The 89,193-nt window shown below is 55.2% G+C and carries 91 protein-coding genes, 3 tRNA genes, 1 pseudogene and 2 riboswitches; of the genes and pseudogenes, 64 read left to right on the forward strand and 31 right to left on the reverse strand.

What is annotated here, in order from left to right:
- The first annotated feature begins 89 nt into the window (after nt 1–89).
- Complete coding sequence (locus D7024_RS04005; RefSeq protein ID WP_243113688.1) at nt 90–329, forward strand: FAD-dependent oxidoreductase; 240 nt, start codon at nt 90–92, stop codon at nt 327–329.
- A gap of 32 nt (nt 330–361) precedes the next feature.
- Here D7024_RS04005 and D7024_RS04010 read toward each other — a convergent pair whose 3' ends face one another.
- Both D7024_RS04010 and D7024_RS04015 read right to left on the reverse strand, forming a co-directional pair.
- Entirely contained in the window at nt 362–1,720 is a 1,359-nt protein-coding gene (locus tag D7024_RS04010) for a PFL family protein (protein ID WP_121450632.1), read from the reverse strand.
- Between the two features lie 315 nt (nt 1,721–2,035).
- On the reverse strand, nt 2,036–2,329 hold the full coding sequence (locus tag D7024_RS04015) for an ACT domain-containing protein (protein WP_121452452.1): 294 nt from the start codon (nt 2,327–2,329) through the stop codon (nt 2,036–2,038).
- Between the two features lie 707 nt (nt 2,330–3,036).
- Between D7024_RS04015 and D7024_RS04020 the strand changes: the two genes are divergently transcribed.
- The 6 genes from D7024_RS04020 to D7024_RS04045 all read left to right on the forward strand — a co-directional run bounded on the left by D7024_RS04020 (nt 3,037) and on the right by D7024_RS04045 (nt 9,220).
- Nucleotides 3,037–4,239: an ABC transporter substrate-binding protein gene (locus D7024_RS04020; protein ID WP_121450633.1), complete on the forward strand. Its 1,203-nt coding sequence runs from the start codon at nt 3,037–3,039 to the stop codon at nt 4,237–4,239.
- Between the two features lie 75 nt (nt 4,240–4,314).
- On the forward strand, nt 4,315–5,187 hold the full coding sequence (locus tag D7024_RS04025; RefSeq protein WP_121450634.1) for a branched-chain amino acid ABC transporter permease: 873 nt from the start codon (nt 4,315–4,317) through the stop codon (nt 5,185–5,187).
- Nucleotides 5,188–5,192: 5 nt separating this feature from the next.
- On the forward strand, nt 5,193–6,077 hold the full coding sequence (locus D7024_RS04030) for a branched-chain amino acid ABC transporter permease (RefSeq protein WP_121450635.1): 885 nt from the start codon (nt 5,193–5,195) through the stop codon (nt 6,075–6,077).
- A gap of 42 nt (nt 6,078–6,119) precedes the next feature.
- Entirely contained in the window at nt 6,120–6,884 is a 765-nt protein-coding gene (locus D7024_RS04035) for an ABC transporter ATP-binding protein (protein ID WP_121450636.1), read from the forward strand.
- Nucleotides 6,881–7,591, forward strand: a complete 711-nt coding sequence (locus tag D7024_RS04040; protein WP_121450637.1) for an ABC transporter ATP-binding protein — start codon at nt 6,881–6,883, stop codon at nt 7,589–7,591. Before D7024_RS04035 ends, D7024_RS04040 begins: the two co-directional genes overlap by 4 nt.
- A 15-nt stretch (nt 7,592–7,606) precedes the next feature.
- The gene (locus tag D7024_RS04045) at nt 7,607–9,220 is read left to right on the forward strand and encodes a sigma-54 interaction domain-containing protein (protein ID WP_121450638.1); all 1,614 of its coding nucleotides are present in this window, start codon (nt 7,607–7,609) and stop codon (nt 9,218–9,220) included.
- Here the strand turns inward: D7024_RS04045 and D7024_RS15550 are convergent.
- From D7024_RS15550 to D7024_RS04085, 8 genes and pseudogenes are all read right to left on the reverse strand, one after another.
- Complete coding sequence (locus D7024_RS15550) at nt 9,217–9,390, reverse strand: helix-turn-helix domain-containing protein (protein ID WP_121450639.1); 174 nt, start codon at nt 9,388–9,390, stop codon at nt 9,217–9,219. The two genes, D7024_RS04045 and D7024_RS15550, sit on opposite strands and share 4 nt — an antisense overlap.
- Before the next feature lie 5 nt (nt 9,391–9,395).
- A pseudogene (locus tag D7024_RS15335) lies at nt 9,396–10,415 on the reverse strand (sigma 54-interacting transcriptional regulator); the annotation flags it as partial.
- Between the two features lie 16 nt (nt 10,416–10,431).
- Complete coding sequence (gene pruA / locus D7024_RS04060; protein ID WP_121450641.1) at nt 10,432–11,979, reverse strand: L-glutamate gamma-semialdehyde dehydrogenase; 1,548 nt, start codon at nt 11,977–11,979, stop codon at nt 10,432–10,434.
- An 87-nt stretch (nt 11,980–12,066) separates the two neighbouring features.
- Nucleotides 12,067–13,209 carry an NAD(P)/FAD-dependent oxidoreductase gene (locus tag D7024_RS04065; RefSeq protein ID WP_121450642.1) on the reverse strand — a complete coding sequence of 381 codons (1,143 nt, stop codon included), beginning with the start codon at nt 13,207–13,209 and terminating at the stop codon, nt 12,067–12,069.
- A complete protein-coding gene (locus D7024_RS04070) occupies nt 13,196–13,480 on the reverse strand; it encodes a (2Fe-2S)-binding protein (RefSeq protein ID WP_121450643.1) in 285 nt (94 codons plus the stop codon). Before D7024_RS04070 ends, D7024_RS04065 begins: the two co-directional genes overlap by 14 nt.
- Before the next feature lie 35 nt (nt 13,481–13,515).
- Nucleotides 13,516–14,007, reverse strand: coding sequence for a 4Fe-4S dicluster domain-containing protein (locus tag D7024_RS04075; protein ID WP_121450644.1), 492 nt, complete (start codon nt 14,005–14,007; stop codon nt 13,516–13,518).
- Nucleotides 14,008–14,026: 19 nt separating this feature from the next.
- On the reverse strand, nt 14,027–15,118 hold the full coding sequence (locus D7024_RS04080; RefSeq protein WP_435374054.1) for an NAD(P)/FAD-dependent oxidoreductase: 1,092 nt from the start codon (nt 15,116–15,118) through the stop codon (nt 14,027–14,029).
- Nucleotides 15,102–15,419: a (2Fe-2S)-binding protein gene (locus tag D7024_RS04085; protein WP_121450645.1), complete on the reverse strand. Its 318-nt coding sequence runs from the start codon at nt 15,417–15,419 to the stop codon at nt 15,102–15,104. The genes D7024_RS04080 and D7024_RS04085 overlap by 17 nt, the downstream gene beginning before the upstream one ends.
- Nucleotides 15,420–15,706: 287 nt before the next feature.
- Here D7024_RS04085 and moaA point away from each other — a divergent pair, with 287 nt between their 5' ends.
- The 6 genes from moaA (at nt 15,707) to holA (ending at nt 19,705) form a co-directional block, all read left to right on the forward strand.
- Nucleotides 15,707–16,687, forward strand: a complete 981-nt coding sequence (gene moaA / locus D7024_RS04090) for a GTP 3',8-cyclase MoaA (protein ID WP_121450646.1) — start codon at nt 15,707–15,709, stop codon at nt 16,685–16,687.
- Nucleotides 16,688–16,704: 17 nt separating this feature from the next.
- Entirely contained in the window at nt 16,705–17,202 is a 498-nt protein-coding gene (gene moaC, locus D7024_RS04095; RefSeq protein WP_121450647.1) for a cyclic pyranopterin monophosphate synthase MoaC, read from the forward strand.
- The gene (locus D7024_RS04100; RefSeq protein WP_121450648.1) at nt 17,193–17,648 is read left to right on the forward strand and encodes an MOSC domain-containing protein; all 456 of its coding nucleotides are present in this window, start codon (nt 17,193–17,195) and stop codon (nt 17,646–17,648) included. Before moaC ends, D7024_RS04100 begins: the two co-directional genes overlap by 10 nt.
- 5 nt (nt 17,649–17,653) lie before the next feature.
- Entirely contained in the window at nt 17,654–18,148 is a 495-nt protein-coding gene (gene mobB, locus D7024_RS04105; RefSeq protein ID WP_121452454.1) for a molybdopterin-guanine dinucleotide biosynthesis protein B, read from the forward strand.
- A 26-nt stretch (nt 18,149–18,174) separates the two neighbouring features.
- Complete coding sequence (locus tag D7024_RS04110; protein ID WP_121450649.1) at nt 18,175–18,477, forward strand: MTH1187 family thiamine-binding protein; 303 nt, start codon at nt 18,175–18,177, stop codon at nt 18,475–18,477.
- Between the two features lie 175 nt (nt 18,478–18,652).
- On the forward strand, nt 18,653–19,705 hold the full coding sequence (holA, locus tag D7024_RS04115; protein WP_165859260.1) for a DNA polymerase III subunit delta: 1,053 nt from the start codon (nt 18,653–18,655) through the stop codon (nt 19,703–19,705).
- Nucleotides 19,706–19,791: 86 nt separating this feature from the next.
- On the opposite strand, the gene rpsT is transcribed toward holA, so the two are convergent.
- The gene (rpsT, locus tag D7024_RS04120; protein ID WP_121450651.1) at nt 19,792–20,061 is read right to left on the reverse strand and encodes a 30S ribosomal protein S20; all 270 of its coding nucleotides are present in this window, start codon (nt 20,059–20,061) and stop codon (nt 19,792–19,794) included.
- A 127-nt stretch (nt 20,062–20,188) separates the two neighbouring features.
- Here rpsT and D7024_RS04125 point away from each other — a divergent pair, with 127 nt between their 5' ends.
- Together D7024_RS04125 and spoIIP are read left to right on the forward strand one after the other, a co-directional pair.
- Nucleotides 20,189–20,527: a phage holin family protein gene (locus D7024_RS04125; protein ID WP_435374071.1), complete on the forward strand. Its 339-nt coding sequence runs from the start codon at nt 20,189–20,191 to the stop codon at nt 20,525–20,527.
- 93 nt (nt 20,528–20,620) lie between these two features.
- On the forward strand, nt 20,621–21,658 hold the full coding sequence (gene spoIIP, locus D7024_RS04130) for a stage II sporulation protein P (protein WP_121450653.1): 1,038 nt from the start codon (nt 20,621–20,623) through the stop codon (nt 21,656–21,658).
- 30 nt (nt 21,659–21,688) lie between these two features.
- Here spoIIP and D7024_RS04135 read toward each other — a convergent pair whose 3' ends face one another.
- A complete protein-coding gene (locus D7024_RS04135) occupies nt 21,689–22,468 on the reverse strand; it encodes a tRNA (adenine-N1)-methyltransferase (protein ID WP_121450654.1) in 780 nt (259 codons plus the stop codon).
- A gap of 250 nt (nt 22,469–22,718) precedes the next feature.
- Between D7024_RS04135 and D7024_RS04140 the strand changes: the two genes are divergently transcribed.
- From D7024_RS04140 to D7024_RS04225, 18 genes are all read left to right on the forward strand, one after another.
- Nucleotides 22,719–23,291: an HPP family protein gene (locus D7024_RS04140; protein ID WP_121450655.1), complete on the forward strand. Its 573-nt coding sequence runs from the start codon at nt 22,719–22,721 to the stop codon at nt 23,289–23,291.
- A gap of 62 nt (nt 23,292–23,353) precedes the next feature.
- Nucleotides 23,354–23,647 (forward strand): hypothetical protein, encoded by a 294-nt coding sequence (locus D7024_RS04145; RefSeq protein ID WP_121450656.1) that lies wholly within the window; start codon nt 23,354–23,356, stop codon nt 23,645–23,647.
- An 87-nt stretch (nt 23,648–23,734) separates the two neighbouring features.
- Nucleotides 23,735–25,537, forward strand: a complete 1,803-nt coding sequence (gene lepA / locus D7024_RS04150) for a translation elongation factor 4 (RefSeq protein WP_121450657.1) — start codon at nt 23,735–23,737, stop codon at nt 25,535–25,537.
- 15 nt (nt 25,538–25,552) lie between these two features.
- Entirely contained in the window at nt 25,553–26,695 is a 1,143-nt protein-coding gene (gene hemW / locus D7024_RS04155) for a radical SAM family heme chaperone HemW (protein ID WP_121452455.1), read from the forward strand.
- 83 nt (nt 26,696–26,778) lie between these two features.
- Nucleotides 26,779–27,825, forward strand: a complete 1,047-nt coding sequence (gene hrcA, locus D7024_RS04160) for a heat-inducible transcriptional repressor HrcA (protein ID WP_121450658.1) — start codon at nt 26,779–26,781, stop codon at nt 27,823–27,825.
- Nucleotides 27,826–27,838: 13 nt separating this feature from the next.
- Entirely contained in the window at nt 27,839–29,407 is a 1,569-nt protein-coding gene (locus D7024_RS04165) for a TCP-1/cpn60 chaperonin family protein (protein WP_121450659.1), read from the forward strand.
- Nucleotides 29,408–29,424: 17 nt separating this feature from the next.
- A complete protein-coding gene (gene grpE, locus D7024_RS04170) occupies nt 29,425–30,138 on the forward strand; it encodes a nucleotide exchange factor GrpE (RefSeq protein ID WP_121450660.1) in 714 nt (237 codons plus the stop codon).
- Nucleotides 30,139–30,154: 16 nt separating this feature from the next.
- Nucleotides 30,155–31,981 (forward strand): molecular chaperone DnaK, encoded by a 1,827-nt coding sequence (dnaK, locus tag D7024_RS04175; protein ID WP_121450661.1) that lies wholly within the window; start codon nt 30,155–30,157, stop codon nt 31,979–31,981.
- Between the two features lie 174 nt (nt 31,982–32,155).
- Nucleotides 32,156–33,292: a molecular chaperone DnaJ gene (gene dnaJ, locus D7024_RS04180; protein ID WP_121450662.1), complete on the forward strand. Its 1,137-nt coding sequence runs from the start codon at nt 32,156–32,158 to the stop codon at nt 33,290–33,292.
- A 16-nt stretch (nt 33,293–33,308) separates the two neighbouring features.
- A complete protein-coding gene (gene prmA, locus D7024_RS04185) occupies nt 33,309–34,235 on the forward strand; it encodes a 50S ribosomal protein L11 methyltransferase (RefSeq protein ID WP_121450663.1) in 927 nt (308 codons plus the stop codon).
- Nucleotides 34,232–34,993: a 16S rRNA (uracil(1498)-N(3))-methyltransferase gene (locus tag D7024_RS04190; protein ID WP_121452456.1), complete on the forward strand. Its 762-nt coding sequence runs from the start codon at nt 34,232–34,234 to the stop codon at nt 34,991–34,993. Before prmA ends, D7024_RS04190 begins: the two co-directional genes overlap by 4 nt.
- A gap of 19 nt (nt 34,994–35,012) precedes the next feature.
- A complete protein-coding gene (mtaB, locus tag D7024_RS04195; RefSeq protein ID WP_121450664.1) occupies nt 35,013–36,329 on the forward strand; it encodes a tRNA (N(6)-L-threonylcarbamoyladenosine(37)-C(2))-methylthiotransferase MtaB in 1,317 nt (438 codons plus the stop codon).
- A gap of 78 nt (nt 36,330–36,407) precedes the next feature.
- On the forward strand, nt 36,408–36,752 hold the full coding sequence (locus D7024_RS04200) for a histidine triad nucleotide-binding protein (RefSeq protein ID WP_121452457.1): 345 nt from the start codon (nt 36,408–36,410) through the stop codon (nt 36,750–36,752).
- Nucleotides 36,753–36,866: 114 nt separating this feature from the next.
- Nucleotides 36,867–37,043, forward strand: coding sequence for a 30S ribosomal protein S21 (gene rpsU / locus D7024_RS04205; protein WP_013823688.1), 177 nt, complete (start codon nt 36,867–36,869; stop codon nt 37,041–37,043).
- A 149-nt stretch (nt 37,044–37,192) separates the two neighbouring features.
- Nucleotides 37,193–37,693 (forward strand): NfeD family protein, encoded by a 501-nt coding sequence (locus D7024_RS04210; protein ID WP_121450665.1) that lies wholly within the window; start codon nt 37,193–37,195, stop codon nt 37,691–37,693.
- 120 nt (nt 37,694–37,813) lie between these two features.
- Nucleotides 37,814–38,830, forward strand: coding sequence for a flotillin-like protein FloA (floA, locus tag D7024_RS04215; RefSeq protein ID WP_121450666.1), 1,017 nt, complete (start codon nt 37,814–37,816; stop codon nt 38,828–38,830).
- Between the two features lie 3 nt (nt 38,831–38,833).
- The gene (locus D7024_RS04220) at nt 38,834–39,574 is read left to right on the forward strand and encodes a hypothetical protein (RefSeq protein ID WP_121450667.1); all 741 of its coding nucleotides are present in this window, start codon (nt 38,834–38,836) and stop codon (nt 39,572–39,574) included.
- Nucleotides 39,575–39,619: 45 nt separating this feature from the next.
- Nucleotides 39,620–40,174 carry a Chromate resistance protein ChrB gene (locus D7024_RS04225; RefSeq protein ID WP_207666888.1) on the forward strand — a complete coding sequence of 185 codons (555 nt, stop codon included), beginning with the start codon at nt 39,620–39,622 and terminating at the stop codon, nt 40,172–40,174.
- 38 nt (nt 40,175–40,212) lie between these two features.
- Here the strand turns inward: D7024_RS04225 and D7024_RS04230 are convergent, their stop codons facing one another.
- The 12 genes from D7024_RS04230 to selD all read right to left on the reverse strand — a co-directional run bounded on the left by D7024_RS04230 (nt 40,213) and on the right by selD (nt 52,535).
- Nucleotides 40,213–41,412 carry an MFS transporter gene (locus tag D7024_RS04230; protein ID WP_243113689.1) on the reverse strand — a complete coding sequence of 400 codons (1,200 nt, stop codon included), beginning with the start codon at nt 41,410–41,412 and terminating at the stop codon, nt 40,213–40,215.
- Nucleotides 41,413–41,813: 401 nt separating this feature from the next.
- Nucleotides 41,814–42,062, reverse strand: coding sequence for a hypothetical protein (locus tag D7024_RS14720; protein ID WP_165859203.1), 249 nt, complete (start codon nt 42,060–42,062; stop codon nt 41,814–41,816).
- Nucleotides 42,063–42,122: 60 nt separating this feature from the next.
- Nucleotides 42,123–42,548 carry a HEAT repeat domain-containing protein gene (locus D7024_RS04240; protein ID WP_121450669.1) on the reverse strand — a complete coding sequence of 142 codons (426 nt, stop codon included), beginning with the start codon at nt 42,546–42,548 and terminating at the stop codon, nt 42,123–42,125.
- Between the two features lie 136 nt (nt 42,549–42,684).
- The gene (locus D7024_RS04245) at nt 42,685–44,457 is read right to left on the reverse strand and encodes a dynamin family protein (RefSeq protein WP_121450670.1); all 1,773 of its coding nucleotides are present in this window, start codon (nt 44,455–44,457) and stop codon (nt 42,685–42,687) included.
- A 79-nt stretch (nt 44,458–44,536) separates the two neighbouring features.
- Nucleotides 44,537–44,598, reverse strand: a riboswitch (Fluoride riboswitch).
- 9 nt (nt 44,599–44,607) lie between these two features.
- Complete coding sequence (locus D7024_RS04250) at nt 44,608–45,039, reverse strand: universal stress protein (RefSeq protein ID WP_121450671.1); 432 nt, start codon at nt 45,037–45,039, stop codon at nt 44,608–44,610.
- A gap of 130 nt (nt 45,040–45,169) precedes the next feature.
- Complete coding sequence (locus D7024_RS04255) at nt 45,170–46,342, reverse strand: cation:proton antiporter (protein WP_121450672.1); 1,173 nt, start codon at nt 46,340–46,342, stop codon at nt 45,170–45,172.
- Nucleotides 46,343–46,404: 62 nt separating this feature from the next.
- Nucleotides 46,405–46,468, reverse strand: a riboswitch (Fluoride riboswitch).
- 81 nt (nt 46,469–46,549) lie between these two features.
- Nucleotides 46,550–47,299, reverse strand: coding sequence for a heparan-alpha-glucosaminide N-acetyltransferase (locus D7024_RS04260; protein ID WP_121450673.1), 750 nt, complete (start codon nt 47,297–47,299; stop codon nt 46,550–46,552).
- Between the two features lie 16 nt (nt 47,300–47,315).
- Nucleotides 47,316–47,519: a hypothetical protein gene (locus tag D7024_RS04265; RefSeq protein ID WP_121450674.1), complete on the reverse strand. Its 204-nt coding sequence runs from the start codon at nt 47,517–47,519 to the stop codon at nt 47,316–47,318.
- Between the two features lie 152 nt (nt 47,520–47,671).
- On the reverse strand, nt 47,672–50,176 hold the full coding sequence (locus D7024_RS04270) for a heavy metal translocating P-type ATPase (RefSeq protein WP_121450675.1): 2,505 nt from the start codon (nt 50,174–50,176) through the stop codon (nt 47,672–47,674).
- Nucleotides 50,177–50,496: 320 nt separating this feature from the next.
- Nucleotides 50,497–50,793 (reverse strand): metal-sensitive transcriptional regulator, encoded by a 297-nt coding sequence (locus D7024_RS04275; RefSeq protein ID WP_121450676.1) that lies wholly within the window; start codon nt 50,791–50,793, stop codon nt 50,497–50,499.
- Nucleotides 50,794–50,858: 65 nt separating this feature from the next.
- Nucleotides 50,859–51,476: a sulfurtransferase-like selenium metabolism protein YedF gene (yedF, locus tag D7024_RS04280; RefSeq protein WP_207666889.1), complete on the reverse strand. Its 618-nt coding sequence runs from the start codon at nt 51,474–51,476 to the stop codon at nt 50,859–50,861.
- 18 nt (nt 51,477–51,494) lie between these two features.
- On the reverse strand, nt 51,495–52,535 hold the full coding sequence (gene selD / locus D7024_RS04285) for a selenide, water dikinase SelD (protein ID WP_121450677.1): 1,041 nt from the start codon (nt 52,533–52,535) through the stop codon (nt 51,495–51,497).
- Between the two features lie 239 nt (nt 52,536–52,774).
- Here selD and yqfC point away from each other — a divergent pair, with 239 nt between their 5' ends.
- The 9 genes from yqfC (at nt 52,775) to mgtE (ending at nt 61,511) form a co-directional block, all read left to right on the forward strand.
- A complete protein-coding gene (gene yqfC, locus D7024_RS04290; protein WP_207666890.1) occupies nt 52,775–53,044 on the forward strand; it encodes a sporulation protein YqfC in 270 nt (89 codons plus the stop codon).
- 56 nt (nt 53,045–53,100) lie between these two features.
- On the forward strand, nt 53,101–54,393 hold the full coding sequence (yqfD, locus tag D7024_RS04295) for a sporulation protein YqfD (RefSeq protein WP_121450679.1): 1,293 nt from the start codon (nt 53,101–53,103) through the stop codon (nt 54,391–54,393).
- 46 nt (nt 54,394–54,439) lie between these two features.
- Nucleotides 54,440–55,396 (forward strand): PhoH family protein, encoded by a 957-nt coding sequence (locus D7024_RS04300; protein ID WP_121450680.1) that lies wholly within the window; start codon nt 54,440–54,442, stop codon nt 55,394–55,396.
- 27 nt (nt 55,397–55,423) lie between these two features.
- The gene (locus D7024_RS04305; RefSeq protein ID WP_121450681.1) at nt 55,424–57,610 is read left to right on the forward strand and encodes an HD family phosphohydrolase; all 2,187 of its coding nucleotides are present in this window, start codon (nt 55,424–55,426) and stop codon (nt 57,608–57,610) included.
- Nucleotides 57,564–58,022, forward strand: a complete 459-nt coding sequence (gene ybeY, locus D7024_RS04310; protein ID WP_121450682.1) for an rRNA maturation RNase YbeY — start codon at nt 57,564–57,566, stop codon at nt 58,020–58,022. The genes D7024_RS04305 and ybeY overlap by 47 nt, the downstream gene beginning before the upstream one ends.
- 59 nt (nt 58,023–58,081) lie before the next feature.
- Nucleotides 58,082–58,477: a diacylglycerol kinase family protein gene (locus D7024_RS04315; protein ID WP_121450683.1), complete on the forward strand. Its 396-nt coding sequence runs from the start codon at nt 58,082–58,084 to the stop codon at nt 58,475–58,477.
- 1 nt (nt 58,478) lies between these two features.
- Complete coding sequence (cdd, locus tag D7024_RS04320; RefSeq protein ID WP_341466945.1) at nt 58,479–58,958, forward strand: cytidine deaminase; 480 nt, start codon at nt 58,479–58,481, stop codon at nt 58,956–58,958.
- A 54-nt stretch (nt 58,959–59,012) separates the two neighbouring features.
- Entirely contained in the window at nt 59,013–59,918 is a 906-nt protein-coding gene (gene era / locus D7024_RS04325) for a GTPase Era (protein WP_121450684.1), read from the forward strand.
- Nucleotides 59,919–60,158: 240 nt separating this feature from the next.
- The gene (gene mgtE / locus D7024_RS04330) at nt 60,159–61,511 is read left to right on the forward strand and encodes a magnesium transporter (protein ID WP_121450685.1); all 1,353 of its coding nucleotides are present in this window, start codon (nt 60,159–60,161) and stop codon (nt 61,509–61,511) included.
- Here mgtE and D7024_RS04335 read toward each other — a convergent pair.
- Nucleotides 61,485–62,084, reverse strand: coding sequence for a UbiX family flavin prenyltransferase (locus tag D7024_RS04335; protein ID WP_121450686.1), 600 nt, complete (start codon nt 62,082–62,084; stop codon nt 61,485–61,487). The genes mgtE and D7024_RS04335 overlap by 27 nt on opposite strands.
- 209 nt (nt 62,085–62,293) lie before the next feature.
- Between D7024_RS04335 and D7024_RS04340 the strand changes: the two genes are divergently transcribed.
- The gene (locus D7024_RS04340; protein WP_121450687.1) at nt 62,294–62,800 is read left to right on the forward strand and encodes a YhcN/YlaJ family sporulation lipoprotein; all 507 of its coding nucleotides are present in this window, start codon (nt 62,294–62,296) and stop codon (nt 62,798–62,800) included.
- 83 nt (nt 62,801–62,883) lie between these two features.
- Here the strand turns inward: D7024_RS04340 and D7024_RS04345 are convergent, their stop codons facing one another.
- The 6 genes from D7024_RS04345 to D7024_RS04370 all read right to left on the reverse strand — a co-directional run bounded on the left by D7024_RS04345 (nt 62,884) and on the right by D7024_RS04370 (nt 67,718).
- Nucleotides 62,884–63,342 carry a pyruvoyl-dependent arginine decarboxylase gene (locus tag D7024_RS04345; protein WP_121450688.1) on the reverse strand — a complete coding sequence of 153 codons (459 nt, stop codon included), beginning with the start codon at nt 63,340–63,342 and terminating at the stop codon, nt 62,884–62,886.
- Nucleotides 63,343–63,363: 21 nt separating this feature from the next.
- Nucleotides 63,364–64,017, reverse strand: coding sequence for a coenzyme F420-0:L-glutamate ligase (locus D7024_RS04350; protein WP_165859262.1), 654 nt, complete (start codon nt 64,015–64,017; stop codon nt 63,364–63,366).
- A gap of 112 nt (nt 64,018–64,129) precedes the next feature.
- Entirely contained in the window at nt 64,130–64,996 is an 867-nt protein-coding gene (locus tag D7024_RS04355) for a lipid II flippase Amj family protein (RefSeq protein WP_121450690.1), read from the reverse strand.
- Between the two features lie 19 nt (nt 64,997–65,015).
- Nucleotides 65,016–65,927 carry a peptidoglycan-binding protein gene (locus D7024_RS04360; protein WP_125185617.1) on the reverse strand — a complete coding sequence of 304 codons (912 nt, stop codon included), beginning with the start codon at nt 65,925–65,927 and terminating at the stop codon, nt 65,016–65,018.
- Nucleotides 65,928–65,959: 32 nt separating this feature from the next.
- Nucleotides 65,960–66,856: an N-acetylmuramoyl-L-alanine amidase family protein gene (locus tag D7024_RS04365; protein ID WP_165859263.1), complete on the reverse strand. Its 897-nt coding sequence runs from the start codon at nt 66,854–66,856 to the stop codon at nt 65,960–65,962.
- A 34-nt stretch (nt 66,857–66,890) separates the two neighbouring features.
- Nucleotides 66,891–67,718, reverse strand: coding sequence for an N-acetylmuramoyl-L-alanine amidase (locus D7024_RS04370; protein ID WP_243113691.1), 828 nt, complete (start codon nt 67,716–67,718; stop codon nt 66,891–66,893).
- 76 nt (nt 67,719–67,794) lie between these two features.
- Between D7024_RS04370 and recO the strand changes: the two genes are divergently transcribed.
- The 21 genes from recO to D7024_RS04475 all read left to right on the forward strand — a co-directional run bounded on the left by recO (nt 67,795) and on the right by D7024_RS04475 (nt 88,978).
- On the forward strand, nt 67,795–68,541 hold the full coding sequence (gene recO, locus D7024_RS04375; RefSeq protein WP_121450693.1) for a DNA repair protein RecO: 747 nt from the start codon (nt 67,795–67,797) through the stop codon (nt 68,539–68,541).
- A 60-nt stretch (nt 68,542–68,601) separates the two neighbouring features.
- Nucleotides 68,602–69,048 carry a DUF4342 domain-containing protein gene (locus tag D7024_RS04380; RefSeq protein WP_121450694.1) on the forward strand — a complete coding sequence of 149 codons (447 nt, stop codon included), beginning with the start codon at nt 68,602–68,604 and terminating at the stop codon, nt 69,046–69,048.
- Nucleotides 69,049–69,486: 438 nt separating this feature from the next.
- Nucleotides 69,487–70,356 carry a glycine--tRNA ligase subunit alpha gene (gene glyQ / locus D7024_RS04385; protein ID WP_121450695.1) on the forward strand — a complete coding sequence of 290 codons (870 nt, stop codon included), beginning with the start codon at nt 69,487–69,489 and terminating at the stop codon, nt 70,354–70,356.
- A gap of 39 nt (nt 70,357–70,395) precedes the next feature.
- Nucleotides 70,396–72,501, forward strand: a complete 2,106-nt coding sequence (glyS, locus tag D7024_RS04390) for a glycine--tRNA ligase subunit beta (protein WP_121450696.1) — start codon at nt 70,396–70,398, stop codon at nt 72,499–72,501.
- A gap of 110 nt (nt 72,502–72,611) precedes the next feature.
- Complete coding sequence (gene ccpN, locus D7024_RS04395; RefSeq protein ID WP_013823652.1) at nt 72,612–73,250, forward strand: transcriptional regulator CcpN; 639 nt, start codon at nt 72,612–72,614, stop codon at nt 73,248–73,250.
- A gap of 40 nt (nt 73,251–73,290) precedes the next feature.
- Nucleotides 73,291–74,097, forward strand: coding sequence for a pyruvate, water dikinase regulatory protein (locus D7024_RS04400; RefSeq protein WP_243113692.1), 807 nt, complete (start codon nt 73,291–73,293; stop codon nt 74,095–74,097).
- Nucleotides 74,087–76,729, forward strand: a complete 2,643-nt coding sequence (ppdK, locus tag D7024_RS04405) for a pyruvate, phosphate dikinase (protein ID WP_121450697.1) — start codon at nt 74,087–74,089, stop codon at nt 76,727–76,729. The genes D7024_RS04400 and ppdK overlap by 11 nt, the downstream gene beginning before the upstream one ends.
- 212 nt (nt 76,730–76,941) lie before the next feature.
- The gene (locus D7024_RS04410) at nt 76,942–77,595 is read left to right on the forward strand and encodes a PAS domain-containing protein (protein ID WP_121450698.1); all 654 of its coding nucleotides are present in this window, start codon (nt 76,942–76,944) and stop codon (nt 77,593–77,595) included.
- Complete coding sequence (locus D7024_RS15340) at nt 77,534–77,938, forward strand: HD-GYP domain-containing protein (protein WP_121450699.1); 405 nt, start codon at nt 77,534–77,536, stop codon at nt 77,936–77,938. Before D7024_RS04410 ends, D7024_RS15340 begins: the two co-directional genes overlap by 62 nt.
- A 4-nt stretch (nt 77,939–77,942) precedes the next feature.
- On the forward strand, nt 77,943–78,533 hold the full coding sequence (gene thpR, locus D7024_RS04420; RefSeq protein WP_121450700.1) for an RNA 2',3'-cyclic phosphodiesterase: 591 nt from the start codon (nt 77,943–77,945) through the stop codon (nt 78,531–78,533).
- A 102-nt stretch (nt 78,534–78,635) separates the two neighbouring features.
- Complete coding sequence (locus tag D7024_RS04425) at nt 78,636–79,253, forward strand: flavodoxin family protein (protein WP_121450701.1); 618 nt, start codon at nt 78,636–78,638, stop codon at nt 79,251–79,253.
- 61 nt (nt 79,254–79,314) lie between these two features.
- Nucleotides 79,315–80,319: a deoxyguanosinetriphosphate triphosphohydrolase gene (locus tag D7024_RS04430; RefSeq protein ID WP_121452463.1), complete on the forward strand. Its 1,005-nt coding sequence runs from the start codon at nt 79,315–79,317 to the stop codon at nt 80,317–80,319.
- 122 nt (nt 80,320–80,441) lie between these two features.
- On the forward strand, nt 80,442–82,199 hold the full coding sequence (dnaG, locus tag D7024_RS04435; RefSeq protein ID WP_121450702.1) for a DNA primase: 1,758 nt from the start codon (nt 80,442–80,444) through the stop codon (nt 82,197–82,199).
- A 20-nt stretch (nt 82,200–82,219) separates the two neighbouring features.
- Nucleotides 82,220–83,320 carry an RNA polymerase sigma factor RpoD gene (rpoD, locus tag D7024_RS04440; RefSeq protein WP_207666891.1) on the forward strand — a complete coding sequence of 367 codons (1,101 nt, stop codon included), beginning with the start codon at nt 82,220–82,222 and terminating at the stop codon, nt 83,318–83,320.
- A 112-nt stretch (nt 83,321–83,432) separates the two neighbouring features.
- Nucleotides 83,433–83,508, forward strand: a tRNA-Ile gene (locus tag D7024_RS04445).
- A 135-nt stretch (nt 83,509–83,643) separates the two neighbouring features.
- Nucleotides 83,644–83,719 (forward strand) — tRNA-Glu (locus D7024_RS04450).
- Between the two features lie 3 nt (nt 83,720–83,722).
- Nucleotides 83,723–83,798, forward strand: a tRNA-Val gene (locus tag D7024_RS04455).
- 275 nt (nt 83,799–84,073) lie between these two features.
- On the forward strand, nt 84,074–85,276 hold the full coding sequence (locus D7024_RS04460; RefSeq protein WP_121450704.1) for a CaiB/BaiF CoA transferase family protein: 1,203 nt from the start codon (nt 84,074–84,076) through the stop codon (nt 85,274–85,276).
- A gap of 159 nt (nt 85,277–85,435) precedes the next feature.
- Nucleotides 85,436–86,212: an IclR family transcriptional regulator gene (locus D7024_RS04465; protein ID WP_165859265.1), complete on the forward strand. Its 777-nt coding sequence runs from the start codon at nt 85,436–85,438 to the stop codon at nt 86,210–86,212.
- Between the two features lie 36 nt (nt 86,213–86,248).
- A complete protein-coding gene (acd, locus tag D7024_RS04470; RefSeq protein ID WP_121450706.1) occupies nt 86,249–87,412 on the forward strand; it encodes a glutaryl-CoA dehydrogenase Acd in 1,164 nt (387 codons plus the stop codon).
- Nucleotides 87,413–87,436: 24 nt separating this feature from the next.
- Nucleotides 87,437–88,978, forward strand: coding sequence for an acyl-CoA carboxylase subunit beta (locus D7024_RS04475; protein WP_121450707.1), 1,542 nt, complete (start codon nt 87,437–87,439; stop codon nt 88,976–88,978).
- The last annotated feature ends 215 nt before the right edge of the window (nt 88,979–89,193 follow it).

Here is an 89,193-nt window from a genome sequence, read left to right on the forward strand (position 1 = left end):
CCCTGTGTGCAGGGTTAATAAATAAGCCAGATTATGTCCCCACCTGATTGCAAGGTGGGGTTTATTTTACGCTTACGAAAAAAATACCCGTGCAGGGGGTATTTATCGAAACTGGCACCGTACCCAGCACGGACTTTGTGGAAGGTTTGCTGGAGCTGAACGAGAAAGGGGAAATCGAAGTCGACTGCAGCTGCGGCACCTCTGTACCCGGTGCCTTTGCAGCCGGGGATGTAAGCAACATTCCGGAAAAACAGATTATCGTTGCCGCCGGGGAAGGGGCCAAAGCTGCCCTGGGGGCTTACCGTTATCTGCTCAAACAAAAGTCGTGAACTTCTTCCGGGACAAGCCCGGAGGCCCCGGTTTAATTGGTCAGGCTCTGGATGGGGGCTGGGATGCGGCCTCCCCGGCGCACAAAGTTGTTCGCGGAAAAGGGATGCACCGCCATTACGGGCGCTTCTCCCAAAAGCCCGCCAAAGGTGACTTTATCCCCCACCTTTTTGCCCGGGGCGGGAATGATTCTGACGGCGGTAGTTTTATTGTTGATCACACCAATGGCCACCTCGTCGGCAATAATGGCGGCGATGGTTTCCGCACTGGTATCCCCGGGGACGGCAATCATGTCCAGGCCCACCGAACAGACGCAGGTCATGGCCTCCAGCTTGTCCAGGGAAAGGGCTCCTTCCTCCACAGCCCGGATCATCCCCGCGTCTTCGCTAACCGGGATAAAGGCTCCCGATAACCCGCCTACGTAGGAAGAGGCCATGGCCCCTCCTTTTTTAACCGCATCGTTTAACAGGGCCAGGGCGGCGGTGGTGCCGTGGGTGCCGCAACGTTCCAGGCCCATGGCTTCCAGGATCTCCGCTACGCTGTCTCCCACTGCCGGGGTGGGGGCCAGGGACAGGTCCACGATGCCAAAAGGCACGCCCAGCCGTTCTGCCGCCAGCCGGCCAACCAGCTCCCCCATCCGGGTAATTTTAAATGCCGTCTTTTTCACCGTTTCTGCCAATGTGCCGAAATCTGCATTGCCCACCCGGGCGACGGCGTTTTTGACCACTCCCGGTCCGGATACTCCTACATTGATGGTACATTCGGGTTCCCCGATTCCATGAAAGGCGCCGGCCATAAAGGGGTTGTCCTCGGGGACATTGCTGAAAACCACCAGTTTGGCGCAGCCCAAACCGTCCTGTTCCGCCGTACGCGCGGCGGTTTCTTTAATCACCCGGCCCATCAGGTAAACGGCGTCCATATTAATGCCCGCCCTGGTGGTGGCCACGTTTACCGAGGCGCAGACCCTTTCGGTCCCGGCCAGGGCGGCGGGGATGGAAGTGATCAATGCCCGGTCCCCGCCGGTAAAGCCTTTGTGTACCAGGGCGGAAAAGCCGCCGATAAAGTTTACCCCCACGGCGGCCGCGGCGGCATCCAGGGTAAGGGCGTATTCCACATAATCTTCCTGACGGCTGCATTCGGCAATCAGGGAAATGGGGGTAACGGAGATCCGTTTGTGTACGATGGGAATGCCGTATTCCCGGCTGATTTCTTCTCCGACCGCAACCAGCCTGCTGGCCAGGCGGGTGATTTTATCGTAAATTTTCCGGCATGCCGTCTTAGGATCCGGGTCCGCGCAGTCCCGCAGGCTGATACCCATGGTAATGGTGCGAATGTCCAGGTTCTCCTCCTGGACCATCTTGATGGTTTCCATGATTTCTGCCAGGGTAAGCATGGTATTTGTTTCTCCTTCGTTTTTTACTTATTCAATTATCAAAAGCATTTGCGCAGGGACGGTGCGCTGATTCTGAGCAAACAACTTGCGCAGCGCCGGTAACAGCACCAGGCAACCCAGCACTCACCGGCAAAAATGCTCATTCCAAGGCTAATACACGGGCAATAGAAGATTTGGTCTTCGCAGTATAACTTATTTAGTGAGTGCTGGGCGGCCCGCAGCAAGCCGTGGTGCTGTCGGCGCGGAGCACTGGAGTGCGCGAAGAACAGCGCACCGTCATTTTTCAGTGTTATGCGTTAAAAAAGCCCTTTCAGGCTAAATCCTGTGCATAAAGCGGAAGGCGTCCTCGTGCTGGGCGTCGATGCGCACCCCCAGTTCGGACCCTTTTGCCGCCAGGCGTTCTTTTAAAGTGCTCAGGTTGATGCGGCTTTTTTCCATGTCGGCAATCATGATCATGGCCAGGAATTCCTGCAATATGGTCTGGCTGATGTCCAGGATATTGATGTTGTTTTCGGCCAGCACCTGGGCCACCCCGGCGATAATGCCCACCCGGTCAGGTCCCAGGACGGTGACGATGATACGGTTTTTCTTTGGTTCCTGTGCAGACATATGGACTTCTTCCTTTCTGTAGGCTCGGTAAATAACTATTCGTTTTAAAAAGGTGGAATTCCTGCCGGTTACGTAGCCTTTAAACATGCCGCCGGCCTGCGGGCCAGTTAAACAACTCCCCGCGCGAGGTGTTGATGTTTGTATAGTTTTTTAAACAGGTGACGAAATCGTTGATTGGTGAGAGCCAATTGCGATGTTCGGAAGTAGAGATGAATAGGCCGTTTTAGGGCAGTGGCAAAAATATTTTACCCCGGCACGATGCCTTGGAAAACGTCCATGTCTGGTATGGGCGTTAGCCTCCCAGAGGGCAAAAATGTTTACAACGCAAATAGCTCGGTGAATAAAAAGATTGACACCTGGCTTTTGGCAACTGTAAAATGGGGAAAACAAGGAAAAATTGTTTTCTGAGGGTCGGGCAACGACGCCCGGTCGGGTGGATCGGGGAAAGATCCGAAAAGCCTTCTAACTAAAGGGGGGTTGCTGGATCTTTTTTGTTTTTGACAAGGGCCAATGTGTCTAAAAATGCGGACAAAAAAATTTTTCTTCTTTGTCGATTTTTTGAAAAGGATTTGCCCCCTTGAAGTCGAAATGCTTTTATACAAGGAATTTTCAGAAAATGGGGGTGAAAGTGCTACAGGGGGTACATGGCGAGTTAATGGGGGCAGGCGGAAGGGTTTTGGAGAGTAAATGAAAAAGGAGGAGGACAGTTGAAAAAGTATAAAGTAGCCCTGGTATTATTAAGTATGTTGCTCGTGATCGCCCTGGTGGCCGGGTGTGGTGGTAAAACGGGCACCTCGGGCGACGAAAATAAAGGCGGGGCGTCGGGTGATACCATTAAGATTGGTTTCATGGGCGCTTTGACCGGAAACGAAGCCAGTTACGGCATAGAAACCTTAAAAGGCATGAAAATGGCCGCCGAGGACTTAAATAAAGAAGGCGGCGTGCTGGGCAAAAAGATTGAAATCGTGGAGTCGGACCACGGCAGCAAGCAAACTGAGGCTGCCGCCGTGGTGCAGAAGATGATCAGCAAGGACCGGGTGGTGGCCATTGTAGGTGACCCCACTACCGGCAAGACCAAGCTGGCGGCACCCATCTGCCAGCAAAATAAAGTAGTTCTCCTTTCTGCCGGCGCAGTGGGTCCAGGCGTGGTGGAGTTGGGCGATTATATTTTCCGGGATACCCTTTTGGATGCCGTGGCTGCTCCGGCGGTAACCGATTATCTGGTCAACAAGCTGGGGTGGAAGAAAGTGGCCATCGTTACTTCCACCAACAACGACTACAGCGTGGGCCTGACCAAAATCTTTGAAGAGGCGCTGGCCAAGCATAACGCCCAAATAGTCGATAGAGAGAGCATCCAGGACGGGGACCAGGATTTCAGCGCCCAGGTGACCCGGATCAAGCAGGCCAGGCCCGACGGGATTATCTTTACCGGCTATTACACCGAGGGCGGCCTGTTTATGAAAGAAGTGCGCAAGCAGGGCCTGGACCTGAAGATGGCCGGTGGCGACGGTCTGCTTTCCCCGGTGCTCTGGAAGTTGGGCGGCGATGCGGTTGAGGGCAGCATGGTGTACACCGGTTTTGCCGCCGACCCTGCCAATGCCGCTCCCCAGACCAGGGAGTTCATCAAGAAATACCAGGCGGCCAATGACAACAAGCTGCCCGATATGTTCTCCGCCCAGGGTTACGATGCAGTGATGTTGCTGGCCAGGGCCATGAAGGAAGCCAACAGTACCGATCCTTCTAAATTTAAAGATGCTTTAGCAAAGACCAGGGATTATCCGGGTGTTTCCGGTACGTTGACCTTCCTGCCCAACCGGGAGCCCGTCAAGAGCCCGGTGTACTTGCTGGAAGTGAAGAACCAGCAGTTCAGCATCAAGGAAGCTCTGCCCACCGAGGTACCCAAAGCATGATCCTTTTTCCAGTTTACGGTGGAACCGGGTCGAACTTGCCCGGTTCCACCAGAAATTTATTTTGTGGAGGGAGCCATGTTACTGCAACAAATTATTAACGGCCTCACCCTGGGGGCCACCTACGCCTTAATTGCCCTGGGTTATACCATGGTTTACGGCATCATCCAGTTGATTAACTTTGCCCACGGCGACATCTACATGATCGGCGCCTTTATTGGGGTGGCGGCGGTAGCCCTCTTTCACCAGAATTTTTTCCTCACCCTGGCCACCGCCATGCTCGCCTGTGTGGTCCTGGGGATGACCATCGAGCGGGTAGCCTATCGTCCTTTGCGCCGTGCTCCCCGTTTGAATCTCCTCATTACCACCATTGGAGTATCCATCTTTCTGGAAACCTTTATGACCGTCCTCAAAGGACCGCAGCCCACCGGGTTCCCTCCCGTATTGAAAAATGTGACCCTGCGGGTGGGCACCCTGGAGTTTTCCAGCATCCAGCTGGTTATTTTACTGGTTTCTGTAGCCCTGATGGTGGGATTGCAGTTTATCGTCAAGTACACTAAAATCGGCAAGGCCATGCGGGCGGCCTCCGAGGATTACGATACGGCCAGCCTGATGGGCATCAACATCAACCGGGTGATTTCCTTCACCTTTGCCATCGGGTCTGCCCTGGCCGCGGCGGGTGGAGTGCTGGTAGGGATTTATTTTAACTCCGTATCTCCCTATATGGGTGTAACTGCCGGTCTAAAAGCCTTTGTGGCGGCGGTGCTGGGTGGTATCGGCAATATTCCCGGCGCCATGCTGGGCGGCCTGCTCCTGGGTCTGGCCGAGGTTTTTGGCGTGGCCGCAGGCTTTTCAACCTATAAAGATGCCATCGCCTTTACCCTGCTGATCATCATTTTGCTGGTCAGGCCCACCGGTCTTTTGGGGCGACCCATCCAGAGGAAGGTGTAGAAATTATGTCACAGTGGCTAGCCAGTGTAATTGACCCCTATTACCAGCAGGTGCTCATGCTGGTGGGCATTTATATCATTGCGGCTTTAGGTCTGAACCTGATTACCGGTTTGTGCGGTCAGCTTACCTTTGGACATGCTGCTTTCTTAAGCATTGGGGCCTATACGGCGGCAATTTTAACCAGAGATTTTCATGTCCCTTTTCTAGCAAGTCTTATCCTGGGCGGATTGATGGCGGCTTTATTTGGTGTATTGCTGGGTATTCCCGTACTCAAACTCACCGGTGACTACCTGGGTATTGCCACCCTGGGCTTCGGGGAGATTGTGCGGGTGGCCTTTACAAATATGAAAATAACCGGGGGAGCCATTGGGCTGGCGGCCATTCCCCGAGCATCCAACTTGATAAATGTAACCATTTTTGTCATCCTGGCCGTGGCGGCCGTGGTTTTGCTGGAGAATTCCCGCTTTGGCCGCGCTTTGAAGGCCATACGGGAGGATGAGATTGCCGCCGAGGCCATGGGCATTAACGCCATGAGGTACAAGATACAGGCTTTCGGCATCGGTTGTTTCCTGGCCGGGATCAGCGGGGGCTTTTATGCCCACATGCTGCAATACTTGAATCCCAACGACTTTGGTTTTTTGAAATCCTTTGAAATTTTGAACTTCGTGGTGCTGGGCGGTCTGGGAAGCATCCCGGGGACCATTGTTGGCACGACTGTGCTCACCCTGGCTCCCGAGTTCTTGCGCTTCGTCCAGGAGTACCGCATGATGATTTACGGTTTGCTTCTGGTATTAATGATGATCTTCCGGCCCAACGGCTTGCTGGGTGGCGTTAACTTCCGCCGCCTGTTGCGGCGCAGAAAACAAAAGGCGGCGGCCCTGAGCAGTTAAAAAAACGTCGGACTCTTGTTCGACCTGATGGCGGGAGGATGTATGGCAGCAATCCTGGAGTTAAGAAATTTAAGCATCCAGTTCGGCGGCCTTTGTGCCGTGGATGATGTGGACATGTCCATAGAGGAAGGGGAAATTCGGGCCCTGATTGGCCCCAACGGGGCGGGAAAAAGTACCATCTTCAACCTGGTCACCGGCATCTATCGCCCCACGGGGGGTGAAATCGTTTTTTGCGGGGAAAAAATAAACGGCCTGCCCCCCCACGAGATAACCGCCCGGGGCATCGCCCGCACCTTTCAAAACATCCGTCTTTTTGGTAATCTGACGGTGCTGGAAAATGTGCAGATCGGCCGGCATTGCCGGGGCAGGGCGGGCGTATGGGGAGCCCTCTTACCCTTTGGCCGCGTGCGGGCGGAAGAATCAAGTATCACCGCGCGGGCACGGGAGTTGCTGGTATTCATGGGTCTGGATGCCAAGGAGGAGGAGCTGGCCAGGAATCTTTCCTACGGTGAGCAAAGGCGGCTGGAAATAGCCCGGGCCCTGGCCACCGATCCCAAAATAATTTTGCTGGATGAGCCGGCAGCCGGGATGAACCCGCAGGAAAAACAGGACCTTTCCGGGATGGTCCGCCGCATCCGGGACATGGGCATCACCATTTTCCTGGTGGAACACGATATGAAGTTTGTCATGAGCCTGGCCGACCGGGTGGCGGTACTGGATTACGGCAGAAAGATAGCCGATGGGACTCCCGCCGAAGTACAGCAGGATCCGGCGGTAATTGAGGCCTACCTGGGGAAGGATGTGTGAAGGTGCTGGAGGTTAAAGAGGTCAGCGTTGCCTACGGGGTAATTGAAGCCTTGAAGGGCATATCTTTTTCGGTAGAGGAAGGGGAGATTGTAGCCCTGATAGGTGCCAACGGGGCGGGTAAGACTACCACCCTGCGCACCATTTCCGGACTTTTGCGGGCCCAAAAAGGTCAGATCTTTTATAAAGGCCGGGAAATCACCAAATTGCCTCCTTACAAAATTGTGGAGCTGGGTTTGACCCAGGTGCCCGAGGGCAGGCGGGTATTCAGCCGCATGACGGTGCTGGAAAACCTGGAGATGGGGGCGTATGTGGTACGCAGCCGCTCCGAGTTGAAGGCGGGGCTGGAGCGGGTATTCGAGCGTTTTCCCCGCCTGGCCGAGCGCAAAAATCAGCTGGCCGGTACTTTAAGCGGCGGAGAACAGCAGATGCTGGCCATGGGCCGCGCCCTGATGTCCCGGCCGGAGCTTTTACTGTTAGATGAGCCTTCCATGGGCCTGGCACCGCTTTTGGTGCGGGAAGTGTTTTCCATTATTCAAGAGATTAACAATGCGGGTACGACCATTCTTTTGGTGGAACAAAATGCCCACATGGCCCTCTCCATTGCCCACAGGGCCTATGTGCTGCAAACGGGGGAAATAACCCTGGAAGGTCCGGCGGCGGAGCTGATGCAGAAACCGGAGGTCAAGAGGGCCTATCTGGGTGAATGATGGGGAGAATGACCTATGTACCTGGAAAAAAGGCTTTTGGTGCGGGATTTTTTAAGCGAGCCGGTTCCGGAAAATGACCTGACCGAATTTGCCTTCCACGGGGAGGAAATCCTGGACCAGCACATTTTAAGTGTGATCCCGGCTTTACGGGAGAAAAATATTGCCGTTGTGGATGCCAGCGGGACGGTAACGGGCTTGCTGATTTTAGAGCGGGTGGCCGAGCGCCTGGTAGATTTTATCCGGGAAACGGAGGCGGCCCTCACTGCCGTTCTGGGGGTCACCGATGACGTTATCTGCATGATTGACAGCCAGGAGAACGTTACCGGCTGGAACCGCAAGGCTGAATTGCTCTACGGCATCAAATGCCAGGACATTCTGGGGCGTTCCATCCACGAGTTTTTTACCAACCTGGTGGTTACCCGGGTATGCCGGGAAGACCATGAGGTATACGCGGAATACCACCAGCCCTGCCAGGATACCCATGTTTTAATTAATTCCGTGCCCATCAGGCGGGACGGGCGGGTTATAGGCGGCGTTTCGGCCGAGAAGGATGTCACAGAAATAATCCAGCTTAACCGGGCCCTGTCCCGGGCGAGTTACCAGGTCAAATGCCTGAAAGAAGCCATCCAGAAAAACGAGATCAAGCGGGTGGACCCCTTTGCCAAGCTCTACGGCCACCACCCCCGCCTGAAGGCTATAGTGGATGTGGCCCGGCGGGCCGCCCCCACCGATGCCACCGTGCTAATCCGGGGGGAGAGCGGTACGGGGAAGGAGGTTCTGGCCCGGGCCATCCACGAGGCCAGCGACCGGGCGGGCAAGCCCTTCGTGGTGGTCAATTGCGGCGCCATTCCGGCGGAGCTCTTTGAAAGTGAACTTTTCGGCTATGAGCAGGGCGCCTTTACCGGGGCCGGACCCCGCGGCAAGCCGGGTCTGTTGGAAATGGCCAATGAGGGAACGGTTTTCCTGGATGAAATCGGGGAACTGCCCCCCAACCTGCAGGTTAAGCTTTTGCGCGTGTTGCAGGAAAGGGTGTTTTACCGGGTGGGCGGGTCCAGACCCGTGAGCGTGAATATCCGCATTATTGCCGCCACCAACCGCCAGCTGGAGGAAATGGTTTCCGGCGGCGAATTCAGGGAAGATCTGTATTACCGTTTAAATGTAATCAGCGTCGAGATGCCTCCCTTGAGGGAGAGGCGTTCCGATATTCCCGAATTGCTCTACCGCTTTTTGCAGGAATACTGCCAGCTTTACGGCAAGGAAATCAGCAAGGTGGAGCCGGGAGTGGTGGCGGCACTGCTCTCCTATTCCTGGCCCGGCAATGTCCGGGAATTAAAGAATACTGTGGAGCGAATGGTAGTATTGGCCGAAAACGAGGTGATCACGGAAAGGGATCTCCCCAAGTACCTGCAGGAGCATGCCCTGGGTTTTGCCGCTGCCCGGGAATTTCCACCCGATTTAACCGTGGCCGCAAAAGAAACCGAGAAGGAAATCATTCTCAAGGCACTAAAAGAGGCGGGAGGCAACCGCACCGTTACCGCCCGCCTGCTGGGTGTACCCCGGAGTACTCTATATTACAAAATGAATCGCCTGGGTATCTTGAACACGAAAAAACCTTTACGCAAGAATTAACGTTTCCTGGTGAGAGTTTCTTCCCGGGCCGTGGGGGGAAGAAGGTTATATTTGGCAATTTTGCGGTAGATGGTCGCCCGGCTTATGCCCAGCGCCTGGGCGGCTTTTGTTTTGCCCTGTTCGTTCCAGCCGAAATGTTCCAGGGCGCTGATGATGGCCTCCTTTTCCATCTGCTGGCCCCGCAGTTTATGGCCACAAAGGGCTTGTTTTTCCGCGGGCTGGCGGCGTGGATGGCCCGGGCAAAAATTTCCTTGCCCGTACCGCTTTCCCCGGTGATCAGGACGGTAGAATGGCTACCGGCAATTTTCGCCGCCCTCGCTTTTAGCTCCTTTATGGCCCGGCTTTCCCCGATGATGTCGTCAAAGGTGAAGACCTTCTGGGCGCTCATAATTTCATAGGCCAGCTTCTGGGTTTCCTTGAAGTCCCGGGCCGAGGCCACCACTCCTACGGGCCGGCCGTCGCTGCCCATTATGGGGCGGGCCGTAACCAGAAGATGCAGCCGCCGCCCCCTGGCCTGGACAAAGCACTCCCGGGAAGTAAAGCCTCCGGGTTCGCGCAGGGCCTGGAGGAGGGGCAGGCCGGCTAAATGTTCTTCCAGGTGTTGCTGCAGAATTTCGTTTTTGGGTACATTAAACATCCGTTCGGCGGAGAGGTTGAAGTGGGTCACCACCCCGTCGCTGTTGATAGCAATGACCCCTTCATCCACCGCATCCATGACCGCGTTCACCTGGCTGGCCATGATCATTTTCTCAGTCATGGCCTCGGTTTCCAGGACCTTGGCTGCGATCAGGTCGGCCATGCGCCCGATAAATTCCATCAAAGATTCGGTGCGGGTAAGCAGGGTTACTTTTTGCTCGTCGCTAAAGGCAATCAGGCTGATGGTGCCGATGACGTTCTGCCCCGCAATGATGGGGTAAACGATGGAAGCTTTGTAAAAACAGCTTCCCGTAAGGGGGCAGGACATGCAGATGGGGTGATAGCCTGCCTCCTTGATGAAAATGGGCTGGCTGGTCTTGAGTACGTGTTTGTTCACCAGCCCTCGCAGGAGGCGGGAGCCCACGTCGTTGCGCACTTTGCCCGTACCGGCCACCCGCACCAGGTCGAGGTCGATTACCTCGACCTCGACCCCCAGGGCGGCGGCAATGGCTTCGGCTGCCCGCTGGCAGTCTTCTTTTACCTGATCCAGTCTGGACACAGGACCTCACATCCGCTTAAAAACGTTCGGAGATGGACTTAGCTTGCATGAACAATTTCAGGTAGTCCCTGCCGCCCGCCTTGGAGTTGGTGCCGGACATTTTGAAACCACCGAAGGGTTGCACTCCTACCAGCGCACCGGTGCACTTGCGGTTGAAATACAGGTTGCCCACATGGAACTCCCGGCGGGCCTTTTCCAGGTGGGCGCGGTTGCGGGAGTATACGCCCCCGGTAAGGCCGTATTCCGTATCGTTAGCAATGGCAATGGCTTCATCGAAGGTTTTAGCCTGAATGACCGCCAGCACCGGCCCGAAAATTTCCTCCTGGGCGATGCGTGCCCGGGGTGATACGTCGGCAAATACCGTGGGCCAGATAAAGTAGCCCCGGCTGTTGTCCCCCTGGCCGCCGACGAGCAGGCGGCCTTCCTCCCGGCCAATCTGGATATACCCCATGATTTTATTATATGAGGCTCCGTCAATGACCGGGCCCACGTCTGTACCGTATTCTTCGGCAGGCCCCGTCTTAAGTTGAGCCACCCTTTCGGCCAGTTTGTCCAGCACCGGCCGGTAAGCGTCACCCACCACAATCAGCCGGGAGCAGGCGGAGCATTTCTGGCCGGAAAAGCCATAGGCTGAGGTGATCACGCCGGCTACGGCTTCATCCAGGTCGCAGTCCTCGTCAATGATGATGGCGTCCTTGCCGCCCATTTCCGCTGCCACCCGCTTAATCCATTTCTGGCCGGGGGCTATCCGGGCGGCCAGGCTGTTAATATGCAGGCCCACATCCCTGGAGCCGGTGAAATTAATGAAATGCACCAGGGGATGGCCCACCAGGAAATCACCAATTTCGCCGCCGCTGCCGGGCAAGAAGTTGATTACTCCAGGAGGCAGGCCCGCTTCCTGCATGATTTCCATGAACATGTACGCAATTACCGGTGTATTGCTGGCCGGTTTTAAAACCACCGTATTGCCGGCCACCACCGGTCCCACGGTCGTACCGGTGAGGATGGCCAGGGGGAAGTTCCAGGGTGGGATGATGACCCCCACACCCAAAGGCAGGTATTCCAGGGTATTTTCCTCACCGTAATAAGGGGTGACCGGCTGGGGTTGGGCCAGGCGGATCATTTCCCGGCCGTAAAATTCCAGGAAATCAATGGCCTCGGCGGTATCGGCGTCGGCCTCGGCCCAGTTTTTCCCGGCTTCCAGCACCATCCAGGCCGAAAGTTCGTGTTTTCTTTTGCGCATGATGGCCGCGGCCTTAAAGAGATAGCGTGCCCTGGCCTCGGGGGGCACCTGGCGCCAGCTCAAGAAAGCTTCTGCTGCCGTTTCTATCGCCCGCTGGGCCAGAGCCCGGTCGGCCCGGGAAACCCGGCCGATAACCTCACTGTGGCAGGAAGGGTTGTAAGAGACGATTTTTTCTTCAGTGTATACATGTTCTCCCCCGATAATTAGAGGATACTCCCTGCCCAGGCGGCTTTTGACTTTCTGCAGGGCTTCCTTCATTTTCTTCTGGTTTTCTTCCCGGGTGAAATCGGTTAAGGGTTCGTTAGCAAAGGGCATGAGCATATTTTTTCACTCCTTATTATAGGCCTGGCTTCCCCCCGGAACAAGATCCCGGAGGTAAAGGGGTGGCAGCAACTTTTGGTTAATTGCCTAGACAACAGACGGTTCCACAAACAACTCGCCGGTGGTAAAACGGGACAGGCTGAACATATCCACGGGCAGGGTGGTGGGCAGTCCTAAAATGATTTCCGCCATCAACTGGCCGGTCATGGGGGCAATCATAAAGCCGTGGCCGGAAAAACCGGCGGCAACATAAAACCCTGGCACCCCGGGTACCTCGCCCAGCACCGGCTGGCGGTCGGGGCTCATGTCGTACACCCCGGCCCACTGCCGGACCACCCGCACGTTTTTCAACACCGGTAGTAGCCAGACCACTTTTTGGGCCATCTGGGAAAGAAACTGCCAGCTGGAACGGACGTTGTATTCCTTGGGTTCGTTGGGATCCCCCAGGCCCATGATAAAGCTGCCGTGGGGCGTTTGCTGGCAGTAAAGGTTGTGGTAGAAACTCATCACCATGGGCCCCAGGACCTGTTCTACCGGTTCGGTCACCAGGATCTGGTGCCTTTCCGGCACCACGGGCAGGTCTACCCCCACCATGCGGCCGATTTCCGCCGCGTGGCCGCCTGCGGCGTTGACCACCACTGGAGCCTGGAAAGTCCCCCGGTTGGTGATGACCGTTTTCAGGGAGCTTTCAATTTTGATGTCCTGTACTTCCGTATAGGTGTGGATTTTCACCCCCAGCCGCCTGGCTGCCCGGGCATAGGCATCGGTGACCTTAAAGGGGTTGGCGTGGCCATCTTTGGCACAGAAGGTGGCTCCCAGAAGGCCCTCGGTGTTTAAAAAGGGTACTATTTCCCGGGCTTCCCGGGGTGTTACCCAGCGGGCGTCGATGCCCAGGCTTTTCTGCAGGGTCAGGTTTTTCTTGAACTGCTCTTCCATTTTGGGGGTGTAGGCCAGGATCAGGTACCCCCCCTGCTTGATTTCCACGCCTCCGGGATAGTCCAGCTCTTCGGCCAGGCGTTCCAGCCTGGCAATGGCGTACCTGGCCAAAAGGCAGTTGGTTTTTGTACCCCACTGGTGGCGGAAACCAGCCCCGCAGCGTCCCGTGGCGCCAGAGGTGAGGTAGGCCCTTTCCAGGACGGCGACATCCTTCATGCCCTGGGCGGCCAGGTGATAGGCAATGGAGCAGCCGGTGACGCCCCCGCCAATTATAATCACTTCATGCCTGTTCATTTCTGGCACCTCCCCGGGCCAGGGTACCCAGCTTTAAGGGGATTACCGGCGGGCGGAAAGTGGGCAGGGCCAGGTTGGCCGGGTCCTGTCCGGTGATGCGGGCGATTTCCACGGCAATAAGGGGCCGGCAGCTGCGCCCCTGGCACGGGCCCATGCCGCAGCGTTTCAGCCGCTTGATTTCATCCAGGGTGCGGGCCCCCCCGGCAATGGCCTGCCGGATTTCCTCCAGGGTCACGTCCTCGCAGCGGCAGACAATGGTTTTATCTTCCATGGCTTTCACTCCTGGAACGTTTAATATCACCCATTTTAAACATGTGTTATAACAAAGTGCCGTACTTCCATGGCCAGCTCTTTGGGTACGGCCAGCCAGACGACCGCGGTTTTATCCATCTTTTCCGTGGCCACCACTTTGACCACCCGTGCCCGGCACACTTTTTCCCCCACCCGGTTCACCCCGGCCACTTCCTGGCCTTCCGCGGGGAGGGGGAGGAACTCATAGGGCAGCTTGACCAGGGCCTCCTTTTCGCTATAAGTTAGATCTACGACGAAAAGGGCCAGTCCGGGGCAGCGGGTGATGCACTGGCCGCAGCCGTTACATTTGTCATAGTCTACCTGCGGTATTTCGTTGATGTCCTTAAAGGGTCCGATGGCCTGGCGGGGACAGGCGTGGCTGCAGGGATCGCAGGGAATGGGTTGAAAGCATTCCGCTATAACCACCGGCCCTTTGGCCAGCCGCTCCGGCGGGGGTATCTTTGCCGCCAGGTCCTCCGGGGTGGGGATGCCATCCACAGCCAGCATAACCTTCACCTCCCAAACTCTAGCCGGCCAGCACCCTGGCCAGCCCGGTGCGAATCTTTTCGCCCACGGGGCCGGAACGCAGGCTGTCCAGCTGGTGTTGCAACTCCCGGCGCCGGGCTTCGTAACCGGCCCGGCCGTAGCCCAAACTGTAAGCGGCATGCAGCCCGGCCAGGGCGCCTTCCATCATAGCTGCCGAAGCTTCTTCCACCCCGGCCGCATCGCCGGCCACGTAGACTCCCGGTACGGTGGTCTGGAGGTTGGCATCGCGCAAAGGGACGTGCCCGCCCAACTGGGGCACGTAGGCCAGCCTGCAGCCGGCCTGGGCCAGCAGTTCCACCAGGGGTGAAAGGCCTACGGAAAGACAAATGGTGTCTACGGCGAAGTCCTTTTCCGTCCCCGGTACGGGTTGGCCCTGTTCATCCAGTTGCCAGATCACGGCCCCTTCCACTTCCCGCCCGCCGTAGGCCCGCTTGATGGTATGGCTGGTATAGATGGGCACTCCCGCCCGGCGCACCTTGGCCGCATGAACCCAGTAGGCGCCAATTCCCGGGGCAGCCTCCACAATGGCGGCTACCTCCATGCCGGCCTGCAGCAGCTGGTAGGTGACGATAACCCCGATATTGCCGGCGCCGACCATCAGGACCCGCTTTCCGGGCAGAATGCCGTAAACATTGACCAGTGTCTGTACCGCACCGGCACCATAAATGCCCGGCAGGTCATTGTTGGGGAAGGCCAGGGTTTTTTCCGATGCTCCCGTGGCCACAATTACCCGGGAAGGCTTCAGGTAAAAGACTCTCCCTTCCCGTTCCACCCCCAGTACGCCGTCTTCATAGAAACCAAAGACGGTGGCGCCGGTCAGGGCTTCAATTAGGGGATGGGATATAACCTGGCCGGTGAGTTCTGCAGCGATATTGATCCCCCGTTCCGAGGCCCTGTGGCTGCGGGAGCCGAAAAAACGGTGAGTTTGCTTGATTAGCTGGCCCCCAGGCCGGTCCTGGCGGTCTAAAAGGACCACCCGGGCACCGGCGTTTGCTGCTTCCAGGGCGGCACAGAGTCCGGCCGGACCGCCGCCAATGACTGCAATCTCTATAAAGCTAATTTCCTGCTGCATAAATAACTCCCTTTCCTTTCTGGCTTTCCACCACCATGCCCGGGCGCAGCTTTTCCACGCATATCCGCACGTTGGGTTCCCCGTTTACAATCATGAGACAGGAGGAACAGTTGCCGATGGCACAGAAAAGGCCCCGGGGGCGGTGGAGCACCGGGCTTTCCCGCATGACCCGGATGCCGGCGGCGTGCAGGGCCGCGGCAATAGTTTCCCCTTCGTAGCCTTCATACTCTTTGCCGTCAAAGGTAAACTTTATTTTTTTACCTCGCCTGAATTCCAAAACCGGGTGCTGCTCTATACGCATGGTCAAACCTCCATTTCAATTTACGAAAATTACATGACGATTTGCGAAGGTACAAATACCATACGCAAAAAGAATGCCAGGAAAAAACGTTTTTGCAGCCTGATATGGCCGAAAAAGAAAGTTATGTGTATAATAAATTGGACGATTTGTTTAGACAATTTGACAAAATTTAAACAGAGCCGGATAATTTGCCTGTCCTTCTTTGTGAGGATACCTGGCAGGAAAGTGCCGTTTTGTCGAGAATATTACCTTAACTGGCTTTACTCCGAAGGAAGGTGCACATTTTCATGGAAGACCGCTATCAAAGGGAGATAAACTACCTGCGGGTTTCGGTCACCGACCGCTGTAATTTACGCTGCCATTACTGCATGCCTCCCCAGGGTGTATCCGTCGTGCCCCGGAAGGAAATCCTTACCCTGGAAGAAATTGTCCGGGTGGTCCAGGCATCTACAAGGGTGGGAGTGAAAAAAGTGCGCCTTACCGGAGGGGAGCCTTTGGTACGCCGCGGGATAACCGGTCTTGTGCGGGCGCTGGCCGCCATACCGGAAATTGACGACCTGGCCCTCACCACCAACGGCATCCTGCTGGCCGCCCAGGCCGGCCAGTTAAAGGCCGCCGGTCTGCGCCGGGTAAACGTCAGCCTGGATACATTAAAACCCGAACGCTACAGTTACATTACCCGGGGAGGCCGGCTGGAAGCGGTATGGCAGGGAATTGAGAGGTCCCTGGAGCTGGGCCTTCATCCGGTTAAGCTAAATGTGGTGGTCGTGCGCGGATTTAATGATGATGAAATTTGCGATCTGGCCCGCCTTTCATTAGACCGGCCGCTGCACGTACGTTTCATTGAATTGATGCCCTTTGGAACAGCTGCCGGCGTTTCCAGGGAAGGCTATGTTTCCACGGCGGAAATCAGGGGGTGGATTGAGGAGGAACTGGGCCAGTTGCAGGAAGTGCGTAAGCTGACGGGTAGTGGGCCGGCACGTTACTACCGCCTGGCGGGGGCGGCGGGGACCATTGGGTTTATCAGTGCGGTGAGCGACCATTTCTGCGGACGGTGCAACCGCCTGCGTCTGACCGCCACCGGCGCTTTAAGACCGTGCCTTTTTCATGAATACGAAATTGATCTCAAAGGGCCTTTGCGCCGGGGGGCTACCCTGGATGAACTGGCTGAACTGGTAGCCCGGGCTGTCCGGGACAAGCCCGGCCAGCACCATTTAAACCAGGGGCAGTCCTGCTCCCGGAAAAACATGTCTCAAATTGGTGGGTAGGAGTTGGTAAGCAATATATGGAAGGCACGCCTTTAAACCATTTTGACTTCCAGGGCAAGGCTCACATGGTGGATGTAAGCGGGAAAGGGGATACCCTCCGGGAGGCGGTTGCCCGGGGGGAAGTGCTCATGCGCCCGGAAACCTTAAACATCATTGCCGGCGGTACTGCAGCCAAGGGAGATGTGCTGGGGGTAGCCCGGCTGGCCGGGATCATGGCCGCCAAAAAAACGCAGGAACTCATTCCCCTGGCCCATCCCATTCCTTTAACCAGTGTGCACGTGGATTTTCGCCTGCAGCCCCCTGACAGGGTGGAGATCCAGGCCCGGGTACGGACCACCGGCAGGACCGGGGTGGAAATGGAGGCCCTCACGGCCACAAGTGTGGCCGCCCTGACTATCTATGATATGTGCAAGGCCGTGGACCGGGCCATGATAATCCAGAATATCCGGCTGGTTAGCAAAAGAGGCGGCAAAAGCGGGGAATTCCGGCGGGAGGGAGAAGAAGAATGGGAGTAATCGTAGCAGTGTGCGCAAGCCCGGAAAAGGGCACGCGCAAAAAGAACATTGGTACCGGTATGCTGGTGGCCAATCACGGTCTGGAGGGGGATGCCCACGCCGGGCACTGGCACCGCCAGGTCAGCCTTCTGGCCATGGAGAGCATCCAAAAAATGCGTGAACTGGGTTTGGACGTTAATCCTGGTGATTTTGCCGAAAACATTACCACCGAGGGGATAGATCTGACCAGTCTGCCCGTGGGTACCCGGCTGGCCATCGGCCCTGAAGCCATTGGGGAGGTAACCCAGATCGGCAAGGCATGCCATTCTGCCTGTGAGATCCGCCGGCTGACCGGGGACTGCATTATGCCCCGGGAGGGCATCTTTGTGCGTATTCTTGCCGGCGGGCCGGTGAAGGTGGGAGACCGGATAGAAGTCCTTGAACCGGGGAGTAGTTCCGGGAGATGAAGAACATGTCCGGCCCGCCTGGAATATGCATCGTAGGAACTTCCAACGCAGGTAAGACCACTTTTCTGGAGAAGCTGATTGCGGAATTTGAACGGCGCGGCTACCGCGTGGGAACCATCAAGCACCACCATGGCGATTTTGAAATAGATAAGCCGGGGAAGGATACCTGGCGCCATGCCCGGGCCGGTGCCCGGGCGGTATGCATTTCCGCTCCCCGTAAAATTGCCGTCATCCGCCAGGTGGATGAAGAGTTGTCCCCGGAGCAAATCGTTCCTTTGCTTGGCCCGGTGGATATCGTCCTGGCGGAAGGATACAAAAAGGCGGACTGGCCCCAGATCGAGGTCTGCCCGCTCAAGGGATGCACCGCCCTGGTAGGGAGAAAGGACCGGCTTATTGCCCTGGTGGGCGATGGAGTTTCCCATTCTCAGCTCCCCTGTTTTGGTACTGACGAAACAGGAGCGGTGGCGGATCTGATTATCAATTTTCTGGGCCTTGAATAATCTCTTCTCTTGAAAGGGTGATAACAATGGCCGTGGTGGAAGTAAGCATCGTACCTATCGGTACCGCCGGTACCAGTTTGAGTGCCTATGTAGCCCGGTGTGTGGATGTCCTGCAGAGCGAAAAGAATATTCACTATCAGCTGACCCCCATGGGGACCATCATGGAAGGGGATCTGGATGTCATTTTTTCGGTGGTCCGCCGGATGCACGAAGTGCCCTTTAGCCAGGGGATTGCCCGGGTGGTAACCACCATTCGCATTGACGACCGGCGGGATAAGGAATTGACCATGGCTGGCAAAGTGTCAGCGGTGGAGGAAAAGCTCAAGTAAGTATTCAGTACAGCCGTTATGATAAGGACCCAGTACTCACTGGGATACTGGCTCTTCCTGAAACCAGATGTGTCAATTAAACCTGAAACACCAGGAGCAAAAGCCATACTTTGGTGAGTGCTGGGCCGCATCCCACCGGGTTCACTGAATATTTACAGTCAGGGGGGGGGTGGGCTTGAAATACTATCTTGATTTAATTAACGATCTGGAGAAAGGGAATATTGCTCCGGTCTATCTCTTTTACGGCGAGGAGGCATTTCTGCAGGAAAAGGCCGTCCAAAGGTTCCGGGAGAAACTTCTGATGCCCCCGGCAGGGGAATTCAACCTTGACATTCTGGACGGGGAAGAGGTCACCGAAGAGGATATTGCCTCGCGGGCACAAACCCCCCCTTTTATGGCCGGCTGGCGCCTGGTCGTGGTCCGCCATGCCCCCTTTTTTACCGGTTCTCCCGGTACCTCCGGCAAAAAGGGAACCAAAGCTTCCTCCCGGGATACGGAGACCCCTTTGCTGGCCTATGTGCGGCAGCCTGCCCCCACTACCTGCCTGATTTTTACCACCACTCATCCCGTAGATCAGCGGCGACGCCTTTTTAAATCGCTTAAAGAAACCGGCCGGGTAGTGGAATTTACCTACTTAAAAACCCGGGACCTGGTGCGCTGGCTGGAAAAACAGGCGCGCCTGGTCCACAAGACCATCACTCCAGCCGCCGCCGGGTTGCTGGTACGGCGGGTGGGTCCCAGCCTGTTTGTTTTGAGCCAGGAAATGGCAAAGTTAATTTCTTATACCGGTTCCAGGGAAACCATCCTGGAGGAAGACATTTATCGCCTCACCGTGCCGGTGCTGGAGGAGAATATTTTTAACGTGGTCGATGCTATCGGGGAAAGGCGGATCGGGGCGGCGCTGGAGGGCATCCGGGAGTTAATACGACAAGGGCAGACGGGTCCGGCTATTCTGGCCATGGTGGCCCGGCAGTTCCGCCTGATCCTGCAGGCCCTGGAACTAACCGCCGAAAAACGGCCGCCGGGTGAGGTGGCGGCAAAACTGGGAGTTCATCCCTTTGTCGCCCAAAAGATTTTAGCCCAGTCAGGCAATTTCACCCGGGAGCAGGTAGTCACGGCCTTGCAAAAACTTTTGGAACTGGACCGGGCGGTGAAGAGGGGCAGGTTGGAGTTTTACCCGGGCATCGAAATGTTCCTGCTGGAGATAGGCCTGGGAACCGTGGCGTAAAAAGGTACTAAAAAACCACCTCTACTACCGGGTGGTTTTTTTTTTGGGTCATTTTCAGATTGTTGTTCCGGGAGGAGTGCTTGGGCTTAACTTACCTGGCGGTTGAACCGTCTGGTCAGGCGGGATTTTTTACGGGCAGCAGTATTTTTATGTATGATACCCTTCGTTACCGCCTTGTCAATGGCCCTTAACGCCCGGCGCAAGAGTTCCCTCGTCTCCTCCACATTGACACCGGCTGACAGAGCCCGCTCAAACTTCTTAATGGCAGTGCGCAGGGCGGACTTCAGCTGCTTATTACGGAGGGTGCGCCTGCGGGTCACCTTCACCCTTTTTATGGCCGACCTGGTATTGGGCACCTTTCAGTCACCTCCCAACAGCCCTCATTTTACCACGGGTTTAAAAAAATTGCAAGGGCAACCGGTATAGCCAGCTGTTTTTTTGTCAAAGCTATGTTCGTAGCAAAAAAGAGGAGGTGATGCCATGATGCAGTGGATGGGAGTGATTGTAAGGTTTATCGTCTCGGCGCTGGTGCTCATTGTGGTGAGCTGGCTCTCCCCGGGTTTTGTGGTGCGCGGGGGGTTCGTAGGGGCACTGATTGCCGCGGTGGTTATTGCCGCGCTGGGTTATATTGTGGAAGCCCTCCTGGGCGACCGGATTTCACCCCAGAGCCGGGGCATAGTAGGTTTTATTACCGCGGCAGTAGTAATCTACGTCGCTCAGTTTATCATTCCCAACCTGCTCAGTGTTAATTTGCTGGGCGCGTTGATTGCCGCCTTCGTTATCGGACTTATAGATGCTGTAGTGCCTACAGTATTGCGCTAGGAGTTAACCACTTTTGCCTGCAGGCAGGGTTGGCTTCATAAAGATCTCCTCCCGGGCATAAAATGGTACGGGCAATCCGGGAGGGGATTTTTTATGTACCACGCTCTTTACCGCTACCGCTACCGCTACCGTCCCCGCTGGCTGTGGCATAAACTCTACGGTTTCCTGGTGGTTACCGGGATTATTTTTTCGCTCCTTACCCTGGTGGTGGGAACAGTGGGACAGGTCTTTTTAAACAGGGACCCCCGGCTGTTCCTGGAGGCCGCCATGCCCCATCACGCCGCCGGCGAACAGGGTGAAGGTGAGTTTGCAGGCTCGTTTTTTAGTTTATGGCCCGGTTTGGTTGACTCTTTTGCCCTGCCTGGGAAAGACCCCCGGGCATTGCTTCGTTCCCAGTTGCCCCTGCTGGCTTTTGTACCGGTAGAGCAGGAAGGGGAGGTAAACCCGGTAGAACCTGCCTCCGATGAACTTCCGGGTATGACCCGAAAGACCTCCGGGGAGTACCTGGTGGCCATTTATCACACCCACACCGGGGAAACCTACACGCTTACGGATGGTGTGGCCAGACTGGAGGGGAAAGAAGGAGGTGTGGTTAAGGTGGGGGAGATTATACGCCAGGAGCTGGAGTCCAAATACGGTATTTCCACCCTGCACATAAAAAAAATCCATGACCGGCAATATAGTTCATCATATGTGGAATCTGAGAAAACGGTGCGGGAAGTGTTACAGGAAGAGCCACAGCTGAAAGTGCTCCTGGACATCCACCGGGATGCCGGAAAGCCCCGCCGGGACTGTCTGGTCAAGGTGAAGGATATTGAGGCAGCTCCCATCCTCTTTGTCGTCGGTTCGGACGCCAGGGCGCCCTTTCCCACCTGGCGGCAGAATGAACAGTTTGCAAGACAGCTGGCCGCAGCCCTGGACAAAAAGTACCCCGGTTTATGTCAGGGGGTGCGGGTTAAGGAAGGACGTTACAATCAGTTTCTCCATCCCCGGGCGCTTTTGGTGGAGATTGGCAGCGCCAATAATACCACCGGGGAGGCACTGGCCGCGGCCCGCTTATTTGCCGAAGTGCTGGGGGAAGAGGTGCAAAAGTTGCTGGAAGCTGAGCCCGCCCAATCCGGCGCCGAATGAAAGGAAAACGGGATAATTTACCTCCCCCAACTATTCCTGGACGCTCAGCTTGCGCGCAAACGTGAGGAACCCGGTATGACCCACCATGCGGTGTTGGGGCCTTATAGCCCGGCCCTCTATGTGCCAGCCTCTAAGCATTACTTCTACGGTCTCAATCAAACCGAAAGTGCCTGCCTTTTGCAGGACAGTCACAAAAGTGCGAACCTGCATAATGGAAGGCAGGTAAGAACACAATATACCCCCGGGGATAAGGGCATTATCCACAGTCTTGACCGCCCGCCAGGGCTCCGGTACATCCAGGAGCACACGGTCAAATCCCGATTCCCCATTTGTTTCGTAAATGTCCCCGAGCCTGAGTTCGAGGTAAGACGGCAAGTCGCCAAAGTAAGCTTTAATGTTTTCCACGGCACAGTCAAGCATGTCCTGCCGAACGTCATAAGCTACCACTTTCCCGGCCGCCCCTACCTGCCTCAATACGGCGAGCAGGAGCGCCCCGCTGCCCACACCTCCCAGCAACACCCGGTCACCGGGCTGGACATCCGCCCACATCATGATAATGCCTAAATCCTTCGGGTAAATTATGCCGCTTTTGCGCGGCATCTTTACTATATAGTTCGAAAGAGTTGGGCAAAAAACATAGAGTTTCTTACCCTGTGAAGTTTTGACAACGCTGCCGGGTTCGCGCCCCAGCACTTCATCGTGTTCAATGTAACCCCAATATGTATGCAGGCGCTCTCCTGGAGTCAGACGCTGCAAAAATTGAACGCGGTGATCGGCGAAGACAACCAATTCTCCTTCTTTGAATGGCATAGCTACCACCTCCTGGCAGGTAATCCGGTTGATTCATCGCCGCTCGTATCACGCCAAACATTTACCTCTGGCATTTTTATTTTATCACACGCTGAAATCCCAGCGGGGAATGGTGGTGCTAAACTAGGACGGGCCCTACGGGGAATTTTTTAACACCAAAAGGTTTTTAAAAGTGATCTGGATCATACCCCCATTTCAGGATTACAATTATTTTAGAGGGGAGAAGAATGTTCCGTGGAGGTGACCCCCTGTGCCGGCTCCCCTTCCTAAAAATGATTATGCCCCTCAATTGGCGGTTGATCACGTTACCCCCCGGCAGGGCCTGCTGGCCAGAATCTGGACCGCCAGCAAGTGCCCGGCCCGTCCCAGCACCAGTGATATGTTCTGGTGCATCCTGGGCAGCCTTCTTGGCCTGGGCATTGTTTCTTTTCTAGCCTTTCATTATCAATTGCCCCTGCTGGTCGCCCCCTTTGGTGCCACGGCGGCGCTCATTTACGGTACCTGTACCAGCCCTTTTGCCCAGCCCCGTAATGTCCTGGGGGGCCACGTAATCAGCGCGTTTGTGGGAGTACTGGTTTACCAGTTAATGGGTACCACATGGCTTTCAGTTACACTGGGCGTAAGTCTGGCCATTTTACTGATGCTTTTTACCCGTACGATGCATCCGCCGGGAGGGGCTACTGCCCTGACTGCTATTTTAAATGGCCAGGGGTTTATGTTTATTTTGGAACCGGTATTGCTTGGTACGGTTGTGTTGCTTGGCGTCGCTCTGCTGGTACACCGGTGCCGGGGAGGCGGTTGTTACCCTACATACTGGTTTTAAGAAATTTTAAGGGGCAAAGCAAAAAGACTACCTGACCGGTTTTGCTGGCGGGTGGTCTTTTTTTGTCCAGGTATAAACCCGCCTTTATCGCTCAATACTGGAAAATGGGAAGTGATACCATGGGATTTAGCTGGTGGAGGACGGTCGTTACCCTGGGAATTTTTCTGGGTCTGGTCATCTTCGGCCTGGAGGTAGTGGTGGCGGGGTATAATCAATTTATTTTGCCCCCTGAACCCCTGCATCTGGGGCAAGTTATGAAAGATGTCGTGGAATATCTTCAGCAACCGTGGCTTGACCGGTACCTGAATTTAATGAGGGAACTCATCATGACGTATGAGGAGAGGCTACGCTTTTAGCGCGTATGAGATGAGTAAAGTATCCTTTTCACCGTCAGAAATTGATGTTATAATAAGGCTTTGAGAGATTTGGGATGGTGATGTTGAATGGGGAGAGAACACATCCGCAATTTTTGCATAATTGCCCATATTGATCACGGCAAGTCCACCCTGGCCGACAGGCTTTTGGAATATACCGGAGCCATCAGCCCCCGGGAAATGACCGACCAGGTGCTGGATCAAATGGACCTGGAACGGGAGCGGGGCATAACCATCAAGCTCCAGGCCGTACGCCTTATCTTTCAGGCTGAAGATGGGATGGAATACCAGTTAAACCTGATTGATACTCCCGGGCACGTGGATTTTTCCTACGAAGTGTCCCGCAGCCTGGCAGCGTGCGAGGGGGCCCTGCTGGTGGTGGATGCGGCCCAGGGCATCGAGGCGCAAACCCTGGCCAACGTGTATCTGGCCATTGAAAACAACCTGGAGATTATTCCGGTGATTAATAAAATTGACCTGCCCGCGGCCGATCCCGAAAGGGTCAAGCGGGAAATTGAGGACGTAATCGGTCTTGATGCTTCCGAGGCCATTTTGGTTTCGGCCAAGTTTGGGACCGGGGTAAAAGAGTTGTTGGAAGCCATTGTGCGGCGCATACCGCCTCCCGGCGGTGATCCCGCTGCACCTTTAAAAGCTCTCATTTTCGACTCCCATTACGACCCCTATAAAGGGGTTATTGCCTATGTGCGGGTAGTGGATGGCCACCTGGAAGAGGGTATGCACATAAAGATGATGTCCACCGGGAAGGAGTTTGAGGTCAGCGAGGTGGGCATCTTTAAGCCGGCCATGACTCCCACCGGACGGCTGGATACGGGTCAGGTGGGATATGTGGCTGCAGGCATAAAAAATGTCAGGGACACACGGGTGGGCGACACCATCACCGATGCTACCCGCCCGGCGGCCGAACCTTTGCCCGGTTACCGCAAGGTTACCCCCATGGTTTACTGCGGCCTTTATCCCGTGGATACGGTGGATTACGGCGACCTGCGGGACGCCCTGGAAAAACTGAAGCTCAACGATGCGTCCCTGGTCTATGAGCCGGAAACATCCGAAGCTTTAGGTTTTGGTTTCCGCTGTGGTTTCCTGGGGCTGTTGCATATGGAGATTGTCCAGGAGCGCCTGGAACGGGAGTACGGCTTGAATTTAATTACTACCGCGCCCAGCGTCGTGTACCGGGTTATCACCACGGGCGGGGAAGAGCTTTATATCGACAACCCCACCAGGATGCCTCCGGCGGGTAAGGTGGCCCGGATGGAGGAACCCTTTGTTACCGCCACCATTATGGTGCCCAAGGACCATGTGGGGTCGGTGATGGACCTGGCCCAGGAACGGCGAGGCACTTTTAAAACCATGGAGTACCTGGGCGAAAACCGGGTCATGCTGGTCTATGACCTGCCCCTTTCCGAGATCATATTCGATTTCTTCGACCAGCTCAAGTCTCGCACCCGGGGATACGCTTCCCTGGACTACGAACTGGCCGGGTACCGGGAAAGCGACCTGGTTAAACTGGACATCCTGATTAACGGCGAGCCGGTGGATGCTTTGACCTGTATTGTCCACCGGGACAAGGCCTACTACCGGGGCCGGCAACTGGTGGAAAAATTGCGCAGTTTGATCCCCCGGCAGCTTTTTGATGTGCCCGTCCAGGCGGCCATTGGCAGTCGGGTCATTGCCCGGGAAACCATTAAGGCCCGGCGCAAGGACGTGCTGGCCAAGTGTTACGGTGGCGACGTAACCCGCAAGCGCAAGCTTCTAGAAAAACAAAAGGAAGGCAAAAAGCGCATGAAGCAGGTGGGCAACGTAGAAATTCCCCAGGAGGCCTTTATGGCGGTGCTGAGCATAGAAGAGAGGTAAATGGGGAGTGAGCCCGTGGCCATCAGCCTGTACATTCACGTACCCTTTTGTATTCGCAAATGCCGGTACTGCGACTTTGTTTCCTATGCCTATGACCCGGAAGCCGCCCGCCGGTACCGGGTCGCTCTTTTGCGGGAAATGGCCCTGTACCAGGAGCGGCTAGCCCCGCAGGAGAGGCGGCTACAGACCATTTTCATCGGCGGGGGCACCCCCACCTGTCTGCCGGAGGAAGACCTGGCAGCCATTCTGGAAGGATGCAGCCGTTATTTTCAGTGGCTTTCCGGGGTGGAGGTGACCGTGGAGGCCAATCCCGGCACGGTGGATTTATCAAAGCTAAAGACCTTGCGCTACGCCGGTGTCAACCGCCTTTCCCTGGGGGTGCAGACCTGTTCGGACCACCTTTTAAGCTTGCTTGGAAGGTTACATGATTTTACCCAGGCGGTAGAGGCGGTGCAGCTGGCCCGCCGGGCCGGTTTTGACAATCTTAACCTGGATCTTATCTTTGCCATACCCGGCCAAACCATGGCAGACTGGCAACACTGCCTTAATAGAATTTTGGCCTTACAGCCGGAGCATATTTCCGCCTACTCCCTGCAAATAGAGGAAGGCACCCCGCTGGCCCGGGCGGTGGCAGAAGGCCGTGTCATTCCCTGTGACGAGGAAACCGAGCTGGCCATGTACCGGGAGGTAATCAACTTTCTGACGGCCCGAGGTTACGAACATTATGAGATCTCTAATTTTGCCCGCCCGGGCTACCGTTGCCGGCATAATTTAACCTACTGGCACAACGAGCCCTATCTTGGCCTGGGTCCGGCAGCCCATTCCTACCTGGGGGACGGGCGCTTTTATAATGCCGGTTCCCTGGAGGAATACGAGGCGCGCCTTTTGGCCGGGGAACTCCCGGTGGCGGGCTGCGAGCAATTGTCCCGGACCACCATGATGGCTGAAACGGTAATTCTGGGCCTCCGCCTTATAGAGGGACTGGATCTGGAGAAATTTGCAGCCCGTTTTGGGAAAAATATTGAAGAGGTTTTTGGTGAGCAGATAAAAAAATTGAACAGTTTGGGCCTATTGGAAATTAATTCCGGGTGCCTGGGGTTGACTTCGCGGGGTTTACCCCTGGCCAATGCTGTCTTTCGGGAGTTTGTGTTACCTTGACAAATGTTCAGCCCGGTGCTATGTTTAACTTAAAAGGGTTTAGCACTCAGCACAATCGAGTGCTAACAAAGGGGGTGTTAAGGGTGAGAATGGATGCCCGCAAGCAGGATATCCTTCTGGCCATTATCACCGATTACATTGCCACCGCTGAACCGGTGGGTTCCCGCACTATAGCCCGGAAATACCGGCTGGGTATCAGTCCGGCCACCATCCGCAATGAAATGGCCGATCTGGAGGAGATGGGTTATATTGAACAACCCCATACCTCTGCCGGACGAATTCCTTCGGAGTTAGGATACCGGTATTACGTGGATTATTTGATGAAACGGCGGGAACTAACCGCCGAGGAAGAAGAGTTGATCCGCAAAAGCTATCACCAAAAAGTGCGGGATGTGGGAGAGGTAATTCAACGCACAGGACAATTACTGTCCCAGTTGACCCAGTACGCCGCCATGGTGCTGCCGCCCAAAATCGGCACCAGCAGCTTTAAATACATTCGCCTGGTTCAACTGGGTCCCGAGCAGGCCATGCTGGTCGCCATTATGGATAGCGGCACCGTGCACCACCGGATTATTGATATACCCAGTGGCATAACCTCCGGGGACCTGGAAACCATCTCCGCGGTGCTGAATGCCAAACTTCAGGGCCGCACCATGGACAGCATTAAGCTCACCCTGGTGAAGGAAATTTATTTTGAACTGGCCAAGCAAAAGCACATTATTGAACTGGCCATGGAACTATTGCAGGACAGCCTGACCAGGCAGCCGGAGGACAGAATATATCTTGGCGGGATCCTAAATATACTAAATCAACCGGAATTCCATAATGTGGAGAAGGTTAAAACCTTGCTCAGCCTGCTGGAACAGGAAAGTCTTCTGTGCAATTTATTAGCTGACGATGTGGGCAAAGAAGGCGTTACCGTGCGCATTGGCCGGGAGATCCGCTGCCGGCAGATGAGCAACTGCAGTATGGTCGTGGCCACCTACCGGTTGAAAGGGAAGCCCGTTGGGTCTATTGGCGTTTTGGGTCCGACCCGCATGGATTACGCCAGGGTGGTCACCGTAGTGGAATGTTTGACCAAAAACCTTTCCCGTGCCCTGGAAGATCTCCTGGGCGGTGGGGACAAATAAGGGGGAGCGGGTTTTGAGTCTCAAGCAGCAGGCCAGCACGGGCACGGAAGTGGATGAGCGGCTGGCGGCCCTGGTCACCAATGCCAACGCCATTCGTGCCATTGCTTCGGCAGTAGAGGGTACCCTGGGGCCAAAGGGCCTGGATACCATGCTGGTGGATAAGTTTGGTGAAGTGGTCATCACCAACGACGGGGTAACCATCCTCACCATGATGGAGGCCAATCATCCCGCGGCCCGGATGTTAATCAATATTGCCAGGGCCCAGCAGGAGGAAATTGGCGACGGTACCACCACCGCTACCGTAATGGCCGGGGCCATGGTTGGTGCCGGGGTGGAGCAGGTGGCCCGGGGAGTGCCGGTAGCCCGGGTTATTGAGGGCATCCGGGCGGGAGTAAAGCGGGGCCTGGAGGTTATGATGCAAAAGGCCCGGCCGGTGGCAGATCTGGACGACCCATTAATCTATCAAGTTGCCCTGGTGGCCGGCCGGGGGCACGAGGATATTGCGGCCCTGGTGGTTCAGGCAGCCAGGATGATTGGCCGGGAAAAGCTCTTAGACCGGGCCTTTCGCTTTTCCGATACGGTTATGGCCGAAGAAGGTGCCGATAACCAGGTTTTTATGGGCGTGATTGTGAACAAGGAGCCCATGAACCGCCAGATGCCCCGGGAATTGACGAATGTTGGGGTGCTGGTAATTGATGATGCCCTGGAGCCGGAGGAAATAGAGGAGGAAGCCCTGGCCACCGAAGCCGGCTTTGCCCGTTACATGGAGTTGCAGAATCAGTTCCGGGAAAACATACAGAAAATTATTGACCTGCAGGTGGGACTGGTGCTGGCCGACCGGGGCGTCCATGACGTTGCCGAAGAAATGCTTACCGATGCCGGCATCATGGTCGTCCAGAGGGTGGCCAACAAAGAGCTCCGCCGTGTGGCGGAACACACCGGGGCGCGGATGATCAAGCGCACCGGGTTGAAGAAGGATTTGGAACAGATCAAGCAGTGCCTCGGCCGTTGCCGCCGGGTTTTTCATGATGAAAAGCTGGAACAGGTCTGGATTCAGGATGGCAGCGGCAAGCCAATGGCTACGGTGCTGGTGGGTGCCGCTACCGCCGAGGTGGTAGGGGAAAGGGAGCGCATTGCCAGGGATGCCGCTTCCGCCGTACAGGCAGCCGTGAGGGGAGGAGTCGTCCCCGGCGGGGGAGCTTTAGAGCTGGCCGTGGCCCGGGAGGTGGAAAAGGTCCGGGCCTCCATGCGCGGCATGACCGCCTACGGGGTGGATTGCGTGGTGGAAGCTTTGAAACGCCCCCTGGCCCAGATTGTGGCCAATGCTGGCTTCAACCCCCTGGAAAAGATTGGCGATGTCATGGCCGCTCAGGTGGAGACGGGAAACGATGCCCTGGCCGTGGATTGCGATACCGGCCAGGTGGCGGATATGTATGAGCTGGGAGTAGTAGACCCCGTTTTGGTGAAGACTTACGCCTTTAAAGCCGCCGGGGAGATTGCCGAAGCCATTTTACGGATTGATACCATCATCAAGAAGCGGGAAGACAGGGAGGCAAACCCGAAACAAGCGACGGACTTATAACTGGCGAGGTGACGGAGATGGAAGGACAAAAAGTCCCTCAAGATATAGAGGCTAAGGAAACCTGGCCTGATGGTGCCGCCCAGGAAAGCCCACCGGCAGGGGAATCCGGCAGTGAAGCCCAAAATGCCCCTGCCGGTCAAGACGGTTTGCCGGACGATGGACAGCAGCCGGCGGGTGAATCCCGGCAGGAAGTGGATGTGAAGGAGCTGGAGCGACGCCTGGCCGAACAAACGGCCCTGGCCCAGGATTATTTCCAGCGCCTGGCAAGGATGCAGGCCGATTTTGAAAATTACCGGCGCCGCATGAACCGGGAGCGGGAGGAATGGTTTAAATATGCTTCCCAGCCCCTGGTGGCGGAGCTGTTGTCCGTACTGGATAACTTTGAGCGGGCACTGGCGGCCCGGGAGGAGGACCCCGCCCGGGTGGTGGCGGGGGTGGAAATGATCTACCGCCAGCTGAAGGAAATTCTTGCCAGAGAGGGACTTTCTCCCGTGCCGGCGGTAAATGAACCCTTTGATCCTGCCAAACACGAGGCAATCATGCAGGAAGAAACCGATGCTTACCCGGACAACACCGTCATAGAGGAACTGCGCCGGGGTTACTATTTTAAGGACCGGCTGTTGCGGCCGGCCATGGTCAAGGTGGCCCGGGCGGTGTCCTCGCCGGAGGAGCAAAATCAAGGGCAGGAAAAAGAAAACAAAGAGAACAACCAGACCAACAGTGTCTGTTAAGGAGGGGAATTTATAGATGGGGAAGGTTATAGGTATTGACCTTGGTACTACCAACTCCTGTATGGCTGTCATGGAAGGCGGCGAGGTAATCGTTATTTCCAACGCCGAGGGAGAACGCATTACTCCTTCGGTGGTTGGTTTTACGAAAACTGGCGAGCGCCTGGTGGGTCAGCTGGCCAAACGCCAGGCCGTAAGCAACCCGGAACGAACTATCAGGTCCATCAAGCGGCACATGGGTACCAATTACAGGGTAAAAATTGATGATAAGGAATATACCCCCGAGGAAATCTCGGCCATGATTCTGCAGAAACTAAAGGCTGACGCCGAGGCCTACCTGGGGGAAAAGGTGGAAAAGGCGGTTATTACCGTACCCGCTTACTTTACCGATTCCCAGCGGCAGGCCACCAAGGACGCAGGTAGAATTGCCGGCCTTGAGGTGCTGCGCATTATCAACGAGCCTACCGCTGCCGCCCTGGCCTACGGGCTGGACAAGGAGGAGGACCAGACCATCCTGGTGTTCGACCTGGGTGGAGGTACCTTCGACGTATCCATACTGGAGCTGGGCGACGGCGTCTTTGAAGTGAAGGCCACCAGCGGAAACAACCGCCTGGGCGGCGACGACTTCGACCAGCGGATCATGGACTGGCTGATCGAGCAGTTCAAGAAAGAGACGGGCATTGATCTGCGCAGCGACCGCATGGCCATGCAGCGGCTGAAGGAAGCTGCGGAAAAGGCCAAAATTGAACTGAGCAGTGTCACTACCACCAATATTAACCTGCCCTTTATTTCCGCCGATGCCAGCGGTCCCAAGCACCTGGATGTGACCCTTACCCGGGCCAAGTTTGAAGAACTGACCGCCGATCTGGTGGAGATGACCATGGGTCCCACCCGGCAGGCCCTGGCGGATGCCGGCCTTGAGCCCAAGGACATCCACAAGGTGATCCTGGTGGGCGGTTCCACCCGGATTCCGGCGGTCCAGGAAGCCATACGCAAGTTTCTGGGCAAGGAGCCCTACAAGGGGATCAACCCGGACGAGTGTGTGGCCATTGGGGCGGCCATTCAGGCCGCAGTGCTGGCCGGCGAGGTCAAAGACGTGCTGCTTCTGGACGTAACGCCCCTCTCCCTGGGCATTGAAACCCTGGGCGGCGTCTTTACCAAGATCATTGAGCGGAATACCACCATTCCCACTTCCAAGAGCCAGATCTTCACCACCGCCGCCGACGGCCAGACCACGGTGGAAATCCATGTGCTCCAGGGCGAACGCCCGATGGCGGCCGACAACAAGACCCTGGGACGGTTTACCCTTACCGGTATTCCCCCGGCACCACGGGGAGTACCGCAAATTGAAGTTAAGTTTGATATCGACGTAAACGGCATTGTCAACGTTTCCGCCAAGGATCTGGCCACCGGCAAGGCCCAGAGCATTACCATCAGCGGCACTTCCCGGCTCTCGGAAGAAGAAATCCAGCGCATGGTTAAAGATGCGGAAAGACATGCCGAGGAAGACCGCAGGCGAAAAGAAGAGGCGGAACTGCGTAACCAGGCGGACAGCATGATTTACCAGGCTGAAAAAACCATTAAGGACCTTGGAGACAAGGCCGATAAGGCCAAGGTGGAAGAAGTGAAGAAGGCCGTGGAAAGGCTGAAAGAAGCCCTGGGCGGAAAGGACATGCAGCTCATCAAATCCCGCATCGATGAACTGACCAAGCCCCTTTATGAATTGTCCGCCCTTCTTTACCAGCAGCATGCCCAGCAGGCCCAGGCCGGCGGTGGCGGCGCTGCCGGTTCCGGGGGCGAAAAAGTGGTGGATGCTGATTACGAGATTAAAGACGATCAGAAGTAATTGGCAGTAGCCGCAGCAATATTGTATAATACTAGCGGATGTGCTTTCGCGTCGCAATTTGTTGTGCGATTTCTTCTGGCCGGTGGTTTATAAAGACGACTGCCGGCCAGGTTTGCATTGTTACCAGGAGGCGTTTGGCAATACAAGAAGGTATAGTCAGGTGGTGGTAACGCCATGGCAAAGCGTGACTACTACGAAATCCTGGGAGTATCACGGGACGCCACGCAGGAAGAAATCAAAAAAGCTTATCGCAAACTGGCCCGGCAGTACCACCCCGACGCCAATCCCAACGATAAGGATGCGGAGGCCAAGTTTAAGGAAATAACTGAAGCCTACGAAGTTTTGAGCGACCCGGAGAAAAGGGCTCAGTATGACCGCTTTGGCCATGCCGCCACCGGTAATCAAGGATTTGGCGGGTTCGAGGGGTTTGGTGGTTTTGGCGGTTTTGGTACCGATTTTGGAGGCCTTGGGGATATTTTCGACATGTTCTTTGGCGGGTCCACCCGGCACAGGCGCGGTCCGGAAAAAGGCGAGGACATCCGGGTGGATCTGGAGCTGTCCTTTAAAGAGGCCGCCTTTGGTCTGGAGAAGGATATCCGGGTACCCCGCATGGAGCCCTGCAGCACCTGTGACGGTACCGGGGCCGCTCCCGGGACCCGTCCTGTGACCTGTCCCGTGTGCGGAGGTTCCGGTCAGATTCAATTTGCCCAGAGTACACCCTTCGGGCGTATTTTCCAATCCCGCACCTGTGACCGTTGCCGCGGTGCAGGCCGCATTATCGAAAAGCCCTGCGCCAACTGTCACGGCAGCGGACAGCTCCGCCGTACCCGGACCATCCACATCAAGATTCCCGCCGGTGTGGACGACGGGACGAGGCTGCGGGTGGCCGGCGAGGGAGAGGCCGGCTTAAGGGGTGGACCGCCGGGAGATCTGTATATTTACATCCGCGTCCGGCCCCACAAGATCTTTAAGCGTGAGGGCAACGATGTGATCATGGAACTGCCCATTTCCTTTGCCCAGGCTGCCCTGGGAGATGAGGTGGAAGTACCTACACTTGAAGGCAAGGCAACCATACGTATTCCCGAGGGCACCCAGCACGGCACCGTCTTCCGCCTGCGGGGTAAGGGTATTCCCGACCTGAGCGGGTACGGACGGGGTGACCAGCTGGTCCGGGTCAAGGTGATGGTTCCCACCAGGCTTACCGAGGAACAGAAGAAGCTGTTACGTCAGTTTGCCCGGTTGAGCGGGGAGAACCCGGCCGGGGTGGAAAAGGGTTTCTTTGATAAAGTCAGGGACGCCTTTATGGGTTAATGGGAGGCCGGTTAATTTGCAGTGGTTGGAAATTGCTATCACTACGCCTGCCGAGTGGGTGGAGGCGGTAAGCAATATGTTTATTGAATTGGGTACCGGCGGGGTGGCCATTGAGGACCCCGCCCTCTTTTCTTTATATTTGCAGGAACCGCAGGATGAGGTGGCTCTGGACCCTCTATCCTTGCCGCGGGAGCCGGTGGTGAAGGCTTACCTGCCCGTGGATGAAAATTTGGACGCCCGTTTGGCCGCCCTGAAAGAGCGGCTTACCGCTGTGGCCGGTGAGGGTATCTTTAACATAAACACTAAAAAGATCAGGGAAGAGGATTGGGCCTGTTCCTGGAAGGCTTATTATAAGCCCGTTTGTGTGGGCAGGAAACTGGTGGTGAAACCCGCCTGGGAAGAATACCGGGCCCTCGCGGGCCAGGTAGTGATCGAAATGGACCCGGGGATGGCCTTTGGCTGCGGCACCCACCCCAGCACGCGCCTTTGTCTTTCCCTGCTGGAGGATGTCCTGGCCGGCGGTGAAGTGGTGGTGGATGTGGGTACGGGTTCGGGCATCCTGGCCATTGCCGCCGCCCTGCTGGGTGCCCGCCGGGTGGTGGCGGTGGACAACGACCCGGTGGCCGTGGCGGCCGCCCGGCAAAATGTAGAGCAAAACCGGGTGCAGGACCTGGTGGAGGTCGTGTGCGGCGATTTACTGGCCAATATTGAAGGCCCCGTGGATGTGGTGGTGGCCAATATCGTGGCCGATGTGATTATTCGCCTGGCCCTCCAGGCGCGGAAGATTCTAAAACCCGACGGCCTCTTTATTGCCTCAGGTATCATCAAGGGACGGGAGCATGATGTCGCTGGCGCCCTGCATTCTCACGGTTTTGAGATTATAGATCGGCGCTGCAGTGGCGAGTGGCATGCCCTGCTGGCCCGTGGGGGGTGCCGGCCATAGGTTATTTCTTTGTTTCCCCGGAGCAGATCACCGGGGGACGGGTGACCATTACCGGGCCCGATGTGGTGCATATTTCCCGGGTGTTGCGCCTTGGACCCGGGGACGTGATCACGGTTATGGACGGGCGGGGCAAGGGGTACCGGGTGAGGTTGACCGGCATCACCGGAACTGCCGTCGAAGGGGTGATCCTGGAGCAATTTATCCCCGGAGGAGAAGCTCCCCTGAAGGTGACCCTGGTCCAGGGGCTTTCCAAGGGCGACAAAATGGACATAATTATACAAAAGAGCACCGAGCTCGGCGTATCCTGTGTTGTTCCTTTAGCCTGCCGCCGTTCCGTGGTCCGGCTTACCCCGGCCAAGGCCCGGGAACGCCAGCAGCGCTGGCAGCGGATAGCCCTAGAAGCGGCCAAGCAGTCCCGCCGGGCAATAGTGCCCCGGGTCACCGAAGTTATGGACCTGCCGGCAGTGCTTGACCTCATATCCCCGGGTGCCCTGGCCCTGATGCCCTGGGAGGAAGAACGAGAGCTTTCCCTGAAAGCAGCCCTCAGAGGGCAGTCCTGCGGGGAAGTGTTTATCTTCATCGGTCCTGAGGGCGGGTTTGCTGCCGGGGAAGTGGCCGTGGCCAGGGAAAGGGGTGTGCTTTCCGTTTCCCTGGGCCCGCGAATTCTGCGCACGGAAACGGCAGGACTGGCCACACTAACTATGATTCTTTATGAGCTGGGGGACCTGGGCGGGTATCCAGCAGGTACTGACCGGTGAAATTAACCGTGGGGGGTGAATGGCCGTGCCCAGAACTGTAGCCGTGACCACCCTGGGATGCAAGGTTAATCAATATGAGTCAGCAGCCCTGGTCACCCTGTTCCGGGAGCGGGGCTATAAAGTTGTGGACTTCAGCGAACCGGCGGACATTTATGTCATCAACACCTGTACGGTTACCCACCTGGGGGACCGCAAGTCAAGGCAGCTTATCCGGCGGGCCACGCGAAACAACCCCCATGCCCGCGTGGTGGTAACCGGCTGTTACGCCCAGACCTCTCCCGAAGAGGTGCTCTCCATCCCCGGTGTGGACCTGGTGGTGGGGACAAGGGACAAATCCCGCATTGTGGATCTGGTGGAGGAACTGGAAAGCCGTAAGGAAGGGCCGCTGGCCGTGGTACGGGATGTTTTTGCTGACCAGGATTACGAGGAACTGCCCGTACCGGCGCTACCCTCCCGGGTGCGGGCCTTTTTAAAAATCCAGGAAGGGTGCAATAATTATTGCGCCTACTGCATTATTCCCTATGCCCGGGGACCGCTGCGCAGCCGGGATCCGGAAAATGTCCTGGCCGAAGCCAGGAGGCTGGTAGCCGGGGGCTTTAAGGAACTGGTGCTCACCGGCATTCATACCGGGGCTTACGGCCAGGACCGGCCCGGCGACCTGGATCTGGCCGGCCTGGTGGAACGCCTGGCTGAAATTCCGGGGTTGGTGCGCCTGCGCCTCAGTTCGGTGGAACCGATGGACATTACAGATAAACTGGTGGATACAATGGCTACCAGGCCCAATGTCTGCCGCCACCTGCATATCCCCCTGCAAAGCGGCGATGATACGGTCCTGGCCCGTATGCGCCGTCACTATACCACGGCCTGGTTTCGTGAGCTGGTCCAAAGAGTGAGGGAGCGCATGCCCGGCATAGCCATTACCACCGACATTATTGTAGGTTTCCCCGGGGAAACCGACGGCCAGTTTGAAAATACGTTTAATTTTGTGCGCGAGATGGCTCTTGCCCGGCTGCATGTTTTCAAGTATTCCCCCCGGCAGGGTACGGCCGCGGCTTCCTTTCCCGACCAGATCAGTGCTCCGGTGAAAGAAGCGCGGAGCCGCCGGTTGATTGCCCTGGGAGATGAGCTCGCCCGCTCCTTTGCCGCCAAACATATTGGCCAGGAGGTCCAGGTGCTGGTGGAAGAAGAGTTGCCGGAAAAAGAAGGTTTCTTTGCCGGCCTTACCGATAATTACCTGCGGGTAATTTTTCCGGCCCGGAAAAATCTTGTGGGTGAGCTGGTAACGGTGCGGGTGGAAGGGATAGAAGGTGCAGATTTAAAAGGAATGATAATTTAAGTTTTAGCCGGCAGGATTTAATTCTTTCGATGTTGAATAAAATATCGTTGTTACTATTTACGGGAGGGAGGTGGCATGATGCAGGATTGCGTTTTCTGCAAGATCGTGAAAAAGGAGATTCCCGCCGAGATAGTTTATGAAGATGAGCACGTGATGGCCTTTAAAGATATCCACCCGGCGGCTCCTGTCCACATCTTGCTCATTCCGAAAAAACACATCTCCACCTTCTTCGACCTGACGGATGAAGACGTTTCCATAATCGGCCGTGTTCAGCTGGCGGCAGCCCGGGTCGCTAAGCAGTTGAACCTGGAAGAAAAGGGATTTCGGTTGGTCAGCAACTGCAAGGAAGATGCCGGCCAGCTGATTTTCCATATTCATTATCATTTGCTGGGGGGTAGAGCGCTGCAGTGGCCACCGGGCTAGTTGACGTAACTATGGAAAGCAGGCTATAATAACAGGGTATTTGCAATTTCGGGTTGGAGGTTTTTGCACTCATATGAATAGCCTTACAGCCTGGCGGAGGGAGGGAAAAAAGCAGTGCCAGAAGTACGTGTTGGTAAGAATGAGACCCTGGATAGCGCCCTCCGTCGCTTCAAGCGTTCCTGTCAGAAAGCCGGCGTCTTAGCCGAAGCAAGACGGCATGAACATTACGAAAAACCCAGTGTGCGGCGCAAGAAAAAATCCGAAGCGGCCAGAAGGCGTAAGTACCGTTAATTGCCTGGCTGGACCGCACATGTGGCGTCAGCAGGAGAAGCCCGGTGCTGGATCAAAGCACGCCGGGCATTTTTACACCTTCTACGGCTGCCGTCCCGGCGTTGCGGATCTCCCCGGGGCTTTAACGGATGGGGGGTGATCCAAAGATTATGTCTGGTCAACTTTTAACCTGGCTCTCGGTACTGGCTTTTTTGCTGGGCTTTATTGCCCTGGTGCTTGAAATTTTCGTCGTTCCGGGCTTTGGCGTGGCGGGGATGGCCGGGATCATTCTCCTGGCCTGGGGGGTATTGTTGCTGGCGGTGGATTTTACCCAGGCCACGGCTGCGCTGGTGGTGGCCCTGGCCCTTACGATAGTGGTATTTTTCCTGGGGCTTAAATTTATGTCCCGGCTTAACCTTTGGCAGCGTTTAACCCTGGGTACCAGGCTGGAGAAAGATGAGGGCTATGTTGCCGGACAGGTGGACCTGGGGCACCTGGTGGACCTTACGGGGGTGGCGTTAACCCCCCTGCGGCCCGCGGGGACGGCGGAAATTGCCGGCCGGCGGCTGGATGTGGTTACCAGCGGGGAATACATCCCCGCCGGGGCGAAAGTGCAGGTGGTGCGGGTGGAAGGGAGCCGGGTGGTGGTACGCCGGACAGACTACATTTAGCGATATTGCACAAGCTAAATATAAGCCGGGATGGCAGGTAGTGTTTCTTCACTGCAAGGACAGAAGTAGCCGGAGCCAGTTACCATACTACGCTTTTAATTAATTTACAGGAGGTGCTCGATGTTTACTCTGCTTGGACTTTCCACAATTATCTTCTTCCTGCTCATATTAATCGGCGTGGCGGTGATTTTCAGTTTCATCCCCGTAGGCCTGTGGATTTCCGCCCTGGCCGCAGGAGTCAAAATTGGCATTTTCACCCTGGTGGGCATGCGCCTGCGGCGGGTTCCGCCGGCAAAAATTGTCGGCCCGTTGATTAAGGCCGACAAGGCCGGCCTCAATGTAACCGTTAACCAGCTGGAAGCCCATTACCTCGCCGGGGGTAATGTGGACCGGGTGGTTGATGCCCTCATTGCCGCCGAGCGGGCCGACATTCCCCTCACCTTTGAGCGGGCCGCGGCCATCGATCTGGCCGGGCGCAATGTCCTGGAAGCGGTGCAGATGAGCGTCAACCCCAAGGTGATTCAAACCCCCATGGTATCTGCCGTGGCCAAGGACGGCATTGAGGTCAAGGTTATCGCCCGGGTCACGGTGCGGGCCAATATCGACCGCCTTGTGGGTGGTGCCGGTGAAGAAACCATCCTGGCCCGGGTTGGCGAGGGCGTGGTGACTACAGTGGGCAGCGCGGAAAGCCACAAGCACGTGCTGGAAAACCCGGACTCCATTTCCCGGACCGTGCTGGGGAAGGGCCTGGATGCCGGTACGGCTTTCGAAATCCTTTCCATTGATATTGCCGACGTGGATGTGGGGCGGAACATCGGTGCCCAGTTGCAAATCGACCAGGCGGAAGCCGACAAGCGCATTGCCCAGGCCAAGGCAGAGGAGCGGCGGGCCATGGCCGTGGCCAAAGAGCAGGAGATGCGGGCCATGGTGGAGGAAATGCGCGCCCGGGTGGTGGAAGCGGAAGCGGAAGTGCCCCGGGCCATGGCCGAGGCTTTACGCCAGGGCAAACTGGGTGTCATGGATTACTACAACATGCAAAACCTGCTGGCCGATACCCGTATGCGTGAGGGTCTGGCCAGAATGGGCGGCGAACCGGGTGAGCCCGGCGAGTCCTCCATGAAAGGAAAGGAACGCTAACCCATGGAAGCGCTCATTTTGTGGGTCTTTCTCCTGTTCATTTTCTGGACACTCTTTGCCAGGGATCGCGCCAAGTCCGGCCGGCGTTATCCCGGGGGTCCCATTCCTCCCTTTCCGCGACCGGATTCGCGTGAAAAACCGCAGGATGGTTCCTTGAGGGAACCATGGAATTACCGGGAGGAGGAAGATTTGCCTTTGCCGGGACCCTGGAGCCGTCGACAGGAAGAGGCGGATCTACCCCTGCCCGGGCCCTGGGGCCGCAGGCCGGAAGAGACTGATCTGCCCCTGCCAGGTCCGTGGGACCGCCGGGAAAGTGCTCCGGAGGATGTTCCCCTTCCCGGTCCGTGGAACCGGCGGGATGAAGGACCGCTTCCCGGCCCCTGGAACAGACGGGAAGGGGATCTGCAAGATCAGGTGCCCGGCGGGGAAAGGGTGCGCAAAGCACCTGCCGGTGTGTCCCGGCGGGAGCAACAGGAGCGCCGCCCTGACCCCGCTTTAGAACATAAACCGGAACGGGAACGGATGGCTGAAACGAAGCGTGAAGCCCGCCGGGAACATCCGGTACGGGACGTGCCTGGAGTTGAAGATGCGGACCAGGTTTTTCCGGAAACCCGGGGATCCTGCCCCCGGCCGGTGCAATGTCCCTTGCTTTCGAGACGCAACCTGGCTGCGGCGGTGATCCTGTCTGAAGTGTTGAATTTCCGTGGCGGCCGGCAGGCCCGGAGAAGGAGAGGGACGCGGTAGGAACATCATGACAAAATCAAGCTGCAATTGAGGAGGTACTATGACGTGCAGGAGTGGCTTGTACTTGTTTATAAGTTGCCGCCAGAACCGTCCCGTTACAGGGCGGCAGTCTGGCGGCGGATCAAGTCCCTGGGAGCAATATACCTGCAGAACGGGGTCTGTGTTTTACCTTACGGACGTGACACCGAAAGGCAGTTCAGACAATTGCGCAAAGAGATTGAGGATTGCGGAGGGGAATCGTTTTTAATCAAAGGTACGCTGCTCGTTGGCGAACAGAACCTAATAGAACTCTTCAATGCGGCCAGGGACGAGGAATATGCGGAAATCATCGACCGCTGCGAAGATTTTTTCAAGGAAATAGAGATGGAAACTGAAAGCCGGCACTTTACTTACGCCGAACTGGAAGAAAACGAAGAAGATCTGGCCAAGCTGGAAAAATGGATGAAAAAGGTTATAGAAAGAGACTTCTTCCAGGCCAGCTTGGCAGAAAAGACAAAGGAACTATTACAGGAGTGCCGTACGCGTCTGGATGAATTTGCCGATCGGGTTTTTGTATGCGAAGATTCCATGCATAAAAAACCTGAGTGTATGGAATCCTGATAAATTTGATTAAAATTTTTAGAGGTTTTACTGGAATTTCATATTGCTTTTAAGTTGTTGCGTTTCCCCAGATAAAGCATAATTGGTACTGCCAGTAACTGAGCTATTACCGAAAATGCCACCACATACCCTACCGACAGGTCATACAAAATCCCCATCAGGGCGCTGCCCAGGAACCAGAACAGGCCGTAGCCGGTGTTGAACACCCCGTAGGCAGTCCCGCGCTTATCAGGAGGGATCATACCGGCAATGGCTGCCCTTAAAACCGATTCCTGTGCCCCCATACCAATACCCCAGATTACCATCCCTGTTACAACTGTTATAAAGTCCCCCAAAAACACTAAGGGTGCAAATGAGGATGAAACCAGTACAGCTATGACCAGAATATTGATTCCGGTACGGTCAAACAAGTACCCAAAAATTAAAGCCGCCAGGGCATCGGCTGCCATTGCTATGGCATAAAGTATTGGAAGCCATTCGGGCGAAATCAGAGAAGTCTTGCCCAGGTGGAAGGCAATTAAAGGATAATCAACATAGCCGGCCGCTATGAGGGCGACGGCTGCCAGGTAAAGCCAGAATTTTGACGGTAAACCTTTCCCTTCCGCCATGATTGGAGCTGCCTCCAGCTCTCGCGGGACCGGATATAAAATCCTGGCAGCGATGAGGATTATTAGCGCTACGGAAGCCGGCACCAGTAAAACGGCAAATCCTGCTTTATAATTGCCTTTTAAAAAGTATAACACCAGGGCTACAATTAAGGGACCGGTAATGGCGCCAATTTGATCCAGAGCTTCGTGGAGGCCAAATCCCCGTCCTCTCCCAACTTCTGAAGTGGCGTAAGAAAGCATGGCATCACGGGCGGGAGTGCGGATGGCCTTCCCCACTCTTTCCGTAATCATTAAACCTGCTGCCATTGGCCAGTTGCCTGCCAGGGCCAGAAAAGGAACCGCCAGGAGGTTGAGAAAATACCCCAGTATTGTAATCGGCCAGTATCTCCCCGTACGATCGCTTATATAACCGGAAAGCAGCCGCACGCCGTAACCCAGCAGTTCTCCCAGTCCGGCAACGAAGCCAACGATTGTTCCGGTGGCCCCCAGCACTGCCAAAAAAGGACCGGTAATGCTGCGGGCACCTTCATAGGTCATGTCTGAAAAGAGGCTAACGATTCCCAGCAGGATAATGAATTTGAATGCTTTCCGGGTGGTTTGGTTCATTTTCTTTTCTCCATGAGATTCCATCAGGAGTCCTCCTTTCCTGTTTGCTCCTCCAGTAGATACAACCATCTGTAAGTTGAATGGTATCCAGGCGGGGAAAAATTAAATCAACCACTTTACACCAAACACCCCCCTTCTTTTAACATAACAAAGAGATAGAATGAGCAAAAATATAACTGCTGTTACATTTAGATTATAACTATGATTATATCTAGATTATAACTATGGTGGTTTAATAGATCAATACTTTTTTATATTCAAACCTCTGAAAACCGGGGACAGATATGAGGTTGCCGTACCGTGCCTTTATGAAAGTGTTTAAAGGGTGTCTTTGGGAAAAGATCCGCTTGCCTTGGACAAATAAAATCCCCCGGAGCTTCGGCGGGGGATTTGTGATAAATTTACCTCGCTTCACCAAAAGTACCTTAAATAATGTTGCACTCACAATCCTGGTTTTTCAGTGCACCCAATTCAGCGGTGATGTATTCATTTTCATCCCAAGTGCCCAGATCACCGATGTAAATCCAGCCCTTGTAGAAAACCCGTTCGCTTTCCGCCGGGTTATTCACATAGCTATATGTGGTTTTGGCCGGTGCCTTTACTATGATTTCACCGATAGCGCCTATCTTTTGTGAGGCCAGGTAGAGGAAAACAAATTCCGCGCTGTTGAGCAACTGGTACCCGGTTCATCATTCTAACCTCCCCGTATAGAATTGACTCTTTTCGGAAAGTCACTAGCGACTTCCCTTGCTTCTGACCGAATTCTTAAAATCCAGGGCGTGCAGCGCCTCTGCGGCGGCTATACGTACCACCTGATTTGGGTCCTTCAGAGCTTCGGTGAGGGCTTCCCTGGCCCGGTTGCCGCCCAGCCTGCCCAGTGCTTCGACGGCTGCCAGACGGGCCGGCAGAAACGAATTGTGTTGTAATAAAAATATTAGATGCGCCGTCGCCTGCCTATCACCGATTTCTCCCAGGGCAAGAGCCGCATCGGCCAAAATGTAAGGATCGTTGCCGTTTTCCATAAGGCAATGGAGGAGCGGCAAGACAGCCGATTTTTCTTTCAATTTTCCCAGCAGCCAGGCCGCCCTTCGCCGGATGGTAGGATCTTCATGTCTGAGGGAGGCGATCAATTTTTCCACATATCTCCCCGTCGGTTTCATGGCAAACACCTCCACTCCACCGGCAAAAGCAGGTTGCTGACGAATCCTGCACCTGAAGCCAGGCCCACAAGCCGTTGCACTGGCAACCAGACCGGAAACGGGCCGGTGATCTCCCGCGTTCCTAACTGGGCCTTCTTCAATTATTTTCCAGTTTCAAAAGACCTTCTAGATTTTGTCTTAAAATAAAGAGCTTTTGTTTTTCCTCTTCGCATTTGGCACGGGATTTTTCTTGTTCGGCGACACTGGCTTTCTTTTCCTTAAGTGCTTTTTGCAAAGCGTTTTTAAGGCTGAAGGCAACAGCGTCCGAGCGCAACCTCAGTTCACCTGCCACCTGGCGTACTTTTTCCTTTAAACTCTCCACCAGGTCGGCCCGCACCCTCCCACAGTTGCGGTTCAAAAGCTCCGCCAAACTGGCACGGGTTTTGGTAAGTATGTGTTTCTTAAGCAATGCCTTTGGTAAAAGAGATGCCACGGTCAATTCTTCAAAAGCGGGAATAAAGGTGGGGTGTTCGTAAAAGTGGAAGTAGAAGTAGCGATCGCCCAGAATATAGTCTTTATAAGCCGTTTTGTGTACTTCTACCTGGAAAATTTCTGCCGAGGCAGCCATCAAACGGTCTACTATATCTTCGATGCGCCGAAAAAACCGTCCGGCCACCCGGGCGAATTCCTGCTGCATTATTTCTTTTTCGCGTTCCCTTTGTTTTTCCAGCACGCCCAGGATTATCTTCTTAATGTAATCCTGGGCCAGGCCGGCAGTTTCTTTCACCGAATGCCTGGGGTAATTATCCTCAATAAAGTCCTCCAGCTGCCCGGCCAGCTGGGGAAACACACGGCGTTCAAAAGTTTCCATGTCTTCCGCCACCCGCGCGGCCAGCTTATCTACCTCCCGGTAAAGCAAGTAGATGCTGTCTTCCCGTTCCTGCTCCAGATGTGCCAGTTCTGTTTCAAAGGCGGCAATCTTCCTCTCCAGCTCTTCAAGGGAATCTTCCATACCGCGCCGCCAGAGCTCCAGGCCCAGCTCCAGTTCGTTCAGGATGCGCAGCGCCCGCGAGGCCGTGGCTGAAATAATGAGCGCTCCCTTCTGGCACCTGATCAAATCGTTTATCAGGTTCTCCAGTTCCGTCATCCGGCTTGTTTTCAGCCGTTCTGCATCATTTTGCTCTTTTCCTTCCAGTGCCAGGCGGGCTGAAAGCGGGACCAGTAAAATGTCCTGAGTCTGAAGTTGTTCTTGCAGCATCCTGCGGGTGAAGTCTAAAGCTTCCGCCAGATCATCCGGACTGACAATGTCAATTTTGTTCAGCACAAATATGAGCTTATGCACATGATGCCGTACGTCGCGCAGGTAATCCAGTTCTCCCTTGCCCAGCGGTGCATCCACCGAAATAACAAAAAGCGCTGCGTCGGCCCGGGGCAGGTAGCCGTAAGCCGCTTCGGTATTATGGGTGTAGGCCGAACCCACCCCGGGAGTATCCACCAGAATAATCCCCTCCGCTAAAAAAGGGGCGGGATAAATGACCTCGACTTCACGTACTTTCTTAACGTTGCGGGGGTTTTCTTTTTCCGTTACATACCGCACGATATCCCCAACGGGTACTTTTTCGGCCCGCCCGTCCAGGAACACGACCGTTGCCTGTGGTTCCATGCCATAGCGTATAAAGGTGGGGATCGCTGTAAGAGGTACGATGGCAGTGGGCAGAATGCGTGCCCCCACCAGGGCATTGATCAGGGTTGACTTGCCCCGCTTAAACTCACCCATCACCACCAGGGTGAATGTCTCTGAGGCAACCCGGGCCAGGCTTTCGGTGAGCAGGTCCACCGCAAAGCGGTTTTCTCCGGCTTCAGCCAGAGTGATCAATTGTTCGACTGCATTGCTGAGCAGTGTTTTTTGTTCACGAAAATGTTCCAGCATCAACCGATCACCTCTTTAACTTGTTTAAGGTAGCAGTATGCCGGAAAATGAACAAAAACTCCTACCATCACCTTACTGGATTTTGGTAGGAGCCATCAGCCCTTCCGGGCGTTCCAGGCGAGCTCCATCGCCGTGGAGCAGATTATTAGATTAGTCTTCCCTGCCTTTGGCCACCAGTACATCACACGCTGCGTGACGGATTACGTAGGAAGAAACGCTGCCCATGACCAGCTTTTGAATGGCGCTCCAGCCGTGGGTTCCCACGACTATCAAATCAAAATTATTCTCCCGGGCATAGCGTACGATGGTTTCCCCCACGTGGCCGAAGATCAGATGCGTGGTCAGCTTTACGTTCTTACCGGCTGCTCTGGAAACTGCATCTCCCAGCTTCTTTTCGTAAAATTCCCGTGCCCTGGTCACCATGTCGTCTACTTCTGCCACCGTGCCCGCATAATCGGGCAGGTTCACCACGGCAACCGCGTGCAGCTCGCACCCGCAGCAACGGGCCAGCTCCATTCCTGCAGACAGGGCCTTGTTGGAGTATGGAGAACCATCATAGGCCACCATGATCTTGCGGTACATAATCTCACCCTTTCGTTATTCTACCGCCTTTCAGGCGATTGCTTTCTGAATCTTTTCAGGGATATTAGCTCCTCTTTTCCGCAGCGACTTTCAGATAAATTGTTCCGGAAGGATTCTTAAAAACAGGTCTTCACTTCTCCGGTGCCGGGCGGCTTTTGGAGATGGAAACTGCTTCCCCGGCTTCGGCCGCTTCTACCCGGGGCCGGAAAAAGGCCTGGGCGATAATGGTGGGAATTACCCCGCTGGCTATCACCACCGTGACCAGGACGGTATATTGTTGCTGGTTGATGAAATTATGGCTCAACCCGAAAAGTGCCGAGATGGTGCCAAAGGTCAGGCCGGTGGACATGAGCAATGTGGTGTACATGCCCTCACGGGGTTTATACCTGAACAGCCAGGTTAAAGGCCATACCCCGGCAAACTTGGTGGCCATTTTCACCACCAGCAGGATCAGGATCAGCCCAAGGGAACCGGCGACGGCGGGCAGGGAAACATACAGACCTGCTTTCAGGAAGTAGAATGGGGTGAGGAAGGCAAAGGCGGCGGCCCGGATGCGCTGCAAAAGTTCTTTTTCACTTTGAAAGAAACCCGCCAGGGCCAGGCCCAGCAGGTAGGCCGGCAAAACCGCTTCGCTGTTGGCCTTGTTGGCCAGCCCGCCCAGCAACAGCAGGGCAAAAAGCACGTATTTTACTTCAATCTGGCTTACCTGGCGGCCGAACCTTTCCTGAAAGGCGGGTGTGATTTTGGGCATTAATAACAGGACAACCGCGGTGGCCGCAATAAAGATGAGCATCCAGTAGTCATAGTTGGCAAAAAGTATACCCAGGGCCAGCACCGTACCCAGGTCGGTAATAAAACATGCGGCCAGGATGACTTGCCCCAGTTCTGTTTCATTCAGGCGCGTTTCCACCATGACTGCGTAAACTATGGCCACGGAAGTGGTGGAAAGGGCGATGCCGGCAATCTGCGCAGCCTGCAGGTTCCACCCGGCCACATAGTAGGCATAGGCAAAAGCTCCCAGGAAAGGGAATAGAAAAGATACCAAACCCAAGGAAACACTTTCCTTGAATTTGCTTTTCAGCACCGCCGGATCAACCTCGGCCCCGGCCAGAAAGGTGAGGACAATGGCGCCCAATCCCGCCAGGAAGTTAACCCAGGTATTTACTTCCAGTCCCAGGTAATTACCACCGATTACCCCCACCATGATCTCCACCATGGCCACCGATATACCGGTACGTACGGAAATCAACCCGGCGGCCAGGGCCAGCCCAATCCAGGTGGCCGCCACAAGCCACGTGTTCAAAGAAAATACCTCCTTTTCTCGCTAAGTTGCATTAAAAAAGCTCCTACCGGAAATCCCGCAGGATTCTGGTAGGAGCTATTAGCCTGGGAAAGGCAATTTAAGGCGAGCTCCATCGCCTGGTTGGATATATCTGACGAAAGTATATTAGCATGTTTAGCCAGAAGGTGTCAATAAGAAACTACTTGATACGGACACAGGAACACTCTACTATTTTACAGCCAGGAAAAACAAGTACAGGAGTAATAAAATCACCGGCTGGTGTACCAGGTAGATGGTCAGCGAATGCCGGCCCAGGAATTGTAAGGACCGGCCCAGCGGGTGGAAGGGCAGGGGAGAATGGGGAAAAAGGCTTCGTTTAGAGGGGTAAAACATTTGCCCCAGGACCATGCCCCACAGGAACACCCCAAACCAGGGGAGAAGGGGGTAATAGTCCACGGAAAAGAAGTCCTCCCTCACCAGGCCCAGCCAGGCCAGCCAGTTGTGGGGCCAGGTAAGGGTGCCGGTATAGTGTTCGGCCAGCAGGATAAGGGCGCCCAGGACCGTTAGAACCGGTGAAGGCAGTCCCATGAAAAGGGGGGCCAGGATCATGCTTGTCCCCAGGAATTGCAGGATGCCGAAGATGATGTTGCTCCCGGGGAGCGCCACCCCGGTAATGATATAAATGATGAACCCCCACAGGAGGATTTTTATACCCCGCCGCAGGTTATTGGTGCTGAAGAAAGAGCTTATGCCCGCAATGAGGATGAAGAGAATGGCCGCTCCTTTTCCGGTATAGTAAATTAGCCCCTTCTGGTAATCCAGGGGAAGATGGTAAAACTCTGCCAGGTCGTAAAGTAAGTGAAAGGTCACCATCAACAGGAGGGCCACTCCCCGGAACAGGTCAATTTCCCATACGCGGTTGATCGATGCGGCTTTTATGTGCTTTTTTACTGTGCTCGCGCTGACGGTCGGCTTTATGGCCGGATTCCTCCGTTCAAATGTGCCTTTTGTTCATGTGCGAAATGACAATGGGCATGGTGATGATCATGCTCAAGATAAAGACCCACACGGCGCCTCCGATGCGGGCCACGGGCGGATAGGAAATCCCCGTGGCATATGTGGCCAGAAGAAAGAGAAGGGCGGCGGTCAGGGAGATGCCCGTGTAGATCAAGAGGCTCTTGCGGGCTGGGTCACTCATCTAACTTCCACTCCTTTCCGGTTCCTGAGGTTCGTAAATGTCCAGTTAAACCACTCTGTTAATTCCGAAGGCAATCGTTGTCCAGGGCGAACGATTTTGCAGAGTGCCGGTAACAGCACCCGGGGTTTTGCGACGGTATCGACAAGGATGCGTTATCCCCTCTTCATGGAGGGGACAAAACGTTTTAAGAGCAGGGTGTTCAGGGTTACCGATACCGAGCTCATAGCCATAAAGAAGGCGGCCAGCTCCGGGCTTACAATCAGGCCAGTAAAGGGGTAGAGCACGCCGGCGGCAATGGGAATGCCCAGGCTGTTGTAAATAAAGGCCCAGACCAGGTTTTGGCGCACTTTGCGCATCGTCGCCCGGGCTATTTCTATGGCCGAAACCACGTCCCGCAGGTCGGCCTTGATCAGGATTACCTCGCCCGTTTCCTTGGCGATGTCTGTGCCCGTGCCAATGGCCATGCCCACGTCGGCGGCCGCCAGGGCCGGGGCGTCGTTGATACCGTCTCCCACCATGGCTACCCGCAGGCCGCGGGCCTGCAGCTTGCGCACCTCTTCGGCCTTGTCCTGGGGCAGCACTTCCGCCAGTACTTTTTCAATACCCGCCTGGCGAGCGATGGCTTCGGCGGTGCGGCGGTTGTCGCCGGTGATCATGATGACCTGTATACCCATTTTTTTCAGCCTGGCGATGGCCTGGGGAACGTTTTCCTTTATCGTATCGGCCACCGCAATTACCCCGGCCGCCTGCCCGTCCACCGCCAGGAGCATGGCGGTTTTTCCATCCTGCTCCAGGGATTCTACATAGGGCAGCAGGGTTTCAAAAGGCACGCCTTCCCTTTCCATTAACCGGCGGTTGCCCAGCAATATGGAGCGGCCCCGGTAGCGGGCTTTGATGCCGTGGCCGGGGATGGCCTCGAAATTCTCGGCATCTTCCACGTTCAGCCCGTCCTTTTCGGCTCCGCGGACAATTGCTTCACCCAGGGGGTGTTCGGAGTTCTTCTCCGCCGCGGCGGCCAGGCTGAGCACTTCCTCCCGCGTGAAGCCGGGGGCGGGGATGACGTCGGTGAGGGAAGGTTCACCCCGGGTGATGGTGCCCGTTTTGTCGAACAGTACCACCTGCAGTGCGGCGGTGGCCTCCACAGCATCGGCTCCTTTGAAGAGAATGCCGTTTTCAGCTCCCTTTCCCGTCCCGGCCATCATGGCGCTGGGAGTGGCCAGTCCCAGGGCGCAGGGGCAGGAAATGACCAGGGTGGTCACGCTTAAAAGCAGGGCGAAGCCAAAGACTCCCACCTGGGCCAGATTGTAAGGTGACAGGATAAAGTGACTGTCCGGCCGGAAAAAGGTGTGGTAACCGTAAAAAAACCAGAAGAGGAAAACGACCAGCGCCAGTACATGGACTCCGGCAATGAAGTGTCCGGCCACCAGATCGGCCAGCCTTTGCACCGGTGCCTTGGTGGCCTGGGCGTCTTCCACCAGGCGGATGATCTGGGCCAGGGCCGTGTCCCGCCCCACCCTGGTGGCCTTAAATTTAAAGGTTCCGGTTTTGTTGATGGTGGCTCCAATTACTTCGTCACCCGGCTTTTTCTCCACCGGGATGCTTTCCCCGGTGATCATGGACTCGTCCACCGCCGAATGCCCTTCAATTACCCTTCCGTCCACCGGGATACTTTCCCCGGGACGCACCACAACCACATCGCCGGGTACCACATCAAGGGCGGCAATTTCCATCTCCCGGCCTTCCCGGATCACCCGGGCGGTTTTGGGCTGCAGGTTCAGCAGCTTCCGAATGGCTTCGGAGACACGCCCCCGGGTGAGGGCTTCCAGGTAGCGGCCCAGGACGATAAAGGCGGTTAACAGGGCGGCCGATTCAAAAAAGGTGGCCCCTTTGCCCCCAAAGCCGGCCCCGGGCCAGAAAGTGTTAATGGTGGCGATGATATAAGCAGCTCCTATTCCCGTGGCATAGAGAAGGTTCATATCGGTGGCGCCCTTCTTTAGGCCGTTGAAGCTGTGCACGAAGAACTGCCAGCCGGCGATGAAGACCACCGGGGTGGTCAGCGCCCACAAAAAGAGGGTATTGCCCATAAACTCGGGAACAAAACGGGGGAGAATCCACACGTCCCGGAACATGCCCAGCATTACCAGGAGGGATAGGGGCCAGGCAATCCACATGTTCCGGGCTTGGCGGCGTATTTCCTGCCGGCGGGCCTGCCTCTCCAGGTCCAGGGCTTCCTGTCCCGTGGCCTTCTCGGCCACCTCGTAGCCCAGACCGGCGATTGCTTCTTTAATTTGGGTCGGTGTCACCGTACCCGGATAAAAGGTTGCCCGGGCGGATTCCGCGGGGAGGCTTACAGCTACCTTTAATACTCCGGGCAGTTCGGAAACTGCCCGTTCCACCCGGGCTACACAGGCCGCGCAGCTCATGCCCCTTACGGTCAGGTATATTTCCCCGGTGGGTACCTGGTAGCCCAGTTCCCGGATGGTATTGACCAGCTCTTCCAGGGATACCTTATCCGGATCATATTTCACGTTGGCCTTTCCGGTGACCAGGTTGACCACCGCCCCCGCTACCCCGGGGGTATTTTTTAAGGCCCGCTCCACCCGGGCCACGCATGCCGCACAGGTCATACCTTCCACGGGAATGCTGATTTGTTTCATTTGATTGCCTCCTTATACCGGGACCGGTAGCCCTTATGTTTTGTCTACGGTACCCCTGTAGGGTATTTATCTTCTTTCATCATAACCATGTCCGGTTGGAAAAGTCAATAACATTGATTTTAGAATTTCCCACTGTCAGGGTAAATACCAAATGAAAAACCCGCAGGCAGTATAGCCGGCGGGTTTTTACCGCGGGCAGTTTACCGTCTTGCCCAGGACTGTATTCAGCAGCCTTCTTTGCAGTGGGCCACGGGGCGAAGCATGTAGTGTTTTCTGAGCACGAGAATCACCCTCCTTTCCTGCCCGGCGCTGGACGCCGGTTATTTGGTAAATTGATCCAATACCTGCATCAGCTCATCGATGGCCTCGTCACCCCGGTTCTGGCGGATGGCCTGGGCCACGCATCCCCGTGTATGGCTGCGCAAAAGGGATAGGGCTACTTTTTGCAGTGCCGCCCGGGTGGCACTGATCTGCAGGAGGATATCCACGCAGTAGCGGTCTTCCTCAATCATCTTTTGAATACCGCGGATCTGTCCTTCAATTTTTTTTAAGCGGCTCAAGAGGTCTTCCTTGTTTCTTTCTACATAGGCCAAATCTTGATCACTCACTTCTCTCATACCCTACAGGGGTACCCGATGAGAAGTATATCAGGTGGACGAGTGTATTGTCAAGGAACGCAGGCCTACGGTACGTTGATCACCTTTCCAGGACCCGATAAGGCTTCGTTAATTTCATACATGTTGCTTACCCGGCCCACCTGGAGCTTGTCCTTTAGCTTGTAGTAGTCCAGACAGGTGCCGCAGGAGAGGATGTCCGTGCCCTTTTCGGCCATCTTTTTTAAATGTTGCAGGACCGGGGAGTTGGTGCAGGTCAGGAATACCCCCGTATTTAAAAAGATGAGCTTATCAGGGGGTGGGTCGGTTTCGGCCAGGGTGGCGCATAAACTTTTCAACAGTGTCATCCCCAGTTCGGGAGCACCCTGCCCCAGCAGGTTGGAAGTGAAGAAATAGATCAGGGGGCGGGCTTCCCCGGTACTTTGTGCTACGGGTTTCATGGGGTTGTCCGGGGCTTTTTCCGGCGATTCCCCTTTGGTTATGGTGATTACAAAGTTGCCTTCCTTTTCTGCAACCTGTACGGGATAGCCGGCGCTGGTGGCAAACATGGTTACGTTTTCCCGGGCTACCGGGTTGTCTACGGTGACGATTATTTCACCGGCAGGGATTTCTTCCAGCGCTTTCTTGGTGTTGATCACCGGCTGGGGGCAGGCCAGCCCCCGGCAGTCCACTTCTTTTTTCAACATGAACAATTCACCTCTTCTTTACTCCACCCTGATTAACCAGTTCTGCCTTTCCACCACCCGTCCGATTACCCGGGCCGCCGTTACTCCGTTTGCATGAAGCTCATGCAGGAGGCGGTCCGCCCGCTCCGGTGGGGTGGCAATGAGCAACCCCCCGGAAGTTTGGGGATCAAACAGGATTGCCTGCTGGGCAGGGGAGAGGTTAGAGGCAAAAGAAACCGCTTCCCCCAGGTGATCCCGGTTATGATAGGCCCCGCCGGGAATCAGGCCCATGGCGGCCAGTTCGACCGTTTTGGGCAAAAGGGGTACCCGGTCATAATGAAAAATCATGCTTACCCCGCTAGCCCGGGCCATTTCTGCAGCATGCCCCAGTAAACCGAAGCCCGTGATATCGGTACAGGCATGGGCTCCTACGGAAAGCATGGCAGAAGCAGCCTCTTTGTTTAAGGCAATCATACTGGCCAGGGCGGCTTCTTGAGATTGGGCCGGGGCCAGCTCTGCTTTGATAGCTGTGGCGATGATGCCTGTACCCAGGGGTTTGGTCAGGATCAGCACATCCTGGGGCATCGCACCGGCATTGGTGAATACCCTTTGCGGATGTACCAGACCGGTGACGGCCAGGCCGTATTTAGGTTCATCATCCTGGACCGTGTGTCCTCCTGCAATGATTGCCCCGGCCTCCTTTACTTTGTCTGCCCCTCCTTTGAGGATCTCGGTTAGAATTTCCGGCGGTAAACAGGTAGGGAAACAGGCTATATTCAAGGCGAGAAGGGGCCGCCCGCCCATGGCATAAATGTCGCTCAAGGCGTTGGCTGCGGCCACCTGGCCAAAAAGGTAGGGATCATCCACCACCGGGGTAAAAAAATCCACCGTTTCAATGATGGCCATATCGTCCGTGAGCTGGTATACCGCCGCATCGTCGGCTGTTTCCAGTCCAACCAGCAAATGAGGGTCGTTAAGGCGTGGCAACTGCCGCAGTACCTGCGACAGGGTGGCCGGTCCCACCTTTGCCGCTCACCCGGCAGTTTTGGCCAGGGTGGTCAATCGAATTTTTTCTGCCATATTTACTCACCCCTAACTTTTGCAGTCTTTTTATCTCCGGTCTTTCTTACAAGATAGCATATCATTTTTTCGTTCTTTAATAGATGAGTTCCTTTATTTGCCCTATAAGAAGATTTTATGGGCAGGTTGCAGTACAGAGAAGATCTTTATGACCTGTTGGCCGTCACCCACGGCTTTTGTGCCCTTAAGTAATCTTGTCCGTGGCGGGCGCATATATTGTGGCAGGGAGGGATTGGAAGATGGCCTGGCGGGAATGGAAAAAGCGGTTATCGGAGTTTCTGGAGATCCCCAACGATGTAATGCTGAACCTTCCCCGCGTTGTGCTTATGGGAAATCTGCAGGCCTTCATCGAGAACCACCGCGGCGTTTTAGAATATACCCCCCAAATTGTGCGTGTTGGCATTGAGGAAGGGGAGCTGGAAATTACCGGAGAGAAATTGATCCTGCGCAACATTCTCCCCGATGAGATTTGCGTGGAAGGAATGATTAAGACCATTACGTTTAAATAGGAACAGGCCAGTGTAAAAATCGTGCCCATGGCCCAGGAAAATAAGGAGGCCAAGCCATGTTTCTTTTTCGATTGATGAACTTCATCATCGGTTATGTCACCATAACCATCCGGGGAGAAGTGCCGGAAAAATTTATCAATATGGCTGCCGCCCGGGGTATCTTTCTCTGGGATATTACCCGGCTCGGTGAGCAGACCATGAGGGCCAATGTGCGCTTGAATGCCGTACGGCCTTTAAGGCATATAGCGCGGCGCACCCGGTGCCGCTTTCATATTACATGGCGGGTAGGCTTGCCTTTTCTCTGGATGCGCCTGGCCCGGCGCAAGGCACTGGCCTTTGGCGCCGTACTATTTGTCCTTGGACTGTACTTGTTAAGCTCCTTTGTCTGGACTATCGAGGTTACCGGTAATCGCAGGGTGCCCACGAAAGATATCTTATCCGTAGCTTCCGGGGCCGGTCTGAACCGGGGAGTGCCCAAATGGCGTTTGGATTGCCCCGCGGTGGAGAGGACACTGAAGACAAAGTTGCCCACCATTTCCTGGGCCGGCGTATATGTTAAGGGGACAAGGGTGACCATTGAAGTGGTGGAAAAAACCCTTCCCGAGGAGAAAAATCAATCTCCCGCCCATATTACAGCTATTAAGGCGGGCTTAATTAAAGAGGTCCTGGTGTTTAGCGGCCATGCGGCGGTGAAGGAAGGGGATACGGTAGTTCCCGGTCAAATTTTGATTTCCGGGATTATTCCTCCCCCTGAAGAACCCAGGCCCGAGCAGCTGCCAGCGACCGAAACACAAAGGGAACAATCCGTCCCTCGCCGGCCTACGTACGTTCACGCTGCGGGCATCGTCAGGGCCCGGGTATGGTATGAAGGATACGGCGAAGCCCCTCTGGTTGAAAACGGGGAGCGCTTTACCGGTCGCCAGGTTACCAGGGTTTGTATGAAAATCAAAGGCAGGGAAATAATTTTAGCAGGTCCCCAGAAAATACCCTTTTTGCATTATCAAACCGAGACCAGTGTGAAAAAGCCTCCCCCATGGAGGAATCTTCAGCTGCCCGTCGAACTTGTTATCAGTAAATATCGTGAAGTGGAAAACTACCGCTTGGTCAGGGACCGGGCAGAAGCCCGCCGCCTGGCCGGGGAGAGGGCGTTGCATGCGGTACAAAAGCAGTTGCCTCAAGGAGCCAGGATAGTCCACAAACAGCTGGATGAGCTGGTAGTGAAAGAGCCGGAGAGCCTGGTGCGGGTCAAAGCCTTCGTGGAGAGCCTTGAGGAAATCGGCACCGAACAACCCTTTACCCCGGGGGAAGAGTCTCAAAATCAGGCACCGGCGCCCTCTTCCCAGCCATAACAGGTCTATTCTAGCTATAGAAACAAGAGGGAGTTGGAGGGATAAGTTGGGCGAACACACTGAAGCCAGGGTGATCCTGGACAACATTGCCACGGCGGCCGAGATTTTCGGACGTCACGATGAACATCTGGCTTTAATGGAACGGGCCCTGGGCATAAGGGTAGTAACCCGGGGCGAGGAAGTGATTATTATCGGCCCGCCCGAACAGGTTGCCCAGGCCCGGGAGGTTTTCAATCAGTTACAGGACTTTTACCGGGCGGGTAACCGTTTAACTTTACACGAAATTAACTACGCCATTAAGGCCGTGCGGGCGGGTATGCAGGAAGCCCTGTCCAACCTGGCGCGGGAGGTGACCCTGGTTACCGCCCGGGGGAAACAGGTTAAGCCCAAGACACTGGGACAGAAACAGTACATCGAAGCCATTCGCAAGCACGACATTGTTTTTGCCATCGGTCCCGCGGGAACGGGGAAAACCTACCTGGCCGTGGTTATGGCCATTCGCGCGCTGCGCAATAAGGAAGTCAACCGGCTGGTACTAACCAGGCCGGCTGTGGAAGCCGGAGAAAAGCTCGGTTTTCTGCCGGGGGACCTGCAGGAAAAAGTAGATCCTTACCTGCGTCCTCTTTACGATAGCCTTTACGATGTACTGGGTGTGGAAAATACCCAAAAATACCTGGAAAGACATGTTATTGAAATTGCTCCCCTGGCCTACATGCGGGGGAGGACACTGGACGACGCCTTTATCATTCTTGACGAGGCGCAAAACACCACCGACCAGCAGATGAAAATGTTTTTGACCCGCCTGGGTTTTGGTTCCAGGGCCGTAATTACCGGAGACATTACCCAGATCGACCTGCCCAAGGGGCAGGTTTCCGGCCTGGTCCATGCCCAGAAGGTTTTGGCCCGGGTAAACGGTATTGCCTTTTGTTACCTGACGGGGGAGGATATAGTCCGCCACCCGCTGGTTCAGGAAATCATCAGGGCCTATGAGGAAGGGTCATAGGTTGGTGGCACAAGAGGAGTGAATTTGATGCTCCCTCTGGCCACAATTGGAAAACAGTTTGTTCACCGGCTGGCTCCGTTAATGGGACGGCGCAGGGTACGCCGGAGCGCAGCTGCGGTCATCTTTTTTTTGCTCATTACCATTCTCATTTCCATTGAATTTGTTCCCCAACGGGTTAATTTGCGGGAGGGACAGGTTTCCCCAGTCCAGATTCCGGCCCCCCGCAGTATTGTTTTTGAAGATAAGGCCAAAACCGAGGAAATGCGCCGCCAGGCAGCCGCGGCAGTGCGCGACCAGTACGACCGGGATCCCCTGGTAAGCGCGGCGGTCCAGCGGGATATTTCCACCGCCATTCAGGGGATCCGCGAGGTGCAGGCGGATACCAGGGCCGATGAGGAAGCCCGGGTAACCCGCCTGCGGGGGGTGCTGCCCTTTTCTTTGTCCCGGGAAACCCTGGTGGCCCTTACCAGGCCCGCTCCCCATACCCTGGAGCAGGTGGAACGGAGTGTAAACGGCCTGGTGGCCCAGGCCCTGGATAGCGAGGAAGGTATTACGCCGGACAAGCTGGAGGCTAAAAAGGCAAGTCTGGCCGACCAGGTGGCCCGCTGGGGTTTAAGCAAACCCTACCAGGAACTGGCCCAGGGCTTAATCCGTTATTACCTGCGGCCGAACAGCTTCTTCAATGCGGAAAAAACCCGCCTCTTAAAGGAGGCGGCCATGGCCACGGTGCCGCCCCAGATGGTGACCATCAGGCAAAACGAGATCATCATCCGGGTTGGGGATGTGGTTACCAAGGAACACCTGGCCAAGCTGGAGGCCCTTGGCCTCACCCAAACCGGGGTCCCCTGGCGCATATTGCTGGGCAGTGCTTTTCTGGTGGCCCTCTTGATGGTGGTGGTACTGCTCTATCTCTACCAGCAGAACCGGGAAATTTACGAACATGCCGGTCACTTATACCTGCTGGGTATCGTTGTCGTGGTGGTACTGGCCGTGGGCAAGGCCATTACGGCCATCAATATCCCCTACTGGCCTGAGCTGGGCAACCTCGTGGGTTATATGACCCCTATTGCCGCCGCCGGGATGCTTATTGCCATTTTGCTTGACACGCGCCTGGCCATGCTGGTGGTGGCGGTAATGAGTTTTCTGGTGACCCTGATGATTGATGGACAGGTCCGTTTCGGACTGGTGGCCCTGGTGGGGGGGTTCGTGGGAGTTTACAGCGTCAGCAAACTCAGCCAGCGGGGCGATCTGGCCCGGGCCGGTGTTTACACCAGCGCCGCCAATATCGTTGTCATTCTGATCATGGGTCTTTTAGGCAACACGCCCTGGGGCCTCATGATTACTTCCGGCGTGGGTTTTGGTTTGATTAACGGTATTTTGTCTTCCATTCTAACCATTGGTGCCCTTCCTTACCTGGAAAGCGCCTTTGGAATTACCTCGGCAGTCCATCTTCTGGAGCTATCCCATCCCAGCAATCCCCTGCTGCGGCGCTTGCTCACGGAGGCACCAGGGACCTATCACCACAGCATTATTGTGGCCAACCTGGCGGAGGCTGCAGCCGAGGCCGTGGGCGGGGAGACCCTTTTGGTGCGTGTAGGCGCCTATTATCATGATATCGGCAAAATTAAACGGCCCTACTTCTTTATTGAAAACCAGTTGAACGGTGAGAACCCCCACGATAAAATTGCCCCTTCCTTGAGTACTTTGATTTTGACCTCCCACGTCAAGGACGGGGTGGAAATGGCCCGTGAGTATAAATTACCCCAGGCCATTATCGAGATTATTGAACAGCACCATGGCAGCGGGCTGTGCTCTTATTTTTACCACAAAGCCCTGGAAAACGGCCACGCGGAAAATGTCAATGAGGACGAATACCGTTATGATGGACCCAAGCCCCAGACCAAAGAGGCGGCCATTGTCATGCTGGCCGATTCGGTGGAGGCGGCGGTCCGTTCCCTGCAAAACCGTACCCCCGGCCGCGTTGAGGGAATGGTACGCAAAATTATCAAGGATAAGCTCATGGACGGCCAGCTGGATGAATGTGACCTGACCTTTAAGGATCTGGATAAAATTGCGGAGGCTTTTTTTCAGGTACTGGGCGGAATATTTCACACCCGCATTGAATATCCCGACCTGAGTAAGGAAATGGAAAGGAGAAGAAACAAAAGTGCCGGTTCTCGTAAACAACCTGCAAGAAAAAGTGCCGGTGGATGAGCAGCTTGTTGACCTGGTGGTAAAGGTGGCCGGGGAAGCTCTCTCTTTAGCCGGCGGCCCCGGGGACGCCGAAGTAAGCCTGGTTTTTGTGGACGACGAGTATATCCACCGGTTAAACCGTGAATACCGTGGGGTGGACAGGCCTACCGATGTGCTGTCCTTTGCCCTACAGGAAGGGGAACCGATGCCCGACGCGGGGGAGGAAACCTTGTTGGGGGATGTGGTGATTTCCCTGGAGACGGCGCGCCGGCAAAGTGAGGAGTACGGGCACAGCTTTGAGCGGGAAGTGGCTTTTCTGGTGGCCCATGGCGTGCTGCATCTCCTGGGATACGATCACCTGACGGAAGAAGAAGGCCGGGCAATGCGGGAAAAGGAGGAGGCCGTCCTGGCCCGGCTGGGGTTGGGCAGGTAAGAGGGCCATTAAGAGCACCGCCCTTAGAATAGCTTGTGGTTACAGGATGTGACGTTGTGATGGCCAGGGACAGTTTCAGAAAAAGCCTTGGTTATGCCCTGTCCGGACTGGCATATGCCCTACGCACACAGCCTAACATGCGCTTTCACTTTGGTGCCGCCCTGGTGGTAGTGGCGGTTGCCCTGCTACTGGGGGTAGGAGTACGGGATTTTCTCTTTATTCTCTTTGCCATTATCCTGGTGGTAATCGCCGAGATGTTCAATACTGCCGTGGAGACGGTGGTTAACCTGTATACCAATAAATACCACCCCCTGGCCAGGGTGGCCAAAGATGTTGCCGCCGGGGCCGTACTGCTGGCTGCCTTAAACTCGATGGTTGTAGGCCTTTTGGTGTTTTACCCTTACCTGCACGCCTTCGTTCGCTATTGGGCGCGTTCTTTGGGAGGTGTAAATTAATTTGATTGACCTGCCGGTGATGCAGTTTCCTGTGGAAAAGCTCATTAATACGGCCCGGGCTTCCCGGGAAAGGGCTTACGCCCCATATTCCGGTTTCCGGGTGGGGGCAGCCATACTAACTTCGGAAGGAAGATTGTATACCGGATGTAACATTGAAAATGCCTCCTACGGTTTAACCGTTTGCGCCGAGCGGGTAGCCCTTTTTAAAGCAGTAAGCAACGGGGAAAGGCAATTTGCCGCCCTGGTGGTGATTTCCGACAGCGAGGATTACTGCACGCCCTGCGGCGCCTGCCGGCAGGTGCTGGCTGAATTCGGAAGCGAAATCAAAGTTTATATGTGTAACCACCGTGGTGAATATATAGTAAAAACGCTTGCTGAACTATTGCCCCTGAGCTTTAAGTTAAAAGGTGGGGAGGCTGGGAAAATTGAAGACAGCCCACGCCCCAATCCTGTTCGTGTTGTGGAGCCGGTAGACAGGTAAATTTGGTGCTGCCCGGGGGAGTTTCTTTAATGATAAAGGGCTGAAAGGAGGAAAATGGTGGAACAGGAGAAATTCAAGTCGGGTTTTGTGGCCATAATTGGCCGCCCCAATGTCGGGAAGTCCACCCTTTTAAACCAGCTGGTGGGGCATAAGGTGGCCATTATGTCCGATAAGCCCCAGACCACCCGGCATAAAATCCATTCAATCATTACCCGTGATGATGCCCAGATCATCTTTCTGGATACGCCGGGAATTCACAAGCCCAGGCACAAGCTGGGTGAGTATATGGTGGAAGTGGCCCTGGGCGCCCTGCGGGAAGTGGACGTAATCCTCTTCCTGGTTGAACCCCAGTTGCCGGGGCCGGGGGACGAGTACATAATCAACCAGCTCCGCGAGGTAACCACTCCGGTAATTCTGGTCATTAATAAAATAGATTTGCTGGACAACAAGGCGGAATTGCTGCCCCTGATTGACGTTTTTAGAGAGAAATACAATTTTGCCGAGATTATCCCCGTTTCCGCTCTCAAGCCGGAAAACCTGGACCGCCTGGTTGAGCTGGTGGTTTCCTACTTACCCTATGGGCCCAAGTATTATCCCGACAATATGGTCACGGACCGGCCGGAACAGTTTATTATGGCCGAACTGATCCGGGAAAAGGTGCTTCACCTGACCAGCCAGGAAGTACCCCACGGGGTGGCCGTGGTGGTGGAGGAGGTAGAGCCGCGGTCGGACCAGCTGCTCTATGTGCGGGCGGTCATTTATACCGAAAAGGAATCGCATAAGGCCATTTTAATTGGCAAGGGGGGGCGGATGCTCAAAGAGATAGGCCGGCTGGCCAGGGAAGAAATGGAACTTCTCCTGGGGTCAAAAATATACCTGGACCTGTGGGTCAAGGTCAAGGAAGACTGGCGTAACCAGGACCTGTACCTGCGGAACTTTGGTTACGCCGGCAGGGATTAATTTTCCTTGACAGTACAGGAAAGGTTCTGATAAAGTAGTGTTGGCTGGAAAGCCAGCTAAGGTTTTCGGGCTTCCTCACGCAGGTGAAGGCCCTTTTCATTTTGCAAAAAAAATTCCCGGAGGTGGTACTGTGGACGGCGACCCTAGTAGGCAAAAGTTCATACTAAAACAAACAGGGGCCGGCCCCGGTATCCATGCTCCAGGGATGGTGGGCCGCCCCTGAAAAAAGGAGGTGGCCTGATGTCCAAAGATCGGGAAGAAGTACGCCGGGCAGTTCTTTCCTGTCTTGAGGAAGGCTCTACCGACAGGCTGCGTCAGTGCCTGAAAGACTTACACCCGGCGGACATAGCCGAAGTGCTTCCGGACATTAGTTTGGGCCAGCAGGTCAAGGTATTGCGGGTCATGGAACCGGACAGGGCTGCCCAGGTAATTTTTGAGCTGGACCGGGAAAAGTTGCCCATCCTGATGGAATGCCTGGGCTTGCAGCGCACGGCCGATATATTAAGCGCCATGTTTACCGACGATGCGGCAGACCTGCTGGGAGACCTGCCTGAAGACCTGAGGCAGAAACTGCTGGGTCTGATGGAGGCACACGAGGCCCGGGACGTCAAGGAACTGTTGACCTACGGCGAGGAAACCGCCGGCGGAATTATGACCACGGAGTACGTGGCCATCCCCCAGGATATAACCGCCGGGCAAGCTATTGAAGTGCTGCGTGAAAACGCACCCGATGCCGAAACGGTTTACTATGTTTATGTGGTGGACGATCAAAACCACCTGGTGGGAGTGCTTTCCTTAAGGGAGCTTATCCTGGCAGCGCCCAATATGCGTATTGAGGACATCATGCGGCGCAAGGTAATCAGCGTGAATGTGCGTACCGACCAGGAAGAGGTGGCCCGCCTGGTGGCCAAATACGACTTTCTGGCCGTGCCTGTGGTCAGCGATGCTGGTGAACTGCTTGGTATTGTAACGGTAGATGATGTTCTGGATGTTATTGAGCGGGAAGCCACCGAGGATATGATGCGCATGGCTGCAACCATTGATAGTGAAGGGGAGGACCCCGATGCCAGACCTTTTAAACGGGCACTGCGGCGCTTGCCCTGGCTGGTGGGTTTGCTCTTCGGAGAGCTGGTGGCCGGTCATGTGATCGAGGGCTTTTCCGAAACCCTGCAACATGTGACGGCCCTGGCTTTTTTTATGACGGCCATAGCCGGTGGTACGGGCAATGCAGCCACCCAATCCCTGGCCGTGGTAGTACGGGGAATTGCCACCGGAGAGGTAGATCCCAGTCAAATTTTAAAGGTGATCTGGAAAGAAGCCCAGGTGGGGCTATGGGTGGGCCTGGTTTGCGGTCTGGTTGTGGGATCCTTTGCTTTTGTGTGGCAGGGTTCTCCATCCCTTGGTCTGGTTGTGGGTGGAGCACTGGCCTTGAGCATCACCGTTTCCACCATTCTGGGCAGTTTCGTGCCGGTGATTATCAACCGCATAGGAGTGGATCCGGCCCTGGCCTCCGGACCCTTTATTACCACTTTAATGGATGTGAGCAGTATGTTTATTTATTTTACCCTAGCTACCATCATCCTGATCAGGTAAACAATCTCCTGGCGGTTTATGTGTTTCCCATCTTTTTACCAGCTGGTTTTCGATACCCAAAAGATCTAATACCCGCCCTGTTGTTTGCAGGATCAGGTCTTCGATGGTTTCCGGGTGCTGGTAAAAGGATGGTGCCGGAGGCATAATAATTACCCCCAGCCGGGCCAGTTTGAGCATGTTTTCCAGATGGATGGCGTTTAAAGGCGTCTCTCTGGTCATCAAGATCAGGGGACGCCTTTCTTTTATGGTCACGTCGGCGGCCCGGGTGATCAGGTTGTCGCTGTAACCCCAGGCTATAGATGCCAGGGTTTTCATACTGCAGGGGGCAATGACCATTCCCTGGTGCACAAAAGACCCGCTGGCCACCGATGCAGCCAGGTCGTTGGCCGCATAAGAGTAGCTGGCCAATGCCATGACCTGCTCAGGTGTCCACCGGGTTTCCAGGGTGATGGTTTTTGCCGCCCAGGGGCTCAAAATAAGGTGGGTTTCAATTCCTGAGAGCTTTAGTTGTTCCAGCAGGGTTATGCCGTAAATCGCTCCCGATGCACCGGTTATAGCCACTACAATGCGCAACTTTTCCTACCCGTCCCTTTATATGTATGTTTTGCCTGTTTTATTTTATCCTAACACCGGTAATTGTTCAATACGAGCCACATATAAGTCCATCCCTCGTTTAATGTTCCACCCCTTTAGCGAGTCTGCCAATGATACCCGGTGGAATTTTTTATAGCATAGGAGAAAGCCCGGCAGTAAATATTAGATATAGAAATGGGGGTGAGCTAATGAGAAAATGGCCGGTCTGGTTTTCCATAATATCCCTGGCGTTGATGCTGGTATCCGGTTGCGCCGTAGCCCGTAAACCCGCCCAGCCATCTCCGGCTGCGCCGGGACCTGCGCCTGCAGCCCCCGGCCCGGCGGCACCGGCCCCCCGGCCCTTACCCACCACGCCGGCGGAGGCCCACCGGTTGGCCACAAAGCTGGCGGCTGAAGCCGAGAAAGTGTCCGGCGTGAAATCGGCCACGGTCGTCCTGACCGGGAACACGGCCATTGTGGGGCTCGATATTAAAAGCGGGGTAGAGAGGGGGCGAACAGCGGCCATTAAGGATGAAGTGGCCCGGAGGGTCAGGGCGGCAGATAACCGCGTGGCCACCGTGCTGGTAACTACCGATCCGGATACCGTTACCCGTATCCGCAGAGTGGCTGAAGGCATCAGCCGGGGCACTCCTGTAGCCAGCTTCAACCGGGAGATTCAGGAAATCCTGCGCCGCATTACGCCCACTACCAGGTAATGATTTGAAGCGGGAACAATTAAATGATAACATGAAAAGCCGGTTTTTCTTACCGAAAAACCGGCTTTCAAATATCGGACAGCTCAGTACCACAGTAGTATGCCGGCAAAAACTGCCCCCGTCCTGGCTACCTGATGTTCCACGGACTTGACCATGTACTTTTTCAGCTCCAGATTGCGCATGGCAAAGGCTTCCTCCACCATTTGCCGGATGATCCTTTCCGCTTCCTGGCGGGAGGTGTGGCCAGAATACTCCATAATTACGCCAAAACCTTCCTCGGGGATGCCCACGGCCACGGCAGCGGCAATTCTGTCTCCGGGGGTGGTGGAGGTAGTTGCTCCGTAGGCTACTGGTACCAGTGCCCCGGGGGGCAGGGATAATTCCTCCACATATTCAGCACCAGGCGGCAGGATGCTGCTTACCCGGATCAGGTTTACGTTTCCCGCCCGGGCTTCCAACAGTGCCCGGTCAAAGGCGTTTAACGGGGTCTGCCCTTCACCGGCTCCTGCCACCAGGGTAAATTTGGTCGGTGTAGGTAGCAAGGTGTTCCCTCCCATCATCGGTCAGGCTGCTCTGTCTTGCGCCTCCTTTTTGACTTTAATGACCACAATAGGTGTTTGCTGGTCGTCGTTGCCAAAGGGGTTGTCTACCAGCGCTTCTTTGGCTATTTTGACGCTGGCGGGGCTGGTTGCAGCCAGTATATCCACGCATTTGATATCGTTGACGTCGGCAATAACCACGTCGGCACCGGTGGCTTCCTTGATGGCCGCTACAATTTTACCCGGTTTATGGGGACCGAGAATGATATGCCTTTCATAGGGCCACATGGTGCCAGCAATATCATCGATAAAAGCCAGTTCCCGGCCGGCCACCAGGTAGAAAAAGCCGCGCTTGCCTATGAGCCGTCCCAGGGCTGCGGCCACGCAGCCTAAGAGAATTCTAATGGTACCTGCTTCCCTGAGGGCCAGTTCCATGGCCGGTGGGGTAGCCAGACTGCCGTGTTTGCCGGGGAAGCGGCACAGAAAGCGGGCCAACAAGCCCGGGTGAACTTCCTCGGGTAAGATGGCTCTTTTTTGGGTAATGGCTACCACACTCTCGGCAATGGCAATGACATCCCCCGGCTCCACCACCCCTTCGGTGTAACGTTTGGCCAGCTCGATGATGTTATCCTGCTCGGTAATTACATGGGTTCGAATGGGGATGGTATAGCAGGGCATACACATCATCACCTTTCGCCGTGCTCCTGGTATTTGCCCGGGCCGGTTAAGGAGCTAATATCAGGTTATACCTGAGGGTAAATTATGTGCCTGTCCCTCTCTCTTCCATTTTTTAACGATCCGGAACGGCAATGATCAGGGCCACATCCTTGATCAGGTAGGCGGCCGGTAGAAAAATGGCCTGGGCCAGAATAGTCCCCAGCACCCTGGTTAAACACAGGTAATAAACCATTTGCCGGACATCCCTTTGATCCCTGGTTCCCCGCAGGGCCTGGTCGGTAATCATGGCGGCGGTGGGGTCCACTATCATGGCCGAAAGAATGGTGGCCACGCCGTTCACCACGCCTGAAAGAAGGCTGGCCGTTGAACGGTATTCGGGCAATAGCGCACCGGCATACAGGGCCGATAACACCCCCGTGGTCCAGATGCCGATGACCATGGTATTGGCGATTAAAAAAGCTAAAGGGATGTTTTTCGGGCGCCCCGGTAAGGATGCTCTCAGGGCGCTGAGGTACCCGGGCCTCTTGCGCAGGGTTCTGACCAAAAGGTGCGGCGAAAGAAGGATTACAATCAGGCGGGGAATAGAACCGGCTTCTTCAAAGAGAAAAATCACCCGGGTAAAAACATAATTAAAGGCCGGAGTAAGCAGCACTCCCACCACTGTACCGACGGTGGCGGAAAAAATAACCAGGCGTATATCCATGCTTAACTGGGTGAGCTGGTGGTGATACAAAGGTGACTCGAGCAAAGAACCGGAAGCAATTTTGAGGCCGGTATTGATGGTTTTTTCCACCACGGAAGATAACAGGGGAGCCTGAATAAGGTTGGCCGTGCTGGCCAGTAAGGAAATGATTTGAAACAAGGAAAAGGCGGTGGCCAGCCGGCGCGTGGTCACCCCTGAAAGGCGCACGGCGTAAACTAATGTATCAGTTAAATGAATAATTGCCGTAAGAACGGCAATCAGAAGCACCCGGTCGATTATTTCTCACCTGCCTTCCTTAATATCCCAGCAAACGCCAGAGCTCCTCATCCACCACGGGTTTTTCTTCCAGGCCGTGTTTTTTACGAAAGAAAACTACGGCTTCGGCCGTCTGAGGGCCAAAGATACCGTCGGGCTTTTGGTTGTAATAACCCAGCCGCTTTAAGGTGCGCTGGACTTCCTGCACTGCCGTGCCGCAGCTTCCCTGGTGGAGTATGGGATACTGCGGCAAAAAGGGATTACCCAGGACCAGTACCGGCGTGCCCTCGGAAACCCAGTCGTAGAGTTCCATCACGTGAGCATTATGCAAACGCACACAACCGGCACTGGCAAAAGTCCCAATGGACCAGGGGCTGTCCGTACCGTGGATGCCGTAGGTGCCCTTGGGGATGTTCAATCCCATCCAGCGGGGACCCATGCCGGGGACGTATTCGTCCGATTTGTCGATAACTTTCCAGAGGCCTAAAGGGGTTTCCGAGCCCGGTTTGCCCAGGGCTACCGGGTATTGCCTGATGGGTTGTCCCCGGGAAAAAACGGTCATGGTCAGGGAACGGGTATCAACCAGGATAAAAAGATCATGCCCGGGGGAGGGGGTTGCCCCCTGTTCCGGCTTGGACAACATGGCCTGGCTAATGGTTTGCCAGGTGGACACGTCCGCCACGCCGGTGGGTCGAAGGCCATGATCTTTCTGGAAACGTCCCACGGCCTCTATGGTGGATTCATCGTACAGGCCGTTAACCGGGCCCCTAAAGTAACCCAGGTAAGACAGGCATTGCTGCAGGTTGGCAATATCCCGTCCCTGATGGAAGGGAGTCGTCAGCCGGGGCTGTTCATTGCCGCCGCATTGATGTGCCCTGACCAGGGCCGGAGCACTGGCAGGCCGGCAGAGCAACATGCAGCACAGGATGAGCAAGCAGATTGCTCGACGCATGCATATCACCGGGTAGGTAAAAGAATCGTTGTTTATTTTTCCCCTTTTTTCTCCCCCCAAAACCGTAAAAAGCCGTTAAAGATTCCCTGGGCAATTTTTTTATACAGGGTGGGGTTGCGCAAAAGACCTTCCTCGACCCAGTTGGAAATGGCTACCGGTTCCACCGTAAGGCCGGGGATGAAACCTAAATGGCGTAGCTGCTGGTCCGGCTCTACCCCCCGAAGGGGGCGTTTGATTTTGCGCACTAATTCTTCCAGTATAAACTGGGCGAGACGATCGCACCCCGGTGCCCTGGGGTTGTATTTTACCGCCGTCCCTTGAATGGAAGTGTCCGTACTGTGGTAGGTATGAAAGCTGATAAACACATCCGCGTTCATTTTTAGGGCCAGGTTGCAGCGCATCCACTGGGAAAGGGGATAATCCCCGGTGCGGGTAAGGTAGACTTGACTTTTCAGGGGTTTAAGCAGGTCCTGTAGGGCGGTGGCCATGGCCATGGTAACGTTTTTCTCCAGGAGATCGACGGGTCCCCTTCCTCCCGGATCATGGCCTCCATGGCCCGCGTCAATAACAAATACCTTTGAAGAAAAAAGATTAAAAAGGTGGTCCCGGACAAAGTTGATTACTGTACGGTAAGGTATGCCCGGTTCACTTGATATTTGCCAGGGGGAAGGGTGGTTGGTCTTGATCTCAAAGATCACGCCCTGTGGTTGCTCTTCAACCCTGATCCATTCAATCAACCCGTCATACACTTCAATTGTTTCGCAATACATATTGGCCCGGGCTCCCTGGGCGATGAGGGTGATACCTGAGGGACTTTCTTTTGCATCGAACTGAAATGGGCTGGTGGATTCAACTATCACCCGGGAGACGGGGCGGCCGGGGTTGTAGTGGACTTTGTTCCAAATGTTGGTAATGCGGCTGACTGTCATGCCCTTACCCCCTTTAGCGGATGATAATTTTCCCTTATTTAGGTTGAACCGGGGGAATTTTCCCCTCTCCGGCAAAATATCTGGCGATGCCGGCATAAAGGCACCAGGCCACCTTACTCTGATAAAGAGGATCCTGCAAAAGACGGTATTCCCGGGGGTTGGTGATAAAACCAATTTCCACGATCACCGTGGGCACCCGGGAATGGCGGAGGATGTAATAATCCCCGTGTAAGGGTACCCGGTGGTTGATTTTCAGCAGGCGGTTGAGTTCGTCCTGGATGGCCCTGGCCAAAGCCCGGCTCTCTTGCGAGTCGGGTTTGGCAAAGGTTTGTGCCCCATACTGGGACGGATTGCCAAAACTGTTAATGTGGATGCTTACCATGGCATCGGCCGGCAAATTGTTGGCCAGGGCCACCCGGCGGGCCAGATCCTGGCGCTTCCGTTTATACAGGCCGGTGATTTCCGGGTCGGCCAGGTCATGGTCCCCTTCCCGGGTCATGATTACCCTGGCTCCACCCTGGTACAGGTAGAGGGCCAGCTTTTGCCCTACGGTCAGGACCAGGTCCTTTTCCAGTACGTCGTTTTTTCCCACCACTCCGGGGTCCACACCCCCATGTCCCGGATCCACTACGATCACCCGGCCGGCTAAAGCCCAGGAAAGGGCGCTGATGGATGCCTGGTGGCGGGCATTGGCGATGGCGCGCAATCCCAGCCAAAGACTGGTCACAACCATGACGGCGACAAGCACAATTTTTATCTTTTGTACGGGCAACACAATAAACCTGATATTTTCCACCCCCCGGGGCGGCTGGGGTATCCTGGTCAGGCTGCGGGTGATACAGTAAAATATATGGTAAACCACGGGAAGACTTTCATTATATTGTTTGGATTGTACACACGAATTTTGTCTTTCCAGACATTTGGGGGTGTAGGCCCAGGTGAAATTATATAAGGTCAGGGCCGTGGTTCTGAAATCCGTAAACGTCCAGGAGGCCGACCAGTTATTAACGTTGTTCTCCCGGGAAAAGGGAAAAATCCGGGTGATAGCTTACGGGGCGTGTAAACCTAACAGCCGTAAGCGGGGGGCCGTTCAACCCTTTTCCCATTCCCAATTTCTTCTCCGCCGGGGCAATGGTTTGGATGCGGTGAGCCAGTGCGAGCTCTTGGAGATGTTTCCGGAACTGCGTTGCCGGCTGGATAAGCTGGGTTATGCCGTTTATCTGGCCGAGCTGGTGGACGGCGTGACCGCCGAAGAAGAGCCCAGCGAGGCTGTTTTTGAGCTGCTGCTGGGAGCACTGCGTGCCCTGGGTGGCGCAGACGGCGAGTTGCTGGTCCGGGCCCTTGAAATAAAACTGCTGGCCATTCTGGGTTACCGGCCCTGCCTGGAAAGTTGTGTCTTATGCCAGGGTCCCATCAAAGGCAACGAGGTAGTTTTCCATGCCGGGGCCGGAGGTGTGCTCTGCGCCACCTGTGCCGAAAGGAACGAGGGCGGTCTGCTCTGTCGCCGGGGTACGGTGGAATTGCTAAGACTTCTTTTACGCTGGGATCCGGGCAAGCTCAACCAGCTGCAGGTGGGGAAGATTGCCCGCAGGGAGTTGAAGGAAGTGCTTCGCCGCCACATGGAGTACCATCTGGACCGGCGCATGAAATCCACGCGTTTTTTGGAACTTTTGGAACATGTATAAATGGCCGGACTCCCGGGTTAAATATGGTTAAATAAAAGAATCAGGGAGGATAGGCTGTACATGAACAGCGAGCTGGAAAAAATTGATCTAATCAGGTCCCGCCTGGGGGTAGGTTACAAGGAGGCCAAGGAGGCCCTGGATGCAGCCGGGGGCGACGTGGTGCAGGCTCTCATTCACCTGGAAGATGAGAGGAAGCACATCACGGAAAAGCTCCAGGACCGGGGACAGGAATTTTTGGAGCACTTGAAGGATTTTTTTCACCGGAGCCAGGAAACTAAAATCAAGGTAAAACAGGGGGAAAGGACGGTAATGGAACTGCCGGCTTCCCTGGGAGCCCTGGGTCTGGTGGGAACCCTGGCCAGCAGCCAGCTGGCCGTTTTGGGAGCCCTGGGGGCGGTTACGGCTATGGCCAGGAATTATACCCTGGAAATTGAACGGCCCGGCCGGGGTGATCAGCAAAATCAAGGTCAGGGTGAACAATATATAGAACCGGCGGGCCCTACGTAAGGGGAGGCGCGGAGAGATTCCGGCCTTCCCGGTGGAAGAGGAACCGGCCACGCGGAATGCGGCGCCGGGAAACAGCGTCCCCGTTGACTTTATCCCGCCAATTTGATAAATTAACATTGTTCAACCGAATATCCGGCGATGAGGGAAAGAGTAGCCGGGGGAGTTTTTACAGAGAGCCGGGAAGAGGTGGAAGCCCGGTAAAACGAACCCGTGTGAAGGGGGTTCCCGAGCGGCAGGAGGAAAGCCGCCGTGTCAAGTGGCGGTGAGTAAAGCCTGCACAAAATGAGGGGGCCGCTTTTGTGACGGCCAAACAGGGTGGAACCGCGGGAAGTACCTCCCGTCCCTGGCATAGTTTGCCCGGGCGGGAGGTTTAAGTTTTTACAAGGTGTCTTCTAATTTTGTTTACTTATTTTCTCTAGTTCAGGGAGGAATGTATACATGAACTTTCAAGACCTGATCCTGGCTTTAAACCGTTTCTGGGCCGATCAAAACTGCATTATCCAGCAGCCCTACGATGTGGAAAAGGGCGCCGGTACCATGAACCCGGCTACTTTCTTGCGGGTTTTAGGGCCCGAACCCTGGCGGGTGGCCTATGTGGAGCCTTCCCGCCGGCCCACTGACGGCCGCTACGGGGAAAATCCCAACCGGCTGCAGCATTACTACCAGTACCAGGTGATCCTGAAGCCCTCCCCCGATGATGTGGTGGAGGTATACCTGGACAGCCTGGCGGCCATAGGGATTAACCCCCGGGAGCACGATATCCGTTTTGTAGAAGACAACTGGGAATCCCCCACCCTGGGTGCCTGGGGCCTGGGTTGGGAGGTATGGCTGGACGGGATGGAGATCACCCAGTTCACCTATTTCCAGCAGTGCGGGGGTCTGGACTGCCGCCCCGTTTCGGCGGAGATTACCTACGGTTTGGAACGGCTGGCCATGTTCATCCAGGGCAAGGATAATGTCTTTGACATCGAATGGGTCAACGGCCTGACTTACGGGGACGTACACCACCGGGGCGAGGTGGAACACTCCCATTACAATTTTGAAGAGGCCGATACCAGGATGCTTTTTCAGCTATTTGATATGTACGAAAGGGAGGCCCGGCGCATAGTAGAAAAGGGCCTGGTCCTGCCGGCCTACGATTATGTGCTCAAATGCTCCCATACCTTTAACCTCCTGGATGCCCGGGGCGCCATCAGCGTTACCGAACGCACTGCCTTCATTCACCGGGTACGCAGCCTGGCCCGGGCCTGTGCCGAGGCCTATGTGGCCCAGCGGGAAGAAATGGGTTACCCCCTTTTAAAGAAATAACCGTTAAAAACAATAACTAATAATCGAGGGAGGACAACCATGCATACCCAGGATTTCTTACTGGAAATTGGTATGGAAGAAATACCGGCCCGGTTTTTAAACCCGGCCCTGGAACAATTAAAGGAACTGGCAGCGAATCTGTTGCGGGAGAACCGGCTGTCCTTTGGTGAAATTAAGACCTATGGCACCCCCCGGCGCCTGGCCCTCTACGTCCACAACCTGGCCGGTGTGCAGGAATCCCTGATCCAGGAGGTAAAAGGGCCGGCAGTTAAAGTGGCCTTCAATCCGGCCGGGGAGCCAACCCGGGCGGCCCTGGGTTTTGCCAAAAGCCAGGGGGTGGATGTTTCCCAGCTGGTGGTGAAAAACCTGGGCCCCGTGGAATATGTATTTGCAGTAAAGCGTCAGGAGGGCCGGCCCGCAACGGAAGTGCTGGCCGAGCTCTGCCCCTCTTTAATTGCCGGTTTGCATTTCCCTAAACCCATGCGCTGGGGGGCTCTGGAGGTGCGGTTTGCCCGTCCCATTCGCTGGCTGGTGGCCCTCTACGGTGATCAGGTGATTGATTTTTCCTATGCCGGGCTCCGATCCGGGCGGATTACCTGCGGGCACCGGTTTTTAAGCCAGGGTCCTCTGGAAATCCCCCATGCTGGCAAATATTTTGAGGTTATGGAGCGGGGCCGGGTAGTGGTGGATATCGACCGGCGCCGGCAGATGATCTGGAACCAGGTACAGGAGCTAGCAGCCCGGGTCGGCGGGCAGGTGGAGACCGACGAAGAACTGCTGACGGAAGTAACCAATCTGGTGGAATATCCGGTAGCCCTTTGCGGCAGCTTTGACGAAAGCTTTTTGCAGTTGCCCGGGGAGGTGCTGGTCACACCCATGCGGGAGCACCAGCGCTATTTCCCCGTGCGGGATTCCGAAGGCAAACTGCTGCCCCGTTTTATTGCCATCAGCAACGGCAATGAGGAGCACCTGGACACCGTCCGGGCCGGGAATGAAAAGGTGCTACGGGCCCGTCTGGCCGATGCCGCCTTTTTCTGGAAAGATGATCTGGCCACACCCCTGGCTGACCGGGTCGAGGCCTTAAAAAAGGTTGTCTGGCAGGAGAGTTTGGGTACGGTCTATGACAAAGTGGAACGCCTCATTGGCCTGTCCCGTTACCTGGCCCGTGCTTTTGCCGCGGACGAAAAAGAAACGGAGCAGGTGCTGCGGGCGGCTTACCTGGCCAAAGCCGACCTGGTGACCAGCATGGTTTACGAATTTCCCGAATTGCAGGGTGTTATGGGCCGGGAATACGCCCTGGCTTCCGGAGAGGACCCGGTGGTGGCCCGGGCCATTTACGAGCACTACCTCCCCCGTTTCTCCGGCGATGAGCTGCCGGTTACTACCCCGGGACGGATATTGAGTCTGGCCGATAAGATGGACACCCTGGTGGGTTGTTTTGCTATCGGCATCGAGCCCACCGGTTCCCAGGATCCCTACGGTTTGCGCCGGCAGGCCCTGGGGGTATGCCATGTCTGCCTGGAGGAGGAACTAATACTTTCCTTGCGCGGGTTGATTGAGCAGGCTTACGAACAGTACCGGGGGCGGGTGGAACTGAAGCTGAGAAGAGAACAGGTTATATCCCACCTGATGGACTTCTTTGCCCAGCGCTTGAAAGGAATTTTTGCCGACCGGGGATTATCCTACGACACGGTTGAGGCGGTGCTGGCGGCCGGTTTTGATGATCTCACCGGTGCCTGGCAGCGCGCCCAGGCTGTGGAGATCTTCCGGGACGAACCCCATTTTGAAGCAGTGCTCACGGCTTTTACCCGCGCCCATAACTTATCCCGCAAGCACGGTTCCACCACCGTGGACCCGGCTGCCCTCGTGCACCCGGCAGAAATAGTCCTGTACCAGAAATTAAAAGAGGTGCAGGAAGAGGTTGCCCGGAACCTGGCCGCCCGGGATTACCGGGGGGCGCTGGCGGCCATGGCTTCTTTGCGGCCGGGGGTAGATCAGTTTTTTGACGCCGTCATGGTGATGGTGGATGATGAAAGAATCCGGAACAACCGTCTCAGTCTGCTCAAGGGAGTGGCCACCCTGGCCCTGGGGGTGGCCGATCTGAGCAAACTGGTTGCCGCACCGGGGGACAAATTGTATACATGAATTTTTGATTTCCGTGCAGAAGGGAAATGCTGAAGGAATATATAATATATATAATTGCTGTAGTGAGGTTGATTAGTATAACATAATTGCTCTTTTAAGGGGCGATGAAATTGGAACTTTCCAAGCGACAGGAAGCCATTCTGGAGATTGTCAAAAAGGAAGGTCCCATTACCGGTGAGCAGATTGCCGAGCGCCTCTCCCTCACCCGGGCCACCTTGCGTCCCGATATGGCTATTTTGACCATGGCCGGGCTTCTAGAGGCCCGGCCCCGGGTGGGCTACTATTACAGCGGCAAGACCCCGAACAAGGTGATTGCCGAAAAGCTCCACCGCATCAAGGTGGGAGAAGTAAAGTCCGTGCCTGTGGTGGTATCGGAGCATTGTTCGGTGTATGATGCGGTGGTCACCATGTTCATTGAGGACGTGGGGACGCTGATCGTGGTCCGGGAGGGAGGGATTTTGGAGGGGGTTATCTCGCGGAAGGATCTATTGAAGATCACCCTGGGGGGGCAGGATATCCATAAATTACCCGTGGGTGTGGTGATGACCCGCATGCCTAACGTCATTACCGTGGGCCCTGATGATTCGGTCTGGTTGGCAGCCAAGAAATTAATTACCCACGAAGTGGATGCCCTGCCCGTGGTACGCCCGGTTGAGGGGGGCGACAAAAATAAGGACCTGGAAGTCATCGGTCGCCTGAGCAAAACCAACATTACTCGCCTCTTTGTTGAGCTGGGAGAAGGAAACTAAGGGGGAGGTAACCATTACCACGACCAGTAATACACACCCGGTGATTTACATCATCTCCGATTCCATTGGTGAAACGGGGGAGCTGGTGGCCCGGGCGGCGGCCAGCCAGTTCAACTCCGGTGTGGGGGATATCCACCGGGTACCCTTTGTGCATGATGTGGAAGAGATTGTCGAGATTGTACAGGAAGCAAGTACCAGGCCCAGTGTCATTGCCTATACCCTGGTTGTTCCGGAGTTACGGGAAGCTTTGGAAAGGGAATCGTGCAAGTACAATATACCTACCGTGGACATCCTGACTCCCATGCTGGATGCCTTGACCCGGGTAGGGGGGCAAAGACCGAAATTGGAGCCCGGCCTGGTCCGCCGTATCGACGAGGATTATTTCCGCAAGGTGGAAGCAGTGGAGTTTGCCGTGAAGTACGATGACGGCAAAGACCCCCGGGGAATTTTGCGGGCGGACGTGGTGGTGATCGGCGTCAGCCGGACTTCCAAAACACCCCTTTGCATGTACCTGGCCCACAAGGCCATCAAGGCAGCCAATGTTCCCCTGGTGCCCGAGGTGGCGCCACCGGAAGAAATTTTCAAATTGCCGCCCCACCGGGTAATCGGTTTAACCATACAACCCCAGCAGCTGAATGAAATCCGGCGGGAACGCTTGAAGGCCCTGGGGCTGGCTTCCAAGGCCAATTACGCCAGCATGGAACGCATACTGCAGGAGCTGGAGTACGCGGAAGAAATCATGCGCCGGGTAAAATGTTCGGTCATTGACGTTACCAACAAGGCGGTAGAGGAAACGGCCAGCCGCGTGCTGGAAATTTATTATAGGGGGGAAAGGCATGTCAAGTAAAAAGTATGTCTACCTGTTTGAAGAGGGCCGCGCAGACATGAAGAATCTGCTTGGCGGCAAAGGGGCAAATCTGGCAGAGATGACCAACATCGGCCTGCCTGTCCCGCCCGGCATGATTATTACCACGGAGGCCTGCAAGGAGTTTTACGTTAATGACCGGCGGTTCCCTCCCGGAATGGAGGAACAGGTGCGGGAAAAGATACGTGTCCTGGAGGAAAAAACGGGCAAGCGGTTTGGCGACCCCGCCAATCCCTTGCTGGTGAGTGTACGCTCCGGTGCTCCCGTTTCCATGCCCGGGATGATGGATACAGTGCTCAACCTGGGGTTAAACGATGAAACGGTGGGAGGCCTGGGCCGGGCCGCCGACCAGCGGTTTGCCTTTGACTGCTACCGCCGTTTCTTGAATATGTTTGGCGATGTGGTCCTGGGCATTGAACATGCCAAATTCGAACGGATCCTGGAAAGGTATAAAGAACGCCGGGGGGTGACCCTGGACCAGGAATTGCCGGCCGAGGATCTGGAACAGGTGGTCGCGGAGTACAAGGCCTTAATCGAACGGGAGACCGGGAGGTCTTTCCCCCAGGACCCCATGGAGCAGCTTTTCATGGCCATCTATGCCGTATTTAACTCATGGAACAACGACCGGGCTATTGTTTATCGCAAGATCAACAAAATTCCCGATGACCTGGGTACCGCCGTTAACGTCCAGGTGATGGTCTTTGGCAACCTGGGGAATGATTGCGGTACCGGGGTGGCCTTCACCCGGGACCCGGCCACCGGAGCCCGGGAGCTTTACGGGGAATACTTGATTAATGCCCAGGGCGAAGATGTGGTGGCGGGCATCCGGACACCGCGGACCATTTCCGACTTAAAAGAGGAAATGCCCGATGTATACCAGCAGTTTGCCTCAATTTGCGAGCGCCTGGAAAAACATTACCGGAACATGCAGGACATTGAATTTACCATTGAACGGGGCAAACTTTACATTTTGCAGACCCGTACCGGTAAGCGCACTGCCCAGGCGGCCGTAAAAATTGCCGTGGATATGGTCCATGAGGGATTGATCAGCAAAGAAGAGGCCATCATGCGGGTGGAGCCCGCCCAGCTGGATCAACTGCTGCACCGCCGTATCGATCCCCGGGCCAGCGTAAAGGTTATTGCCAAAGGTCTACCTGCCTCCCCTGGTGCCGCCAGCGGCAAGGTTATTTTTGACGCCGACGAGGCTGAACTTCTGGGCAATCAGGGTGAAAAAATCATCCTGGTCCGTACGGAAACCACTCCCGACGACATCCACGGCATCGTTGCCGCCCAGGGGGTGCTCACCTCCCGGGGTGGAATGACCAGCCATGCGGCAGTGGTGGCCCGCGGGATGGGCAAGCCCTGCGTTTGCGGCTGTGAGGCCATCCGCATTGATTACGAGGCCGGCGAATTTCGCGTCAATGACCTGGTGGTCAAAAAGGGAGATGTCATTTCCATTGAGGGGTCCACAGGCCAGGTCATGCTGGGGGAGGTGCCGCTGATCGATCCCGAGCTTTCCCCCGAGTTCCTTGAGCTGTTGCAGTGGGCCGATGAGATCCGCACCCTGGGCGTAAGGGCCAATGCCGACACTCCGGAAGATGCGGCTAAAGCCCGGGCCTTTGGGGCCGAAGGTATCGGCCTGACCCGCACGGAACACATGTTCATGGCCCCGGACCGTCTGCCCATAGTGCAGGAGATGATCCTGGCCACCACCACCCAGGAGCGTCAGGCTGCCCTGGATAAGCTTTTGCCCATGCAGCAGGGGGACTTCTATGGTATCTTGAAGGCCATGGAGGGTTTGCCGGTTACCATCCGCCTGCTGGATCCTCCCTTGCACGAATTTTTGCCCAACGCGGAAGAACTGGCCGTAGAAATTACCCGCCTGCGCCTCACCGGTGGCGATGAAGAAGAACTGCGGAAGAAAGAGGAGTTGCTGAAAAAGGTAAGGGTGCTGGCGGAATTCAACCCCATGCTGGGTCACCGGGGTTGCCGTCTGGGCATAACCTTCCCGGAAGTTTATGCCATGCAGGCCAGGGCCATTTTTCAGGCTACGGTCCAGCTGGTAAAAGAGGGTGTAAAGGTGTTCCCGGAAGTGGAAATTCCCCTGGTGGGTGAGGTCAGGGAGCTGGCTTTGCTGCGCCAGCTGGTTGACGAAGTGGCTGAACAGGTAATGAAGGAAACGGGTGTAGAATTTGAGTATAGCGTGGGGACGATGATAGAAATACCCCGCGCGGCCCTGCTGGCCGATGAAATTGCCCGGGAAGCCGATTTCTTCTCCTTTGGCACCAATGACCTGACCCAAACCACCTTTGGTTTTTCCCGGGATGATGCCGAGGGCAAATTCCTGCACGAGTATGTGGAGAAGAAGATCCTGCCGGAAAACCCCTTCATCGTTCTCGACCAGGCCGGCGTGGGCAAATTGATGAAAATGTGCGTGGCTTTGGGCCGCCAGACCAAACCCGATCTGGTCATCGGTATTTGCGGCGAGCACGGCGGCGAGCCCAGTTCCATTGAGTTTTGCCACCGTATCGGGTTGAACTATGTCAGCTGTTCCCCCTTCCGGGTTCCCATTGCCCGCCTGGCCGCAGCCCAGGCCAGGGTAAAGAACGGTTAAAAGTGACGCTTGAAAACTGTGATGAGGAGGGCGGTCGGTGTTTCGGAAGGAGCGTCTTCCGTGATGAGTTAACCGGCCGCCCAGGGTCATTTCTGACGATACTGCGCCCTCCCTTTGGGAGGGTTAATAATTTTAGGGATTTGGTTACAGGAAAAAGGCGACAAAAAGAGAAAGATTATAGCAGTTATCGTTTAAGGGAAAGGGGACCTGATATGGATGGTGAAACTGCATCGCTAGACCAGCTAGTTTTGGAAGCTTTGCCCTGTCCGGTGCTGGTTATTGACGCCGGGGGGATCCTGATTTATCTCAACAGCGCTTCCGAAAGGGAGCTGGGGGTTAAGAAAGAAGAGATTATTTCCCGTTCCTTGATTGAAAGCCTTTATCAGGGAAAAAAATTTGACCACAGAGGCAGATATTCCAGCGCTTTAATTGAAACGCTGGAAACGGGCCGCGAGTTTTCTTTGCGTCCGGAAGAAATAAAAACCGCGTTGCATGTTCTGCCGAAAGTTTTCCTGGTTGATACTTCTATCCTGCGTAACCAGGATGGAGGGGTGGTGGGGGCCTGTGCCATCTACCACAATTTCCTCCGGGACCGGAGGCTGTTAAAGGAAACGGTAATGAATCGCCTGACCACAGTCTCCGAGCAGTTTGAAACCATCTATGCCTTCGCCGAGGCCATTGGTGCCCGGGATCAATACACCATGGGTCACAGTGAAAAGGTGGCGGAATATGCCCGTCTCATTGCGGAGGCCCTTGGGCTGAGCGAAAAAGAGGTTGATCTGGCTTATATATGCGGTGTCGTGCATGACGTGGGTAAAATCGGCGTACCGGATTCTCAACAAGCCAGGGGCCCTAACAATGGATGAATTTAAGCAGATTACCTCCCATCCGGAAAAGGGAGCCACTATTTTGTCCCATATCAGCTGGTTGGAGGATGTGGTTCCGGTAGTGCTGGCCCATCATGAACGTTATGATGGCCGGGGTTACCCGCGGGGGTTGCGGGGTGAAGAAATTCCCCTGCTCAGCCGCATTCTGGCCGTGGCCGATGCCTTTGATGCCATGACCTCGGATCGCAGCTATCGCAAGGCATTGCCGGTGCCGGTGGCCATCAACGAATTGAAACGCCATGCCGGGGGCCAATTTGACCCCCGGGTAGTCGAGGCTTTTATGCGTATTTTGGGCGAATATAAGGGCGAGGAAGAGGAGTGAGGGAATGGGTAAAACCATGCGGCTTTTCTGGGCCATAAACCTTCCCGACTCAATTAAAGAGCAGCTCTGGGAGATCCAAAGGCAGTTGCAAGGGACCGGGGCGGATGCCAGGTGGGTGGAAAAGGAAAACTTGCATTTAACCGTCCACTTTCTGGGTGAGGTGGAGGTTTCCCTGATCAATGCCCTGATTTCCGCGGCTCAAAAGGTCTTGCTTACCCAAAAGACTTTTTCCGTGCAGTTGGGTGGTTTGGGCGTGTTCCCGGATCCCCGGCGTCCCCGGGTTCTCTGGGTCGGTGTCACCGGCGGGGGGAACGAGTTGCGGGAAATCCACCGGCTGGTGGGCGAGGCCATGGTGCCTTTCGGGATTCCTTTACCAGGTCGACCCTTTTCTCCTCACTTAACGCTGGCCAGGTTGCGTTCTCCCCGGGGGGTACAGGAACTGATGCTACGGGTGCGTGAACTTGGCGGTGCCTGCACTCAGCTTGGAACGGTACAAGTGTCTTCGGTGGATTTGATGCAGAGCGAGCTTACCCGCGGCGGACCGATATATGCCTTAATGGCTCAAATTCGTCTGAAAAGCTCGTTAAAGGTCTAAATTCGTTTTGCAAGGCATAATTTTTTAAAAATCTCAAGGAAGGAAATTTGTTTTTTAAGGTGTAAATAACTTAGTTTAAGTCCTTGAAGAGAGGGTATGAATATGCTGGTTCTGGCTATTAACGGTAGTCCTCGTCGGGCGGGCAGTACCGCCCAGATGTTGCTGGCCACCAGGGAAGTAGTGGAAACGGCAGGCGCAAGGTTTGTCTTTTGTCAGGTGTCCGAGGTTCTGGCGGAATTAAAGGTCCCCTATTGTACCGTCTGCTCCGATCCCTGTTCAGGGAAGTGCTTTGCCGGAACCCGTTTGGAGGACATGTTTAATTTAATGCGCCAGGCCGATGGCATCATTATGGGCAGTCCCGTATATTTCAGTACCGTATCATCCCACCTGAAGTCTTTTTGGGACCGCACCCGTCTTTTGCGCCGGGAGAAAGCTCTCTTGAATGTTGTCGGCGGGGCATTAACCGTAGGCGGTGCCCGTTTTGGCGGGCAGGAAACCGCCTTGCGGGCCATGCACGACATGATGCTTTGCCAGGGAATGACCGTGGTGGGGGACGGCTACCTGGAAGATGATGCGGGGCATCAAGGGGCCTGTGCCCAGGATCCCGCTAGCGAGGACACCCTGGGATTGCAGCGGGCCCGGATACTGGCCCGGCGGGTAGTGGAAGTAGCCCTGGCTACCCGGGGGCTACGTGACAGGTCCCGGGTGACGGGCAGGTAAAAACTTCATGCCCCCGGTTTATGCCCCGTGGCTCCGGGGGTTTTTCATCGGGGGGATAAAGGTGAACATTCGGGAACGCACGGAAAGGTTGGAGGAACAACAGTTATCTCCCTACGCCTGTTGCAGTTCATCCAGTGCCGGTCGACTGTACCCCGAGGAACCCTGTCAGGTGCGTACGGCTTTTCAGCGGGACCGGGACCGGATCATCCATTCCAAAAGTTTTCGCCGTTTAAAGGGCAAGACCCAGGTTTTTATCATTCCCGAAGGGGATCACTACCGTACCCGACTTACCCATACCCTCGAAGTGGCTCAAATTTCCCGTACGGTGGCCAAAGCTTTGCGTCTTAATGAAGACCTTACCGAGGCCATTGCCCTGGGCCATGACCTGGGGCATACCCCCTTTGGTCATATCGGGGAAGAGGCTTTAAATGAAGTTTTTCCTCCCGGGTTTCGTCATAATGAGCAAAGTTTGCGGATCGTGGATGAACTGGAAGGGGGAAGGGGTTTAAACCTTACCCGGGAAGTCCGGGACGGGATTTTAAACCACACCGGTCCGGTACGGCCGCTTACCCTGGAAGGCCAGGTGGTAAAAATTTGTGATCGCGTGGCCTATATTAACCATGATATTGATGACGCCATCCGGGGTGGCATTCTTACCCTGGAGGATTTACCGAAACCCTGCCTGGACGTTCTGGGACGCACTCACCGGGAACGCATTAATACTATGGTGCTGGACCTGATCAACAACAGCTGGGAAAGACCGGTGATCTCCATGAGCCCTGAGGTCCAGCAAGCCACCGATGAGCTGCGGTCTTTCCTCTTTGCCCATGTTTACATTGGTTCAGAGGCAAAAAGAGAGGAATCCAAGGCAAAAAACGTAGTCCAGTACCTTTACACTTACTTCACCAGGCATCCGGAAGCGCTGCCGCCGGAACAATTGAAAAGGGTTGATGAGGTAGGGGTGGAAAGGGTAGTTTGTGATTACATTGCGGGCATGACCGACCATTTTGCCATTACCCAATTTTCCCGTATCTTTATTCCCCGGGCCTTTCCCACGCCGGGATAGGTTAACGGCGGAAGGATAGAAAAATTGTCGAAGGTCTGGGGAGGAAAATCTATAGTGATAGCGAATACCTCATTCACAGAGGGACGTGACGCCCCTGGGATGGATTTGAAAGGGTGGTTCCCATGGGTGGCCTGATCCCAGCCGATGTGGTGGAATCCGTCCGTCTGGCAACCGATATTGTGCAGCTAATCGGTGAGTATGTTCGCCTGGAGAAGAAAGGGAAAAACTATGTTGGTAGTTGTCCCTTTCACCAGGAGAGGGATCCATCCTTTACGGTCAGCCCCGACAAACAGATCTTTTACTGTTTTGGCTGCGGGGCGGGCGGCAACGTTTTTAAGTTTTTGATGCTTCACGAGAACCTGACTTTTCCAGAGGCGGTACACAGGTTGGCTGACCGGGCCGGCATAGTAGTACCGCGCTTTGGCGGGCCCCGGGAGGGGTCGCGGGCATGGCTGGAGGAGCAGGCCTGGGAAATTAACGCTATGGTGCGGGATTTTTACCACCATATTCTCACCCACCGGCCGGAAGCAAGCGAGGCCCGCAGCTATCTGGAAAAGCGGGGGGTGTCCCGGCATACCCAGGGGATTTTTCAACTGGGTTATGCTCCTCCCGGGTGGGATACCCTGTTACAGTTTCTTGCCTCCCGCAACTGCCCTTCCCAGCGGGCGGTGGAACTGGGTCTTTTGATCAGGGGGGAGCGGGGAAAACCTTACGACCGGTTTAGAAACCGCCTGATCTTTCCCATTTGCAATGCCCAGGGGCGGGTGGTGGGTTTCGGGGGCCGGGTACTGGATGACAGCCAGCCCAAGTACCTGAACACCCCGGAGACCATAGTATTTAATAAGGGACAGCTGCTTTTCGGCCTGCATCTGGCCCGGGCAGCCATCCGGGAACAAGGTTACGCCATCATTATGGAAGGCTATATGGATGTGATTACTGCTCACCAACACGGAATTCACAATGCGGTGGCTTCCCTGGGGACCAGCCTCACTGCGGAGCAGGGCCATCTTTTGTCCCGTTACACTAAAGATGTGGTCATTGCTTATGACGCTGATACGGCGGGTGTTGCTGCCACCATCCGGGGGCTGGATCTTCTGCAACAGCTTGGATTTCGCGTGCGGGTGGTCACCATTCCCGAGGGGAAAGACCCGGATGAATATATCAGGCAGCATGGAAGGGGGAAGTGGCAGCAACTGGTCGAGACGGCGACCTCCCTGCTGGACTACAAGCTAAGCCGGGCGGCGAAAAAAGGTGGTGATACCGCTTCCCTGTTGGCCCAGGTTCTACCAAACCTGGCTGCCATGCCTGGGGAAGTGGAACGGGAAGAGGGTATTAAGCGGGTGGCTGCCCGTTTAAGCTTAAGCTGGGAAGCGGTAAGAGATGCTTTGCAGCGATTTAGTAAAAACTTGGGGAAAAAATGGTCAAATCCGGATAAAATTGCTAAAAATAAGCATAATATAATAGCAAGCGCCCGAAGTAAGGCGGAATTGCTCCTTGTGCAACTGTTGTTGCATTATCCCGGCTATGTGCGGGAGGTTCGCCGGCAACTGGGCGAGTTCTCCCCCCGGGATCCTGGTTTACGCCAGATTTACCAGTTTGTCTGCCGTGAGGGGGAAGCCGTGCGGGTTGACCCGGCCGCGTGGATGCATGAATTGGACGAAGAAGGACAACACTTATTAAGCCGCTTGCTCATGGAAAAAATACCCGGGGATGACCCGGTTAAAATAATTCCCGATCTTGTCTGTACCATTCAAAGAAATAATATACAGGAAGAAAGAGAAAGACTGGTACAGGAACTGGCTGAGGCCGAAAGGGTTGGCGATCAGGGGCGTATAGCCCGGATTTTAAGTGATCTGCAAAGTCTACTACAGACCCGGTAAGCCCTTGTTGGAAAGGGGGAATGAGCAAATTGGGGGACGAATTGAGCAAACTTGAATGTGTCAGAGAATTAATCGAAAAGGGTAAAAAACGGGGCGTCCTCACTTACAGTGAGATCATGGATACCCTGCAGGGGGTAGATTTAACACCGGAACAAATTGACGACATTTATGAAAAATTAGCCGGCATGGGTATCGAAGTGGTGCCGGAAATTCCGGACCTGGAACCTATAGACGACGCCGTTATGGAGCCGCCGGCAGAAGAAGATGTGGACCTTTCCATTCCCGAAGGGGTTGCCATAGACGATCCCGTAAGGATGTATTTGAAGGAGATCGGGCGCATTCCTCTGTTGACTCCGGAAGAAGAAATAGAATTGGCCAAGCGCATGGAACAGGGAGATGAGGAAGCAAAACGGCGTTTGGCGGAAGCCAACCTGCGTTTGGTGGTCAGCATAGCCAAGCGTTACGTAGGCCGGGGCATGCTCTTTTTGGATCTGATCCAGGAAGGCAACCTGGGACTGATCAAGGCGGTAGAAAAATTTGACTATCGCAAGGGATATAAGTTCAGCACCTATGCCACGTGGTGGATCCGTCAGGCCATCACCCGGGCTATTGCCGATCAGGCCAGGACCATCCGGATCCCGGTGCACATGGTGGAAACCATCAACAAGCTGATCCGGGTTTCCCGCCAGCTTTTGCAGGAACTGGGCCGGGAACCAACCCCGGAGGAAATTGCCAGGGAGATGGGCATTTCCGAGGAAAAGGTGCGGGAGATCATGAAAATAGCCCAGGAGCCCGTTTCCCTGGAAACGCCCATCGGGGAGGAAGAAGATTCTCACCTGGGGGATTTCATCGAGGACCAGGATGCCCGGGCGCCGGCGGAAGAGGCCTCTTATACTCTCCTGCGGGAGCAACTGGAGGAGGTTCTTAAAACCCTCACCGACCGGGAACAAAAAGTGCTGCGCCTGCGCTTTGGGCTGGACGACGGCCGCGCCCGCACTTTAGAGGAAGTGGGGCAGAAGTTTGGGGTGACCCGGGAACGGATCCGGCAAATTGAGGCGAAAACCCTGCGCAAGCTGCGGCATCCCAGCCGGAGCAAGAAGCTTAAAGATTACTTAGATTAAAACACCAGCCCCGGTATAATTTTTCTCCACAAAGCCATTGACCGGGGCTGTGTTTTTATGTATAATCATTTATGCACCGTTCTCCAGTCTCACATCTCATATCTTAATTTGTGGGCCTATAGCTCAATTGGTAGAGCATCCGGCTCATAACCGGCTGGTTCCAGGTTCGAGTCCTGGTGGGCCCACCAAAATGGAAGTCGGAGGTCGGAAGTTGGAGGTCAGAGAAATTATCGTTGATTTTTATGCCATTTTTTATTGCCGTGGTAGGTATGGTCGGCAATTAATTTCTGACTTCTGACTTCCGACGACTGACGACAGATTACGGCCCCATGGTCAAGTGGTCTAAGACACCGCCCTTTCACGGCGGTAACGCGGGTTCGAATCCCGCTGGGGTCACCATACGGGCGATTAGCTCAGCTGGGAGAGCACATGCCTTACAAGCATGGGGTCGGCGGTTCAAATCCGTCATCGCCCACCAGTGAAATCAAGGCCTCCCTGAATGGGAGGCTTTCTCTTCTATAGAAGATAGCTGGATGGATTGCGAAAAGGCAAATTGCACACTTTCGCACACCGGTAAAACCAGGGTCCCCTTGAATAAGGGGGCTCTTTTTTTTCTTTCTAGCGCTTTAAATCTCTCAAGAATATTAAGTAAAAATTTTTTGTCATAACAGCAGGAAAAAACAAATATTTGTCTAAATGATAACTCATCTATTGGAACCCATTTTATTATTTGGAACAAGGAGGGGAGACAGTATGGCGGCGGAAAAGAAGGAAAAGTTGCCCCTGGAAGGGATCAAGGTACTGGATATTTCCCGCGTCCTGACGGGGCCTTTCTGCACCATGATTCTGGGTGATCTGGGGGCGGAAGTGATCAAGGTGGAAATGCCCGGGGTCGGCGATGAGACCCGGAGCTGGGGCCCTCCCTTTATTAACGAAGAAAGCGCCTATTTCTTAAGCGTCAACAGGAACAAAAAAAGCATTACCGTCAACATGAAATCGCCCAAAGGGCGGGAAATCATCTACAAGCTGGCCAAAGAAGCCGATGTGATGATTGAAAACTTCCTGCCCGGAACGGTGCAGCGCCTGGGTGTAGATTATGAGCGGATTAAAGAAATTAACCCGCAAATTATCTACTGTTCCCTGTCCGGTTATGGGCAGGACGGCCCCTACCGCGATCACCCCGCTTACGACCTGTTGATGCAGGGTGAGGGTGGGCTCATGTCCATCACAGGGGAAAAGGACGGCGAACCCGTACGCATTGGCGTGGCCATTATTGATATTGGAGCGGGCATGTATGCCGTTATTGGGATCTTAAGCGCCCTGATGGCCCGTAAAGAAACCGGCAAAGGCCAGTACATTGACATCTCCCTCATGGATACGGAGGTTTCCTGGTTGACCTACATGGCCAGCAACTATTTTGCGTCCGGGAAAGATCCCATCCGTATGGGCTCGGGTCATCCTTCCATCGTGCCGTACAGGGCTTTCCGCGCCAGGGACAAGTATTTCATCCTGGCCGTGGGCAACGACGCCATCTGGCAGCGTTTTTGCGCTGCCCTGGATCTCAAGTTTGTGGATGATCCCCGGTTCGTTACCAACGAGATGAGGGTAAAACACCGGGATGAACTGGAGAAGTTGCTGGCTGAAATTTTCATTCAAAAAGAGGCCAGCTACTGGGTAAACCTGTTGCACGAGCACAAGGTACCCTGCGGGATGATTAACGCCATTTCGGAAGTGGTTTCCCATCCCCAGGTGTTGCACCGGGGCATGGTGGTGGAAATGGATCATGAAAAAGCGGGGAAAGTCAAGGTGCTTGGCAGCCCCTTAAACTTCTCCGAAATGTCCATTGAGTACCGGCTGCCCCCGCCGCTTTTGGGCCAGCACACCCATGAAATCCTCTCGAGTTTGGGTTATACTGCCGCCGAAATCGAAGAACTCAAGGCGTGCGGGGCAATCTAAATGGAAGTCGGAGGTCGGAAGTTAGAGGTCGGAAAATTAACTTTAATTTTTATATTTTTGCCGGATTGCAGGGAAAAAGAAAGAAATGTCTAAATAAAACAAATTAAAATTCCACTATTTATCGGAATGAAATTCATTATATGGAATGGTCTGATGCTGATGAGCAACACTCTGCGCAAGGGCCTGATTGTCCTTCAGGCTATTTCGGAAAAAGGATCTGAAAACGGCTTGTCCATAAGGGAGCTTTTCCACCTCACGGGTTTTCCACCCAGTACCATTCATCGTTTTTTGCAAACATTTAAAGAATTTGGGATAGTCGAACAGGATCCTGAAACCAAAAATTACCAGCTGGGTCCCCAGCTGTTGAAGATGGGCCTGCAGGTCAGGGGAATGCTGGATTTGAGGAAGGCAGCCCTGTTCGTTTTAAAAGAGCTTACCCTTTGCACCGGTGAAGATTCTTATCTTACCGTCGTTCAGGGTAAGATGGGCGTTTTCCTGGAAAGGGTCGAAGGCCCTTATCCGGTGAAAGTAATGGAACTGGTTGGCAAAGAGGTGCCCTTACACAGGGGTGCGGCAAGGAAGGCTCTGCTCTCCTTCATGGATGACGATTTTATCCACCAGTACATCAAAGAAATGACGGAGCACCAGGAACCTCTGAACCCGAAAATGCTGTTGGAGGAGATCAAAAAGATCCGGGAACAGGGTTACGCGATTACCTATGGCGACTATCTTGACCATGGCGTAGGCATAGCAGCACCGGTTTACGATTTTTCCGGTTCCGTCAGGGCCTCCATAGGGATCATTGGCATAGAAAGCCGCTTTACCGAAGAACGGCTGCCGGTTTTAATCAGGGAGGTGAAGCGCGCTGCGGAAACATTATCCCAGAAACTGGGTTATTCCCAAGCACAGCCGTCCAGAGTTGCCCGGGCTAACTAAGGGCAAAAATGAATTTCTCACCGGGGAGGAGATCTTATGAACTTCGATTTACCGGAAGAGTTACAGGACATTAGAAGGCTGGCCCGCGATTTTGCCGTGAGCGAAGTGCTGCCCACGGTGGACGCCGACGACAAGGCGCACCGCTTTCGTCGGGACCTGGTGGAAAAGATGGGGGAACTGGGCTTTTTAGGCTGCGTTATTCCCGAAGAATACGGCGGGAACGGACTGGGCTACCTGGCTTTAGCCATTCTGGCCGAGGAAATAGCCCGGGTGCACAGCTCCCTGCGCATCATTTTTGCGGCCAACACCCTTGGCCCGGCCATTACCATCTGGCGTTACGGCAGCGAAGAGTTGAAGCAAAAGTACCTGCCGGGGCTCACCAGCGGCAAACTGCTGGGATGTTTTGCCATGACCGAACCCAACGCCGGATCCGACGTAGCGTCCATGAAGGCCCGCGCTGTTTTAGAGGGAGATTATTATGTTTTGAACGGCAGCAAGATGTGGATCTCCTTAGCGCCTGTAGCCGACATAGCCCTCGTTTACGCCTATACCGATCCCTCCCAGCGGGCCAAGGGCATGTCTGCCTTCATCGTGGACATGAAGAGTGAAGGCATTACCGTAGAAGCGATAACTGAAAAACTGGGCAACTGGTCTTCGCCCGTGGGTACCATTACTTTTGAAAACTGCAAGGTGCCCAAAGAAAACCTCCTGGGGCGGGAAGGCCAGGGATTTGCCATCTGCATGCAGCAACTGGACAACACCCGCCTGGCCTCGGCCGCGGGTGCAGTGGGAGTGGCCCAGGCCTGCCTTGACGCCGCCATCGAATATGCCAATACCAGGGAGCAGTTTGGCCAGCCCATCGGTAAGTTCCAGATGATCCAGGACATGATTGCTCAAATGTGCGTGGACATTGAAGCGGCCCGCCTTTTAACCTACCGGGCGGCATTCCTGAAGGACAAAGGGGTGCCCAACACCCTGGAAACCTCCATGGCCAAGCTTTTTGCCAGTGAAGCCGCCAATAAATGCGCTGATTATGCCCTGAGAATATACAGCGCCTACGGTTACTCCGAGGAATACCCCGTGGCCCGGTTCTTCCGTGACGCCAAATATTATCAGATAGTGGAAGGTACCAGCAACATCCACAAGCTCATTATCTCCCAGGATGCTCTTGGTTATCGCAAGGCCAACCGTTCGTCCTGATCACATCTGGAGGAGGAAGCATAAATGGATCGCTACCAGGAACTCAAGGAGAAAAAAGAAAAAATCCTGCAAATGGGCGGCCCCAGGGCGGTGGAACAGCAGCACAAAGCCGGCAAATGGACGGCCCGGGAAAGGATAGAATATTTCTTTGACCCCGGCACCTTCACGGAAATCGGCATGTTCGTCAAGCACCGCACCACGGCCTTTGGTATGGATAAAAGGGAGGTTCCGGCCGAAGGCGTGGTGGTGGGTTACGGTAAGGTAAACGGCCGGAACGTGATGGTGGCGGCGGAGGATTATACCGCCATGGCCGGTACTTTTGGGGAATACCACGGCAAAAAATTCGCCCAGGCCATTGACATGGCCAAGGAAATGGGCATCCCCTTTGTGGGCATGAACGACTCCGGCGGCGCCCGCCTCCAGGAAGGCATGGACACCCTCGAGGCCTATGCCTGGTTGTTCCGTTCCCAAATCCTTGCCTCCGGTATTATCCCCCAGATTGCCCTGTTGATGGGGCCCTGCCTGGGAGGGCAGGCCTATCACCCGGTGATGCAGGACTTTGTCTTCCAGTGCAAAAAGACCGGTTTCATGGGTATAGCCGGGCCGGCCTTTGTGAAGACCCAGCTTGGTGAGGAAATCAGCCTGGAGAATTTATGCGGCGTACATGTCCACGCCACCAGGACCGGACAAACCCACGTGGTAGTGGAAGATGACAAGGACTGCCTGGACAAGACCAAAGAACTCTTGAGCTACCTGCCGCAAAACAACCGGGAGAAGCCGCCCCGGGTGGATACCGGCGACGAGGCCGAAAGGATCATCCCCGAACTGGACGGCCTGGTGCCCGAGGAAGGCCACGTACCTTATGACATGCACCAGGTGATCTATAAAATAGTGGACAATGGGGTTTTCTTTGAGATCCTGAAAGATTTTGCTCCCAACGTGATTGTGGGGTTCGGCAGGATTGCCGGCCGGACGGTGGGGCTTGTGGCCAGCCAGCCCCTGTATATGGGCGGCGTGATCAACTGCGATGCTGCCGACAAGGTAGCCAGGTTTGTGCGCTTCTGCGACCTCTTCAACATTCCCCTGGTTAATTTCCACGACACCCCGGGTTACATGATTGGCTCCTACGAAGAACACAGGGGTATCTTGAGGCATGGAGCCAAAATGCTTTACGCCTACATCGACGCCACGGTGCCCAAGGTCACGGTAATCCTGCGCAAATCCTTTGCCGGTGCCTATTTAGGGATGTGCTGCAAGGACACCGGGGCCGACCTGGTCTACGCCTGGCCCATAGCCCAGGTCTCCATTGTGGGTGCGGAAACGGCGGCCAGCGTAATTTTTGCCAAGGAAATTAAAAATGCCGAAGACCCGGCCAGAGTAGCCGCCGAGAGAATCCAGCAATACCGTGAAATATATGAAAACCCGTACCGCGGCGCGGAGCGCGGCTATATAGACGATATCATCATGCCCAGCGATACCAGGAAGTACATCGCCAGGGCGCTGGATATCCTGGAGAACAAACAGGTGGCCAGACCATGGCGGAAGTACTCCAATATTAACCTGTAGGGTAAAGTTATGACAGGGATGCGGTGCCGTCCTCGCCCAATCCAGTGCTTCGCGTAAGAGGCGCACCGCATCCAACCTGGTTCACCGAAGATTTGCGCCTGCAATATAATTGCGTCGCTCTTACGTTTAAGGAGGGGGAAGATGAAGGTAGTAGTATTCACCAAACAAACCTTTGACACGGAAGCCAAAATCACCCTCGACGCGCAGGGCAAAAT

The organism is Desulfofundulus salinus, from assembly GCF_003627965.1.
Lineage (GTDB): Bacteria > Bacillota > Desulfotomaculia > Desulfotomaculales > Desulfovirgulaceae > Desulfofundulus > Desulfofundulus salinus.

Excerpts from the sequence above, each read along its gene's own strand:
- mobB (WP_121452454.1), top strand. The coding sequence starts at position 17,654 with ATGTCCGGCCCGCCTGGAATATGCATCGTAGGAACTTCCAACGCAGGT.
- D7024_RS04220 (WP_121450667.1), top strand. The coding sequence starts at position 38,834 with ATGGAAGCGCTCATTTTGTGGGTCTTTCTCCTGTTCATTTTCTGGACA.
- D7024_RS04110 (WP_121450649.1), top strand. The coding sequence starts at position 18,175 with ATGGCCGTGGTGGAAGTAAGCATCGTACCTATCGGTACCGCCGGTACC.
- D7024_RS04245 (WP_121450670.1), bottom strand. The coding sequence starts at position 44,457 with ATGCTGGAACATTTTCGTGAACAAAAAACACTGCTCAGCAATGCAGTC.
- ppdK (WP_121450697.1), top strand. The coding sequence starts at position 74,087 with ATGTCAAGTAAAAAGTATGTCTACCTGTTTGAAGAGGGCCGCGCAGAC.
- D7024_RS04015 (WP_121452452.1), bottom strand. The coding sequence starts at position 2,329 with ATGTCTGCACAGGAACCAAAGAAAAACCGTATCATCGTCACCGTCCTG.
- glyQ (WP_121450695.1), top strand. The coding sequence starts at position 69,487 with ATGAACTTTCAAGACCTGATCCTGGCTTTAAACCGTTTCTGGGCCGAT.
- D7024_RS04030 (WP_121450635.1), top strand. The coding sequence starts at position 5,193 with ATGTCACAGTGGCTAGCCAGTGTAATTGACCCCTATTACCAGCAGGTG.
- pruA (WP_121450641.1), bottom strand. The coding sequence starts at position 11,979 with ATGCTCATGCCCTTTGCTAACGAACCCTTAACCGATTTCACCCGGGAA.
- D7024_RS04075 (WP_121450644.1), bottom strand. The coding sequence starts at position 14,007 with ATGCTGGCTGTGGATGGCATCCCCACCCCGGAGGACCTGGCGGCAAAG.
- D7024_RS04365 (WP_165859263.1), bottom strand. The coding sequence starts at position 66,856 with ATGACAGTCAGCCGCATTACCAACATTTGGAACAAAGTCCACTACAAC.
- moaA (WP_121450646.1), top strand. The coding sequence starts at position 15,707 with ATGGAAGACCGCTATCAAAGGGAGATAAACTACCTGCGGGTTTCGGTC.
- D7024_RS04265 (WP_121450674.1), bottom strand. The coding sequence starts at position 47,519 with ATGAGTGACCCAGCCCGCAAGAGCCTCTTGATCTACACGGGCATCTCC.
- dnaK (WP_121450661.1), top strand. The coding sequence starts at position 30,155 with ATGGGGAAGGTTATAGGTATTGACCTTGGTACTACCAACTCCTGTATG.
- D7024_RS04410 (WP_121450698.1), top strand. The coding sequence starts at position 76,942 with ATGGATGGTGAAACTGCATCGCTAGACCAGCTAGTTTTGGAAGCTTTG.
- D7024_RS04380 (WP_121450694.1), top strand. The coding sequence starts at position 68,602 with ATGAACAGCGAGCTGGAAAAAATTGATCTAATCAGGTCCCGCCTGGGG.
- D7024_RS04465 (WP_165859265.1), top strand. The coding sequence starts at position 85,436 with ATGAGCAACACTCTGCGCAAGGGCCTGATTGTCCTTCAGGCTATTTCG.
- D7024_RS04070 (WP_121450643.1), bottom strand. The coding sequence starts at position 13,480 with ATGGAAGATAAAACCATTGTCTGCCGCTGCGAGGACGTGACCCTGGAG.
- dnaG (WP_121450702.1), top strand. The coding sequence starts at position 80,442 with ATGGGTGGCCTGATCCCAGCCGATGTGGTGGAATCCGTCCGTCTGGCA.
- D7024_RS04025 (WP_121450634.1), top strand. The coding sequence starts at position 4,315 with ATGTTACTGCAACAAATTATTAACGGCCTCACCCTGGGGGCCACCTAC.
- yedF (WP_207666889.1), bottom strand. The coding sequence starts at position 51,476 with ATGTTGAAAAAAGAAGTGGACTGCCGGGGGCTGGCCTGCCCCCAGCCG.
- D7024_RS04360 (WP_125185617.1), bottom strand. The coding sequence starts at position 65,927 with ATGCGTCGAGCAATCTGCTTGCTCATCCTGTGCTGCATGTTGCTCTGC.
- dnaJ (WP_121450662.1), top strand. The coding sequence starts at position 32,156 with ATGGCAAAGCGTGACTACTACGAAATCCTGGGAGTATCACGGGACGCC.
- spoIIP (WP_121450653.1), top strand. The coding sequence starts at position 20,621 with ATGTACCACGCTCTTTACCGCTACCGCTACCGCTACCGTCCCCGCTGG.
- D7024_RS04135 (WP_121450654.1), bottom strand. The coding sequence starts at position 22,468 with ATGCCATTCAAAGAAGGAGAATTGGTTGTCTTCGCCGATCACCGCGTT.
- D7024_RS04100 (WP_121450648.1), top strand. The coding sequence starts at position 17,193 with ATGGGAGTAATCGTAGCAGTGTGCGCAAGCCCGGAAAAGGGCACGCGC.
- D7024_RS04250 (WP_121450671.1), bottom strand. The coding sequence starts at position 45,039 with ATGTACCGCAAGATCATGGTGGCCTATGATGGTTCTCCATACTCCAAC.
- D7024_RS04425 (WP_121450701.1), top strand. The coding sequence starts at position 78,636 with ATGCTGGTTCTGGCTATTAACGGTAGTCCTCGTCGGGCGGGCAGTACC.
- D7024_RS04080 (WP_435374054.1), bottom strand. The coding sequence starts at position 15,118 with ATGCAGCAGGAAATTAGCTTTATAGAGATTGCAGTCATTGGCGGCGGT.
- D7024_RS04270 (WP_121450675.1), bottom strand. The coding sequence starts at position 50,176 with ATGAAACAAATCAGCATTCCCGTGGAAGGTATGACCTGTGCGGCATGC.
- D7024_RS04065 (WP_121450642.1), bottom strand. The coding sequence starts at position 13,209 with ATGAACAGGCATGAAGTGATTATAATTGGCGGGGGCGTCACCGGCTGC.
- mgtE (WP_121450685.1), top strand. The coding sequence starts at position 60,159 with ATGTCCAAAGATCGGGAAGAAGTACGCCGGGCAGTTCTTTCCTGTCTT.
- rpoD (WP_207666891.1), top strand. The coding sequence starts at position 82,220 with ATGAGCAAATTGGGGGACGAATTGAGCAAACTTGAATGTGTCAGAGAA.
- D7024_RS04305 (WP_121450681.1), top strand. The coding sequence starts at position 55,424 with ATGCTCCCTCTGGCCACAATTGGAAAACAGTTTGTTCACCGGCTGGCT.
- era (WP_121450684.1), top strand. The coding sequence starts at position 59,013 with ATGGTGGAACAGGAGAAATTCAAGTCGGGTTTTGTGGCCATAATTGGC.
- moaC (WP_121450647.1), top strand. The coding sequence starts at position 16,705 with ATGGAAGGCACGCCTTTAAACCATTTTGACTTCCAGGGCAAGGCTCAC.
- glyS (WP_121450696.1), top strand. The coding sequence starts at position 70,396 with ATGCATACCCAGGATTTCTTACTGGAAATTGGTATGGAAGAAATACCG.
- D7024_RS15550 (WP_121450639.1), bottom strand. The coding sequence starts at position 9,390 with ATGGAAAAGGAGGCCATCATCAGCGCCCTGGAACATTTCGGCTGGAAC.
- floA (WP_121450666.1), top strand. The coding sequence starts at position 37,814 with ATGTTTACTCTGCTTGGACTTTCCACAATTATCTTCTTCCTGCTCATA.
- D7024_RS04315 (WP_121450683.1), top strand. The coding sequence starts at position 58,082 with ATGGCCAGGGACAGTTTCAGAAAAAGCCTTGGTTATGCCCTGTCCGGA.
- yqfD (WP_121450679.1), top strand. The coding sequence starts at position 53,101 with ATGTTTCTTTTTCGATTGATGAACTTCATCATCGGTTATGTCACCATA.
- lepA (WP_121450657.1), top strand. The coding sequence starts at position 23,735 with ATGGGGAGAGAACACATCCGCAATTTTTGCATAATTGCCCATATTGAT.
- yqfC (WP_207666890.1), top strand. The coding sequence starts at position 52,775 with ATGGCCTGGCGGGAATGGAAAAAGCGGTTATCGGAGTTTCTGGAGATC.
- D7024_RS15340 (WP_121450699.1), top strand. The coding sequence starts at position 77,534 with ATGACGTGGGTAAAATCGGCGTACCGGATTCTCAACAAGCCAGGGGCC.
- D7024_RS04210 (WP_121450665.1), top strand. The coding sequence starts at position 37,193 with ATGTCTGGTCAACTTTTAACCTGGCTCTCGGTACTGGCTTTTTTGCTG.
- D7024_RS04240 (WP_121450669.1), bottom strand. The coding sequence starts at position 42,548 with ATGAAACCGACGGGGAGATATGTGGAAAAATTGATCGCCTCCCTCAGA.
- grpE (WP_121450660.1), top strand. The coding sequence starts at position 29,425 with ATGGAAGGACAAAAAGTCCCTCAAGATATAGAGGCTAAGGAAACCTGG.
- mtaB (WP_121450664.1), top strand. The coding sequence starts at position 35,013 with ATGGCCGTGCCCAGAACTGTAGCCGTGACCACCCTGGGATGCAAGGTT.
- D7024_RS04340 (WP_121450687.1), top strand. The coding sequence starts at position 62,294 with ATGAGAAAATGGCCGGTCTGGTTTTCCATAATATCCCTGGCGTTGATG.
- D7024_RS04275 (WP_121450676.1), bottom strand. The coding sequence starts at position 50,793 with ATGAGAGAAGTGAGTGATCAAGATTTGGCCTATGTAGAAAGAAACAAG.
- D7024_RS04460 (WP_121450704.1), top strand. The coding sequence starts at position 84,074 with ATGGCGGCGGAAAAGAAGGAAAAGTTGCCCCTGGAAGGGATCAAGGTA.
- D7024_RS04125 (WP_435374071.1), top strand. The coding sequence starts at position 20,189 with ATGCAGTGGATGGGAGTGATTGTAAGGTTTATCGTCTCGGCGCTGGTG.
- D7024_RS04035 (WP_121450636.1), top strand. The coding sequence starts at position 6,120 with ATGGCAGCAATCCTGGAGTTAAGAAATTTAAGCATCCAGTTCGGCGGC.
- D7024_RS04475 (WP_121450707.1), top strand. The coding sequence starts at position 87,437 with ATGGATCGCTACCAGGAACTCAAGGAGAAAAAAGAAAAAATCCTGCAA.
- D7024_RS04010 (WP_121450632.1), bottom strand. The coding sequence starts at position 1,720 with ATGCTTACCCTGGCAGAAATCATGGAAACCATCAAGATGGTCCAGGAG.
- D7024_RS04045 (WP_121450638.1), top strand. The coding sequence starts at position 7,607 with ATGTACCTGGAAAAAAGGCTTTTGGTGCGGGATTTTTTAAGCGAGCCG.
- D7024_RS04350 (WP_165859262.1), bottom strand. The coding sequence starts at position 64,017 with ATGCCCTGCTATACCATCCCCATTCGAACCCATGTAATTACCGAGCAG.
- D7024_RS04230 (WP_243113689.1), bottom strand. The coding sequence starts at position 41,412 with ATGGAATCTCATGGAGAAAAGAAAATGAACCAAACCACCCGGAAAGCA.
- D7024_RS04200 (WP_121452457.1), top strand. The coding sequence starts at position 36,408 with ATGCAGGATTGCGTTTTCTGCAAGATCGTGAAAAAGGAGATTCCCGCC.
- thpR (WP_121450700.1), top strand. The coding sequence starts at position 77,943 with ATGGGTAAAACCATGCGGCTTTTCTGGGCCATAAACCTTCCCGACTCA.
- acd (WP_121450706.1), top strand. The coding sequence starts at position 86,249 with ATGAACTTCGATTTACCGGAAGAGTTACAGGACATTAGAAGGCTGGCC.
- D7024_RS04085 (WP_121450645.1), bottom strand. The coding sequence starts at position 15,419 with ATGCGTATAGAGCAGCACCCGGTTTTGGAATTCAGGCGAGGTAAAAAA.